The sequence below is a fragment of the Sagittula marina genome (assembly GCF_014196795.1).
Classification (GTDB): domain Bacteria; phylum Pseudomonadota; class Alphaproteobacteria; order Rhodobacterales; family Rhodobacteraceae; genus Sagittula; species Sagittula marina.
Genome location: NZ_JACIEJ010000006.1, coordinates 165,462 through 280,804, shown reverse-complemented (window position 1 = coordinate 280,804; position 115,343 = coordinate 165,462). Strand labels below are relative to the sequence as shown.

The 115,343-nt window shown below is 61.9% G+C and carries 100 protein-coding genes (2 of these 100 cut by a window edge); 52 read left to right on the top strand and 48 right to left on the bottom strand.

Translation table 11 applies throughout. The annotated features are described in order from the left end of the window. The 6 genes from GGQ68_RS13795 to infB form a co-directional block, all read left to right on the top strand. Window positions 1–1,794, top strand: partial view of a 4-alpha-glucanotransferase gene (locus GGQ68_RS13795; protein WP_183966940.1) — the 3' portion only. Its footprint begins 129 nt before the window's first position; the window shows 1,794 of its 1,923 coding nt (coding positions 130–1,923); its start codon lies off the left edge, out of view; its stop codon occupies window positions 1,792–1,794. 13 nt (window positions 1,795–1,807) lie between these two features. Further along, window positions 1,808–3,424 (top strand): alpha-D-glucose phosphate-specific phosphoglucomutase, encoded by a 1,617-nt coding sequence (locus GGQ68_RS13790; protein ID WP_183966938.1) that lies wholly within the window; start codon window positions 1,808–1,810, stop codon window positions 3,422–3,424. A 248-nt stretch (window positions 3,425–3,672) separates the two neighbouring features. Continuing rightward, window positions 3,673–4,239: a ribosome maturation factor RimP gene (rimP, locus tag GGQ68_RS13785; RefSeq protein ID WP_183966936.1), complete on the top strand. Its 567-nt coding sequence runs from the start codon at window positions 3,673–3,675 to the stop codon at window positions 4,237–4,239. 3 nt (window positions 4,240–4,242) lie between these two features. Continuing rightward, window positions 4,243–5,856, top strand: coding sequence for a transcription termination factor NusA (gene nusA / locus GGQ68_RS13780; protein ID WP_183966934.1), 1,614 nt, complete (start codon window positions 4,243–4,245; stop codon window positions 5,854–5,856). Between the two features lie 4 nt (window positions 5,857–5,860). Then, window positions 5,861–6,508 (top strand): RNA-binding protein, encoded by a 648-nt coding sequence (locus tag GGQ68_RS13775; protein WP_183966932.1) that lies wholly within the window; start codon window positions 5,861–5,863, stop codon window positions 6,506–6,508. A gap of 9 nt (window positions 6,509–6,517) precedes the next feature. Then, window positions 6,518–9,037 carry a translation initiation factor IF-2 gene (gene infB, locus GGQ68_RS13770; protein WP_183966930.1) on the top strand — a complete coding sequence of 840 codons (2,520 nt, stop codon included), beginning with the start codon at window positions 6,518–6,520 and terminating at the stop codon, window positions 9,035–9,037. A gap of 178 nt (window positions 9,038–9,215) precedes the next feature. On the opposite strand, the gene GGQ68_RS24590 is transcribed toward infB, so the two are convergent. The 4 genes from GGQ68_RS24590 to GGQ68_RS13755 all read right to left on the bottom strand — a co-directional run bounded on the left by GGQ68_RS24590 (window position 9,216) and on the right by GGQ68_RS13755 (window position 12,221). Then, window positions 9,216–9,344: a hypothetical protein gene (locus tag GGQ68_RS24590; protein ID WP_281374806.1), complete on the bottom strand. Its 129-nt coding sequence runs from the start codon at window positions 9,342–9,344 to the stop codon at window positions 9,216–9,218. A 184-nt stretch (window positions 9,345–9,528) separates the two neighbouring features. Further along, the gene (gene mutT / locus GGQ68_RS13765; protein ID WP_183966928.1) at window positions 9,529–9,927 is read right to left on the bottom strand and encodes an 8-oxo-dGTP diphosphatase MutT; all 399 of its coding nucleotides are present in this window, start codon (window positions 9,925–9,927) and stop codon (window positions 9,529–9,531) included. 123 nt (window positions 9,928–10,050) lie between these two features. Then, the gene (argJ, locus tag GGQ68_RS13760; protein ID WP_183966926.1) at window positions 10,051–11,265 is read right to left on the bottom strand and encodes a bifunctional glutamate N-acetyltransferase/amino-acid acetyltransferase ArgJ; all 1,215 of its coding nucleotides are present in this window, start codon (window positions 11,263–11,265) and stop codon (window positions 10,051–10,053) included. Window positions 11,266–11,267: 2 nt separating this feature from the next. Next, on the bottom strand, window positions 11,268–12,221 hold the full coding sequence (locus GGQ68_RS13755) for a peptidylprolyl isomerase (protein WP_183966924.1): 954 nt from the start codon (window positions 12,219–12,221) through the stop codon (window positions 11,268–11,270). A 169-nt stretch (window positions 12,222–12,390) separates the two neighbouring features. On the opposite strand from GGQ68_RS13755, the gene secA reads away from it, so the two are divergent. Continuing rightward, window positions 12,391–15,174, top strand: coding sequence for a preprotein translocase subunit SecA (secA, locus tag GGQ68_RS13750; protein ID WP_183966922.1), 2,784 nt, complete (start codon window positions 12,391–12,393; stop codon window positions 15,172–15,174). Window positions 15,175–15,591: 417 nt separating this feature from the next. Here secA and GGQ68_RS13745 read toward each other — a convergent pair whose 3' ends face one another. Continuing rightward, window positions 15,592–15,729, bottom strand: a complete 138-nt coding sequence (locus GGQ68_RS13745) for a hypothetical protein (protein ID WP_183966920.1) — start codon at window positions 15,727–15,729, stop codon at window positions 15,592–15,594. Between the two features lie 303 nt (window positions 15,730–16,032). Next, entirely contained in the window at window positions 16,033–17,457 is a 1,425-nt protein-coding gene (locus GGQ68_RS13740; protein WP_183966918.1) for an FAD-binding oxidoreductase, read from the bottom strand. Window positions 17,458–17,505: 48 nt separating this feature from the next. Here GGQ68_RS13740 and GGQ68_RS13735 point away from each other — a divergent pair, with 48 nt between their 5' ends. Then, the gene (locus tag GGQ68_RS13735) at window positions 17,506–18,429 is read left to right on the top strand and encodes a LysR family transcriptional regulator (RefSeq protein ID WP_183966916.1); all 924 of its coding nucleotides are present in this window, start codon (window positions 17,506–17,508) and stop codon (window positions 18,427–18,429) included. Between the two features lie 5 nt (window positions 18,430–18,434). Here the strand turns inward: GGQ68_RS13735 and allE are convergent, their stop codons facing one another. The 10 genes from allE to GGQ68_RS13685 form a co-directional block, all read right to left on the bottom strand. Continuing rightward, a complete protein-coding gene (gene allE / locus GGQ68_RS13730; RefSeq protein ID WP_183966914.1) occupies window positions 18,435–19,172 on the bottom strand; it encodes a (S)-ureidoglycine aminohydrolase in 738 nt (245 codons plus the stop codon). Further along, window positions 19,169–20,293, bottom strand: coding sequence for a M20 family metallopeptidase (locus GGQ68_RS13725; RefSeq protein WP_183966912.1), 1,125 nt, complete (start codon window positions 20,291–20,293; stop codon window positions 19,169–19,171). Before GGQ68_RS13725 ends, allE begins: the two co-directional genes overlap by 4 nt. A gap of 3 nt (window positions 20,294–20,296) precedes the next feature. Then, on the bottom strand, window positions 20,297–21,235 hold the full coding sequence (locus tag GGQ68_RS13720) for a polysaccharide deacetylase family protein (protein ID WP_183966910.1): 939 nt from the start codon (window positions 21,233–21,235) through the stop codon (window positions 20,297–20,299). Window positions 21,236–21,238: 3 nt separating this feature from the next. Further along, window positions 21,239–22,126, bottom strand: coding sequence for a polysaccharide deacetylase family protein (locus GGQ68_RS13715; protein ID WP_246429367.1), 888 nt, complete (start codon window positions 22,124–22,126; stop codon window positions 21,239–21,241). Beyond that, window positions 22,126–22,845 carry an aspartate/glutamate racemase family protein gene (locus tag GGQ68_RS13710; protein ID WP_183966906.1) on the bottom strand — a complete coding sequence of 240 codons (720 nt, stop codon included), beginning with the start codon at window positions 22,843–22,845 and terminating at the stop codon, window positions 22,126–22,128. Before GGQ68_RS13710 ends, GGQ68_RS13715 begins: the two co-directional genes overlap by 1 nt. A gap of 43 nt (window positions 22,846–22,888) precedes the next feature. After that, window positions 22,889–23,701 carry an ABC transporter permease gene (locus GGQ68_RS13705; protein ID WP_183966904.1) on the bottom strand — a complete coding sequence of 271 codons (813 nt, stop codon included), beginning with the start codon at window positions 23,699–23,701 and terminating at the stop codon, window positions 22,889–22,891. Continuing rightward, on the bottom strand, window positions 23,698–24,552 hold the full coding sequence (locus GGQ68_RS13700) for an ABC transporter permease (RefSeq protein ID WP_183966902.1): 855 nt from the start codon (window positions 24,550–24,552) through the stop codon (window positions 23,698–23,700). Before GGQ68_RS13700 ends, GGQ68_RS13705 begins: the two co-directional genes overlap by 4 nt. Beyond that, window positions 24,549–25,607, bottom strand: a complete 1,059-nt coding sequence (locus GGQ68_RS13695) for an ABC transporter ATP-binding protein (RefSeq protein WP_183966899.1) — start codon at window positions 25,605–25,607, stop codon at window positions 24,549–24,551. The genes GGQ68_RS13700 and GGQ68_RS13695 overlap by 4 nt, the downstream gene beginning before the upstream one ends. 3 nt (window positions 25,608–25,610) lie before the next feature. Then, window positions 25,611–26,642, bottom strand: coding sequence for an ABC transporter substrate-binding protein (locus tag GGQ68_RS13690; protein ID WP_183966897.1), 1,032 nt, complete (start codon window positions 26,640–26,642; stop codon window positions 25,611–25,613). A gap of 108 nt (window positions 26,643–26,750) precedes the next feature. Beyond that, window positions 26,751–28,397, bottom strand: coding sequence for a thiamine pyrophosphate-binding protein (locus GGQ68_RS13685; protein WP_183966895.1), 1,647 nt, complete (start codon window positions 28,395–28,397; stop codon window positions 26,751–26,753). A 417-nt stretch (window positions 28,398–28,814) separates the two neighbouring features. On the opposite strand from GGQ68_RS13685, the gene GGQ68_RS13680 reads away from it, so the two are divergent. Next, window positions 28,815–30,152, top strand: coding sequence for a methyl-accepting chemotaxis protein (locus GGQ68_RS13680; protein ID WP_183966893.1), 1,338 nt, complete (start codon window positions 28,815–28,817; stop codon window positions 30,150–30,152). Window positions 30,153–30,287: 135 nt separating this feature from the next. Here the strand turns inward: GGQ68_RS13680 and GGQ68_RS13675 are convergent, their stop codons facing one another. Next, window positions 30,288–30,425 (bottom strand): hypothetical protein, encoded by a 138-nt coding sequence (locus tag GGQ68_RS13675; RefSeq protein WP_183966891.1) that lies wholly within the window; start codon window positions 30,423–30,425, stop codon window positions 30,288–30,290. Window positions 30,426–31,648: 1,223 nt separating this feature from the next. Here GGQ68_RS13675 and GGQ68_RS13670 point away from each other — a divergent pair. The 7 genes from GGQ68_RS13670 to GGQ68_RS13640 all read left to right on the top strand — a co-directional run bounded on the left by GGQ68_RS13670 (window position 31,649) and on the right by GGQ68_RS13640 (window position 40,824). Continuing rightward, a complete protein-coding gene (locus GGQ68_RS13670; RefSeq protein ID WP_183966889.1) occupies window positions 31,649–33,130 on the top strand; it encodes a sugar ABC transporter ATP-binding protein in 1,482 nt (493 codons plus the stop codon). 72 nt (window positions 33,131–33,202) lie between these two features. Further along, on the top strand, window positions 33,203–34,228 hold the full coding sequence (locus GGQ68_RS13665; RefSeq protein WP_221235592.1) for an ABC transporter permease subunit: 1,026 nt from the start codon (window positions 33,203–33,205) through the stop codon (window positions 34,226–34,228). 107 nt (window positions 34,229–34,335) lie between these two features. Beyond that, window positions 34,336–35,334 (top strand): substrate-binding domain-containing protein, encoded by a 999-nt coding sequence (locus GGQ68_RS13660; RefSeq protein WP_183966887.1) that lies wholly within the window; start codon window positions 34,336–34,338, stop codon window positions 35,332–35,334. Window positions 35,335–35,451: 117 nt separating this feature from the next. Then, window positions 35,452–36,210: a GolD/DthD family dehydrogenase gene (locus GGQ68_RS13655; protein WP_183966885.1), complete on the top strand. Its 759-nt coding sequence runs from the start codon at window positions 35,452–35,454 to the stop codon at window positions 36,208–36,210. Then, window positions 36,207–37,991 carry a dihydroxyacetone kinase subunit DhaL gene (dhaL, locus tag GGQ68_RS13650; protein ID WP_221235591.1) on the top strand — a complete coding sequence of 595 codons (1,785 nt, stop codon included), beginning with the start codon at window positions 36,207–36,209 and terminating at the stop codon, window positions 37,989–37,991. Before GGQ68_RS13655 ends, dhaL (GGQ68_RS13650) begins: the two co-directional genes overlap by 4 nt. 122 nt (window positions 37,992–38,113) lie before the next feature. Next, entirely contained in the window at window positions 38,114–38,770 is a 657-nt protein-coding gene (gene dhaL, locus GGQ68_RS13645; RefSeq protein ID WP_183966883.1) for a dihydroxyacetone kinase subunit DhaL, read from the top strand. After that, window positions 38,770–40,824, top strand: coding sequence for a bifunctional sugar-binding transcriptional regulator/dihydroxyacetone kinase subunit DhaK (locus tag GGQ68_RS13640; protein WP_183966881.1), 2,055 nt, complete (start codon window positions 38,770–38,772; stop codon window positions 40,822–40,824). The genes dhaL (GGQ68_RS13645) and GGQ68_RS13640 overlap by 1 nt, the downstream gene beginning before the upstream one ends. A gap of 393 nt (window positions 40,825–41,217) precedes the next feature. Here the strand turns inward: GGQ68_RS13640 and GGQ68_RS13635 are convergent, their stop codons facing one another. Genes GGQ68_RS13635 through GGQ68_RS13625 form a run of 3 tightly spaced genes read right to left on the bottom strand, consistent with a single transcriptional unit; the run spans window position 41,218 to window position 43,331 of the window. After that, window positions 41,218–41,727 (bottom strand): Lrp/AsnC family transcriptional regulator, encoded by a 510-nt coding sequence (locus GGQ68_RS13635; protein WP_183966879.1) that lies wholly within the window; start codon window positions 41,725–41,727, stop codon window positions 41,218–41,220. Next, a complete protein-coding gene (locus GGQ68_RS13630) occupies window positions 41,724–42,584 on the bottom strand; it encodes a VOC family protein (protein ID WP_183966877.1) in 861 nt (286 codons plus the stop codon). Before GGQ68_RS13630 ends, GGQ68_RS13635 begins: the two co-directional genes overlap by 4 nt. A 36-nt stretch (window positions 42,585–42,620) precedes the next feature. Beyond that, on the bottom strand, window positions 42,621–43,331 hold the full coding sequence (locus tag GGQ68_RS13625; RefSeq protein WP_183966875.1) for an SDR family oxidoreductase: 711 nt from the start codon (window positions 43,329–43,331) through the stop codon (window positions 42,621–42,623). Between the two features lie 188 nt (window positions 43,332–43,519). Here GGQ68_RS13625 and GGQ68_RS13620 point away from each other — a divergent pair, with 188 nt between their 5' ends. The 10 genes from GGQ68_RS13620 (at window position 43,520) to GGQ68_RS13575 (ending at window position 57,278) form a co-directional block, all read left to right on the top strand. Further along, complete coding sequence (locus tag GGQ68_RS13620) at window positions 43,520–45,109, top strand: ABC transporter substrate-binding protein (RefSeq protein WP_183966873.1); 1,590 nt, start codon at window positions 43,520–43,522, stop codon at window positions 45,107–45,109. An 86-nt stretch (window positions 45,110–45,195) separates the two neighbouring features. Continuing rightward, on the top strand, window positions 45,196–46,185 hold the full coding sequence (locus GGQ68_RS13615) for an ABC transporter permease (protein ID WP_183966871.1): 990 nt from the start codon (window positions 45,196–45,198) through the stop codon (window positions 46,183–46,185). Beyond that, window positions 46,182–47,057 (top strand): ABC transporter permease, encoded by an 876-nt coding sequence (locus GGQ68_RS13610; RefSeq protein WP_183966869.1) that lies wholly within the window; start codon window positions 46,182–46,184, stop codon window positions 47,055–47,057. The genes GGQ68_RS13615 and GGQ68_RS13610 overlap by 4 nt, the downstream gene beginning before the upstream one ends. Continuing rightward, the gene (locus GGQ68_RS13605; protein WP_183966867.1) at window positions 47,054–48,700 is read left to right on the top strand and encodes an ABC transporter ATP-binding protein; all 1,647 of its coding nucleotides are present in this window, start codon (window positions 47,054–47,056) and stop codon (window positions 48,698–48,700) included. Before GGQ68_RS13610 ends, GGQ68_RS13605 begins: the two co-directional genes overlap by 4 nt. Window positions 48,701–48,709: 9 nt before the next feature. Further along, a complete protein-coding gene (locus GGQ68_RS13600) occupies window positions 48,710–50,347 on the top strand; it encodes an aminotransferase class V-fold PLP-dependent enzyme (RefSeq protein WP_183966866.1) in 1,638 nt (545 codons plus the stop codon). Then, on the top strand, window positions 50,344–51,645 hold the full coding sequence (locus GGQ68_RS13595) for an NAD(P)/FAD-dependent oxidoreductase (protein WP_183966864.1): 1,302 nt from the start codon (window positions 50,344–50,346) through the stop codon (window positions 51,643–51,645). The genes GGQ68_RS13600 and GGQ68_RS13595 overlap by 4 nt, the downstream gene beginning before the upstream one ends. Before the next feature lie 11 nt (window positions 51,646–51,656). Beyond that, on the top strand, window positions 51,657–52,166 hold the full coding sequence (locus GGQ68_RS13590) for an L-2-amino-thiazoline-4-carboxylic acid hydrolase (protein ID WP_221235590.1): 510 nt from the start codon (window positions 51,657–51,659) through the stop codon (window positions 52,164–52,166). A gap of 3 nt (window positions 52,167–52,169) precedes the next feature. Next, window positions 52,170–53,348: a M20 aminoacylase family protein gene (locus GGQ68_RS13585; RefSeq protein ID WP_183966862.1), complete on the top strand. Its 1,179-nt coding sequence runs from the start codon at window positions 52,170–52,172 to the stop codon at window positions 53,346–53,348. 679 nt (window positions 53,349–54,027) lie between these two features. After that, window positions 54,028–55,566, top strand: a complete 1,539-nt coding sequence (locus tag GGQ68_RS13580) for a BCCT family transporter (protein WP_183966861.1) — start codon at window positions 54,028–54,030, stop codon at window positions 55,564–55,566. 197 nt (window positions 55,567–55,763) lie between these two features. Then, window positions 55,764–57,278, top strand: a complete 1,515-nt coding sequence (locus tag GGQ68_RS13575; protein ID WP_183966858.1) for a YifB family Mg chelatase-like AAA ATPase — start codon at window positions 55,764–55,766, stop codon at window positions 57,276–57,278. Here the strand turns inward: GGQ68_RS13575 and GGQ68_RS13570 are convergent. From GGQ68_RS13570 to rsmI, 4 genes are all read right to left on the bottom strand, one after another. Further along, a complete protein-coding gene (locus GGQ68_RS13570) occupies window positions 57,248–58,144 on the bottom strand; it encodes an alpha/beta hydrolase (protein WP_183966856.1) in 897 nt (298 codons plus the stop codon). The genes GGQ68_RS13575 and GGQ68_RS13570 overlap by 31 nt on opposite strands. Continuing rightward, complete coding sequence (gshB, locus tag GGQ68_RS13565; protein WP_183966854.1) at window positions 58,141–59,076, bottom strand: glutathione synthase; 936 nt, start codon at window positions 59,074–59,076, stop codon at window positions 58,141–58,143. The genes GGQ68_RS13570 and gshB overlap by 4 nt, the downstream gene beginning before the upstream one ends. An 88-nt stretch (window positions 59,077–59,164) precedes the next feature. Next, window positions 59,165–59,605 (bottom strand): YraN family protein, encoded by a 441-nt coding sequence (locus tag GGQ68_RS13560; protein ID WP_183966852.1) that lies wholly within the window; start codon window positions 59,603–59,605, stop codon window positions 59,165–59,167. Between the two features lie 91 nt (window positions 59,606–59,696). Beyond that, window positions 59,697–60,593 (bottom strand): 16S rRNA (cytidine(1402)-2'-O)-methyltransferase, encoded by an 897-nt coding sequence (gene rsmI / locus GGQ68_RS13555; RefSeq protein WP_343055940.1) that lies wholly within the window; start codon window positions 60,591–60,593, stop codon window positions 59,697–59,699. 87 nt (window positions 60,594–60,680) lie between these two features. Between rsmI and GGQ68_RS13550 the strand changes: the two genes are divergently transcribed. The 3 genes from GGQ68_RS13550 to murJ all read left to right on the top strand — a co-directional run bounded on the left by GGQ68_RS13550 (window position 60,681) and on the right by murJ (window position 66,306). Beyond that, on the top strand, window positions 60,681–61,874 hold the full coding sequence (locus tag GGQ68_RS13550) for a penicillin-binding protein activator (RefSeq protein ID WP_183966848.1): 1,194 nt from the start codon (window positions 60,681–60,683) through the stop codon (window positions 61,872–61,874). After that, a complete protein-coding gene (locus GGQ68_RS13545) occupies window positions 61,834–64,641 on the top strand; it encodes a [protein-PII] uridylyltransferase (protein ID WP_425502979.1) in 2,808 nt (935 codons plus the stop codon). Before GGQ68_RS13550 ends, GGQ68_RS13545 begins: the two co-directional genes overlap by 41 nt. Before the next feature lie 111 nt (window positions 64,642–64,752). Further along, a complete protein-coding gene (gene murJ / locus GGQ68_RS13540; RefSeq protein ID WP_183966846.1) occupies window positions 64,753–66,306 on the top strand; it encodes a murein biosynthesis integral membrane protein MurJ in 1,554 nt (517 codons plus the stop codon). A gap of 235 nt (window positions 66,307–66,541) precedes the next feature. Here murJ and GGQ68_RS13535 read toward each other — a convergent pair whose 3' ends face one another. After that, entirely contained in the window at window positions 66,542–67,240 is a 699-nt protein-coding gene (locus tag GGQ68_RS13535) for a rhomboid family intramembrane serine protease (RefSeq protein WP_183966844.1), read from the bottom strand. A 78-nt stretch (window positions 67,241–67,318) separates the two neighbouring features. On the opposite strand from GGQ68_RS13535, the gene trpS reads away from it, so the two are divergent. Beyond that, on the top strand, window positions 67,319–68,347 hold the full coding sequence (trpS, locus tag GGQ68_RS13530) for a tryptophan--tRNA ligase (RefSeq protein WP_183966842.1): 1,029 nt from the start codon (window positions 67,319–67,321) through the stop codon (window positions 68,345–68,347). A 168-nt stretch (window positions 68,348–68,515) separates the two neighbouring features. On the opposite strand, the gene GGQ68_RS13525 is transcribed toward trpS, so the two are convergent. The 4 genes from GGQ68_RS13525 to ruvC all read right to left on the bottom strand — a co-directional run bounded on the left by GGQ68_RS13525 (window position 68,516) and on the right by ruvC (window position 71,488). Next, the gene (locus tag GGQ68_RS13525; protein WP_183967024.1) at window positions 68,516–69,148 is read right to left on the bottom strand and encodes a hypothetical protein; all 633 of its coding nucleotides are present in this window, start codon (window positions 69,146–69,148) and stop codon (window positions 68,516–68,518) included. Between the two features lie 88 nt (window positions 69,149–69,236). Continuing rightward, window positions 69,237–70,277, bottom strand: a complete 1,041-nt coding sequence (ruvB, locus tag GGQ68_RS13520) for a Holliday junction branch migration DNA helicase RuvB (protein ID WP_183966840.1) — start codon at window positions 70,275–70,277, stop codon at window positions 69,237–69,239. Between the two features lie 39 nt (window positions 70,278–70,316). Further along, window positions 70,317–71,000 (bottom strand): Holliday junction branch migration protein RuvA, encoded by a 684-nt coding sequence (gene ruvA, locus GGQ68_RS13515; RefSeq protein WP_183966838.1) that lies wholly within the window; start codon window positions 70,998–71,000, stop codon window positions 70,317–70,319. After that, window positions 70,997–71,488, bottom strand: a complete 492-nt coding sequence (ruvC, locus tag GGQ68_RS13510) for a crossover junction endodeoxyribonuclease RuvC (protein ID WP_183966836.1) — start codon at window positions 71,486–71,488, stop codon at window positions 70,997–70,999. Before ruvC ends, ruvA begins: the two co-directional genes overlap by 4 nt. A 321-nt stretch (window positions 71,489–71,809) precedes the next feature. Between ruvC and GGQ68_RS13505 the strand changes: the two genes are divergently transcribed. After that, complete coding sequence (locus GGQ68_RS13505; protein WP_183966834.1) at window positions 71,810–72,046, top strand: DUF1127 domain-containing protein; 237 nt, start codon at window positions 71,810–71,812, stop codon at window positions 72,044–72,046. Window positions 72,047–72,151: 105 nt separating this feature from the next. Here GGQ68_RS13505 and GGQ68_RS13500 read toward each other — a convergent pair whose 3' ends face one another. The 3 genes from GGQ68_RS13500 to GGQ68_RS13490 form a co-directional block, all read right to left on the bottom strand. Further along, complete coding sequence (locus tag GGQ68_RS13500) at window positions 72,152–72,505, bottom strand: hypothetical protein (protein WP_183966832.1); 354 nt, start codon at window positions 72,503–72,505, stop codon at window positions 72,152–72,154. A gap of 113 nt (window positions 72,506–72,618) precedes the next feature. Beyond that, window positions 72,619–73,485: a 50S ribosomal protein L11 methyltransferase gene (locus GGQ68_RS13495; RefSeq protein ID WP_183966830.1), complete on the bottom strand. Its 867-nt coding sequence runs from the start codon at window positions 73,483–73,485 to the stop codon at window positions 72,619–72,621. A gap of 66 nt (window positions 73,486–73,551) precedes the next feature. Further along, the gene (locus GGQ68_RS13490) at window positions 73,552–74,781 is read right to left on the bottom strand and encodes an MFS transporter (RefSeq protein ID WP_183966828.1); all 1,230 of its coding nucleotides are present in this window, start codon (window positions 74,779–74,781) and stop codon (window positions 73,552–73,554) included. A 184-nt stretch (window positions 74,782–74,965) separates the two neighbouring features. Here GGQ68_RS13490 and GGQ68_RS13485 point away from each other — a divergent pair, with 184 nt between their 5' ends. Continuing rightward, window positions 74,966–76,027 carry a YeeE/YedE family protein gene (locus GGQ68_RS13485; RefSeq protein ID WP_183966827.1) on the top strand — a complete coding sequence of 354 codons (1,062 nt, stop codon included), beginning with the start codon at window positions 74,966–74,968 and terminating at the stop codon, window positions 76,025–76,027. Between the two features lie 38 nt (window positions 76,028–76,065). Here the strand turns inward: GGQ68_RS13485 and GGQ68_RS13480 are convergent, their stop codons facing one another. The 3 genes from GGQ68_RS13480 to hemE form a co-directional block, all read right to left on the bottom strand. After that, window positions 76,066–76,827, bottom strand: coding sequence for an ABC transporter permease (locus GGQ68_RS13480; protein WP_183966826.1), 762 nt, complete (start codon window positions 76,825–76,827; stop codon window positions 76,066–76,068). Next, complete coding sequence (locus tag GGQ68_RS13475; RefSeq protein WP_183966825.1) at window positions 76,824–77,762, bottom strand: ABC transporter ATP-binding protein; 939 nt, start codon at window positions 77,760–77,762, stop codon at window positions 76,824–76,826. The genes GGQ68_RS13480 and GGQ68_RS13475 overlap by 4 nt, the downstream gene beginning before the upstream one ends. A 586-nt stretch (window positions 77,763–78,348) precedes the next feature. Next, window positions 78,349–79,374 (bottom strand): uroporphyrinogen decarboxylase, encoded by a 1,026-nt coding sequence (gene hemE / locus GGQ68_RS13470; protein ID WP_183966824.1) that lies wholly within the window; start codon window positions 79,372–79,374, stop codon window positions 78,349–78,351. Window positions 79,375–79,461: 87 nt separating this feature from the next. Between hemE and hemC the strand changes: the two genes are divergently transcribed. Further along, window positions 79,462–80,415: a hydroxymethylbilane synthase gene (gene hemC, locus GGQ68_RS13465; RefSeq protein WP_183966823.1), complete on the top strand. Its 954-nt coding sequence runs from the start codon at window positions 79,462–79,464 to the stop codon at window positions 80,413–80,415. 288 nt (window positions 80,416–80,703) lie between these two features. Here hemC and rpsU read toward each other — a convergent pair whose 3' ends face one another. Further along, window positions 80,704–80,910, bottom strand: a complete 207-nt coding sequence (gene rpsU / locus GGQ68_RS13460; protein ID WP_008207378.1) for a 30S ribosomal protein S21 — start codon at window positions 80,908–80,910, stop codon at window positions 80,704–80,706. Window positions 80,911–81,023: 113 nt separating this feature from the next. Between rpsU and GGQ68_RS13455 the strand changes: the two genes are divergently transcribed. Further along, window positions 81,024–81,707 carry a COQ9 family protein gene (locus tag GGQ68_RS13455; protein WP_183966822.1) on the top strand — a complete coding sequence of 228 codons (684 nt, stop codon included), beginning with the start codon at window positions 81,024–81,026 and terminating at the stop codon, window positions 81,705–81,707. A gap of 66 nt (window positions 81,708–81,773) precedes the next feature. Then, window positions 81,774–82,751 (top strand): NAD(P)H-quinone oxidoreductase, encoded by a 978-nt coding sequence (locus tag GGQ68_RS13450; RefSeq protein WP_183966814.1) that lies wholly within the window; start codon window positions 81,774–81,776, stop codon window positions 82,749–82,751. 51 nt (window positions 82,752–82,802) lie between these two features. On the opposite strand, the gene GGQ68_RS13445 is transcribed toward GGQ68_RS13450, so the two are convergent. Together GGQ68_RS13445 and GGQ68_RS13440 are read right to left on the bottom strand one after the other, a co-directional pair. Further along, entirely contained in the window at window positions 82,803–84,284 is a 1,482-nt protein-coding gene (locus tag GGQ68_RS13445; RefSeq protein ID WP_183966812.1) for a D-alanyl-D-alanine carboxypeptidase family protein, read from the bottom strand. Between the two features lie 315 nt (window positions 84,285–84,599). Beyond that, window positions 84,600–85,301, bottom strand: coding sequence for an HAD family hydrolase (locus GGQ68_RS13440; RefSeq protein WP_183966810.1), 702 nt, complete (start codon window positions 85,299–85,301; stop codon window positions 84,600–84,602). Window positions 85,302–85,391: 90 nt separating this feature from the next. Between GGQ68_RS13440 and clpS the strand changes: the two genes are divergently transcribed. From clpS to hemF, 4 genes are all read left to right on the top strand, one after another. Next, window positions 85,392–85,742, top strand: coding sequence for an ATP-dependent Clp protease adapter ClpS (gene clpS, locus GGQ68_RS13435; RefSeq protein ID WP_425502978.1), 351 nt, complete (start codon window positions 85,392–85,394; stop codon window positions 85,740–85,742). Between the two features lie 35 nt (window positions 85,743–85,777). After that, a complete protein-coding gene (locus GGQ68_RS13430; RefSeq protein WP_183966808.1) occupies window positions 85,778–86,761 on the top strand; it encodes a class I SAM-dependent methyltransferase in 984 nt (327 codons plus the stop codon). A 40-nt stretch (window positions 86,762–86,801) separates the two neighbouring features. After that, a complete protein-coding gene (locus GGQ68_RS13425) occupies window positions 86,802–87,602 on the top strand; it encodes an SDR family NAD(P)-dependent oxidoreductase (RefSeq protein ID WP_183966806.1) in 801 nt (266 codons plus the stop codon). Window positions 87,603–87,765: 163 nt separating this feature from the next. Next, entirely contained in the window at window positions 87,766–88,656 is an 891-nt protein-coding gene (gene hemF / locus GGQ68_RS13420; protein ID WP_183966804.1) for an oxygen-dependent coproporphyrinogen oxidase, read from the top strand. Window positions 88,657–88,671: 15 nt separating this feature from the next. Here hemF and GGQ68_RS13415 read toward each other — a convergent pair whose 3' ends face one another. Then, complete coding sequence (locus GGQ68_RS13415) at window positions 88,672–89,217, bottom strand: pseudouridine synthase (RefSeq protein ID WP_183966802.1); 546 nt, start codon at window positions 89,215–89,217, stop codon at window positions 88,672–88,674. Next, a complete protein-coding gene (locus GGQ68_RS13410) occupies window positions 89,217–89,666 on the bottom strand; it encodes a nucleoside deaminase (RefSeq protein WP_183966800.1) in 450 nt (149 codons plus the stop codon). The genes GGQ68_RS13415 and GGQ68_RS13410 overlap by 1 nt, the downstream gene beginning before the upstream one ends. Before the next feature lie 75 nt (window positions 89,667–89,741). Here GGQ68_RS13410 and GGQ68_RS13405 point away from each other — a divergent pair, with 75 nt between their 5' ends. From GGQ68_RS13405 to GGQ68_RS13375, 7 genes are all read left to right on the top strand, one after another. Beyond that, window positions 89,742–90,863, top strand: a complete 1,122-nt coding sequence (locus GGQ68_RS13405; RefSeq protein WP_183966798.1) for a pseudouridine synthase — start codon at window positions 89,742–89,744, stop codon at window positions 90,861–90,863. Window positions 90,864–90,967: 104 nt separating this feature from the next. Then, the gene (locus GGQ68_RS13400; RefSeq protein WP_183966796.1) at window positions 90,968–91,168 is read left to right on the top strand and encodes a hypothetical protein; all 201 of its coding nucleotides are present in this window, start codon (window positions 90,968–90,970) and stop codon (window positions 91,166–91,168) included. Between the two features lie 5 nt (window positions 91,169–91,173). Beyond that, the gene (locus tag GGQ68_RS13395) at window positions 91,174–92,019 is read left to right on the top strand and encodes a hypothetical protein (protein WP_183966794.1); all 846 of its coding nucleotides are present in this window, start codon (window positions 91,174–91,176) and stop codon (window positions 92,017–92,019) included. Window positions 92,020–92,253: 234 nt separating this feature from the next. Further along, window positions 92,254–93,156, top strand: coding sequence for a 5-bromo-4-chloroindolyl phosphate hydrolysis family protein (locus GGQ68_RS13390; protein ID WP_183966792.1), 903 nt, complete (start codon window positions 92,254–92,256; stop codon window positions 93,154–93,156). Between the two features lie 26 nt (window positions 93,157–93,182). After that, window positions 93,183–94,379: a toxic anion resistance protein gene (locus tag GGQ68_RS13385; RefSeq protein WP_183966791.1), complete on the top strand. Its 1,197-nt coding sequence runs from the start codon at window positions 93,183–93,185 to the stop codon at window positions 94,377–94,379. Between the two features lies 1 nt (window position 94,380). Then, entirely contained in the window at window positions 94,381–95,370 is a 990-nt protein-coding gene (locus tag GGQ68_RS13380) for a DUF2927 domain-containing protein (RefSeq protein ID WP_183966790.1), read from the top strand. A gap of 28 nt (window positions 95,371–95,398) precedes the next feature. Beyond that, window positions 95,399–96,514 (top strand): SPFH domain-containing protein, encoded by a 1,116-nt coding sequence (locus GGQ68_RS13375; RefSeq protein WP_183966788.1) that lies wholly within the window; start codon window positions 95,399–95,401, stop codon window positions 96,512–96,514. 57 nt (window positions 96,515–96,571) lie between these two features. Here the strand turns inward: GGQ68_RS13375 and GGQ68_RS13370 are convergent, their stop codons facing one another. Then, window positions 96,572–97,105, bottom strand: a complete 534-nt coding sequence (locus tag GGQ68_RS13370; protein WP_246429366.1) for a hypothetical protein — start codon at window positions 97,103–97,105, stop codon at window positions 96,572–96,574. 403 nt (window positions 97,106–97,508) lie between these two features. Here GGQ68_RS13370 and GGQ68_RS13365 point away from each other — a divergent pair, with 403 nt between their 5' ends. The 3 genes from GGQ68_RS13365 (at window position 97,509) to dtd (ending at window position 100,121) form a co-directional block, all read left to right on the top strand. Beyond that, window positions 97,509–98,642, top strand: coding sequence for a TFIIB-type zinc ribbon-containing protein (locus GGQ68_RS13365; RefSeq protein ID WP_183966784.1), 1,134 nt, complete (start codon window positions 97,509–97,511; stop codon window positions 98,640–98,642). Between the two features lie 139 nt (window positions 98,643–98,781). After that, window positions 98,782–99,681, top strand: coding sequence for a carbohydrate kinase family protein (locus GGQ68_RS13360; RefSeq protein WP_183966782.1), 900 nt, complete (start codon window positions 98,782–98,784; stop codon window positions 99,679–99,681). Then, window positions 99,678–100,121, top strand: coding sequence for a D-aminoacyl-tRNA deacylase (dtd, locus tag GGQ68_RS13355; RefSeq protein ID WP_183966780.1), 444 nt, complete (start codon window positions 99,678–99,680; stop codon window positions 100,119–100,121). Before GGQ68_RS13360 ends, dtd begins: the two co-directional genes overlap by 4 nt. 103 nt (window positions 100,122–100,224) lie before the next feature. On the opposite strand, the gene GGQ68_RS13350 is transcribed toward dtd, so the two are convergent. The 5 genes from GGQ68_RS13350 to GGQ68_RS13330 form a co-directional block, all read right to left on the bottom strand. Beyond that, a complete protein-coding gene (locus tag GGQ68_RS13350; RefSeq protein ID WP_183966778.1) occupies window positions 100,225–101,406 on the bottom strand; it encodes an HlyD family type I secretion periplasmic adaptor subunit in 1,182 nt (393 codons plus the stop codon). Then, window positions 101,406–103,565 (bottom strand): ATP-binding cassette domain-containing protein, encoded by a 2,160-nt coding sequence (locus GGQ68_RS13345; protein ID WP_183967020.1) that lies wholly within the window; start codon window positions 103,563–103,565, stop codon window positions 101,406–101,408. Before GGQ68_RS13345 ends, GGQ68_RS13350 begins: the two co-directional genes overlap by 1 nt. Window positions 103,566–103,579: 14 nt before the next feature. Then, complete coding sequence (locus GGQ68_RS13340; protein ID WP_246429365.1) at window positions 103,580–104,896, bottom strand: TolC family protein; 1,317 nt, start codon at window positions 104,894–104,896, stop codon at window positions 103,580–103,582. 81 nt (window positions 104,897–104,977) lie between these two features. Further along, window positions 104,978–110,233, bottom strand: a complete 5,256-nt coding sequence (locus tag GGQ68_RS13335; protein WP_183966762.1) for an Ig-like domain-containing protein — start codon at window positions 110,231–110,233, stop codon at window positions 104,978–104,980. Window positions 110,234–110,447: 214 nt separating this feature from the next. After that, complete coding sequence (locus GGQ68_RS13330) at window positions 110,448–111,149, bottom strand: GntR family transcriptional regulator (RefSeq protein ID WP_183967016.1); 702 nt, start codon at window positions 111,147–111,149, stop codon at window positions 110,448–110,450. 153 nt (window positions 111,150–111,302) lie between these two features. Between GGQ68_RS13330 and GGQ68_RS13325 the strand changes: the two genes are divergently transcribed. The 3 genes from GGQ68_RS13325 to GGQ68_RS13315 all read left to right on the top strand — a co-directional run bounded on the left by GGQ68_RS13325 (window position 111,303) and on the right by GGQ68_RS13315 (window position 114,284). Continuing rightward, window positions 111,303–112,196, top strand: a complete 894-nt coding sequence (locus tag GGQ68_RS13325) for an aldo/keto reductase (RefSeq protein WP_183966760.1) — start codon at window positions 111,303–111,305, stop codon at window positions 112,194–112,196. Window positions 112,197–112,205: 9 nt separating this feature from the next. After that, window positions 112,206–112,727 carry a flavin reductase family protein gene (locus GGQ68_RS13320; RefSeq protein ID WP_183966758.1) on the top strand — a complete coding sequence of 174 codons (522 nt, stop codon included), beginning with the start codon at window positions 112,206–112,208 and terminating at the stop codon, window positions 112,725–112,727. A gap of 213 nt (window positions 112,728–112,940) precedes the next feature. Then, the gene (locus GGQ68_RS13315) at window positions 112,941–114,284 is read left to right on the top strand and encodes a cytochrome-c peroxidase (RefSeq protein WP_183966756.1); all 1,344 of its coding nucleotides are present in this window, start codon (window positions 112,941–112,943) and stop codon (window positions 114,282–114,284) included. Window positions 114,285–114,298: 14 nt separating this feature from the next. On the opposite strand, the gene GGQ68_RS13310 is transcribed toward GGQ68_RS13315, so the two are convergent. Together GGQ68_RS13310 and GGQ68_RS13305 are read right to left on the bottom strand one after the other, a co-directional pair. Continuing rightward, entirely contained in the window at window positions 114,299–114,757 is a 459-nt protein-coding gene (locus GGQ68_RS13310) for an NUDIX hydrolase (protein WP_183966754.1), read from the bottom strand. Between the two features lie 508 nt (window positions 114,758–115,265). Further along, on the bottom strand, window positions 115,266–115,343 hold the 3' end of the coding sequence (locus GGQ68_RS13305) for an SNIPE associated domain-containing protein (protein WP_343055938.1). The gene runs 1,245 nt beyond the window's last position; the window shows 78 of its 1,323 coding nt (coding positions 1,246–1,323); its start codon lies off the right edge, out of view; it ends in the stop codon at window positions 115,266–115,268.

Sequence of the window (115,343 nt, the reverse complement as noted above, 5' to 3'; positions counted from 1 at the left end):
GCGGGGACCGAGCCGGAGGTCGCGGACGCGCTTGCCGCCTTCACCGCCGCGCAGGACGCCCGCCATTTGCCGCAAGAGACAGTGCTGGACGAGGGTACGCCCTGCACCCTGCACTGCCCCCAGTGCGAGTGGGTGCTGCTGGACGAGACCGACGCGGTGAAGGCCGAAGGCAGAGGCATCATCGCCCTGCCGCCGCTGCCCTTTGGCTACTACCACCTTGATGCGCGTGGCAGCGATTGGCGGGAGGAGGTCTTTGTCCTGTGTCGTCCGGCGCGCGGGGCCCCGCTGGTGTCCGAGTTGATCGGCGCGCCGCGTGGCTGGGGCGTGGTGGGTGCCCTGTATGGCCTGCGATCTGACGACAATGGCGGGGTGGGCAGCTTTGCCGATCTGGCGACGGCGGCGCAGCAGTTGGGTCAGGTCGGCGCGCAGTTTCTTGGGGTCAATCCGATCCATGCAATCGGCTGGACCGCCAGGCACATCACTTCCCCCTACTCGCCCACGCATCGCGGCTTTCTGAACATCGACCATATTGCCCTGCCCGGCATGGGGCCGACGCCAGAGGCCGAGCTGATCGACTACGATGCGTTCCGCAGTCGCCACAATGCCGCTTTGGAGGCGCGCTTTGCGCAGATGGAGGATGGCGCCCCGATCACTGGCACGCAGCATGGTTTGGAGGATTTCGCCACCTTCGAGGCGTTGTCCGAGCGCTACGGCGATGACAGCCGCACATGGCCCGCCGATCTGCGTCGACCGGGGGCCAAGGCGCGCGCTGCCGCAGGTCCGCGCGCCCGCTTTCACGCCTGGGCGCAAACCGAGGCGGAGCGGCAACTGGATCACGCAGCGCGCACCGCCCAGGAGACGATGGGCCTTGGGCTGTACCTCGATCTTGCTGTCGGGCCGCGTCCCGGCGGGGCGGAGCCCTGGATGAACCCCGATACCATTGCACGCGGCGTGTCCATCGGTGCGCCGCCGGACCACCTGAACCCGGAGGGGCAAAGCTGGAACCTGGCGGCCCACGCGCCAAGACAGCTTGCCGCCGCACGATACCGACCGTTGCGGCAGATGCTGTCCGACCTGATGCGCCGTGCCGGGCTGGTTCGGATCGACCATGCGCTTGGCCTGACGCGCAGCTTTTGGCAGCCCGAAGACGGCAGCCCCGGCGGATACATCACGCAGCCCTTCGAGAGTCTGCTGGCGGTCATCGCCATCGAGGCGCGTCGCGCACATTGCGTGGTGATCGGCGAGGATCTGGGACTGGTGCCGGACGGTTTCCGCGAGACGATGAACGCAGCCGGTCTGCTGTCCTACGCCGTCTGGCAATATGAGACCCACGAGGACGGCACTCTGTTGCCGCCAGAGGCGCTGCGCCCCTTTGCCCTGTCGTGCTTTGGCACCCATGACACCCCTTCGATTGCGGGGTTCTGGCACGGCACGGACATCGCATGGTGGCACGCCATGGGCTGGCAATCAGGCGAGGAGACCCGCCGCCGCCACGACCAGCGCGCCGATCAGCGCCACAGGCTGCGCGGACTGTGCGCCCTGCCGCCAGACGCGCGCCAGCCACAGATCACCGCCGCGATCCACAATCGCCTGATGCAGTCGCCATCATGCCTGACAGCGCTGCAACTGGACGATCTCTTTGGCCAGGTGGAGGCGCAGAACCTCCCCGGTACGATTGATGAACACCCGAACTGGCAGCGCCGCCTGCCCTGTTCCAGCGACGCACTGGCCACGGCGCCGGATCTGCGCGATACCTTGCCCGACAGCGCCCTGACGCATGGGCAAATTGATTAAAAGGACTGAATTTATGGATGTTGTGAGCAAACCGATCACGCCTTTCGACGGGCAGAAGCCCGGCACCTCCGGCCTGCGCAAGAAGACACGTGTGTTCATGGAGCCGGGCTATCTGGAGGCTTTTGTTCAGTCGACCTTTGACGCCATCGGCGGATGCGCGGGCAAGACTTTCGTGGTGGGGGGTGACGGGCGCTATTTCAACGCCGAGGCGATCCAGACCATCCTGCGGATGGCGGCCGCCAATGGCGCGGCGCGTTGCATCGTCGGCCAGAACGGACTGCTGTCCACACCTGCGGCGTCCAACCTGATCCGCAAGCGCGAGGCCAATGGCGGGCTGATCCTGTCGGCCAGCCACAATCCCGGCGGCATCGATGAGGATTTCGGCATCAAGTACAATATCGCCAACGGTGGCCCTGCCCCCGAAAGCGTGACGGCAAAGATCTTTGAGAACACCAAGGGGATCTCTGGCTACAAGACACTGGGGACGCCGGACATCGACCTGTCCGCCATCGGTGAAACAGAAGTGGGCACAATGACGGTCGAGGTTGTCGATCCTGTCACCGAATATGCCGCGCTCATGGAAGAGCTGTTCGATTTCGACGCGATCCGCGCCCTGCTGGCGGGTGGCTTCAGCGTCAAGTTCGACGCGATGCACGCCGTCACCGGCCCTTATGCCACCGCGATCCTTGAAGGGACGCTGGGCGCACCTGCGGGCACCGTGCTGAACGGCATTCCGCTGGTGGACTTTGGCAAGGGGCACCCGGATCCGAACCCGATCTGGGCGAAGCCGTTGGTGGATCTGGTCATGTCCGAAGACGGGCCGGACTTCGCCGCGGCCTCTGACGGCGATGGCGACCGCAACATGATCCTCGGCAAGGGCATTTACGTGACGCCCTCCGACAGTCTGGCGGTTTTGGCTGCCAACGCACATCTGGCCCCCGGCTATGCGCGCGGCCTGGCGGGTGTGGCGCGGTCCATGCCGACCTCGCGCGCGGCGGATCGCGTGGCCGAAAAGGCGGGGATCAACGCGTTTGAGACGCCCACCGGCTGGAAATTCTTTGGCAACCTGCTCGACGCGGGCAAGGCCACGCTGTGCGGGGAGGAAAGCGCCGGCACAGGGTCCGACCACGTGCGCGAGAAAGACGGGCTTTGGGCGGTGCTGCTCTGGCTGAACGTGCTGGCGTCGCGCAAGATGTCGGTGCAGGACGTTCTCATGGACCATTGGCGGACCTATGGCCGCGACTATTATTCGCGCCACGATTACGAGGCCGTGGACACAGCCGTGGCCGAGGCGATCATGGCCGACCTCCAGTCGCTGTCCACAGGCACCATGCCGGAGGGCATCGAAAAGATCGACAGCTTCTCCTACACCGATCCGGTGGATGGCTCCGTGTCTGAAAACCAGGGGATGCGCGTCTTTTTCGAGGGTGGCGCGCGCGCCGTGATGCGGCTGTCCGGAACCGGCACCGAGGGCGCGACGATCCGCCTGTATCTGGAACAATACACGCCCCCAGACGGCGACCTGACGATAGATACGCAAGAAGCGCTCGCCCCGCTGGTGGCCGCCATCGACAAGCTGACGGACCTCAAGACCCGCACGGGCCGCGATGCGCCTGACGTCATGACCTGACCGCCGGACACCCCGGGCGGCCCAGGGAGACAGCACCGTGTTTCCCTGGGCCGTGAAAGGGCGCTGTGACGCGCCGCTTGGCTGAGGGTCCGACTCGCGTTGGCGATTCCGCTTGCAAAATCTCCGACGCCCGCCTATATCGCCCTCAACAGCGAGGTGCTGAGGCCTGAAAGGTCGCAGCGCCCACCGAAAAGATGTGCGGGCCGCTGGCCCGCTTTTTTGTTTCTGCGCCCGAAAGGCAAGACTACATGACCGACCTGATCGCAAAAACCGGCATGGACAAGAAGATCGCCGAGATCATCGCGCCGGTGATTGAGGACATGGGATTCGAACTGGTCCGCATCCGTCTGCAGGGGGGCAACACACCCTTGTTGCAGATCATGGCGGAGCGTCCCGAAGGCGGGATCGAAGTGGACGAATGTGCCGAGATCTCGACCGCCGTGTCCGCCATTCTCGACGTCGAGGATCCGATCTCTGACCAATACACGCTTGAAGTGGGAAGCCCCGGTATCGACCGTCCGCTGACCCGTCTCAAGGATTTCGACACCTACGAAGGGTATGAAGCCAAGATCGAGACGCATGATCTGATCGACGGCCAGAAACGGTTTCGTGGTATTCTGGCCGGGGTCGAAGGCAGCGAGGTTCTGGTGAACGTCGATGCCGGCACCATCGGCCTGCAATTCGACTGGCTGGCCGATGCCAAGCTGGTTCTGACAGACGAGCTGATCAAAGAGATGCTCAAGGCGCGCAAGACCGCCGCAATTGACGAAACCAAGTACGACGACATCGAGGCCGAAGGGCCCGAGGAGGAGTAAGAGATGGCAATCACATCCGCCAACCAGCTGGAACTCCTGCAGACGGCCGAAGCCGTCGCGCGCGAGAAGATGATCGACCCGGGCCTTGTGGTCGAGGCGATGGAAGAATCGCTCGCCCGCGCGGCGAAGTCCCGCTACGGCGCGGAGATGGACATTCGCGTGGCCATCGACCGCAAGACCGGTCGTGCGACCTTTACCCGTGTCCGCACCGTGGTCGAGGAAGAAGAGCTTGAGAACTATCAGGCCGAGCTGACCGTCAAGCAGGCCAAGCAGTACATGGCCGACCCGCAGATCGGTGACACCTACGTCGAAGAAGTGCCGCCGGTGGAACTGGGCCGGATCGCGGCGCAGTCGGCCAAGCAGGTCATCCTGCAAAAGGTCCGCGAAGCCGAACGTGATCGCCAGTACGACGAATTCAAGGATCGCGCAGGCACGATCATCAACGGTCTGGTCAAGCGCGAGGAATACGGCAACGTCATCGTCGACGTGGGCCGTGGCGAAGGCATCCTGCGCCGCAACGAGAAGATCGGCCGCGAGGCGTATCGCCCCGGCGACCGCATCCGCTGCTACATCAAGGATGTGCGCCGCGAGACCCGTGGCCCGCAGATCTTCCTGTCGCGCACCGACCCGCAGTTCATGGCCGAGCTGTTCAAGATGGAAGTGCCGGAAATCTATGACGGCATCATCGAGATCAAGGCCGTGGCCCGTGACCCCGGTTCGCGCGCAAAGATCGGCGTGATCTCCTATGACAGCGGCATCGACCCCGTCGGCGCCTGCGTCGGTATGCGCGGCAGCCGCGTGCAGGCCGTGGTGAATGAGCTTCAGGGCGAAAAGATCGACATCATCCCGTGGAACGAGGACATGCCGACCTTCCTGGTGAACGCGTTGCAGCCCGCCGAAGTGTCGAAAGTCGTTCTGGACGAAGAGGCCGAGCGCATCGAAGTCGTGGTGCCCGATGAGCAGCTGTCGCTGGCCATTGGCCGTCGCGGTCAGAACGTGCGCCTGGCGTCGCAACTGACCGGTCTCGACATCGACATCATGACCGAGGAAGACGAATCGAAGCGCCGTCAGGCGGAATTCGAAGTGCGCACCAAGCTGTTCATGGACACGCTGGACCTCGACGAGTTCTTTGCTCAGCTTCTGGTGTCCGAAGGCTTTACCAACCTCGAAGAGGTGGCTTACGTCGAACAAGACGAGCTGCTGGTCATCGATGGCGTGGATTCCAGCACCGCCGAAGAATTGCAGACCCGCGCCCGCGAACACCTCGAAGCGCAGGCCCGTGCGGCCCTTGAACGCGCAACCGAGCTGGGCGCTGATGAAAGCCTGCTGAACTTCGAAGGGCTGACGCCGCAAATGTGCGTGGCCCTGGCCGAGGACAACGTAAAATCGCTCGAAGACTTCGCAACCTGCGCCGACTGGGAGCTGGCCGGCGGCTGGACCACGGTCAACGGCCAGCGCGTGAAGGACGACGGCCTGCTGGAACCCTACGGCATCGACCTCGAAGAAGCGCAGAACATGGTCATGACCGCCCGCGTTCTTCTGGGCTGGGTCGATCCCGATGACCTCGTGTCCGAGTCGGCAGAAGTCGAAGACGACGCGGTCGAGGCGGAGGAGTAAGCGATTGACCCGAGGGGGCAGCGAAAAACACAATGACGACGGGCCGGAACGGAAGTGCCTTGCCACAGGCGAAGTACAGCCGAAAAGCGGGCTGATCCGCTTCGTCGTCAGCCCTGACGCACGGGTCGTGCCCGATCTGGCTGGAAAACTGCCGGGAAGAGGTTTATATGTCTCTTCCGAACGGACTGCGCTGGACCTCGCGGCGAAAAAGAATCTTTTCGCCCGGGGTGCCAAACAGCCGGTTACGGTCCCGGAGGGGCTTACGGATCTTCTGGAACAGATGCTGGTGAAACGCGTGATCGATTTGATCTCGCTGGCACGCCGATCAGGGGATGCCATCGCCGGGTACGAAAAAGTGAAGGCGATGCTCCAGTCGGAGGAAGCCTCCGTGCTGATTCAGGCCGAAGACGGCTCGGGTCGGGGCAAAACGAAATTAAGCACGCCGTATGGCGGGCGATACATCGGCTGGCTGTCCGCAGATGAACTGGGGGCGGCCTTTGGTCGACAAACTGTGATACACGCCGCGCTTGGCTCTGGTGGACTCGTTCCGCGTATTGTAGAGGAAGCCATGCGCTTGAAGGGATTCCGGAGTCCATCGCAACCGGCGACGACATCGGGTGATCGCGGCGGCAAGTCCCGCCGGAAAGGATGAATACGTTTTATGAGCGATAACGACGGCAAGAAAACTCTGGGTGTGCGTGGTAGTGGTGGCGGCCGGTCAGGCAGCGTGAAGCAGAGCTTCTCCCATGGACGCACCAAGAATGTCGTGGTGGAAACCAAGCGCAAGCGCGTCGTGGTGCCGAAGCCCGGTGCCGCTGGCGCTGCGGGCGGCGGCAAGGGCGGTCCTGTGGGCGGCTCGGGTGGTAAACGCCCCGCCGGGATTTCCGACGCGGAGATGGAACGCCGCCTGAAGGCACTTCAGGCAGCACGGGCGCGCGAGGCCGATGAGACCGCCGCGCGCGAGGCAGAGGACAAGCGCCGCACTGAGGAGCGCGAACGTCTTCGGGCCGAGAAGGAACTGAAGGAACGCGAACAGCGCGAAGCCGAGGAAGCGCTCAAGCGCAAGGCCGAGGAAGAAGAGCGCAAGATCCGCGAAGCCAAGGAAGCCGAAGAGCAGAAGGCCAAGGCAGCTGCCGCAGCCGCCGCTCAACCGGCCCCCGAGGATGCAGCCCGCAAGGCACCGCGCGGACCTGACGCCAAGCCGGGCGCAACCGCGCCGCGTCGCGATGGTGACAAGGACGACCGCAGCCGTGGTCGTGGTGGCGCCAAGGACGGCGGACGCCGTGCCGGCAAACTGACGCTGAACCAGGCTCTGTCCGGTGGCGAAGGTGGTCGTCAGAAATCCATGGCCGCAATGAAGCGCAAGCAAGAGCGTGCGCGTCAGAAGGCGATGGGCGGTCAGCAGCAACGTGAAAAGGTCGTGCGCGACGTCAGACTGCCCGAGGCGATCACCGTCGCGGAGCTGGCAAACCGTATGGCAGAGCGCGTTGGCGATGTTGTGAAGTCTCTGATGAACAGTGGCATCATGGCGACCCAGAACCAGTCGATCGACGCAGATACTGCGGAACTGATCATCGAGGAATTCGGCCACAAGGTTGTCCGCGTCTCTGATGCCGACGTCGAAGACGTCATTCAGGCCATCGAAGACAAGGAAGAAGACCTGCAGCCCCGTCCCCCGGTCATCACGATCATGGGCCACGTTGACCACGGGAAGACATCGCTGCTTGACGCGATCCGCCAGACCAACGTGACCTCCGGTGAGGCGGGTGGCATCACCCAGCACATCGGCGCCTATCAGGTGACGACCAAGGACGGACAGGTTCTGTCCTTCCTCGACACGCCTGGCCACGCGGCCTTCACCTCCATGCGCTCGCGCGGGGCTCAGGTGACGGACATTGTTGTTCTCGTTGTTGCGGCAGATGACGCCGTGATGCCGCAGACCGTCGAGGCGATCAGCCACGCGAAAGCGGCCAACGTGCCGATGATCGTGGCGATCAACAAGATCGACAAACCGTCCGCGAACCCGACCAAGGTGCGCACGGATCTGCTCCAGCACGAAGTTGTGGTGGAAGCGATGTCTGGTGAAGTGCAGGACGTCGAAGTCTCGGCCCAGACGGGTCAGGGGCTTGACCAACTGCTCGAAGCTATCGCGCTTCAGGCAGAACTGCTGGAACTGAAAGCCAATCCGAACCGCCCCGCCGAAGGCGCGGTGATCGAGGCGCAGCTTGACGTGGGTCGCGGTCCCGTGGCCACCGTTCTTGTGCAACGCGGTACGCTGAAGCAAGGCGACATTTTTGTTGTGGGCGAGCAGTACGGTAAGGTCCGTGCGCTGATCAACGACCAGGGTGAGCGCGTGTCCGAAGCCGGACCTTCTGTTCCTGTCGAGGTTCTTGGCCTCAACGGCACGCCTGAAGCCGGCGACGTTCTGAACGTGACGTCGACAGATTCTCAGGCTCGTGAGATCGCAGAATATCGCGCTCACGCCGCCAAGGAAAAGCGCGCTGCAGCTGGTGCTGCGACGACGTTGGATCAGCTTCTCCAGAAGGCGAAGGAAGACGAAACTGTCTCCGAGCTGCCAATTCTGGTGAAGTCCGACGTGCAGGGCTCTGCCGAGGCGATCACGCAGGCGATGGAAAAGATCGGCAACGACGAGGTGCGCGTCCGCGTACTGCACTCGGGTGTTGGTGCCATCACGGAATCCGATGTCGGCCTGGCCGAAGCATCGGGCTGCCCGGTCATCGGCTTCAACGTCCGTGCCAACGCACCGGCGCGGAATGCCGCCAACCAGAAGGGCGTGGAGATCCGTTACTACTCGGTGATCTACGACCTCGTGGACGACGTGAAGAAGGCGGCCTCTGGCCTGCTGTCCAACGAAGTGCGCGAGAACTTCATCGGCTATGCCAACATCAAGGACGTCTTCAAGGTCTCCCACGTTGGTAAGGTTGCGGGCTGTCTCGTCACCGAGGGTGTCGCACGTCGATCCGCAGGCGTTCGCCTGCTCCGCGACAACGTCGTTATCCACGAGGGCACGCTGAAAACGCTCAAACGCTTCAAAGACGAAGTGGCTGAGGTTCAGTCCGGACAAGAATGCGGTATGGCGTTCGAGAACTATGAAGATGTGCGCGCTGGCGACGTCATCGAAATCTTCGAGCGTGAAGAGATCGTTCGTACGCTCGACTGATCGCGTATACATCTGAAAGAACAAAGGCCGCGCTTCCAGGAGCGCGGCCTTTTCCTTTGCCAGAGAACAACGTCCGGACACCGAAATCAAAAAAGGCCCCCGGGATATCGGAGGCCTTCGGATACATTGGTGATGGAGCGCCAGTCGGCGTCCAACTGCGTTCTAACGTCAGGGCGGTTCAGCCTGCGACGAGGCGTCCGGTGTAGGTGCTTTCACCAACGCGGACAGAAACACGGCCATCTGGAAGTGTCTTTTCCAGCAAGCCCTGAACAGACACATAGTTACCGATCGTGATGGTTTTCAGCATGTTTCTTCCTCCCAAACGTGCATTGCCTCTTCTTTGATAAAGCTAACGCAAGATTATTGCTACAGCCTTAAGTCACGAAAATTTCACGATTGATGCATCAATCATATGCAGAGACCCCAAAACGCGATGAAATTTTCAACAAACACGCCCTGTCGAGCGTTTTGTCTGTGAATTTGCAACGGCTTTACAGCCAGTCGCGGAGAATCGGTATCAGGGGGACGTCGGCTGGCGGCATGGGATAGTCCTTGAGCGCGTTTGCCCGGACCCATTTCAGCGCCTGACCTTCGCGCGATTGCGGCGTGCCCTTCCACTTTCGGCAGGCAAACAGCGGCATCAGCAGATGGAAGTCGTCATAGCTGTGCGACGCGAAGGTCAGTGGCGCAAGGCAGCTGTCCCATGTCTCGATGCCCAGCTCTTCTTCCAATTCGCGCACCAGCGCCGCCTCGGGGGTTTCGCCGGGCTCGACCTTGCCGCCCGGAAACTCCCACAGACCAGCCATGGACTTGCCGGCGGGACGTTGAGCCAAAAGGATCCGGCCATCGGGATCAATAAGCGCGACGGCGGATACGAGGATGATTTTCATGATACTGTCCTGTAGTGACAGGAGGACTGTGCTGTGCGCAGCGACGGGTGCTTTTCCCCGCCCCTCCCCCGGAGGTCATTGGGAAGCAAAGAAGCAGGGCGTGGCACCCTGCTTCACTGTTGCTTATGAACGGTAATCTGCGTTGATTGAGATATAGCCGTGGGTGAGGTCGCAGGTCCAGACGGTGGCCGCGCCGTGACCGAGGCCAATGTCGACGTCGATGCTGATTTCCGGCTGCTTCATGACGGCAGCGCCCTGTTCCTCTTGATAGTCGGGAGAGACCCAGCCCTTTTCCGCCACGAGGATGTTCCCGAACCGGATGGTGAGCGCATCGCGGTCTGCCTTGGCGCCGGATTTGCCCACAGCCATGACGATACGGCCCCAATTGGGGTCTTCGCCGGCAATTGCGGTTTTCACCAGCGGGGAGTTGGCGATGGACAAGGCGTGCGTGCGGGCATCTTCGTCAGTGGCGGCACCTGTGACATTCACAGTGACGAATTTGGTCGCGCCTTCGCCGTCCTTCACCACGAGGTGGGCAAGGTCGCGGAAAACGTCCTCCACCGCCGTGGCGAAGTCAGCATTGCCTTCGACAGACACGCCGGACGCGCCTGTGGCCGCCATCAGCAACGTGTCAGAGGTGGAGGTGTCGCTGTCCACGGTGATGTTGTTGAAGGTGCGCGCATTGGCGTTGGAGACGATCTCTTGCAAGGCGGCGCGACTGATTTTCGCGTCGGTAAAGACGTAGACCAACATGGTCGCCATATCCGGCGCAATCATGCCGGACCCTTTGGCCACGCCTGCGATCTTCACCGGCTTGCCGTCCACCATGATTTCGCGCGCGGCGCCCTTGGGGAAGGTGTCGGTGGTCATGATCGCCTTAGCCGAGGCTGCCAAGTCGTGGCGCGACAGGGCCGATACGGCCTCGTCCAGCTTTGCAATGATGCGGTCATGCGGCAGCGGCTGGCCGATCACGCCGGTGGAGGAGGTGAAGATGCGGGTCTCCGGCAGCTTGGTGGCCTCGGCCACAGCCTTGCAGATGGCGGCGACAGAACCGTCGCCCGCCTTCCCGGTGAAGGCATTGGAGTTGCCGGAATTCACAAGGAATGCAGCACCTTGATCGCTGTCAGTGCCCAGCTTGGCCTGACAGTCCAGAACCGGTGCGGAGCGCGTGGCGGAGCGGGTGAAGACCCCCGCCACGACGCTGCCCGGATCAAGAAGCGCGAGCATCACATCGTCGCGCCCTTTGTATTTTATCCCCGCGGCGACGGCGGCGAACCGCACGCCTTCGATGACGGGAAGCTCGGGAAAGGCCGCCGGGGCCAGCGGGGACACTGTCATTTTCAGTTCTCCAGAAGGTCGGTTTGCGACAGGATCGACGGATCGACCGAGATCTGCGGTGCGCGGCTGACATCGGTTTTGCGCATCAGGTCGTCGATGTGCTTTTCGACGGCTTCTTGCTGCACCTTCTGCACGATCTCCGCGCGCACGTCTTCGAGCGACGGTGCCGTGAGGGAGCGGGTGTCGTTCAGCTTGATCACATGCCAGCCGAATTGGGTCTCGATCGGTCCGGTCACGTCACCGGGGGCCATCGAGTCCACGGCCACCTGAAAGGGTTCGACCATCATGCCAGAGCTGAACCAGCCCAGCGAGCCACCGTTCGGGCCGGACGGGCCGGTGGATTTCTCACGCGCCACCTGCGCGAATTCCGCACCGCCCTTGACCTCTTCGAGAACCGCGAGGGCCTCTTCTTCGGACTCGAGCAAAATATGTGAGGCGTTGAATTCCTTGCCCTGCTCCACATCGACGTAATCGCGCTTGTAAATGTCCGTAATGCGGTCGTCATTGACCGCGCGATCTGCGACGGCTGTGATGGCAACGGCAGCCATCAGGGACCGGCTCTCGTTTTCCAGCGACAGTCGGACCAGCGGCGTTTCCTTTGCATCGCCGGACTGGGCCAGCACCTCTTGCTGGATCAGTTGCTCCAACAGGCTGTCCCACAGTTGTTCGTCAGGGATGGATTGATACTGCTGTGGCAGCGATGCCTTGGCCACGATCATGTGACCCACCGTGATCTGCGTGTCCCCCACTGTGCCAACCACCTGATCCAGCGCCTCTTTGCCAACGACGGGCGCGGTTTCCTGCGGGCTGGGAGCAGCCGCGGCTGTGCCGTGATCTTCGGTCATGGCGGAATCATCATCGCCACCGTGGCTTTCGGCCCAAGATGCAACAGGCATCGCCAGCATCGCTGCCAGAAGCGCGGCGCTCAGGCGCAGATCTCGTGTGGTTTTCGTCATACCGTCCTCCTCATCCGCAAGCCTATACCTGCGGGAACATTGACACTGTCCGGCCTGCCGCTTACATGCCGCAAGGGCCCTGCGTGGCCGGTCTCTTGGCCTGTGTATTGGCTCGGTGCGAGGCGGGCAAGCAGATGCCGCACACGAAACCGGGAACAGGTACTCAGGCATGTTGGGAAAATTCGCGCGTAAGGTCTTCGGCACTCCGAACGACCGCAAGATCAAAGCGACCCGCCCTTTGGTGGAGAAGATCAACGCGCTGGAGCCCGAGTTCGAGAAACTCGACGACGCCGGCCTGATCGCAAAGACCGCTGATTTCAAGGAACGTCTGGCTGGCGGCGAAAGCCTCGACAGCCTGCTGCCGGAAGCCTTCGCCAACTGCCGCGAAGCCGCCAAGCGCGCGCTGGGTTTGCGGGCCTTCGACGTGCAGCTGATGGGCGGGATTTTCCTGCACCAAGGCAGCATTGCGGAAATGAAGACCGGTGAAGGCAAGACGCTGATGTCGACCTTTGCCGCCTATCTGAACGCGCTGACCGGGCGCGGCGTGCACATCGTCACCGTGAACGACTACCTCGCCAAGCGGGACGCCGAATGGATGTCCAATGTTTACGGCGCACTGGGTCTGACCACCGGCGCGATCTACCCGCGCCAGCCCGAAGCCGAAAAGGCCGAGGCCTACGCCTGCGACATCACCTACGCGACCAACAACGAGTTGGGCTTTGACTACCTGCGCGACAATATGAAGTCCGAGATTTCGCAGCTGCATCAACGTGATCACTACTTTGCCATCGTGGACGAAGTGGACTCGATCCTGATTGACGAAGCCCGGACGCCGCTGATCATCTCCGGTCCGGCGGACGACCGCTCCGAGCTGTACCAATCGGTGGACAAGTTGATCCCCGAAATGAACGACGATCACTTCAGCGTCGACGAAAAGACGCGCAACGTGACCTTCACCGACGAAGGCAACGAATGGCTCGAAGAGAACCTTCAGGCGCGTGGCCTGCTGCCCGAGGGTCAGTCGCTGTACGATCCCGAAAGCACCACTGTCGTCCACCATGTGAACCAGGCGATCCGCGCCCATAAGCTGTTCCAGAAGGACAAGGATTACATCGTCCGCGATGGCGAGGTGATGCTGATCGACGAATTCACCGGCCGCATGATGGCCGGACGCCGCCTGTCCGACGGTCTGCATCAGGCGATCGAGGCCAAGGAAGCGGTGGAGATCAAGCCGGAGAACGTCACGCTGGCGTCGGTGACGTTCCAGAACTACTTCCGTCTGTACGAAAAGCTCGGCGGCATGACCGGCACGGCTGTCACAGAAGCCTCTGAGTTCATGGAGATTTACGGTCTTGGCGTGGTCGAAGTGCCGACCAACCGCCCTATCGCCCGTATTGATGACGATGATGCCGTCTATCGCACCGCGAAGGAAAAATACGACGCCATCGTCAAGAAAATCGGCGAGTCGCATGCCAAGGGCCAGCCCGTCCTCGTTGGCACCACCTCGATTGAGAAGTCCGAGATGCTCAGCCAGTTGCTGACGCAGGCGAACCTGCCGCACAACGTGCTGAACGCGCGCCAGCACGAACAAGAAGCGCAGATTGTCGCTGACGCCGGCAAACTGGGCGCAGTGACCATCGCGACCAACATGGCTGGCCGCGGCACGGACATCAAACTGGGCGGCAACGTCGACTTCAAGGTGATGGAGGCCATCGCCGCCGACCCCGACGGCGATCCCGAAGCGATCCGCGCCCGCATCGAAGAGGCGCACACCGCCGACGAGCAGGCGGTCAAGGACGCGGGTGGCCTGTACGTGCTCGCGACCGAACGTCACGAATCGCGCCGGATCGACAACCAGCTGCGCGGCCGTTCCGGTCGTCAGGGCGACCCAGGGCGCTCGTCGTTCTTCCTGTCCCTCGAAGACGACCTGATGCGGATCTTCGGATCTGACCGGCTCGACAAGGTGCTGTCTTCGCTGGGCATGAAAGAAGGCGAAGCGATCGTGCACCCTTGGGTGAACAAATCGCTGGAGCGCGCGCAGGCCAAGGTTGAAGGCCGCAACTTCGACATCCGCAAGCAGCTGCTGAAGTTCGACGATGTAATGAACGACCAGCGCAAGGTGATCTTTGCCCAGCGTCGCGAGATCATGGAAAGCAAGGACATCTCGGAGATCACGACCGAGATGCGCGAAGAAGTCATCGACGAGCTGGTGGACATCTACTGCCCGCCCCGCAGCTATGCCGACCAGTGGAACCTGCAAGGTCTTTACGCCGCCTGCATCGAGAAGCTGGGCATTGACGCGCCTGTCATGACCTGGGGGGACGAAGACGGCGTCGATCAGGACGAGGTGAAACTGCGTCTGGAAACCCTCACGGCAAAGGTCATGGCCGAGAAGGAAGCCGCCTTTGGGGCCGACACAATGCGCTCCATCGAAAAGCAGTTCTTGCTTCAGACCATCGACAAGAAATGGCGCGAACACCTGCTGACTTTGGAGCATCTGCGTTCGGTTGTGGGCTTCCGCAGCTATGCGCAGCGCGACCCGCTGAACGAATACAAGAACGAAGCGTTCCAGCTGTTTGAGAACCTGCTCGATGGTTTGCGCGAGGACGTGACCCAACAGTTGGCTCAGGTCCGGCCAATGACCGAAGAAGAGCGTCAGAAGATGATGTCCGAACTGCGCGCCCAGCAGGAAGCGATGCAACGCGCCGCTGCGGCCGCGCAACAACCGCAAGCAGCCGCGGATGCCCAGGGCGCTCCTGCATCGTCAGAGCCTGCCGGTCTTTCAGCCCAACCTGCTGCGGGCGTGGCACAAGCCACCGGTTCTGCTCCCGACGGCGCCGCGCCCGACTTCGACGAGACGGATCCCACCACGTGGGGCTCCCCTGGCCGCAACGATCCCTGCCCATGCGGCTCCGGTGACAAGTTCAAACACTGTCATGGACGCATCACCTGAAGTGAGACTTGAACAAGACGGTCGAGTTTGTCCCAAACCGAGGCAAGTTTGTCCCGAGGTCTGTATATAGGGGGTGCCGCAAGGCGCCCCCTACTGCATTTAGCACCCAGTGTTTAGGGAAATTGATTTCACTTCCAAGCCACTTCTGACCACCTGCGCTGGCAGTCATCCAGCCCACGGCTCCGCCTGAGAGGCGCCATGGCTCTGCTGGGCGGCACGGTTGAGGTGACGTTTGGCTCGACCTCGACTGCACTCCCAGTGTCGTTCCGCTGATCTGCTGCATGTACGGGATCGACCGGCTTCAAAAAAGGCTTTGCCATTCACACATCGCCGAACGATCCATCTCGTTCCTCAAATCATCGCTTGTCGCCGCAAACATATGAGGGAGAGCATTCGGCACAGGTTTGGCTATCCCCCTCACGTGTCAGTCACCCATTCCATTCGCCACAGAACGCAACAACCGGTGGTCACTGCCGTCGCAATGTCCGAGACGTCGATCAGCGCGGCAATTGTGGTCCGGTTCGCCCCCAGGACGGCCTTCAGAAAAGCAGTCATCTGAAGCGGACATGTCCAATGGAACTTACGACGAGTCGGAAACGAGGTCCTGCTGCGTCGCTGCGCCTTCGCGATTTCATCATGGTTGCGGAGACCCCTGAGAACACTGGCGGGGCTGCCCAATTCGTTGGCTCAGGCATCGTCTAAGCGGTCGTCCATTTTGCGTAGAAAGCAATAAAAACCATAGGCCGATCAAGCCTTCCACATTTCGTTGCCGCGTTCGCTATCAGTCCTTTGGTTGGCGCAGCACGTCACCGGTGTCGCTACGCCACCCAAGAACCTGCGCCAGAGCATATATGGCCGTCAGATGTCCTCTGGCATGAAAAGCGCGGAGGGGTTGAGGATGCCGAGCGGATCCATTTGAGCCTTCAGTCCGCGCATGAGGGCAAGCTCCTCCGGCGAACGACAATGCCCCAACCACCGCGATTTGATGCGGCCGACCCCATGCTCGGCCGTGACGGCCCCCTGCCACTCCCGCAGCAAGCCATAGATTGCGGCCTCAACCTGATCTTCTGCTGCGGAACTGCCGTTGTGCGCCACGAGCAGATGGACGTTGCCGTCCCCGACGTGGCCGACCTTCAACACGCCGAGCGCGTCGGGAAGAGTGGCAAGAACCGCATCAGCGGCATCGCAAAAGGCGCCCAGGTCCGAGGGTGACACACCTATGTCAAAATTGACGTGATGCCCGAAGTCGTCGTCGACCTCTCCAACCGCTTCGCGCACAGACCAAAGCGCCTGCATCTCGGCCAGAGATTTGGCCAGAACACCGTCTTCGACGAGGCCCTGCTCGAATAGCTCGGCGAAGAACATCTCTAGCTCTTCGTTGGTTTCCGCCGCTTCGGCTTCGACCTCGATCAGCAGATAGAAACCGTGCCGCCCCGCAATGGGCGCGGTCGCGAGAGAGGTCTCGTGGCAGACGAAATCCCAGTAGTCCGGCCACATGCCTTCGAAAGCCCTGATCCGCGTACCGAACCGCTGGCGTGCCGCGGCGAGGCACGCCAATGCGGCGGCGTGGTTTGGCAGCGCGAAGAGCGCCAGGGCGCTTTGTGGAACGTGGCGGCGCAGTTGCAGCACCGCCTTGGTGACCACGCCGAGGGTGCCCTCGGAGCCGATGAAGAGCTGTTTAAGGTCGAAACCGGAGTTGTCCTTGACCGTTTTTCCCAGCCGGGACACCACGGAGCCATCTGCCAGAACCGCCTCGAGCCCCAGCACGTTGGCCCGCGTCATGCCGTGTTGCAAGACACGGATGCCGCCCGCGTTGGTGGCAATGGTGCCGCCGATGGTTGCCGAGCCGCGCGCCCCGATGTCCACCGGGTAGTCGAGACCTGCGGCGCGGGCAGCGTCCTGCACCGCTTCGAGCGGCGTGCCCGCCAAGGCGGTAAGGGTCATGGCCTCCCTGTCGATCTCGACAACGCCTGACATCCGTTCCGTCGACAAGACGACCGCGCCTTGCGGACTGCACGCGCCCCCCGAAAGCCCGGTGCGCCCGCCCTGGGGCACGACACCGATACGGTACTGGCTGCAGATCGCGAGCGCGCGCGACACGTCTTCGGTGCTGGCCGGACGCAGCACGGCGACGGGTCTGTCGCCCAAGAGGCCGGACTGATCCGAGGCATAGCGGTCACAGTCGCCGTGGTCCCTCAACAGGCCTTTTGGGCCAAGGGCTTCTGCCAGCGCATTCACCGCGTCTGCCTGCGCAATGTCCTGTTGAATGACTGTTGTGTCCATCTATGATGCGCCCCTTGAAGTTACGTTGTTCGACCGCGAGAGATCCCGATGTCCCCCCACAGCAAGATTCTCGGGCGCCTGCCCGGGTTGCGGCATTTTATCGAAGTTGCCCAGCTTGGCTCCTTCCGGGCGGCGGCGGACAAGCTTCATGTCGCCCCCTCGGCGGTCAGCAAGCAGATCAAGAACCTCGAGTTCGCGCTTGATGTGGAGCTGTTTCGGCGCGACCGTGGCCGCGGGGGACTTGAGCTGACCGAGGCGGGCGAGATCCTTGTGCGGCGCTGTGCGTCGGTGGTCAACGAACTGACCATCGCGCAGGACGAAATCCATCAGTTGCAGGGTCTTCAGCGCGGGCATCTTCGGCTTGGCGTCAACGAGGTACTCGCCTCGGACCTGCTGCCCGGCATCCTGCGTGACATGAGCTACAACCATCCGGGACTGCAGTTCACCATTGTGGTCGAGAATAGCCGTGAAATCTTTACCCGGATGCAGGACGGGGACATCGACATCGCGCTTGGCTACAACTTTCCGCCGTCGCCGGAGATCGAGACGTTGGCCACCCTGAAGCGGCGCACCTATGTCGTCACCGCGTTGGATCATCCGATGGCACGGCTGCGCAGCGTCAGACTGAAAGACATCGAGGGCGAGAAGATGATCTTTCCCGACCACTCGATCCCGATCCGGCATCTGCTTGAAGATGCCTTTACGCAAAGCAACGTCACCGTTCGCGAGGTCTTGAACACCAACAGTTTCACGCTTCTGCGGCAGATGGTTGAAAGCGGCATGGGCATCGGGATCGTCGTCGGTCGCTTTTTGCAGATCCGCCGCGAGAAGATCGCATTCATCGAGCTGCAAGACCTGCCCTTCGACAGCCCGCCAGCGGCCTGCTGCCGCTTGGCGGGGCGCACGCCGACCGCATCCTCGGTGGCGTTCGCGGCAGCCATCAAGACGATCTTCGCGAATTATGGCGGATAGATCGCTCATCGTTGTGCCAGCGGCGACCTGTTGTAGTTCTTGTAAATGAGGTAGCGCGACGGGGTGCGGCCCAAGGCCCCGAACCATTGCGGCACATGCGGTCCCATCCAGATGGCGTCGCCTGCGCCCACCGGATACCATTCGTTATCCAGCCGGTAGACGCCACCGCCGTCGAGCATCAGCAAACCATGTTCCATGAAGTGAGTCTCGACGTAGGCGAGAGAGGCGCCGGGGTGAAAGTTCATGATGTTGAACTCGCCATCGAACCCCGCGTCGGTCGGCAACATTTTCTGCACCATCAGCCAGTCGTCGCCGCGCAGGGGGGTGCCGTCGATTTCGGACACCGACCCAAAGATCGGCTCAGGCAGTTCGCCGCGCGGGAGGAAGCGCCACTCGAACAGAACGAAACGCGTGGCGGCAGGGGCGGTCAGCTTGGCCGTGTCATCGGGCGGCAGCAAGGCATAACCTTCGGCCTCCAGCGTCTGCCCGGTGGAGGCGCTGACGCGACCTTCCAGAACGAAGATGAAGCGGGCAACGCCCTCTGCGGCGGGCGCGATCCCTGACAGACCATCCGACGTGCGCACCAGCGCCATGGCGAATTTGGCGCCCATGTCGGGGCTGATCAGGAATGCCAGCTCCGCACCGGGCCAGTCGGGCTGGGTGATCCACTCATGGCTTTCCGGGGTCAGCAGCGCGTGGTTGCGTCGAATGTCGGAGCGGGTTTGTCCGAAACTTGGTTTCATGAGTTGTCTCCGGTTGGGCGCGTGCCCGCGTAGGTCAGAATGAGGTCACGCAGCAGCGCCATGCGGCGCGCCAGCGGCTCCACGAGGATGTGCTCCTGTGGCGAATGCCAGTTGTTGCCAATCGCGCCGAGCCCGTCGAGCGTCGGCACCCCAGCGGCACAGGTGAAGTTGCCGTCACTGCCACCGCCGGAGCGGGTCTCGATCATCGGCGCGCCGAGGCCCGCGTTGATCTCCCCTGCCCTAGCCAGCATGGCGAGGGTTTCGGGGGTGCGAGCAAGGCTGGGTTTCTCGATTTCGCCAGACAGGGTGATCTGCACCTCAGGGTCGTCCGATTTCAGAACCTTCAGCGCCTCCTCGACGGCGAAGCCAAGCGCATCATCGGCAAAGCGCACGTCAATGTCGCAGGCGGCGTGACCAGCGACCACATTTGGCTCGGTGCCACCGCGAACCCGGCCCACATTGACGGTGGTTTCGGTTTGCAGATCGGTCATGCCCTCAAGCACGCCAATGGTGCGCGCCATCTGCAGGATCGCCGAGCGCCCGTCGGCAAAGGCCGAGCCAGCGTGGCTTTCGCGACCGTGGAATTCCAACGTGTACTTCGCGCGGCCTTTGCGGAAGGTGATCGCCTCGTCACCGCGCGCGGGCTCGGGGATGAGCGCTGCGCCCATCTTGCACGCCTCGGCCTGGATCAATTCGTGCGAGGTGGGTGAACCGATTTCCTCGTCGGAGTTGTAGATCAGCGTCACCGGACCGGGCAGCGCGGTGCCCGAGGCGACGATGTCGCGCATGGCACAAAGCGCAAGGTAGCCGCCGCCCTTCATGTCGGCGATGCCTGGCCCGTACTGGCGGTCGCCGTCGCGTCGGATGTCGACGCTGCCGGGGGCGCAGACCGTGTCGATATGGCTTGTCACCAGCACGCCCGGGCCATCGCCCCCGGCAAAGCGCGCGACGAGGTGGTCGCCCATACCGTCACGGCCAAGAACGCGCTCGATGGTGCAGCCCAACGGTTCCAGTTGCGACTGGATGAGGTCGATCTGCCTACCGATGCCTGCGACGTCGCCGGTGGGGGTGTCAATCTCGACCCAGGCCATGAGGCCCTTGAGGATGTCTTCGCTGTTCATGGCTCAGCTCAGGCTGTCGGCATAGTCTTGCCAGATGCTCGGGGCGAGCTTCAGGCTGCTCTCGGCGGGCTGCACGGTTTGCCAATGCGCGGCGATCTCGGCGCCGGTGGCGGCCCAGACGCCGGGATGTGCCATCGCCTCGCGCAGCACTGTGGCGAGATTGTCGAAGCGATGCCCCCAGCCTGACCGCGCCGGAGAAACGCACAGGTTGAAGTAACGGCCGCGACGATATTGCGCCCGGAACTCCGCCCGCCAGTTGTTCAGCAGCGCTTGCGGGCGCTCCAGGCCGGTGCCTTCGCGCGGGAACATCAGGAAGAACGTGTCGTCGAAATGGTAGTAGTAGGGCAGCGCCAGCAGCGCCTCTTGCTTTGCGGGGTCCGAGACCCAGTAATAGGGCGCATCATCCGCGAGCCCGTTGCCGATATAGGCGTAGCCGCGCGCCTTCAGCAGGCCGACGGTATCATCCGTGGCGCAGCCGGTCGCCGCGCGATCGTCGGGACGCGAGAGCGCGAACCAGCCCTTGGGCGCGCTGCCGGTGGCGCGGGTCAGCACCTCGGTCGCGCGGTCCATATGCCCGGCCTCGACGCCCGCATCCAGCAGCGCGGGATCCTCACCGTAAAGGCCTTGTGCGGCGATCTCGTGTCCTGCGCCCAAGATACGCTCGATCACGTCCGGGTAGGCCTCTGCCACGACGGCGGGGGTGGCAAAGGTGGCGCGGATGTTCAGCTCGGCAAAGAGTGCCAGGAAGCGGTCCAGCCCTTCGTTCAGCCCGTAATGCCATGTCGGGTAGGCGAGGTCCTTGGCGGTGATGCCCTTGCCCGCGCTGGCGGGGTTGAGGTTCACCGTCAGGCCAAGGGCCATCTGCTGCCCCTCGGGCCAGCGAATGGCGCTGTCGCGGATGCCGATCTCGTCGGAGGTGGTATAGTGATCTTTCCAAGGCATGGCTTACTTCGCCTCCGGCATCGGGTGGTTTGTCAGGATATGCTGGGCCAGCGCGTCGCAGGTCGGGAACCAGACGCCCGGCAGGGTCTTCATGCGCTGGATCAGCCGCTGGATCATGTCGACCCGCATGGCGTGGCCCGACACGAAAGGGTGCAGCAGGAAGTTGACGTAACCGCCTTGCTTGTACTGCTGGAGGAAGGCGGCCCACCAGATCTCGAACACTTCGTCCACATCCATCACGCGCTGCGCATCGTTCGGCGTGTCGAGCCAGCCGAAGCTGAAATACATCGCGTCGTCGAGCGCGTAGTGGAAGGGCAGTTGCAGGATCGGGTTCGCGCCGTCCTTGTCCAGCTCGTAGAACGGCATGTCATGCGCGGAGGTGAAGGAGTTGTAGACCACGCCCTTCGACTTCAGCAGCCCCGGCGTGTGGCTCGACCGTGTGCCGGTGATCGGTGCGCCTTGCACGGCACTCAGCGCGGCGAGGGTACGGGTCAGGTGGGCGTCCTCGATCTGCGGGTCGGGATACACCTCGTGTTCCCACATGTGATCGGCCAGCTCGTGGCCGTTCTTCACCACCTCCTTCAGCACCTCCGGGTACAGTTCGCAGATGCGGCCGGGGGTGAAGAGCGTGACCTTCACGTCCTCTTCGTCGAACATCTCCATGATGCGCCAGACACCGGTGCGGCCGCCGAATTCGCCCTTGGCTTTCTGCCCCCAGGGCTCGTTCAGGAGGCGGCGCAGCAGCATGGCGTCGAAATCGAGGGTGAAGTTCACCGCGATCTTCACGCCGTCGGGATAGGCGAAATCGGGGATCGGAATGCGGCGGCTGCGTTGGAAGCGGGCCGTGTCGACCAGCGACTGGAAGGCTTCGGGAGAGTGCTGCAAGGACATCATGCGCTCCGTAGGTTCGGGCGCGGCAGGCCCGCGCGGTAAAGTACGGCCGCCTCGGCGGCTTTGAGCCCGGCGATCACCGGGTTGACGACCGGCACACCGACCGCCTCGGCCAGCCGCTCTGGCAGGCCCGGGATGAAGGACAGCGCGAAGCAGCCCAGCACAAGCACGTCGGCGCCCTGCGCCACGCAGGAACGGGCGCGCTCGACGATGGCGGGCAGGTGGGTGTCGGGATCGCGGTTGAGATCGGCGACAGAGCCGCCCACCGTGACCTCACCGACGAAGTTGCCCTCGATGCCGATGCCCCGGATGCGGCGTCGCAGGCCCTTGGGTGTCGGATCCGACGACAGCACCGCGAAGCGCTCGCCCAGTTGTACGGCGGCCAGCATGCCGGCCTCCCCCGGGCCGATAACGGGCAGGCCCGACACTTCGGTCAGGGCGTCCACGGCAGGATCGCTGAAGCAGCCGATGATGACCGCGTCATGCTTGTCCGCCCAATCCCCCGCCGCAGAGAACAGCGCCGGAAACACCATCGCCGCGTCTGCCGTGCTTTCGATGGCGCTCGGGCCGATTTCGGGGGAGTTGATCGACACCTCTGCCGAGGGCGCCCAAGCGCGAAGCATCTCCAGCCGACGGGACACCACCGCGTCGCCGGCGGTGCGGTGCAGCGGACTGGCGAGTTGATAGAGAAGACGGGGGCGTGCCGACGGATATGGCATGGGGGTTTTCTTTCGTGACAGGGAGGCTCCTGACCCCGAGGGATCAGAACGCGCGTTGCAAGCCGACGAGTTTCTGCACAAGGGCCACGCCAAGGATCGACAGCAGGATCGACAGGGTCGCGGCGGCTGCAGCGGTGGGCTTGAACTCGTAGGTGAGGAAGTCGAACAGCGCGAGCGGCAGGGTGTTGCCCCCGAGCGGCTTGAGCAACAGCGAGATGGTGTAGAGATCAAAGCTGTTGATGAAGGCGAAGATCCCTCCCATCGCCAGACCCGGCATCACCAGCGGCAGGATCACCAGCCGGAAGGTTTGCCAGCCCGTTGCGCCAAGGCTTTGCGAGGCTTCCTCCAGCGCGTCCGGCACCTGCCGCATCGCCGCGGCGATCGACACGTAGGCATAGGGAAAGGACATCAGGATGTGCCCCATCTGCAGACCCATAACGGTCTTTGCCATCTGGATCTTGTAGAGGAAGAACAGCAGCCCGACGGCGGTCAGCAGCTCGGGCACCAGCAGCGGCAGGGTCATGCCAAGCTGGTACCAGCCCGACAGGCGGCCGCTGATGACCTGGCCCGCCATGGCCGCCATCATCGCGACGGTCATGGTCACCACAGCCGTCACCGCACCGATGCGCAGAGACATCAGCAGCCCGTCCACCAGGTCCTGACGGTCAAAGAACTCGAAATACCAGCGCAGAGAGATGCCCTGCGGCGGAAACTCGATCATCAGCCCGTTGGTGAAAGACGCACCGATGATCATCACCAGCGGTGCCATCAGGAAAACATAGAGCAGCACGATCAGGATGCCGAAGCCGATGTTCACCGGCTTCTGGTGGGGGAAGGTGTTGGACATTTCGCTCATGCCTTGGACCTTTCCATGAGACGTGACGTGAGCGCGGTAAACAGCACCACGACAAGGATGCTCGAGAGCGACAGCACGATGGCCAGCGCGGAGCCGAAGGGCCATTGGAAGGTGCCGGTGAGTTCACCGATGATGAGCGTCGGCATGTAGCTGACCATCTGTCCGCCCAGCAGCGCGGGGGTCACGTAGGCCGCCACGGCAAGCACGTAGACAAGGATCATGCCGGGATAGATGCCGGGGAAGCTCAGCGGCAGTATGATGTCACGGAACACCTCTCGGCGGCTGGCGCCCATAGAGGAGGACGCCTCGACCAGCGTCGGAGAAATGTTGCGAAGTGCATTGTTGATCGGCAGAACCATGAAGGGCACGAAGACGTGCACCAAGGCCAAAATCACCAACCCTTGGGTGAACAACAGCCGCAGCGGCCTCTCGATGATCCCCAAACCGAGCAACACCTCGTTCAGCGGGCCGTTCAGCGCGGCGGCGATCATCCAGCCGAAGTTGCGCACCAGCACCCCGGTCATGAGCGGGGACGCGATGCAGGCATAGAGGAAGACCGCCTTCATGCCCGTGGCCTTCGACATGTGCCACGCGATGGGATAGCTGACCATCAGACACAGCACCGCCACCACGCCAGCGGTCAGCAGCGACCGCCCGAGCACGGCCCAGTAGTAGCCGTCGCTCAGGATGCGGTCGTAATGCATCATGGTGAAATCGTCGCCGAAGGGCGCCGATTCACCGGGGGTGCGAAAGCTCATCTCAACCATGTTCGTGATCGGCAGGATCATGAAGACGAAGATCAGCGCGATGGCCGGGATGGCCAGCAGAAGTTTCGGATTGCGCAGGGTCATGGCGTGACCTCTGGCATCAACCAGGCGTGGGTGTGGTCGATAGCAATGCCCACCTCTTTGCCGGCCACCACATGGTGGTTCGGCTCGGCGGCCAGCTTCAGCACCGATCCATCGTTAAGCGTGATCTCGCAATGCAGCGCCGCACCGAGGAAGGCTGATTTCGTGACCGTTCCGCGGAAGGTGCCCGCCTCGGGCGTGGTCAACGAAAGTGCCTCGGGACGCAGCAGCAACTCGGCGGGGCCGGTGATGCCCGGGACACCCGCCAATTCCAGCGTGACCCCTGCGGCGGAGATGGTATAGCGGCCCTCTCCATGCGGTGTCACCGACTGGCATGGGATGAAGTTTGCCTCGCCGGTGAAGTCGGCGACGTAGCGTTCCACCGGCTTCTGGTAGATTTCGCGCGGGGTCGCGAATTGCGCCACACGCCCCGCCTTCATCACGGCCACCATGTCCGACATGGCCATCGCCTCGGACTGGTCGTGGGTCACGTAGAACGCGGTGATGCCGGACTGCTGCTGCAAGTCGCGGATCAGCCAGCGCACCTCGTCACGCAGGCGCGCATCCAGGTTGGCCAGCGGCTCGTCGAGCAGGAGCAGCTTGGGTTTCAAAACCAGGGCACGCGCCAGCGCCACCCGCTGCTGCTGACCACCCGAGATGGCGCGCGGCAACCGATCCCCGAGACCGTCGAGGCGCACCAGCTTCATCGCGTCGTGCACCCGTGTGGTGATCTCCGGTTTGGGCAGCTTCTGGATTTTCAAACCGTAGCCGATGTTCTCGGCTACGGTCATGTGCGGGAAGAGAGCATAGTTCTGAAAGACCACGCCGAAACCGCGACGGTTGGCCGGGGTCCCGAGGATGGACTCCCCGTCTACCGTGATTTCCCCACCATTCGCCTCGAGAAAGCCTGCAAGGCACCGCAAGGTGGTGCTCTTGCCGCAACCTGACGGCCCCAGGAGGGTCACCAGCTGGCCACTCTCGGCCTTCAGAGACACCCCGTCGAGTGCGAGGAAATCCTGATACCGCTTGCGCAGATCCCTGACTTCAACCGTCGCCATAACTCAGATCGTCCGTTCCCAGAGGTCGTTCAAGCCCGGCATGATGGCGAGCGTCTCGTCCCAGTCAAACCGGATGGCCTGGCTGACCACTTCGGGCTGGAGGGGCCACTTCTGAAGTTCCTCGGGCAGCTCCACGGTCTTGTTGACCGGCGCGATGAGCCAGTTTTCAGCCATCCAGAGCTGGATTTCCGGCGACAAGACGAAGTTGATGTAGTCGAAGCCAAGCTGCTTGTCGGGGCTGTTCTTGAACACAGAGAAGGAGTGGTCGAACACCAGCATGCCCTCTTCCGGCACAACGTAGTCGAGTGGGATGCCGGCCTCTTGCATCGCCTTGACCTCGCCAAGGTCGATCGGTGCCACGGCCACCTGGCCCTGCGACAGCAGCGGGGTGAGCTGTGCGGAATAGCCGATCTGCGGAAACGGACCCAGCTCCTTGAATTTCGCCACGGCCGTTTCGATGTCGTCGCGGCCCGAGCCGAAGTGCTCACCGGCCCACATCGCCATCATGGTCGCGGCGGAGTTGGTGATCTTGTAGAGGCCCAGCTGCCCCTTGAAACGCTCGTCCCAGAGGTCGGCCCAGCCTTTGGGCGGCTCGGACACGAGGTCGGTGCGGTAGGCAATGACCAGCGGCGCCAGCATACCGGTGACGGCGGTGTTGCCTTTCAGGATCGCGGGCTCGATCACGTCGGCCATGTTCGGCACATTTTCGGGCGTAAGCTCCGCGAAATAGCCCTCGTTGCGGATCATCGCGGTGTATTTTTCGTTCAGCATGACCGCCGGGAACGGGGGGTTGTCCGGACCGGCTGCGCGGAAGTTGGAGATCCAGGCCATCCCAAGCCCGATGTCGAGATCGAAGTCCTTGCCGATCTGCTCGGCGAACTTCGGCATCACGTGCTGGCGCCAGTCGTTTTCCCAGCGGCCGCCGAACATATTCACAATAAACGTGTCGGACTGGGCGAAGGCCGGGGCACCGATCGCGCCGAGAGCCGCGGCCCCGACCGAGGTCTTTAGGAAGTTGCGTCTTGTGAAGGCCATGAAAGTAACTCCTGTTGGTTTTTTTATAGCATGGGCGGTTGCGTACCCGGGGAAGGAAGGCCGCAACCGCCCGAGAACCCCACTGCGCAGCGGGATTTCGGGGCCGCCCTACATTTCGATCATCGTGGGGTCGAGACGCAGGTCGATCAAGACGGGGCCATCGCGTTCGGCGATGGCAGTGCAGGCCGTATCAAGGGTGGCGTCATCGGTGACGCGCACCGTCGCGAAGCCCAGCGTTGCACAGGTCGTGGCAAAATCGATCCGGGCAATCATCGACAGCTCCGGGTCCATCTTGCGGTTGGTGAACTGCACATGCTCGGCACCGTAGCTGCCATCGTTGCACAGGATCACGATCAGGTCGGCCTTTTCCCGGACAGCCGTTACAAGTTCGCTCAGACCCGACAGGGTGAAGCCACCATCGCCAGCCACCAGCACGGTCGGGCGATCATCAATCGAGGTCGCTGCTCCGATCGCTTCACCCAGCCCGCAGCCGATGGCACCGAAATGTGACGTGTAGACAAGGTCCTGCGGCCGGGTGACCGGAAGATTGCGCCATGCGCTTGTGACGAACCGTCCGAGGTCGGCGACAAGCACCCGGTCCTCGGGCAGGGCCTGATGCAAACGGCGCAGTGCAGGCGCCATGTCTACCGTACCCGGCGCGGTCTTGGCCGCCGTCGGCACCCTGGCAAAATCTGTGGCTTCGGTGCGCAGGCGTTCGGCAAGGTCCGGGTCGGTGACCCCCGACCCGGGAATTTCGGCCATGTCCAGAAGCTCTGTGAGCGCGGTCGCGGTGCCGGCGAGATCACCGATCAGGCGCAGGGTCGCTGTATCAAGTCGGGGCGTCTCCTGCACATCCGGGAGGATCTGAACCACGCGCTTTCCCTTGGTATAGGCGCGCTCTTCGGTGGTGTGCTTGCTCAGGCTCGCGCCAAAGGCGAGGATGCAGTCCGATTGCATGATGACGTCAACGGCCGTCGGATGACTGAGCCCGCCGCAGATGCCGATGTTGAAGGGCTCGCCGTGGAACAAGCCTTGTGCCTTCAGCGTGGTAGCCAGTGGGGCTTCGATCCGTGCCGCCAGTGCGATCAGCGCCGCGCGGGCCTGTGGGGTAGCGGCCCCACGGCCCGCAAGGATCAGGGGGCGACGGGCCGAAGCCAGCATCCCGGCTGCGTCTTCCAGCGGCTCGCCCGAGGCAGGTGCCATTGCGCAGTCAGGCACCGCAACGGTCGTTCCGGTCGCGGCAATGTCATTCCACATCAAATCGACCCGCATGTTGTAGACAACGGGGCACCGGCGGTGCGCCGCGATGCGAAACGCGCGATCCAGATCCTCGATTGCGGTGGCCGGGCTGCGCATCTCGATAAAGACAGCGCCGGTGCTTGCCACGACCTCACGCTGGTCGATCTTCTGCAAGTGCTGAAGGTCACCGGGGGCCGTGTCACCGCAGAGCACGACAAGAGGGATGCCGCCTCGCGCCGCCTCGGCCAAGGCCGTGATCACATTTGTCAGCGCCGGTCCGTGCGTGATCGTTGCCACGCCGGTGCGCCCCGTCGCTTGCGCAAAGCCAATGGCCGCCAGAACGGCGTTGGCCTCGTGCGTGCAGGCGACATAGCGGCCAAGCTCTGCATCAACGTAGGCGTCCACCATGAACAGGTTGGCATCTCCGACGAGGCCGTAGAGGTGGGTCGTCCCGTGGGAAGCCAAAGCTCGGGCCAACCCTTGGTGCAACTTCAACGTGTCCGCCGTATCTTTCATGTCGTGCCGTATGCCTCATCCGTTTCTGAAGATCACCTTAGGCCCCCCCGATGCGTGACAAAAGTTCATTTTACGAACTTGAAAAGTTCCACGATGGAACCTTAATTTCGGCAAGACATTCGGGGTACAATCAGGCTTTCGCTGGCACTCTTCGATCAAATTGCGCGCGTCCCAAGAACGTCGCCGGGCGCCTTTCCGAAGAACGCGGGAGATCTTGAACGCTTGAGAAGACCCTTTCAACGACGTGACTGCCAATTGTGGGTGCGTTTCCGTGCCCAGTTACCGGGACCGATCGGCGAAACTGATGCCACTGCGCTGCACAGCGCCAAGGTTCTGTCCCACAACAAGGCCATCGGACATTAAAGGTTTGTACGCTTTTTGCCCCTATTACCGACTGCGATTAGGCAGGAGAACAGCATGTGGTTTCGACATCAGACGGCTTCCCAGGGTGATCAAACCATAGGGGCCCAGGAAGCTATCTTCCAAATTGTAGAGCGCACACAAGCCGTTATTCACTTCTCGCCAGACGGCATCGTCCTTGCAGCGAATAATCTTTTTGTTGATGCACTCGGCTACACCACCGAAGAGGTCGTCGGCCTGCACCACAGCGTTTTCGTGCAGAGGAAATTCAGAGAAACTCAAGCCTACCAAGACTTCTGGCAAAAACTTCGAGACGGCGAATTCTTCACAGATGAATTTCCAAGAGTGACAAAAGATGACAAGGTCATCTGGCTTTCGGCAACTTACGCTCCGGTCTTCGACAAAGCGGGCAAAGTCGTGCAAGTTACTAAAATTGCTACCGAAATTACCAAGCAACGGGAAGCAATCCATGCGATTTCCAAGGGACTCGAAGCCCTGAGCAACGGGAATTTGAGACATCGCATCAACCTGCCGTCACAAGATCGTATGAGAGAGGTGGCTGACAGCTTCAACTCCGCGGTCGAAAGCGTTTCGACCTTGATCGTACGGGTTCAAAATGTCGCCAGTTTGATTGATGCGATGTCACAGCAAATAACATCAAATACTTCAGATCTGTCACGGCGCACAGAAACTCAGGCAGCCACCTTGGAACAAACGGCAGCTGCTGTGGAAGAGTTGAGCAACCATTCGAGGTCCGCGTCGAATTATGCGCAGGAAGTCGGAAAAGAGGCGCAGACGACCAGAGTGGCGGCGGAAGATAGCAGCAAAGTCGTAAACGACGTTACTGATGCCATGACCAGGATTGAGAACTCTTCCGAATCCATATCCGAAATCATCTCGGTGATTGATGATATTGCATTCCAAACCAACCTATTGGCATTGAATGCCGGCGTTGAAGCCGCACGCGCAGGAGAGGCAGGCCGAGGCTTCGCCGTCGTTGCTTCCGAGGTGCGACAGCTGGCCCAAAGGTCAGCCGCCTCTGCCCAGGAAATCAAATCTCTTATAGGTCAAAGCACTGAGCACGTTCAGGAAGGAGCCGATCTGGTCAAAAAGGCTCGCAGCGATTTGGAAGCGATTTTCCGCGGTGTTGAGCTGATAAGCGAACGGATCGGAACTGTGGTAACCGGCCTCCAAGAGCAAACCTCTACATTGACGGAAATTAATACTGCGGTTTCGCAACTCGACAGAGTGACGCAACAAAACGCCGCGATGGTAGGCGAGACAGCAAGCGTCACAACTGAGTTGTCTAAGAACAGCGTATCACTGTCTGACGCAATTTCGATTTTCGACATTGATGTGGTCGAGACAGAATACAAAATTGCAGCAAACGAATAAACTGGAATTCAGATAACGCGCGATTTGACACATTTGGTTACCCTCGGTCCGGTGCGGGTCGGCATCAACAGGTATAACCTTGGCACTGACCTTCTTCTTCCGCCTGAGGAACAGGGAAGCGTATCTCCTTCGGTTTCAGGCCATCCCGAAAAACTTGGCCTTCACCAAGGCCATGAGGTCGACCTTCAGTGCACCGCGAAGCACCATTTCGGCAGCTTCGTGATCTAGATCTCCTGCGGCGATGCGCTCGTCAACAGCCTTGAGGCTGTGCATCCAATCGTCCACGTTAAATCGCACGGCATAGTCAAGTGGGCGTCGCCGAAATACACTTCGTCGGGCGTAATATTTGGCACCGCGCGTCCAGAGTTTCCGTACAAAATAGTAGATAGCACGCAAGCGCTCATCTCGCATGACTTTGGGCGGGCAATCTTATCTCCCGCAGCGTCCGTCCTGCTGCCAAATATGGTAGAAAGAGCCGATGCTTGCCGTGTTGCGAAGGCGCGCTTCATATACGCGACAGAGGATCACGGCTCCGGAAACACCGGTGTAGATCTGTTCGGGCAACTTTGGCAGAACGAAACGAAATCGCCATCTCTTTGCGCAAATTTCACAATCTGGAAGTGCGAAATGGCGGCGTCGCTAGCGAGGTGGCTATGCCGCTCAGAACGGCGCGCCCCGTATGTCGATCGACAGGCCTTAATTATATCAGTAAAGATTGGAAATCCGCCCGGCATTGTGTTCACTATGTGGTTGGGACATGCTGCCAAGCCGTAAAAAAGCGGGTTGGTTTTTCTGTTTCTACACACGGCATATAGATGGCCCAACCGAAAAGGGCAACAGACCGGCCTCCGTATCGAAAAGCCCCCTCTGAGCCAGCGAGCATCATTTGGACAAGATTTGGTGTAAATCCGGCTCCTCATTGCGCCTGCTGATCGGGTTGGGTTTTGTCAACTCTCAACCGTAGACCACTACTGGCAGCCTGCCGCCAAAACCTGAGTGCAAGCGATGGCCGTCGAAATGGGGCATTCTTGTCCTGATGCCTGCCATCGGCTTTGATTCGGTCTCCAAAGCTCGCAGGTAGTTGCGCTGATATATCAAAGGTCGCCAGAGCCGCTTTGCCTTGCAGAACTGCTTGATTGAAGGCTCGTCTCGGACAGGCGCCCGCCGAAGCCCGGCCAAGTGCGCCCCGACGCGTTCGTCGACATCCTCAAAATTGGCGACCCCTCCAGCACACCCAAAAGCTGATCGCCGCACCAGGGAATCAAAATTGAACACCTCTCAAGCCTGATTTGACCAGCAAGGCCCTGCCTCACTCAATGTCGAGACGTCTTGGCATTGGCCGCAACCTGCGTCACGGCACCACGGAAACCCGGAACTTGAACTTTGTAAAAAACTTTTTGACAAATGTCAGAACTTAGGTAGCTTACCTAATGGAAGGAGCGGCCTGACAAAAGTCAGACGCTCGCCGGGCACAGACAGCAGACAGGGAGTACAAGATGCAACAACCACTGCTCGTGGCCGATGGCTTCAAGAAAGCCTTCAATGGCGTACCAGCCCTCAAGGACGGCCGCTTTCGACTGGAGCCGGGCTCCGTACACGCGCTGTGCGGCGGTAATGGCGCAGGCAAATCGACTTTTCTGAAGATTCTCATGGGCATCCACCAGCGCGATGGCGGGATGCTTTTGCGCAACGGGTCCGAAGTGATGTTCAACGATCCATCGGAAGCACTGACCAATGGCATTTCCATCATTGAGCAAGAGCTAAGCCCCGTTCCGGCCATGACCGTGGCCGAGAACATCTATCTCGGACGCGAGCCTGTCGGTTTCCTCGGGCGCGTCGACTTCCGCAAGATGAATGCCGATGCGCAGGCGCTGCTCGATGGCTTCCATTTCGGGATCCGCGCCGACACCATGATGATGGACCTCACCGTAGCGCAGACCCAGCTGGTCGAGATCGCCAAGGCCCTGAGCTATGACGCCGAAGTCATCATCATGGACGAACCCACATCGGCCCTGGGCGAAGCAGAAGCCGACCAGCTGTTCGAGGCGGTGCGCACCCTCAAGGCCCGTGGCAAGGGCGTGATCTACGTCAGCCACCGCCTGTCCGAGATCTTTACCATCTGTGACAGCTACACGGTGTTCCGCGACGGCGCCTATGTCGAGGATGGCAATCTGAGCGATATCGACAAGGACCGGCTGATCAACCTGATCGTCGGCCGCCCCCTCGCCGAAGAATTTATCAAGGAAAACACCCCGGAAACCGAAGTCGCGCTGAGCGTGCGCAACCTGTCCGCAGCGCATGGCGTGGCCGAGGTGGATTTTTCGGTAAAACGCGGTGAGATCCTGGCGCTTTACGGTCTGCTCGGTTCAGGGCGGTCCGAAATATTCGACCGTCTCTTTGGTCTGTCGTCGGAAACGACGGGGGAGATCCTGATCGACGGTAAGCCGGTGAACATTACGACCCCCCGGCAGGCGATCGACGCAGGCCTGGCCTACGTCACGGAGGACCGCAAGGGGTCTGGGCTGGTGCTGTCAGGGGACGTCCGCGACAACCTCTGCCTTGCGACGCTTGACGCCATGTCGCCGCGCTTCGTGATGAACGGCCGCGCCGAGGCAGAGGCAGCCGAGCAGATGATCGACACTTTGAACATCAAGACGGCGACGGACCGGCTCGGCGTGTCGAACCTGTCCGGCGGCAACCAGCAAAAGGTCGTTCTGGGCAAGTGGTTCCTGACCGAGCCAGACATTCTGCTGCTGGACGAACCCACTCGCGGCGTCGACGTCGGGGCCAAGCGCGAAATCTACCGGGTCATGTCCGACTTCGCCCGCAACGGCGGCACCATCATCATGGTGTCCTCCGAAACGGACGAGGTGCTGGGCATGGCTGACCGAGCCGTTGTCATGCGCGACGGGCGCGTGGCCGGTGAACTGAACCGGGCCGAGATGTCGGCCGAAGGATTGCTGCACCTCGCCGTCTGACGCGCTGAGCCGGGGACGCTTTGAGCCCCCGCGCAGGACAGGCGACGTGCAAACCCCACAGGGAGAATTGACGTGGAACAGCAGATGAAGGCCGAAGCCCCCGCCGGGGCCGGCACCGAGCAAAAGCCGACGATGACGGACCGGATTGGCCCAATTGCGCAGCGATACGGCATTCTGATCGCGCTGCTGGTGCTTTGCGTGGCGCTGGCAATCGTCAGCGAGAACTTCCTGAGCTCGCGCAACATCATCAACGTGCTGAGGCAGACCTCGATCAACGGGATCCTTGCCATCGGCATGACCTTCGTGATCCTGACCCGCGGCATCGACCTGTCCGTGGGGTCGGTCGTGGCGCTGTCCGGCGTGGTCGCCGCCAGCTTTGCCACCACGTCCTCCTCGGCCTTCATTCCCGGCACTCCCTACATGGCCGCCATCCCGCTGATCATCGGCGTGGTCACGGGCATGGCAGTCGGTGCAATTTCGGGCCTTGCGGTGGCGCGCTACGCGGTGCCCGCGTTTGTCGCGACGCTCGGGATGCTGTCGGCTGCGCGTGGATTGACGTTGATCTATTCCGACGGGCGCCCGATCCCGGCGCTGACAGACGGCTTCCGCTGGATCGGAACGGGCGACATCGCGGGCATTCCCCTGCCGATTATCCTGTTCGCGCTGGTCTTTGCCGTCTCGCATTTCGTGCTGACACGGACACGGTTTGGCCGCCATGTCTACGCGGCGGGCGGCAATCCGCACGCCACCAAGGTCTCCGGCATCTCGGTCAACCGCATCCGGTTTTCAGTCTACGTCATCTCGGGTGCCTTGGCTGGCATCGCGGGCATGGTTCTTGCGGCACGCACCGGGTCGGCACTGCCGCAGGCTGGCGTCGCCTACGAGCTTGACGCCATCGCGGCGGTCGTCATCGGCGGCACCAGCCTGGCGGGCGGAATTGGCCGGGTCAGCGGCACCGTGATTGGTGCCCTGCTGATCGGCGTCATGAACAACGGGCTCGATCTGCTGGGCGTGGAATCCTACTACCAACAGGTCATCAAAGGCGCGCTGATCGTCGCGGCGGTCATGCTCGACCGCTCCCGCAAGACAGAAGACTGACAACCCTGACCCTTCAAGAATTACCCCGGACGCGAGGGTGGCGCAGCCACCCGACCGGAGGAGCATGTCCGGGGCGGCTCCAAGATCGTCACCAAGGAGGAAACCACATGACGTTCAAGACTTTCACAACCACCGCAAGTGCCATGGCGCTGACCCTGTCGTTGGCCACCGGCGCAAGCGCGCAGGACGACAAGGTCAAGATCGGCGCGACCGTTTACGGGCTCAACGCCGAGTTCATGCAGCTGTGGGCCAACGCCGCCCAGCAACACCCTGCAGTGACCTCTGGCCTCGTCGACCTGACCGTCTTCGACGGCCGCTATGACGCGTTGGTCCAGCAGGACCAGTTCGAAACCATGATCACCCAAGGCTTTGACGCCATCGTCTTTGTCCCGATGGACATCGAAGCGGGCGCCACCGCAGTCGAGCTCGCCCACGAGGAAGGCATTCCTGTCGTCGGCTCCAACGCGCGGGTGAACAGCGATCTGCTGACCTCCTACGTCGGCTCGAACGACGTGAAGGCCGGCTACATGGAAGCCAAGGCCGTTCTCGACAAGATGAACTGCGAAGGCGACGTTGTCATCATCGAAGGCCCGATCGGCCAGTCCGGTGAGATCCAGCGTGGCGAGGGCAACGAACAGGCGCTGGCCGAATGCCCGGACGTCAAGATCCTCGAACGTCAGACCGGCAACTGGTCCCGCGCCGAAGCGCAGAGCCTGATGGAAAACTGGCTGACCTCGCATGGGTCCGACATCAAGGGCGTGATCGCACAGAACGACGAGATGGCGCTTGGCGCGATCGAGGCGATCAAGGCTGCTGGCATGGACCTGTCCGAGTTCTCCATTGCCGGCGTGGACGGTGTGACCGACGCGCTCAACGCAGTGAAACGCGGCGAGATGGACTCGATCCTGCAGGATGCGACCGGTCAGGCGCAAGGCGCCATCGACGTGGCAATCAAGGCAGTGATGCCCGATTACGAGCCGCAATCCTCGCTCTGGGCTGATTACCCCGAGCTGGACTGGGCTGACGGTGCCGAAAGCCTCTACCAGGTTCCGTGGACCCCGGTGACTGGCGAGAACGTCGACAAGCTGCTGGCCGAGCGCCAGTAAGCCAGACCCAAGACGGCCCCGGCGTGATGCTCCCCACGCCGGGGCGACCTCCCGCAGCCCGACGTTCAGGGCGCGTGGCTGCGGACGCACCTCCCCCCCCTCCTGAAAGGACATGACATGTCTGGACCCATCGATTTCTCACTTGCGGGCAAGACCGCCATCGTGACGGGCGCCGCCTCGGGCATCGGGGCCGCCATTGCCGAGGCGTTTGCCGCCTGCGGCGCGCGTGTGGCGTTGCTGGACATGAACCTCGACGCGGCGCAGTCCAAGGCGGACACGCTGGACGGTGAGGCGCGGGCCTTTGCCTGCAACGTGACCGACGCCGACAGCATTGCGACGGCCGTTTCGGATGTGAAAACCGCGTTCGGCGGTATCGACATTCTGGTGAACTCTGCCGGGATCGTGGACCTTGCCCCCGCCGAAGACCTGTCCGGCTCCGCATGGTCGCGCACCATCGACGTGAACCTGACCGGCAGCTTCCTGATGGCCCAGGCCGTGGGCCGCGTGATGATCGCCGCCGGCAACGGCGGGCGCATCATCAACCTCGCCAGCCAGGCCGGCTCCGTCGCCATCGACGGGCACGTCGCCTATTGCGCCTCCAAATTCGGCATCATTGGCGTGACAAAGACGCTCGCGCTGGAATGGGGCGGACATGGGATCACAGTCAATTCGATTTCCCCCACGGTCGTTCTGACCGAACTGGGCAAGAAAGCCTGGGATGGCCCCAAGGGCGACGCCATGAAGGCGCAGATCCCGGTGGGCCGCTTTGCCGAGCCGGAGGAAATCGCGGCATCAGCAGTCTTTCTCGCCTCCGGTGCGGCGGCGATGATCAACGGAGCCGACCTTTTGGTCGACGGCGGATATACGGTGAAATGATGACGGATCAGACAGGCACGCCCGGCACTGGCAAGGAAATGCAGCGCTTCATCAACGATCCGGATGATCTGGTGGATGAAACCGTTGCAGGCTTTGTGAAGGCGCATCGCGACCTCGTGCAGAAAGACCCGATGAATGCCCGCGTGGTGACCTCGCGCTTTGCCCCCCAGGAGGGCAAGGTCGGCATCGTCACCGGCGGTGGCTCCGGGCATGAACCGGCCTTCATCGGCTACACCGGGCGCAACATGGTGGACGCCGTCGCAGTCGGGGAGCTGTTTTCCTCTCCCACGGCAAAGAGCTTTGCCGATGCGATCCGCGCAGCAGATGGTGGCGCAGGTGTTGCGGTGCTTTACGGGAACTACGCCGGCGACAACATGAATGTCCGCATGGCCAAAGAGATGGTCACCCCCGAAGGCATCGAGGTGTCGACCGTCGTGGCGAATGACGACGTGTGCTCGGCTCCCCTGACCGACCGCGAAAAGCGGCGCGGCGTGGCGGGCGAAATCTTCATGTGGAAGATCGGCGGCGCAAAGGCGGCGCTTGGCGGGTCGCTGGACGAGGTGATCGCCGTTTCGCAACGGGCGGTGGATGCAACCCGCTCCGTGGGCGTTGGCCTTGGCCCCTGCACCCTGCCCGCCGTCGGGCATCCGAATTTCCAGATCGCACCGGGCACCATGGAGGTCGGCATCGGCCACCACGGAGAACCCGGCACCCGGGTCGAGCCATTGAAAGCCGCAGATGACGTGGCCGACGACATGCTCAAGATCGTGCTGGACGATCACGACCTGCCCGAGGGCACCGAAGTGGTCGTATTGGTGTCCGGGCTTGGCGCGACGCCGATCAATGAGCTCTATGTGCTCTATGACCGCCTCGAAACCGGGCTGGAGGCGGCCGGCCTTCGCGTGCACCGCGCTTTTGTCGGCAATTACTTCACCTCTCTGGAAATGATCGGCGCGACCTTGTCGGTGATGGCACTTGACGATGAGCTGAAGACATTGATCGACGTCGAATGCGCCTCGCCCGGTATGGTGGTGACTGGCGCACCGACGGCCCCTGTGGGCCAGGTCACACGCCGCACGCGCACGGCCACCGCCGGCGCGGCATCGGCCAAGGTGCCCCGCGCCCCCGAACCGACCACAACGCCGATCTTGCCGCTGGCGGAGGCCTCCGGCATCGTCGAGGACATGGCCGCGGTTATCGTCGCCAACAAGGCGCATCTGTCAGAGATCGACGGGCTGATCGGAGACGGCGATCACGGCATCAACATGGCCAAGGGCTTTGGCCGTGCCGCCGAACGCATCGCCGGACAGGTCATGCCACTGGACAAGGCGCTGGAACAGCTCTCCGACGTGTTGATGTCGGAAATCGGCGGTTCCATGGGGCCACTCTACGGCTTCATGTTCCAGAACATGGCGCTGTCCATCGCTGGGCGCGATGCCATCGACGCCGAGGGTTTTGCCGCCATGATGCAGGCAGGGCTGGACGGGGTGCGTACCACAGGATCGGCACAGGTCGGGGACAAGACCCTCATCGACTGCTTCGTGCCTGCGGTCGACGCGTTCGACGCCACAAAGGCCAATGGCTTCTCCGAAGCGCTGACGGCAATGAGCAAGGCTGCCGAAACGGGCCGGGACAGCACCGTGGATATGATGGCAAAGCTCGGCCGGGCTGCACGTCTGGGTGAACGGTCGCGCGGCGTGCCGGACGCCGGGGCCACGTCCTGCTGCCTGATCCTGAACGAGCTGGCCGACGCCGTTGCGCGCCGCCTGATCTCGGCCTGACCCTTGTGCTGCGGCCCCGATCCCGACGGGGCCGTATTGCGCGCCGGGCCGCTGGACGGTATGCAGCAGAACGCCGCGCTGCCGAAACTGCCAGCGGCAGCCTTCGATCCGGAACCAGCGCCATGTCCAGCTTTACCCGATCCGACCTGACCGACCTGTTTCGGGCCTTTGCCCAGCGCATGGCCGCTGAACGGACCCTTCTGGGCGAACTCGACGGTGAGATCGGGGATGCGGACCATGGTGTCGCCATGGCCGACGGGTTCGAGGCCGCCGCCCGCGCGCTCGCCAATGTAGAAGACGAAAACCAGACGCTGGGGGACGGGTTCACACTGGCGGGGCAGGTCTTGCTGAATGCTGTTGGGGCAACGACGGGGCCGCTATATGCCAGCGCTCTGACCCGTGCCGCCACGACCTTTGGTCCCGTGCAGGAGGTTCCATTCGATCATTTGCCTGCGCTGATCCCTGCTATATTCGAAGGCGTCGAAAGACGTGGCCACGGAAAGCCCGGCGACAAGACCATGCTGGATGCGTGGTGGCCTGCCGCTCATGTGGTGACGCATGAATCCGATTCGTCAAGCGGCACCGTCGAATGTCTCCGCGCCGCCGCACAGGCCGCCGCCAAAGGCGCAGAAGACACCCGCGCCATGATGGCGTCGCGCGGGCGCGCGGCCCGTCTGGGGCCACGCAGCATCGGGCACCTCGATCCCGGTGCGGTCTCTGCCGCTGCCTTGCTGGACGTGTTGGCCAGCTGGGCCGCCGACCATGAGCGGCTGACCTGATGCCTGCGAGAGGAACCCCGCGCAGCGCAGCGCCCACTGGGGACAAGCGTGCCCCGACCCGGTTTGGCGAAGACATGTTGCTGTGGGCGGCCTGGCTCTACTATGAAGAGGGCCTGACGCAGGCGGAGATCGCCACGCGGATCGGCGTCTCCCGTCCATCGGTCAACGCTTACCTTGCCGACGCCCGCACGCGCGGCATCGTCTCCATCGAAATCGACCCTGACCGGTTCCGCGCGCTGACTTTGTCGCAGGCCATGCAAACCCATTTCGGACTGAACGACTGCATGGTCATCCCTTCGGAAGGCAACGACAATCCATTGACGGATCGGCTTGGCGCCGCTGCCGCCCAGGTTCTCAGACATCTGACAAAGTCGGGCGAGACCGTCGCTGTCACCTGGGGTCGGACGATGTTGGCCATGGCCAGCCACATGTCGCATGGCGCGCTACGCGATGTCCGCATTGTGCAGGCCACGGGCAGCACCACGGCCAAGATCCCCTGGACTCCCGAAGCCTGCGCCACCCGCCTTGCAGAGAACCTCGGCGCGCGGTGCATCCCCCTGTCCGCCCCGGCCATTGTATCGACCGCCGAAGTTCGGGACATGCTGTTGCACGAACCCGTCCTTGCCGAGCAAATGGAGGTTCTGGCGCAAGCCGATCGTATCGTTCTCGGGATTTCCTCGCTCCGGCCCGAAAGCACGATCCACACCAGCGGCCTTTTCGACGAGGTTTCGATCCGCGACCATTACCATGCCGCGGTGGGCAGCATCGCAGGCCGCATGATTTCGGCCAACGGCGCACGGGTGGATGGTCCGCTCGAAGGGCGCACCATAGGCATGGATCTGGACATGATCCGCAAGGTGCCGGAGCGCATGGCCGTCGCCGGCGGCATGGACAAGGTGCAGGCCATTCTGGCCGCCCTGCGCGGCGGCTATGTCTCGACGCTCGTCACCGATGCCGATACGGCCCGGGCGATCCTGACCTCCGAAGGCTACGAAGACCGCCCGCCCCGCAGGCCCGACGCCCCTTCTGAGGCCCTGCCAGAGCGCACACGGGTCAAGAAATTCCTCAACCGCCCACGCGATGCCGTGGACGAGGCCATCGCAGGCGCGCTTTTGGCGCATGAAAGCATCCTCGCCCCGGTGGATGGCGCCCCGCGTGCGATCCGCGCCCGGCACGGGCCACGCTCCGGCAAGGTCGGGCTGGTGATCGGCGGCGGCTCCGGCCATGAACCGGGCTTTCTGGGCTACGTCGGCCAAGGCATGGCGGATGCAGTCGCGGTGGGCAATATCTTCGCTTCGCCGCCGCCGGACCCGATCCTTGCCGCCACGAAAGCGGCGGATGGCGGCACAGGGGTGCTGCACATCTTCGGCAACTTCTCTGGCGACCTGATGAACTTCGAGATGGCCGCCGAAATGGCCGAAGCGCAGGGCATTGCCGTTCGCACCGTGGTGACCACGGATGACATTGCCTCGGCCCCTCTGGACACGCGCAGCGCCCGACGCGGGGTGGCTGGCAATGTCTTTGTCTTCAAGGTGGCGGGCGCGGCGTGCAACAGGATGCTGCCGCTGGACAAATGCGCCGCCATTGCCGCGCGCGCAGCGGACCGCTGCCTGACCATGGGTGTCGCGCTGGAGCCCGGCGCCTCTCTCGACACAGGCCGCCCGAGCTTTCGGCTTGGCCCGGACGACATGGAAATCGGCGTCGGCGTACATGGCGAACCGGGGGTCGCCCGAACGCAGGTGAAATCTGCCGATGAAACCGCTGACCTGATCGTTGACCGCATATTGGACGAGATCAATCCCGCCAACGGCACCGAGGTCGCCCTGCTCGTCAACTCCTTGGGCAGCACCCCTCAGATGGAGCTCTATATCCTGAACAGGCGGCTGCGCCGGCGACTAGAGGCGCATGGGATCACCGTTCATCTCACGCTGCTGGGCCATTACTATACCTCGCTTGACATGGCCGGCGTCTCGATCACGGTGATGCAGCTCGATCTGGAGCTGAAGGAGCTGTTGAATGACCCATGCGACAGCCCAGCCTGGAGCCGCGCCTGACACGGCAGAGCACACGCTTCAGACCGATTTGGGTGTCCCGTCGATCATCTCTTGGCCTCCTCGCTTTGGCTTGCGAGCCTTCTGCCACAATCAAAGCCATTGAGGCTTTACGTCATCCGCAGTTTTGTCGCCGCAAAGGTCCGGTCTCATATGGAGGGTCGAAAAGAAGCGCGGGGCCAAGCCGACACCAGTGCGCACGCCATGACATTCAAGGCTTAAAATGTCGTCCGCCTGCGGCTGCACAATGGCGCAATCCGCCTCCTGGATCTCCACCGAGGGCAGCATCAAGAATGACCCCGTCCGATCACCGCGACACATGACGGTGCCGCACCGGGGTGCCCGACCTCACGGCGTTGGTCGCGGGCCTGCTAAAGTCGCCCGAGAGACCGTTGCTCAAAGGTATTTTGTCGGAATCGAAGTGGTAAACTTCAGTTCTTCCATCGAGATCATCGAATTGACCTGACTGAACTCCAGCCGTTCAATCATCTTTTTATAGACAAGATCATAGGCGCTCATATCTGGGACAACGACCTTCAAGATATAGTCGATCGTGCCTGTCATCCGATAGGCTTCGACAACTTCGGGAATTTCGTCGATCAGATCGCAAAACCGCTGCAACCACCCGATTTCATGACGCGGCGTGGTGACCCCGATGAAAATCGTCATGGGGACATTGGCCCGCACCTGATCAACCAGCGCCACGCGCTTTTTGATCAACCCGGCTTCCTCCATCCGTTTGATCCGTCGCCAGCAAGGTGTGGGCGACAGACCAACCGCGTCCGAGATGGCACTGATCACCGTGTCACTGTCACGCTGCAGGATATCGAGAATCTTCTGATCAATGTCATCAAAGGTGATCGTGTCGGCCGACTTCGTCCCGGTTTTGCGCTGTTTTTCTGTCATGCTGGCACAAATTCGACAATGACGCCCGACGCGTGTTCGGGCGCAACCGCCAGTCCCGTCTGCGTGACAATCGGGGCGAGACCGGAATCGTCCAGACATTGGCGCACAGCATTCATGTCGGTCACCTTGACCCGCAAGGACGTAAAGGCCCCCTTGGCGGTCAAAGACAGATCGACACCGGGGTAAAGCGCCTGCATCGCATCTTGTGACATCAGGACAAGCGGCGCAGAATTGGCACCGGTATTGACCGTCACGCGACCGTTGGTCTCGCTGGTCGACCCGTCAGCCCACAGCCGCGCGAAGCGTTTTCCATCCTCTTGCGGGTCTTCGGACAAGGCAAGGATCGCATCGAGGCCACAAGCCGTGTTGGCGTGGGTCAGCAGCTCGGGCAGCCAAACGGTTTCAGGCGTTTTGTGCTGGCACATGAAGACGGATCCAAAGGGCAGTTCCGCATCGTCAAAGACCACCGTCGAAAAGGCCGCCATCGCCGACCCGCCGTCGGGCAGCGGCACCGGGCGCTCGAAACTGCCAAGGCCGTGCGTCCCGATGCCAAGCTCCGCAAGCTGAGTTGCCGCAGCTTCGGCGGTACCGATCCGGCAGGCGATCGCGTGCAGCCCCTGCCCCTGATCTGTCAGCGCCTTGCCGCGCGCCGCATTCAGCGGCGTTGCGCGCAGCAGGCCCAACAATTCGAAATAGTCGTCAGGAAACATGATGGTGTAGTTGGCAGACCCCTTTGCCTCGGAATGAAGGCCGCGCGGCGAGAGGGTGAACCCTAGCGCCGCGTATTGCGCGGCGGCCTTGTCCAGATCCTGAACCAGAGCAAAACAGTGATCTATACCTTTGACAGGATGAGACATTTCATTTTCCTTTCAAATGTTAATCTGGGGCAGAACTCACTTGCGCACCGGAGCCAGTAGAATCTCGTGCACTGCAACGACCGGGTTCATATGCGCCACGTAAAGTGCGGTTTGCGCCATGTCCTCGGGCTGAATCATATGGTCCAGCGTGGAAACATCGAAACCGGGTCGTTTCGCCAGCAGCGGGGTTGCGACCTCTGCCGGGCAGAGCGCGGTCGAGCGGATGCCGTTTACGCCCTCTTCGGCGTTCAGACTGGCGGAAATATCGGACAGCGCGTGCTTGGATGCGCCATACGGGACGCCACCGTTCGGCGAATGGAACCGGCCCGCCCAACTTGAGGTGTGGATCATGATTCCGTCTTGCTGGCCGCGCATGATCGGCAGACAAGCGGCAATCACATTCAGCGCCCCGGTTATGTTTATTTTCAGCAGGTTGTCCCAACTTTCCCAATCCAGATCGGCCCAACGACGTTGCGGAATGTTCAGTCCGGCGTTATTGCAAAGGATGTGCAGACCATCGCCCCTTTTGGCAATCTTTTGTGCGGCCTCAAGCATGCCTTGCCGGTCGGTTACATCGCCCGGGACCACCAGAACCCTTTCGCTGTCGGGACATCTGGCGGCGACCTCTTCCAGCGCCTGCACGCCGCGCCCCGTCAAGGCAACACGATAGCCCGCCTTGGCAAAACCCAGAGCAACCGCAGATCCTATGCCCGATCCTGCACCAGTGACCCAAACCGTTTTCAGCATTATGGCCTCTTAAAATGACTTCATGCTGAATATTTATCCTAGTTAAGTTCTCAAACATAGTATTTTTTTCTATTTTATATTCACGAGTTAGATTTTCATTGACTACCCCTGCGTCATGCGCAGTGTTGAAGCAGAGCGAAAGCAAAATCGCGATTCCAGCAAGGAGTCCGACAGAAAGGGAGCTTTACATGAAGAAACAACTGATCGGCCTTGGCGTCGCATGCTTGACCGCAAGCACCGCACTGACGCCCGGCATGGCTTCGGCGCAGGAGGTCAAGAAGGGTGGCACAGCCATCATTCACATGATTTCCGAACAGCGGACCCTGAACCCCGCGCTGCGCGCATCGACAGGCGTCTACAACATCAGCGGCAAAATCGTCGAACCGCTGATCGACAGAAGCTACGACGGCTACGAGCCCGTACTCGCAACCGACTGGTCCGGTTCGGACGACGGCCTGACCATCACGGTCAAGCTGCGTGAAAACGTTCGCTGGCACGACGGGGAGGATTTCACCTGTGATGACGTGTCCTTTACCGCCATGGAGATGTGGAAAGAGCTGCTGAACTATTCGTCGGCTCTGCAAGCCAACCTGGAATCGGTCGATTGCCCCGACCCGCACACGGCCGTGTTCAACTATTCCAAGCCGATGCCGCTTGATCTGTTCGTGGCCGCCATGCCCGACCTTGGCCACCCGATGCCCAAGCACCTGTACGAGGGCACCGACATTCTGAACAACCCGTACAACACGGCGCCTGTCGGCACCGGGCCGTTCAAATTCGTCGAATACGAACGCGGTCAATATGTGATGGCTGAAAAGAACGACGATTACTGGCGCGAAGGCTTCCCTTACCTCGACCGCATCGTCTGGCGGTTCATAAAGGATAAATCGGCAGCTGCGGCCGCACTGGAAGCGGGCGAAGTCCACGAGTCCGGCTTTATCGGTGTGTCGATGGCGGATGTGGTCCGCCTGTCAGAGGACGACCGTTTTGACGTCGGCACCGAAGGCTACGAAAACAACGTCGCCCACTCGACCGTCGAGTTCAACCACCGCAACCCGATCCTTGCCGATCTGAAGGTGCGGCAGGCCATCTATCACGGTCTGGACATCGATTATGCCATCGACACGATCATGCGCGGCTTTGCGGCCCCCGGTCGCGGGCCTGTTCCGAAAGCCGGCGGTGACAACTACACCGACGACGTGAAAACCTATGACTATGATGTCGAGCTGGCAAAAAAGATGCTGGATGAGGCCGGTTACCCTGTCAAAGACGACGGCTTCCGCTTCAAGCTGCGTCACCGCCCTGCCCCGTGGGGGGAATACACCCAACTCTGGGGTGAGTACTTTGCGCAAGCCATGCGAGAGATCAACATCGACGTTGAGATCCTGACCAACGACGCGCCCGGTTTCCTGAACGGCGTCTACCGCGATCATGATTTCGACACAGCGAACGGCTGGCACCAGTTCCGGTCCGACCCTGCGGTGTCCACGACTGTCTGGCTGCGCTCGGGCCAGCCCGAAGGGACGCCGTGGTCCAATCAGTTTGGCTGGAAAAGCGAAGAGATGGATCAGATGATCGACGACGCAGCCTCCGAGCTTGACCCGGAAGCGCGCGCCGAGATGTATCACGAGATCCAGCGCAAAGAGATGGAAGAAATCCCCGTGATCTTTGCCATCGAGCATCCCTTCATCTCGGTCACGTCGAAGAAGCTGAAGAACCACCACAACACGCCGCGCTGGAACTCTTCCAGCTGGTACGATCTGTGGCTCGACGAATAATCCGACCTTCGGGCAGGCCGCTGTCGGCCTGCCCGCTCCCAAGACCGCAAGCCCCTTTGCCTGCGCGCATCTGAAAGAATTTCGCGATGAAACCGACCATCCCCCCGCTGCTGATCTATGCCCTGAGGCGCCTTCTACAGGCCATTCCGGTCATTATCCTGATTATGATGGGCACTTTCCTGCTGCTCAAAATGGCCCCCGGCGACACGGTTGACGCGCTGGTCGGCGACATGGGGGGGGCCGACGCTGCCTTTATCGCTCGGCTGCGGGCGGAATACGGATTGGACCAGCCGATCTGGGTGCAGCTTTGGCGGTACATGGTCAAGCTGGCGACATTCGATCTGGGGCGGTCGTTTGTGTATGAACAACCGGTGGCAACCGTTCTGATGGATCGCCTTGGCACCACCTTGCTGCTGATGGCGACATCGCTCAGCCTGGCCTTTTCGATTGGTATCACGCTGGGGGCGTTTGCAGCACGGCGCGCCTATTCGCTGGCCGACAACCTGATTTCCACATTGGGGCTGATTTTCTACGCAACACCCAGCTTTTTCCTGTCGCTGATGATGATGTTGCTGTTCTCGGTCAAGCTGGGCTGGCTGCCTGTGGGCGGGATCAAGACCATTGCAGGGTTTTACACCGGCTGGGATCACGTCGTGGACGTGGCACGCCACCTGGTCATGCCTACGGCGGCGCTGTCGCTGATCTATCTGTCGTTCTACCTGCGCCTGATGCGGTCGTCGGTGATGCAGGTCGCAGATCAGGATTTCGTGCGCACGGCCCGAGCCAAGGGCGCCGGCGAGACACGGCTGATGGTGCATCACATCATGCGCAACGCCCTGTTGCCTGCGGTCACCCTGTTCGGTCTGCAATTTTCCACCCTGCTGGGGGGATCGGTGGTGGTTGAAACCATCTTTACGCTGCCGGGACTGGGGCAACTGGCCTACCAGTCGGTGATCCAGCGCGACATGAACACCCTGATGGGCATCATCTTTTTGTGCTCGATCATCGTGATCCTCGTCAATTTTCTAACCGACTTGCTTTACGCACGTCTCGACAGCCGGATTGAACTCTCATGACTGTGCTTGATACCGATCTGCGACCGGCAGAACCGCCCCGCTATGTTGTCTTCTGGCGGCGCTACCGACGCAACCGCGCAGCCCTTCTGGGACTGTTCCTGTTCGCCATCGTCGTACTGATGGCGCTGACCGCAGGCCTGGTCGATCCGGGCGATCCGCTGCGCCGCGCCGGTCAACCACTGGTGCCCCCCTTCGTGGATGCCTCCACTCCGCTGGGAACCGACCAGTTGGGCCGCAGCATCCTGTCGCAACTGTTCTACGGCGCCCGAATTTCGCTGCTGGTCGGCGTTCTCGCCACGCTGGTGTCGATCATCATCGGCATCGTGATCGGCGCGCTCGCGGGCTACTTTGGTGGTTGGGTGGACGACCTGCTGATGCGGGTGACCGAAGCGTTTCAGACCATCCCGAACTTTGTGCTGTTGCTGACTCTCGTGGCCATTCTCGGCTCCAAGATCGAGTGGATCACGGTTGCTATCGGCGTCGTCAGCTGGACGGCCCCCGCCCGCATGGTGCGCGCCGAATTCATGTCCCTGCGCAACCGCGAATTCGTCGATGCTGCACGCAATCTGGGGGTGTCGAATACATCATTGATCTTCCGTGAGATCCTGCCCAACGCCCTGCCGCCGATCATCGTCTACGCCTCGGTCATCATGGCGTTGTCGATCCTGCTGGAAAGCGCCCTGGCCTTCCTGGGGCTGGGCGATCCGAACTACGCAAGTTGGGGCAACATGATTGGCCAGGGCCGCGCCGTGCTGCGCACCGCCTGGTACTGTTCGGCCATTCCGGGCATCGCCATCGTGCTGACAGTCCTGTCCTTCTCACTTCTGGGCGAAGGCCTGAACGACGCAATGAACCCGAGGCAGAAACAATGACCGTCGAAGCAAAGCCCATTCTAGAGGTTCGCGATCTGCGCATCGCCCTGCCAAAAGGCTCTGACCGTCCGTTCGCGCTGCAGGGGCTGAACCTGAATGTCCACGCTGGCGAAATCGTCTGCATGGTGGGCGAGTCCGGCTCGGGCAAATCCTTGTCGGCGGGCGCCATCATGCGCTTGTTGCCGGAACCGCATGTCACGGTGGCAGGGGGTGAGATCACCTTTGAGGGCGAAGACCTGCTGGCCAAGTCGGAAGCAGAGATGCGCAAGCTGCGCGGCAACCGCATTTCGATGATTTTTCAGGAACCGATGACCGCGCTGAACCCGCAAAAAACCGTCGGCTGGCAGATTGACGAGGTTCTGAAGCTGCACATGGGCGCCAAGCGCAAGGAGCGTCAGGCCCACGCGATTGAAATGCTCAAACGTGTGCATATCCCGGACCCTGAATCCGCATACAACGCCTACCCTCACCAGATTTCCGGCGGCCAACGCCAGCGCGTGATGATCGCGATGGCATTGGCTTTGTCACCCAAACTGGTGATTGCAGACGAGCCGACAACAGCGTTGGATGTGACGACGCAGCTGCAGATCCTCAAGCTGATCCGCGACCTGCAAAAAGAAGAGGGCGCAGGCGTCTTGTTCATCACCCATGACTTTGGCGTCGTGGCTGAAATCGCCGATCATGTGATCGTGCTCCGCCAGGGCGAGGTGGTCGAACAAGGTCCCGCGGGGCAGGTGCTCAACGATCCGCAACACCCCTACACCCAGGCGCTGATTGCATCGGTCCCCGATCTGTTGCCGCCCCCGCACAAACCCGTCACCACCCGACCGACTGTGCTGAAGGGCACAGGCCTGCGCAAAACCTTTGCTGCGCGCGGCGGGCTGCTGACTGGCAAGCGCAAGGCCGTGGTCGCGGTCAAGGATCTCAGCTTTGAGCTGCATCAGGGCGAAACACTGGGTGTCGTGGGCGAATCCGGCTCCGGCAAGACCACGGTGTCGCGTCTGGTCACCCGCCTGCTGGACGCCGATGCCGGCGCGGTCGAAGTAGATGGCACCGACCTGCTGGCCTGCAGCCCCGCCGAGCTGCGCGGTATGCGCAAGCATATCCAGATGGTGTTTCAGGACCCTATGGCATCGCTCAACCCGCGCAAGCGGGTGGTTGATATAATCGCCCAAGGACCGATCGTGCATGGTGAAGACCCGGAAAAGGCTCGCGCCCGCGCCCGTGAGCTGCTGGAACTGGTCGAACTGTCACCCGCCGCCGCCAACCGCTTTCCGCACGAGTTTTCTGGCGGCCAGCGACAACGCATCGGCATCGCCCGCGCGCTTGCAATGGAACCCAAGGTCATCGTCGCGGACGAGCCTGTCTCGGCGCTGGATGTCAGCGTCCAGGCGCAAGTGTTGAAACTGCTGGCCGAACTGCGCCACCGGATGAACCTGTCGCTGCTGTTCGTCACCCATGACCTGCGCGTCGCGGCGCAACTCTGCGACCGCATTATCGTGATGCAAAAGGGCGAAGTGGTCGAGGCGGGCTTTACCGCCGAGGTCTTTGCCGACCCGCAGCACCCCTACACCCGCAACCTGCTTGCATCGATACCGGGGCGCACCTGGACGCCCCCCTATCGCAAGACAGACGCCGCCTAAGGACCACCGATGACCATTCAGTTCGACACCATCCGTACGGCCATTATTGGTGAGGGCACGGCAATCCCCGGGCCATTCGGGCCACGCGCATTGATCTATGCTGATTATGTCGCCTCGGGGCGGTCCATCAGCTTTATCGAGGACGCAATCCGCAAGCATGTGCTGCCGTTCTACGGCAACACGCATACCGAAACATCGTTTACCGGTCGACGGTCCACGCAACTGCGCGAGCTGGCGCGGGACACTGTGCGCAAGGCTGTCGGCGCGGACGCAAACCACGCCGTGATCTTTACAGGCTCTGGCGCCACCGGTGCGGCAGACAAGCTTGTCCGGGCGTTGTCCATGCAGGGGCTGGACGCCACCTCGGTCGTGTTTGTCGGCCCTTACGAACACCACTCGAACGATCTGATCTGGCGTGAAAGCGGGGCGCAGATCGTGCGCATTCCGCTCAACGACCAGGGCGGCGTTTGCCTGACGACATTGGAAAGCGCCCTGAAACAGCACGCGGATGCGCCAGTGAAAATCGCGGCTTTTTCGGCGGCCTCCAACGTCACAGGGGTGCGCACCGACCTGCGCGCCATTGCCCGGCTTGTACATGCAGAGGGCGGCTGGTGCGTGGCGGATTTCGCGGCGGCCGCCCCCTATATCCCGGTGCGTTTGAGTGCATCGAGCGACGGCGCGAACGACCGTATTGATGCGGCGTTTCTGTCACCGCACAAATTCCCCGGCGGCCCCGGGGCGTCGGGCCTGCTGATCGCCGACCGCCGTATGCTGGACAGTCTGCGCCCCACCATCAGCGGCGGCGGCACCGTGTCTTATGTGACAGCGCTGCGCCACAACTACGTCTCTGACCCCGAACGCCGCGAGGAAGCCGGGACCCCGTCGATCGTCGAAAACATACGCGCCGGCATGGTTTTGCAACTCAAGGCGGACATGGACGAGGATGAGGTCGAACGCCGCGAGCAGGCCATGACCAACCGATTGGAAGCCGCCCTGCGCGCCATACCGGGGGTTGAGATCCTCGGGCCTCAGAATGTGCCGCGCATCGGCGTGTTTTCATTCAACATCCGGGTTGCGGGCAAGCTGCTGCACCACAACTATGTGGTCGCGCTGCTGAACGATCTGTTTGGTATTCAGGCGCGCGGGGGCTGTTCTTGCGCCGGTCCCTACGGCCATGCGTTGCTGGGCATTGATGAGGAGATGTCCGAATGTCACGAACGCGCCGTCGAACAGGGGCACTCTGCCTTTCGTCCGGGCTGGGCGCGCCTGGGGGTGAACTGGTTCTTTGACGACAGCGATACAGACCGGATCTCGGCGGCACTGGCGCTGATCGCTGAACGCGGTCTCGATTTGCTGGCGTACTACCGTCTGGATCTGACCGCCGGTGTCTGGCGCGCCCAACGCACCGTCGAGGACAAAGCGGCGGCTTCGCTGTCGGACCTGTGGACATTGCAGGAAAGCGCACAGGACACCCCGCCAACTTTCGAGGCGTGCCTGACCTATGCCCGCGATCTGGCAGATGCGGCAGCCGACCTGCCCCCCGCGCCGATCACGGACCTTTTGCCCGAAGAAGAAGCCCTGCGCTGGTTCTGGATGCCCCACGACATGGTCCCGCCCGCGCAACCCGACCTGGAGCCAGTCCATTGACAGACGTCGCTTTTCCACCTTCGCTGTGGGCTGCCACAGCCCCACACCGCCCCCCCGCGCCACCGCTGGGCGGCACGGCTGAAACCGATGTGGCCGTGATCGGCGGCGGCTTTACAGGTCTTTCGGCCGCTATCGAAGTGGCCCGTAACGGCGGATCGGTCGCTGTCCTGGAAGGCAAGGCCGTGGGCTGGGGCGCGTCGGGGCGCAACAACGGGCAGGTCATTCCAATCCTCACCGCCGCAGAGCCCGCGGCCTGGATCAAACGCTACGGTGCTGCTGGCGAACGCATGGTCCAGCTGATCGGCAATTCGGCAAACATACTGTTCGACTTGGTCCGTGAATTCGACATGGAGGCCGAAGCGGAACAAGCTGGCTGGTTCCAGCCCGCCCACAGTCCGGGGCGTGTGAAGCTGTGTCAGTCACGGGTCGATACATGGCAACGCCACGGCTTTCCCGCCGAATTCAAAACTGCCGAAGAAACCCGCGACATTCTGGGCAGCGATTTCTGGTATGGCGGCATGTTCAACCCGACGGGCGGCCATATCAACCCGCTGGCGCTGGCGCGCGCGATGGCCAAAACGGCAGAAGATCTGGGCGCAACGATCCACGAAAACTCACCTGTCATCCGATACGAGCGGGTTGGCGCACAGTGGGTGATCCAAACGGCCACCGGCACACTGAAGGCGCGCGCCCTGATCCTGGCCACCAATGCCTATACAGGCGAACTGGTGCCCTCATTGGCGCCGCGACTGGCGAAATCCATCATTCCGGTGTTGAGCTGGCAAATGGCGACGCAGCCCATTGGCGACAACTTGCGCCGCAGCCTGTTGCCGGGCCGGCAAGCGGTGTCTGACACCCGCGGCGACCTGCGCTTTTTCCGCTATGATGCGCGCAACCGCCTGATCACGGGGGGCGCGGTCATAGGCGCCTATGACGTAGAAAACCGCGTCCGGGCCAAGGCCGCCCGCAGTCTGGGCGAGGCATTCCCCGAACTGGGCACGCCCGAGATGACCCACGTCTGGTCCGGCTACATCGGCATGAACTGGGACCGTTTCCCACGCATTCACCGGCTTGGCACCGACGGCTGGGCATGGATCGGCTGCAATGGGCGCGGTGTGGCCTTTGGCACGGCATTGGGCCGCGAGCTCGCCCGGGCGGCCACCGGAACGGACGAAAACGAGCTGGCCTTGCCCGTCACCGAACCGCGCCCCTTCCCCGTTCACAGCATCGCCCGTCGTGTTGCACCAACCTACCTCGCCTGGTTGAAACGCAAAGACCTGAGCGAACCCAAACTATAAGGACTTGCCTCATGACAACTGACACAAACACCTCTGACGGACTGGACGTGAACAGCGTGCCGATCCTGATGCGCCGCAAAATCGAGGCGATGATCCTGAAGCACGTTCTGGACGTCATAACCGACCGGACCGACCGCGCCGAGGCAGAAGCCGTTATTGGCGAAACATGCTCCCGGTCGGCGATCGAACAGGGCAAACAGCTTGCCGAGGCTTTGGGCCACACGCCGGACCTGACGGATTTTGCAGCAATCCAGCCGAACTGGACGCGTGAGGACGCGTTGCGGATCGAAACACTGGAAGCCTCCGAAGAAGCCCTGGATTTCAACGTCACCCGCTGCCGCTATTCCGAGATGTACAAGGACATGGGGCTGGGCGACATCGGCCACCTGTTGTCGTGCAACCGCGATGGTGATTTCTGCATCGGCTATAACCCCGACATGGAGATGACGCGCACTCAGACCATCATGAAGGGCGCAAGCTACTGTGATTTCCGCTACCGCATGAAGAACAAGGACGCCTGAGCCATGGCCGTTGAAAACTGGGTCGCCAAACAAGTTGAATCGTTGACCGCCTTCCGCCGCGATCTGCACCAGAACCCCGAATTGCTGTATGATGTGACCCGCACTGCGGCCACCGTCGCCGAAGCATTGCGCGCCGCAGGTGTGGACGAAGTGGTCGAAGGCATCGGGCGCACCGGTGTCGTGGGTGTTATTCGCGGACAGACCAACACATCAGGCCGAACGATCGGCCTGCGGGCGGACATGGACGCCCTGCCGATCGTCGAAGCCACGGGCAAGCCCTGGGCGTCGCAGGTCGATGGCATGATGCACGCCTGCGGCCACGATGGTCACACCACCATGCTGCTGGGGGCTGCGCGCCAGCTGGTCGAAAGCCGCGCGTTTGATGGCACCGTGATCGTCATCTTCCAACCCGCCGAAGAAGGCGGTGCAGGCGCCAAAGCCATGATCGACGACGGCTTGTTCACCCGCTGGCCCTGCGATGAGGTCTACGGCATGCACAATCGCCCCAACCTCCCTGTTGGAGAGTTCACCATAGCGTCAGGCCCGATCATGGGGTCGGTCGACGAGGTGCGCATCACCATCGAAGGTCGCGGCGGCCACGCCGCCCGCCCGGACAGCACCATCGACACGTTCCCGATTGCGGCGGCGTTGATTCAGGCGATCCAGACCATCACATCGCGCACCATTGATCCGATGGACAACGCTGTGGTGTCGCTCTGCACGATCCACGCAGGCAATGCGTTTAACGTGATCCCGCAAAAGATCGAGATCACGGGCACTGTGCGCACCCTGCGCGAAGAGGTTCGCACCCATATCGAAGCACAACTGGCCGCGCTGGTGCCCCAGATTGCGGCGGGCTTTGGTGCAACTGGAACGCTCGAGTATATCCGGATGTATCCGGTCACCGTGAACCACGAACGTGAAACCGAACTGGCCGCCAAAGCCGCGCAAGAGGTGGCAGGCATGTCGAACGTCTCGCTCGATATGCCACCGGTTCTGGGCGGCGAGGATTTCTCGTTCATGTTGAACGAAGTGCCGGGAGCGATGATCAATGTTGGCAATGGTCCATCTGCGGGGCTGCACCATCCTGAATATGACTTCAACGACGATGTCATTGCCTGGGGCTGCTCTTACTGGACGACGCTCGTACGCCAACGGCTGCCGATCAGCTCTGAAACATAACGATAACGACCTGCCCAACAGGCAAAGGCGCATGACCACGCGCCCGCGCCGGTTGGGCATTTTCTTGCCTTGCCACAACACCCAGGGGACCCGGCACCGAAATCAGAGGCATTTGGTCCCAAGCTTTAAGTGTGCGCTTCATTCTAAAAGTTGAGCCGCCAAAACCGCCCGCGCATGGATCTGCGTGGGCGGCAAACGGCTTGCAACGCACCTCTGCAATATTGGAACATCCGCTCCTGCGACAGTTGCACCGCCAGGTTCTCCCCCGCCATGCAAATTGCGGCGCATTCGGCTGCCAAAGAATCGACGAAGGCCGGCGGATCGGGCTTCGCCACATAGCCTGAGGCCCGGATCATGATTGACAGATCGCGACACTACGCCATGTCAGGCCAGACAACGCTCTGATGTGTAGCCTCCACCAAAGGAACAAAAGCACCGCGCCGTAGACGAGAAGCCGACCACCCACTGGCATTGGAACTGGAACAATGCCGTGGAGTCAGGACAGTCATGCATTGACAACCAACAGGCGCTTTCGTTACGCGGCAGCCTCGACTCGAGCCCTCCAGCTCACCGCCGGGCGCTTGCCGCCTCCCCTTCGGGTGCCATGTCGCCCATAGAACCTGCGTCCACGGCAAGAATGCTGGACGAGCGCCTGCACGACCTCCCCCGAAAGGACGATATGCCTGACAGACAAAGTCCCTCCCTCCGGGAGCGGAGCCTCGACGTGCCACTGGTCTTACTGACCGGCGGTTTCATTGTAGCATTCTGCACCTTCGCGCTTTTCGATATCGAGCAGCTTTCCATCTGGATCGACGCAGCGTTCGCTTTTTCGGCCCGCTGGTTCGGGCTTTACTGGCAGGTGCTGCTACTGGCGACGTTCCTCATTGGCATCGGCCTGTGTCTCATGCCTGGGGCGCGCCATAAGATGGGGGACCTCGAAGCGCCTGAGTTTTCGACCTTCCAGTGGGGGGCGATGATCATGTGCACGCTGCTCGGCGGCGGCGGCGTCTTCTGGGCGGCCGGCGAACCCATCGCGCATTATCTCTCGACCCCGCCGCTTTTCGGCGACCTCTCCGGTGATCCGGATGCGCGGGCTCATGCCGCGTTGGCACAGGCGTTTTTGCATTGGGGTTTCCCCGGCTGGGCCATCCTAGGTGCCTTGGCGACGATACTGCTGTCGCATTACCACCATGACCGCGGACTGCCCCTTGCGCCGCGCACGCTGCTTTATCCCGTCTTTGGCGACCGGGTGATCCACGGCCCGCTGGGCACCCTCGTCGATGCATTCAGCATTATTTCCGTGGTTGCCGGAACCGTTGGGCCGATTGGCTTTCTCGGGCTGCAGGTCAGTTACGGACTGGACGCGCTGTTTGGGATTCCGGACACCTTTACCACGCAGGCCGTCGTGGTGCTGGGGCTCGTTTCGATCTACTCCATCTCGGCCGTCACCGGGCTGTCAAAAGGCATACGGATCCTGTCGCAGTTCAACATAGGGCTGGTTTTCGTGCTGCTGGTCTTCATGCTGGTGGTGGGCCCCACGTCGGCGATCTTCGCCAACTTCGCGGGCGGCTTCACGACGTATATCGAAAACTTCTTTGCCATGTCGCTCTTTCGTGGCGAGGCCGGTGCCTTCGGCGACAGTGCCTGGCTTGGCTGGTGGACAATCTTCTTCTGGGGCTGGTTTATCGGGTATGGCCCGTTGATGGCGATCTTCATCGCGCGGATCAGCCGGGGCCGGTCAATCCGGTCCATGATCCTGATGCTCTCCATCGTGGCACCTGTGGTCACCAATTTCTGGTTCTCCATTATCGGCGGCTCTGGCATCATTTTCGAGCAGATGGATCCCGGCGTCATCTCCGCGCCCTTCGAAGGGCTGAACCTGCCGGCTGGCCTGCTGGCGACCACTCAGGCTTTCCCCTTTGGAACAGCACTGTCGATTGCGTTCCTTGTGTTGACGGTGGCCTTCGTTGCGACCACGGGTGACTCCATGAGTTACGTCGTCGCGCAAACCATGTCTCAAGGGGAGCCACGTGTCTGGCTACGCGCGTTCTGGGGGATCGCCATGGGCATCATGGCGGTGATTCTTGTCTCCATCGGCTCCGGCGGGGTCAGCAAGCTACAGAGCTTCATCGTGGTCACGGCAGTGCCGGTCTCTCTGACAATGCTGCCAACGCTCTGGGACGCACCGCGCATCGTTTGGCGACTGAGGCGGCGCTGAAGATTTTGGCGCCACACCATATCCGCTTTAGACGCCTCTCGGCCAGTGTCACGGGGCGACGGTTCACGACTCCACCGTCGGAAACTCAGTTGCCACTCAGGGGGCGGAGCTTCTGCGCATCGGCACGGCTGAATATGAGTTAATCTAAAAGTAACCATGCATACCCACAGTCTGCGGAACATACATCCGGGACACTCATGGTTGCCACTGCACACACAGTTGCGTTTGAAGGCGTCGAAGCCAGACCGGTCGAGGTCCAATGCGCCGTGACCCCTGGGGTTCCGGCGTTTTCCATCGTCGGCCTGCCCAACAAAGCCGTATCGGAGGCGCGCGACCGTGTGCGCACCGCACTTACCTCGCTGTCCATCGCTTTGCCCTCCAAACGGATCACAATTAACCTATCACCGGCCGATTTGCCAAAAGAGGGGTCGCACTTTGACCTTCCCATCGCATTGGGCCTGCTTGCAGCGCTGGACATCATCCCGCCTGATGCAGTCTCTCGCACCTTGGCCTTGGGAGAGCTGTCGCTTGACGGGACCCTCGTGCCTGTCCTTGGCGCGCTGCCCGCCGCGATGACCGCCGCGGCGGAAGATCGTGCCCTGATTTGCCCTCAGGCCTCTGGCCGAGAAGCCGCTTGGGTGGGGGCCTGCAACGTGCTCGGCGCCTCAAGCCTGCTTGATATCATTAAGCATTTCACAGGTCAGTGCATCCTCGAACCTGCCCAGCCCGGCGAAATCACACAAGGTACAACCCACCGCGATCTGCGCGATGTAAAGGGTCAGGAGCGTGCCAAACGCGCCATGGAAATCGCCGCCGCTGGCCGCCATCACCTTATGATGGTTGGCCCGCCTGGCGCAGGAAAGTCCATGCTTTCCGGACGCATGCCGGGGCTGCTGCCCCCGCTAACCCCGGCGGAGGCTTTGGAGACATCAATCATCCATTCCATAGCCGGTTTATTAACAGATGGAGGCATCTCCCGGACCCGTCCGTTTCGTGAACCGCATCACACCGCGTCCATGGCCGCGTTGATCGGGGGCGGACGTGGCGCCAAGCCGGGCGAGATCAGTCTGGCCCACAACGGCGTGTTGTTCATGGACGAGCTTCCCGAGTTCCCGCGGCCTGTTCTGGAAACGTTGCGGCAACCTGTTGAGACTGGTGAAGTCATGGTCGCCCGCGCGAATGCGCACATCCGTTACCCTTGCCGGTTTCTCATGATGGCTGCCGCAAATCCGTGCCGCTGCGGGCACTTGGCCGATGCCAACCGCGCTTGCTCCAAAGCGCCCCTGTGTGGCGAAGACTACTTGGCCCGCATCTCCGGGCCGCTGATGGATCGCTTTGATTTGCGTATTGAAGTTCCCGCCGTCGGCTACAGCGACCTCAATTTACCCGCATCCGGCGACACATCCGCCGAAATTGCCCAGCGCGTCGCCCGCGCACGGGCGGTTCAAGATGCACGTTTCGCCACATCGCCGCACATGCGCACCAACGCCGACGCAGAAGGCAGTGTCCTTGAACAGATTGCCGCGCTGGACAGCGAAACACGCGATCTTATGATCCGGGCCGCAGACAGATTTTGCCTATCCGCACGCGGCTATCACCGGATCCTTCGTGTCGCGCGAACCATCGCTGATCTTGCCGGATCGGAAAACGTCGAAAGGCCACATGTCGGGGAGGCTCTGAGCTACCGGCTGTTGTCCGCAAAGGACTCCTGAACAAACTGCGCCGCGTGTTTCAACGTCTCAGTCCCTTCTGGCACCCAACCCTGGAAAAGAGGCCAGACGTGGGGTGCACTGGAATGCACCTCCGTTTGCACATCGGCCCCTTCATCCCGCAAACGAGCGGCCATGCGTGCCCCGTCGTCCCGCAAAATTTCAGTTTCAGACCATGCAATCCAGACCGGCGGACAATCCGGAAACGCAGCATAGAGCGCCGAGGCGCGCGGATCACACGGGTCGGCGCCGTCCAAGACAATCTCTGCCAATTCGTGAATGCGCTCCGGTGGCAGGATCGGGTCCTGTTGAGCATTTTCCGTCAAGGATTCACCGGTCAACGCCAGATCGGTCCAGGGAGAAAACGTAAATACACCCGAGGGGGCCTCTCCGCGCTGGCAAAGCTGCGACAGAAGACAAAGTGCCAAACCACCGCCCGCAGAGTCTCCGCCCAGCACGATGTCTTTGGGTTTGTATCCCAGATGCCTCAAGCGCTCCCAGGCGGACATCGCCGCCTCAATTTGGGCCGGAAACGGCGCTTCTTGCGTGAGTGGGTAACGCAGCGCACAGACCTCGACGCCCGTGTCACAGGACAGGGCGCCAAGCATCGCGCTGTGCGTCAAAGGGCTGCCTGAAATGAAGCCGCCGCCGTGAAAATAAAGCACAACACGGTCTGGGCGGCAACTGCCGCAGCAAATCCAGTATAATCCTCCGGCCCGTTCCAGAATGCGCAGATACGGAGGCGCGATCGCCAGCTTCGACGAAAGCTCGACCGACTTTTGCGCTTCCTCAGGTGTTCGCGTTCGGCCAATGCGCGGCCGCGTGAACAGCCGCAACTGCGCGTTCAGCAGTTGCAGCTGCCAGCTCATGAGACTTTGGCCTCGATCGCTTGCCAGATCATCTCGGCGACGTTGATGCCGTCAAAACGTTCAAGCTCCTGAATCCCGGTAGGCGACGTAACGTTGATCTCTGTCAGCCAGTCGCCAATGACGTCGATACCGACAAAAATCTGCCCGTTGTCGCGCAACGTGGGGCCGATTGCGGCGCAGATTTCCAGATCTCGCTCCGTGAGCTCAACCTTCTCGGGGCGACCGCCCACATGCATGTTGGACCGCACTTCGCCCTCTGCTGGCACGCGATTGATCGCACCAACGGGCTTGCCATCAACGAGGATCACCCGTTTGTCGCCTTTGGTCACGTCGGGCAAATATTTCTGCACAATCAAAGGCTCACGAGAAAACCCCGTGAACAATTCATGCAAGGAGCTCAGATTGCGGTCGTCTTGCGTAAGACGGAAGACACCTGCGCCGCCGTTGCCATAGAGAGGTTTTAGAATGATATCCCCATGTTTGACCCGGAAGCGTTTAATGGCCTCCAGATCTCGCGCGATCATGGTCGGCGGCGTGAAGCCCTCAAAGCCGAGAACCAGCAGCTTTTCGGGGAAATTGCGGACCCAGAAGGGGTCGTTTACCACCAGCGCCTTGCCCTTCAAACGTTCTAGTAAATGAGTTGTGGTTATGTAGTGCATGTCGAATGGCGGATCTTGCCGCAGCCAGATCACGTCCATGTCCGCAAGGTCTAGAGTCACGCGCTCCCCGAGAATCGCCGGTGCCTCAGCCACGCGCTGAACCGTCATCCAGTGCCCCGTGGCGGTGATCCGCCCTTCGTCAAAGGCCAATTGGTCTGGCCCATAGTAAAACAACTCATGCCCGCGTGCCTGCGCCTCCTCGGCGAGGCGGAACGTGCTATCTGCATTGATGTTGACCCCGTTGATCGAGTCCATCTGAAAAGCAATCTTCATGCGCATCCCCTGAAGAAATCCGGTACGATTTCGTCACATAGATGGCGCATCATGGCGGCAGAGGCAATGCAGCCCCCCTGTGCGAAGCTTAGCAATCGACGAAGGCATTTTCGATTATGCGCAACTCGCCGTAGCTGTTGACCAATGCCACATCAAAGCGGACGTCGGTAAGCGCGCCCCTTGGCTGCGTTCCGATGTATTCTTCGGCGGCCGTCTGCAATCGACCAATCTGCTTTTTCGAGAGCCGATCCAGCGCCTGGTCGAACGAACGGCTTTTCTTGACTTCAACGAAGACCAGTCCTTCACCGTCACGGGCGATCAGGTCGATTTCCCCGCCTTGGCCGCGCCAGCGATGACGTGCAATCGGAAACCCACGTCGTTCATAATCTTGCGCGACACAAAGCTCAGCCGCTGCGCCTGCCGCATGGCCGATCAATCCCTTTGATTGCCGCTGTGTCAGGGGTTTGGTGCGCGGTCTTTCCAAAATGTCAGGCGATGGGGCCGAACTGTGGCGTGCGGGCTCCGCCAATGGCGACGTCCATTCAAAGAGAGACAGCTGTCTGGAGTCCACCTTTGTCCCTGTTCTACGCACTGCAACCCCCTCCGTTGGCCCTTGTATGTCATTCGCCCTCGCGGCTTTCGGACAGCCGCATTGCCATTTGGTATACTGGCCTGCGCTTGAAACCGTAGCGCGCCGCCACGTAATCCGCAGCGTCGCGCACAGACATCGTCTGAAGCGCAAGGTTCACGACTTGTTCTAAGTCAATTTCCTTACCAGAGTCTGAATCCCCCTTGCCCACGACCACGACGATCTCGCCTTTCGGCGGGTTTTGCGTATAGTACTCTGCCAATTCCGCCAGGCTTCCGCGCCGCACCTCTTCGAACTTCTTGGTTAACTCCCGACATACGGCCGCCGGACGGTCCCCCAAACGGGATGCGGCCTCGGTCAGCATCGCCCCCAGTCGCTTTGGCGACTCGTAGAACACCAAGGTTGCAGGCACCGCCACCAGTTCATCCAAGACCTTGCGTCGCGAACCGCCCGCATTGGGAAGAAAACCCGCAAACAAGAACCGGTCCGTCGGAAGGCCCGCCAAGGTCAGCGCCATGATCGCGGCAGATGCCCCCGGCGCGCTGGTGACTGCGCCCCCCTCTTCGACAACGGCGCGGCCCAGATCGAAACCGGGGTCCGACACCATGGGCGTGCCTGCTTCGGACGCGTAAGCCACAGACTTGCCAGCAGCGATGTCCGCCAGCAGACGTGGTCTCATCCGGTCGCCGTTGTGGTCGTGATAGGCGACCAGCGGCCGATCACCTAGCGTCACCCCATGCAATTCCATCAGGCGGCGCAGCGACCGGGTATCCTCTGCCGCCAAAACATCCGCGTCGCGCAGAATATCCAATGCCCGCAAAGTGATATCCCGCGCATTCCCGATCGGAACTGCCACAAGGTACAGCCCTGCGGACAGCGTGTTCGTCGCGCCGCCCCCGCCAAAATCCGCCTTATCAGGATTCGTCACTGGTCCCGCCATTCTGTCCGCCCTATGATTGCACGAAACCCTTGCGGGCCATTCACCCCGCAAGACACAATTGACGAGGGAGTCCCCATGTTCACCGTTTTGCCCCGCCTTCGCAAGGCGATGCGACCGCTTGCCGCTCTGACAGCCGCCGGCATTCTTGCCGCCTGTGATCCCATCACCACTGCAGGCTTGGGTGGCGCGTCTTCCAATGCAGGCGGTGCGGCGATCCAGGTCGGCGCGCCCGTTCCTGTGGCTTTGCTGGTGCCGAAGTCCGACAGCGGCGCCGCGCCGGTCGCCAATTCGCTCGAAAACGCCGCCCGCTTGGCGATGGCAGAGCTGGACGGGGTCGAAATCGACCTGCGCGTCTATGACACCTCCGGACAGGCGGCGCAGGCCGCGTCCGTGGCACAACAAGCCGTTGATGACGGCGCCAAGATCATTCTCGGCCCGCTCTTCTCCGAGGCGGCCAACGCTGCCGGGGCCGCCGTGGCCGATGAAAATGTGAACGTGTTGAGCTTTTCCAACACCACGGCGATTGCGGGTGGAAACGTATTCATCCTCGGCCCGACCTTTGCGAACACCGCAGATCGACTGATGGCGCATGCCCGCAAGCAAGGCAAAAAGCGCATTGTTGTGGTCTATTCCGACGATGTACCCGGCCAGTTTGGCAAGCTCGCCATTGAGCAGGCCGCCACGGTGAACGGCATTCAGGTCGTCTCCTCTGAGGGTTACCAGCTCTCCGTGCCCGGTGTATCTGCCGTGGCGCAAAAGGCGGCCGCCGCTGTCAGCTCCGGTCAGGCGGATTCGATTTTCATCACCACGGACGCCACCAACGCGGCGATGCCGATGCTGCTGAACCAACTGCCCGAGAACGGCGTGACGTCCGGCCAGGTGCAGTACGTCGGACTGACCCGTTGGGATGTGCGTCCCGATCTGTTTACCCTGCCCGGTGCCGAGGGCGCATGGTTTGCGATCCCCGACGTGCAGCGTCAGGAAGCGTTCAACCAGCGTTACACCTCCACCTACGGGACTGCGCCGCACCCGCTCGCGGGGCTTGCCTATGACGGGATTTCCGCCATCGGTCTGCTGGCAAAGCGCGGGAAGTCCGACGCATTGACAGGAAAAAGCCTCACCTCTGCTGGATTTACTGGGACCGGCGGTGTATTCCGCCTGTTGAACAATGGCGTCAACCAGCGCGCGCTGGCGGTGGCCTCGATCCAGAACAACCAGATGGTGATCCTTGACCCTGCCCCCAGCAGCCTATCCGGAACCGGTTTCTGAGCCAGACTCAAACGTCCTGCCGGCGGATTTGATTGCGCCGGCAGCCGATATATTTGACGTGCCGGCAATACGGGCCGACCTGTTTTCCGCCCTGAAGCCCGGCGCGTCAGAATCCGAGGTGCGAAAGGCCACCGTGGCGCACCTTTCCAGCGCGGCTGAACGCGGCCGCAAGGTCATTCAGGCCGCCTTCGAGCAGGAGCCCTTTGGCTCGCGTCGCACCACCCGCTCGTACACCTGGCTGACCGATGGGATTGTCACCCTCGCGTTCGAAGTCGCCACACAGGTTATACACCCCAAATACAACCCGACCGAAGGCGAGCGGCTGTCCGTCGTGGCCGTCGGCGGATATGGCCGGGGTGAAATGGCGCCGTTTTCCGACGTCGATCTGCTTTTTCTGACCCCCTACAAGATCACCGCCTGGGCCGAGAGCGTCATTGAATCGATGCTCTACATCATGTGGGACTTGAAACTGAAAGTGGGCCACGCCTCCCGCACCGTGCGCGATTGCGTGCGCTTGGGCGGAGAAGACTACACGATCCGCACCGCCATGCTCGAAGCCCGTCACCTGACCGGCAACATCGACCTGTACGAAGAACTGGAAGAGACGCTCTGGACACAGCTCTTCGAAGGCACGGCGCGGGATTTCGTCGCCGCCAAGCTCGAAGAGCGGGATTTGCGTCATGACAAGCAAGGCCAGCGCTACATGGTCGAACCCAACGTCAAGGAGGGCAAGGGCGGGCTGCGCGATCTGCAGTCGCTGTTCTGGATCATCAAATACGTGCACCACACCGAAGATGTGGGACAACTGGTCGGCAAGGGTGTGTTTCTGCCCGAAGAATACGAGACCTTTGTGCAGGCCGAGCGTTTTTTATGGGCCGTCCGCATTCACCTGCACATGATCTCGAAACGCGCAGTGGAGCAGCTGTCCTTTGACACGCAGCCCGACATCGCGGCGCGCATGGGCTACAATGATCGCAGTGGCCGCCGCGCCGTCGAATGGTTCATGCAGGACTACTTCCGTCACGCGACGGCAGTAGGAGACCTCACCCGGATCCTGCTGACCTCACTGGAGGCCGACCACACCAAAGGTCCGCCCCTGCTCAAACGGATCTTTTCGCGCACGCCGGACACCGCCAGCGGCTACACCGTCACCCATGGACGTCTGGCCATTCAGGACGACGAGCGTTTTCTGAACCAAAAACTGAACCTTCTGCGCATCTTTGAAGAAGCATTGCGCACGGAGCTTCTGATCCATCCCGATGCCATGCGTCTGGTGAAGGCAAATCTGCACCTGATCGACAAAGACATGCGCCAAGATCCCGCCGCGCAGGAGCTGTTCCTCGACCTGCTGCTGAACCACGGCAACCCGGAACGCGCCTTGCGCCGGATGAGTGAACTGGGCGTCCTTGCAGCATTCCTGCCGGAGTTCGCCCCCATCGTGGCGATGATGCAGTTCAACATGTACCATCATTACACGGTGGATGAACACACCATCCAGTGCATCTGGCACCTGTCCGAGATTGAGAACAATCAACTCGAAGAAGATCTGCCCGTCGCGTCGACCATTATGGCCGAAGGGGTCAACCGGCGTATTCTGTATATCGCGCTCCTGCTGCACGACATTGGCAAGGGGCGCGACGAAGACCATGCCATCCTGGGCGCTCGCATCGCCCGCACCGTCTGCCCGCGCCTTGGCCTGACCAAGGAGGAATCCGAGACCGTGGAATGGCTGGTGCGCTATCATTTGCTGATGTCGGACATGGCGCAGAAACGCGACATCGCCGACCCACGCACCGTGCGCGACTTTGCCAAGGCGGTAAAGACCCGCGAACGGCTCGATCTGCTGGCCGTGCTAACCGTTTGCGATATTCGCGGCGTGGGCCCCGGCGTCTGGAACAACTGGAAAGCCGCGCTGCTGCGGGGGCTCTACCGGCAAACACGCCGCGCGCTCGAAGGCGGGATGGAAGACCTCAACCGCGAAAACCGTGGTGCCGAGGCAAAGAAAGCGCTGCGCGACGCGCTGTCCGAATGGTCCGCAGCCGAAGTGGCCCGCGAAACCACACGCCATTACGAACCCTATTGGCAGGGACTGCATGTCACGGGCCACGTGATCATTGCCAAGCTCCTGCGCGAGCTGAGCAACGACGAGATCGGCATGGACATCCATCTGGACGAGGACCGCGATGCGACGCGCGTGGCCTTTGCCCTTCAGGACCATCCCGGCATCTTCTCGCGGCTGACCGGCGCGCTGGCGCTGGTCGGTGCGAATGTCGTGGATGCGCGCACCTTCACCACACGCGATGGCTATGCGGTGGCCATGTTCTGGATTCAGGACGGCGAAGGCACCCCTTACGACAACACGCGCATTCCGCGTCTGCGTCAGATGATCCTCAAGACGCTCAAGGGCGAAATCGTCGCCCGCGAAGCCATCAAACCGAAGGACAAGCTGAAAAAGCGCGAGAAGGCGTTCAAGGTACCGACGCATATCACCTTCGACAACGATGGCTCCGAGATCTTCACGATCATCGAAGTCGACACCCGCGACCGGGCAGGGTTGCTCTATGATGTGACCCGGACGCTGGCGCATCAGAACATCTACATCGCCTCTGCCGTCATCGCGACCTACGGCGAGCAGGTGGTCGATACCTTCTATGTGAAAGACATGTTCGGATTGAAACTTCACAGTCAGGCCAAGCGTGACCTGATCGAGAAGAAGCTGCGACTGGCCCTGGCCGCGGGGTCGCAGCGCGCCTACGAAACCGGCTGACGCCTGCGCGGATTCTGCACCATGTCTCTGCCACCTCTGCACAGCACTGGGGTGGCAGAGACCTTTTCTATCGGCTAAGCCGCAGTGCAGACCTCGGAGCGCGTTACGCCCATGAAACCCATACGTTTAATCACCGGCATCCTCACCGTTGGCTTCTGGACCCTCGCCAGCCGTTTTCTGGGGCTGGCGCGCGACATCCTCATCGCCACGATGATCGGCCCCGGCCCGCTGATGGACGCCTTTGTCGCGGCCTTCCGCCTGCCGAACATGTTTCGCCGCTTCTTTGCCGAAGGCGCTTTCAACGCCGCTTTCGTGCCAATGTACTCCAAAAAGGTCGAAGCCGAAGAAGACCCCCAAAAGTTCGCGCGCGATGCGTTCAACGGACTGGCCCTGGTGTTGCTGATGCTCACGGGCCTTGCACTTGTGTTCATGCCAGTCCTTGTCTGGGCCACGGCAGGCGGGTTTGCAGGCGATGAGAGGTTCGATCTGACGATTGCTTTTGGGCGTGTGACCTTTCCCTACATCCTGTTGATTTCTTTGGCGGCGCTGTTTTCCGGCGCGCTGAACGCCATGGGCCGGTTTGCCGCCGCCGCCGCCGCGCCGGTGCTGCTGAACATCTTCATCGTGACGGCTTTGGTCCTTGGCCCACGCTATCTGGGGGGCGACGCGATCTGGTGGCTGATCTGGTGCATCCCTCTTGGGGGTGTGGCGCAACTGGTTCTGGTCTGGATCGCGGCAGAGCGCGCGGGGTTGAAGATCCGACCGGGCCGTCCTCGTCTGACCTCGGACATCAAGCGCCTCACCCGCATTGCCATTCCCGCTGCCTTGGCAGGTGGTGTGATGCAGGTAAACCTTCTGGTGGGACAGCAGGTGGCCTCTCATTTCGACAAGGCCGTGAGCTGGCTGTTCAACGCTGACCGTCTGTACCAGCTGCCGCTGGGCGTGGTGGGCATCGCCATCGGCATCGTGCTGCTGCCCGACCTCTCGCGCCGTCTGAAAGCCGAGGATCACGCAGGCGGGCGTATGGCATTTTCCCGCGCGGGAGAGCTGAGCCTCGCCTTGACCGTGCCCTGCGCCGTGGCGTTGGTGGTCATCCCTTACCCGCTGGTATCTGTTTTGTTTGAACATGGTCGCACCGGGCCGGAGGACGCCCGCGCCATGTCGCTCGCCGTGGCGATATACGGCTTGGGCCTGCCTGCCTTTGTGCTGCAAAAGGTGTTGCAACCGCTGTACTTCGCGCGCGAAGACACGCGCTCGCCCTTCCGCTACGCGGTTTGGTCCATGGCGGTGAACGCTGTGGCGGCCATCGGTCTCGCCCCGGTGATTGGTTGGATTGCCCCGGCCATTGCCACGACGCTGGCGGGGTGGACCATGGTCCTGCAACTGGCATTCGGGGCGCGGCGCATGGGCGACGTGGCGCGATTTGACGCCCGTTTTTATAGCCGCCTGATGCGCATCCTCGCCGCCTGTGCCGTGATGGGCGCGGCGCTCTACGGCGGGCAAGTCGCGATGCAACCCTGGCTCGCGCAGCCTGTGGCCCGCGTTCCGGCATTGCTCGCGCTGATCGCGCTAGGAAGCGTGGTCTACGGTCTGGCGGGCCAATTGCTTGGCGCCTTCAGCCTGTCCGAGATCAAGAGCATCGTTCGCCGGCGCAGCGCTTCATGACCAAGGCGCTGCCAACCGGGGCGGCGGCGGGTACAGCGCTGGGAGACAGCGCCCGGCACAAGACGATTTTTCGCTTTCCACAACTCTGATCCCGCGGCGCGGGTATGGTGCCTCGCAGCAGGCAGGCGGGCAAAGGTCGCACGCGCGCCGCGGATCATCGCCACGATGCCCGCTTGCGAGCCACCAAGAGCGGCGCGTGCATATCATCGCGTCCGCCCGATACGCTGAACAGATGTTACCGCCGCAGTCGGTCCCGCAAACGCGTCAGCCCACCGGGCACCAGCACCACCGCCAACCCAAATCCGGCAACAAAGCCTGCCAGATCCGCGATCCACGTGTCATCACCGCCGAACAAAAAGCCGAACACCAACCGGATCCCCATCAGCATTCCGATCAACGCAAATGCGCGGATCTGGGGCGCGCCGCTCTGCCCCAGCTTAAGCCAGAGCAGGTAGGAAAACCCTCCGATGAGACCAAAGGCCGACGGATAGGCCCCCACCAGCCAGGGATCGTTGCTCAACAGGCCAAAGGCCAGGGCGCCGAAAATCGCGCTCACCACGTAGATCGTCACAAAAACGAACGGCCCCATGGCCTCCGCCACGACCTTTCCCATGGCCAGAACGAACACCATGGCAAATACGCCGTTGTAGAACGACCCGCTGAGAAAGGCGTAAGACACAAAACGGATCAGATGCTCCGGCGGCCATGTTCCATTGTCGACCATCCAATCGAATAGCCGCCCCGAAAAACCGAAGCGTTCGATATATTCCAAACGCAGTCCGACGGCATCCCGGCCGCCGATCAGCCCCATCTCGGACAGGGAAAACACCGCTTCGATGCCCAACAGCACCAGAAACAAGGCCACCACGACGGGGGGCACGGGATTTACGGGCGCCTCGTTGATCGGGCGGAATGGGTCGTTAGGGTCGCTCATGGGGGCCTCTTCCTTGACGGTCCTCTGCGCCCTCGGTAAGCCACCTGCGTTGACAATGCCACCACGGAGACACCCGATATGACCGAAGGTCAGACCAATGCCGCCTTCACCCCGCGCGTGTTCTCGGGCATCCAGCCTTCGGGCGGGCTGACCTTGGGCAATTACCTTGGCGCGCTGAAGCGTTTCGCCGACAGCCAGGACAGCGGCGTGCAGTCCGTGTTTTGCATGGTCGACATGCATGCGATCACCGTCTGGCAAGATCCGGCCAAGCTGCGCAACGCCACGCGTGAGCTCTGCGCGGGCTTTATCGCCTCCGGTGTCGATCCGGAAAAATCGATCCTGTTCAACCAAAGCGCCGTGTCCGGCCACGCCGAATTGGCATGGGTGTTCAACTGCGTCGCCCGCATGGGTTGGATGCAGCGCATGACCCAGTGGAAGGACAAGGCGGGCAAGAACCAGCAGAACGCCTCGCTGGGTCTGTTTGCCTATCCGGCGCTTATGGCGGCCGACATTCTGTTGTATCAGGCCACGCATGTGCCCGTGGGCGAGGATCAGAAGCAACACGTCGAACTGACCCGCGACATCGCGATCAAGTTCAACCACGACTACGGCGTCGACTTCTTTCCGGTCCCGGAACCCGTTATTGAAGGCACGGCGACGCGGGTCATGTCCCTGCGCGACGGGTCAAAGAAGATGTCGAAATCCGACCCGTCGGATATGTCGCGCATCAACCTGACCGATGACGCCGACACCATCGCTGGCAAAATCCGCAAGGCACGGACCGATCCCGACGCCCTGCCGTCCGAGCCAGAGGGGCTCGAAGGCCGCGCCGAGGCGCGCAACCTCGTGAACATCTACGCCGCCCTGAATGGTCAGACGCAGGCGGAGGTGTTGGCAGACGTGGGTGGCAAGCAGTTCTCCGAGTTCAAGCCGATGCTGGCCGATCTGGCCGTAACCAAACTGTCCCCGATCTCAGGAGAGATGGCACGCCTTACGGAAACACCGGACGAGATCGACGCAATCCTGCGCCGCGGCGCCGACCGCGCCCGCGAGATCGCCGACCCGGTCATAGCCAAGACACTCGAAATCGTTGGCATGGTTCGTTGAACCGAGCATGGGGCGCGCCGCAAAGGTTGCGCCCCTTTTACCTCCGGGCTGGCCATGCCGCTAAAGGCTCCAAACCACGCAGATGACCGCCTGGAAAGGCAACTGGCAAGTGCCGGTGAACCTGTCGCGTGAGGTCTTAACAAACACTCGCGTCGCGCACGGTCTGCCTCACGAGCGTGGGGCCTCCGCGTTAGCACGAGCAAAAACCCGCAGCGCGTGACTGTTATCCTGCGCCACCGGGGGCAAGATCGGATCATACGCTGCCTGCAGGACCGACGCGATTTCTGACCGCAGCACGATTGTCTCGCCAACACGTGCAAGCGGTGAGCGCTCTGCAAAAGCCGTATCAGACCAGACCAACATGCTCTGCACTGCCTGACCAAGGGCAAGCGCCTCTGCCGACATCTCGGCCAGCTCATCGTCTATGCGCAAGAAGACAAAACACGCCTTCACCGACCCATTGGTGTCGAACCGGAACGAGCGGTGCTGATGCGCACGCGCCTCCTCCAGACGGTCCACCAGGGCGGGCAACCCATCGACCAAACGGTCAAGATCCGGCACATCGCGCAACTCCGCCCAATCGCGGACGAAAAACATCATCAGATTGGTGCCAAGTTCAGGGTCGTGCTCGGTCATCTTGTGGCCCGTCAGGGCGCAGATGGCCTCGAACGCACCTTTGACCACGGAGAGTGTCTCATCCGCCACGCCGAACACGATCGGTGCCAAGGGTCGCCCCCAACGCGCACAGAAATACTGGCCGTCAGAGCGGGTGAACAAGGCTGTGATGTCCTCAGGCGTCAAAGCTGCGGTGTCTTCGTTCAAAATCTCGCCCTCGTCGATGCTGTGGGTCGGCTTGGTACACCGCGTGGCTGCGGCGCTCAACCCGGCTTCAGCCGTCAAACAGTGTGCCCTGCCCCGGCTCCTGCGTGCGTGGCGGGTTCAGACCCAGATGCTGCCACGCCGATTGCGTCAACATCCGGCCACGCGGCGTCCGCTGGATCAGGCCCTGTTGCAGCAGGTAAGGCTCCACCACCTCCTCCAGCGCATCACGGCTTTCGGACAGTGCCGCCGACAGCGTTTCAATGCCCACAGGCCCGCCAAGGTAACTCTCCGCGATCAGCGTCAGATAGCGCCTGTCCGCACCGTCCAGGCCCTTGGCGTCCACACCCAAGCGGGTCAAAGACGAATCCGCCAGCGCACGGCTGACCACACCGCCGCCCTCGACCACCGCAAAGTCGACGACCCGCCGCAGCAAACGCCCGGCGATCCGGGGCGTGCCACGGGCGCGCCGCGCGATTTCCAACGCGCCATCGCCCTCGATCTTGACGCCCAGCTTGCGCGCATTTCCGGCAACGATGGTCTCAAGCTCTTGGATCGTATAGAAATTCAACCGCGTCGGGATGCCAAAGCGGTCCCGCAAAGGCGTTGTCAGCAACCCCAGTCGCGTCGTCGCGCCCACCAACGTAAAAGGCTGCAATTCGATCCGCACAGTGCGCGCAGCGGGCCCTTCACCGATCACAAGGTCCAGCTCGAAATCCTCCATCGCGGGATACAGCACCTCCTCGACAGCGGCATTCATGCGGTGAATTTCGTCGATGAAGAGCACGTCGTTGCGTTCGAGGTTGGTCAGGATCGCGGCCAGATCACCGGCCTTGGCCAATACCGGGCCGGAGGTCATGCGAAAGCCGACCCCCAGTTCCCGCGCCATGATCTGCGCCAGCGTGGTCTTCCCCAAACCAGGCGGGCCATGGAACAGCGTGTGGTCCATCGCCTCGGCCCTTTGGCGCGCGGACGCGATAAAAACCCGCAGGTTTGACCGTGCCTCTGCCTGACCGATGAAGTCGTCCAGCATCTGAGGCCGCAGCGCACGGTCCAGCCCGCCTTGTTCGTCGTCCATCGGCTCGGGCCGCAAAGTTGGATCAGGCTCCATGAGCTTCCCTTGTCCGTCGGGTGAGTGTCACGCCCACCTCTATCCCTTTGGGGCCAGCAGCTTCAACGCCGCGCGGATCAAACCGGCAGTATCGGCCTCCGGCGCCTCACCCGCAGCCTGAGCCACCGCCCCTGCCGCTTCGCCCGGTGCATAGCCAAGGTTGCCCAGGGCGGACAGCGCCTCAGCCTGAGCAGAGGCCGACATCTGCACGGCTGTTGCTGCGGGGGATGGCACGGGATCGATCACATGATCCGCATCGGAGGCATCGACCTTGGCAGCACTGGCAGCGCCTGCCTCAATCCCCGCGCCCATGGCCATGACGGCCGGGGCCTTGTCCCTGAGTTCATTGACCACCCGTTGCGCGGTCTTGGGGCCTATGCCCTTGGCCGCCTTGATCGTATTCCAGTCACCCAGGGCAATGGCGCGCGACACCCCGTCCGCCCCCACTGCCGACAGAATCGCCAGCGATGCTTTCGCCCCGACGCCTTGCACGGACAGCAGCAGCCGGAACCATTCCTTTTCCACCAGCGAGGGGAAGCCAAAAAGCTGCAACAAATCTTCGCGCACCAACATGTCGGTGAACAGCGCTGCCGCCTCTCCTGCGCGGCCCAAGGAGGCCAGCACACGGTCGGTGCAATAGACGACATAGCCCACGCCGCGCACATCGATCAGCACATGATCGTCTCCCTTGTAGACGATCACTCCGGCAATCCGTCCAATCATGATGCTTTCACTTTCATTCGTTGAGTGCCCGACTGATGCGCGTGGCAAATGGCGATGGCCAGCGCATCCGCCGCATCCGGCCCCGCCAGCTTACACCCCGGAAGCTGCATCATGACCATATGCTGCACCTGCTTTTTGTCCGCATGGCCCACTCCGACCACAGTCTTTTTCACTTGGTTCGGGGCGTATTCCCCGACGGACAGGCCAAACTGAGCCGGCACCAACAGCGCGACGCCGCGAGCCTGCCCCAGTTTCAGCGTGCCAACCGCATCCTTGTTCACGAAAGTCTTTTCGATGGCCGCTTCTTCCGGTGCGTATTTCTGGAAAACCCGCGTCAACTGGCCGTGCAGCGACAGCAGCCGCAGCGCCAGATCGGTGCCTTCCGAATCGCAAACCCCGTTCGCCACATGCCGCAAGCGGCTGCCATCCACGTCAATCACGCCCCATCCGAGGTGTCGCAACCCCGGATCAATGCCCAAAACCCGCATACCTGCCCACTCTTGTTGTTTTGCGGTCACGGGTAGCACGAAACGCGAACAAACACCAAGGTTAATACAAGAGGGGCGAAAAGCGACACCCTACCGACTGCACGCGACACCTGGCCGGAACTGAGGTTTGAAATCGCCCATCGGCGGCTTGTAAACGACACCTCATCAAGCGGAATTTATCTAAACTTTACAGACAATTGATGCATTTTTAAGCTATGCAAAAAACGCATTCGTAATATGCAGAAATGGCGGCTTGCTCGAATGCCATGCACAAATTACGTGCGGTTTGTAAACATGCATCCCTCTTTTGAAAGCACGACAATGGCAACCTTCAACACCAACACTCCGTCCCACGCAGATTACCGCATCGGCACGTTCTTCAACTCCGCACTTGGCCTGTATGGCACGCTGAACGAAACCCGTGTTGCGCGCAAAGGCATGTTCGCACGCTGGAAAGATGCCCGCGCCACACGCAAGATCCTGTCCGCCCTGTCTGACCGCGAACTTGAAGACATCGGCCTGATGCGCAGTGATATCGATTCCGTCTCGCGTCGGTAATTCGATGTTCAATTCCACTGGCAAAAGGCCGCGCCTCGGATCAGAGACGCGGCCTTTTTTCATGTAAGCTCACCTTGGCGCGGCCCCGCAGACCAGCCCCAAATATCAGTGTCGGGAAACACCAAGAGAAATAAGGCTGGAAAGCTGCGCGGTGATTGGATCAATCTGCATGAACCACGCGCCTGCACGCTCATACGCGGTGCCCTGCGACAAGCTCGCAACATGGCCGTTGTACGCTTCCGCGCCCAGACCGGTCAGCAAAAGCACCTTGAACCCGACAAACAGAACCGCAGTCCAGAGGATGATTTTCAGCGAGACCCTGGAGGTCTTCTTGTCAGGCACCTGAACGAAGTTCCCGGTGCGTTTGTCCAACTTTGTGACATAGCCATGCGCCATCCGCGCATGATTGCGACGAACGGACTCTAGGCGACGGTGGTAACTGCTGAGAGCATCTTGCATGGCAGCCTCGTTAAAAAAACCGGCCCCCACCGATGAACACATTTCTACCCAAAGATTGCGGCGGAATTGCGGCATCTGCCCCTGATTTTACGCAAATTAGCCGTTAACCAGTCTTATTTACGCAGCAGCAGTGTCACCCAATCGCCGATCACACCGCGCCGGACTTCAGAAATGCCCTGCTCCGCATAGGCCGCGACCACGTCGTCTGCCTGACGAGTCAGGATGCCGGAGAGAATCATATAGCCGCCGTCGCTCACATGCGCCTTCATCGAGGGCGCCAGATCAATCAGCGGCTGCTTCAGGATATTGGCAAAGACCAGATCATACGGCGCGCGCGCATGCAGGGCGTCGTTTTCAAAACCAGCGGCTTCGACGCAGATCACCTTGTCGGTCAGGTTGTTGGCACGAACGTTGGCCTCGGCCACCTCGACGGCCACCTCGTCAATGTCTGATACAATCACCGGGTTCGGCCAGATGCGCGCAGCCCCCATGCCCAGAACTGCGGTGCCGCACCCGATATCCGCCACATTTTGACCGACGAACCCCTCGTTCGCCAGCGAATCCAATGCCTCAAGGCACCCCTGCGTGGTGCCGTGGTGTCCGGTACCAAAGGCCATGGCGGCCTCGATCAGCAGCGGTTCCGACCCTTCGGGGATCTTGTCTTCGTCATGGCTGCCATAAACAAAGAAGCGGCCCGCCACGACCGGCGTCAGCTCACGGCGCACTTTGTCCACCCAATCCGTGTCAGGCACCTCGGAGACGACGAAAGGCTTTGCGCCAAATGCAGCCGCCAGCAGCGCCAGCTCGACCTCGTTCGGGGTCTCGATAAAGTAGCCGCCCACTTCCCATGTGCCGGAATCATCCTCGATCTCGAAGACGCCAACCCCTGTGGGTTCCGGCTCCAGCTCTTCCATGGCCTCGCCCAGCGCCTCGGCGCGGTCTTTGTCGTTAAGCGTGGTAAAGGCGGTCCAAGTGGGCATCGGGGTCTCTCCGTAAGGCGTTGCGACGCGCATACACCAGCTTGGCGGCACACGCCAGAAGGCGCGTTACTCCGCAGGCGTCGGCAGCAGGGCCGAAAACCGCGTCTCGTTGCCGGGCTCCGGGTGGCGCGGGATCATCAGCGCCAACACCAGTGAGATCAGCGCAAACCCGGTCGCCATGCCAAAAACCGCTCCGGGCGACACAAGCCACAGATATCCTAGGCCCGCAGGCAGGAACACAGCCGCGATGTGGTTGATGGTAAAGGCAACCGCGGCGGTGGGGGCGATGTCACCGGGGTCAGCGATCTTCTGGAAATAGGTTTTCAGCGCCAAGGCCATGGCAAAGAACAGATGATCCACCACATATAGCGTCGCCGCCAGAGCCACCCCCCAGCCGAACCAGTAGATCCCGCCATACAGCGCGAACACCACGGCCAGGCCGACATATTCGAACACGAGCGTGTTACGCTCCCCGAATTTGAACACGGCCCGGCCAAAAACCGGTGCGATCACGATATTCGCCACGAGGTTTACCAGGTACAGCGCCGTGACTTCATGCACGTCAAAGCCGAAGCGTTCGACCATCATGAACCCGGCAAAGACAACAAAGATCTGCCGCCGCGCGCCCGCCATGAATTGCAGCGCATAATAGAGCCAGTACCGGCGGCGCAGGAGAAACTTTTTCACCTGCGGGTTGGGGCTTTCAAACTGCGGAAAAACGGCTGCGCAGTAACCCACGATGATCAGGGTCAGCCCGCCGGACGCCATGAACACCGTGTCATAGCTCAGGTCCAGCGTCTCCCACGTCAGAACGATCACCCCGTAGGACAGCAACGTCGCGGCAGAGCCCGCAGCGATCAGCCAGCCCAGCATCTGCGGCGCGCGGTCCTTGGTCAGCCATTGCAGCTGCAGGGACTGGTTCACCGTTTCGTAGTAGTGAAACCCGATCGACGACAAAAGCGTCACCATCAGCAGCCCGCCCATGGTGGGAAACCATGCGGTTACCGCTGTCGCCACGCCCAAAAGCGCCAGCGACACCAACGCCAGAACCTGCTCTCGCATCACCATGATGACCAGGATCACACCAATGGCGAGGAAGCCCGGGATCTCGCGCACCGTATGCAACCAGCCGATGTCGGACCCATCGAACTGCGCCACCTCGATGACAAAGTTGTTCAGCAGAGCCGACCACGTGGCAAAGCTCAGCGGCATGGCAATCGCCATGAGAAACAGCAGCGTGATCGGACGCCGCCAGATCGGCAGCGTATGGGCTTCGGCAATGGAGATCGGTTTCATGCCTATGCCCTTAGCGGCGCAAACGCGACTTGGCGAGAAAATTTACATGCGCGAGGCATCAAAGTTGTTGTCGATTCAGGAAAGGTCATAGATATGCACACATTCGCATCTGACTGATCTGAGTCAAATCACATCGCCACAACTTCTGGCACAAGCGCGCATACATCGCTTGAAAGGCCCAGCCATGGACATCGTACCCCTGCTTGATCGGATCGGAGAAAGCCCGACAGCCGCGCTTTTCGGCCTGATCACCGGGGTGATATTTGGTATCGCGGCACAGCGCTCGCGGTTTTGTCTGCGCGCCGCAACAGTGGAATTCGCGCGGGGCCACATGCAGGACAAGGTCGCGGTCTGGCTGCTGACCTTTTCGACCGCTGTGGTCTGGGTGCAAGGCGCACAGCTTTCGGGGATTCTCGACACGCGCGACGCCCGCATGATGGCTGTGCCGGGATCGTGGTCCGGCGCGGTGATCGGCGGTCTCCTTTTCGGCGCAGGCATGGTGCTGGCACGCGGCTGCTCCGGACGGCTCCTGGTGCTGGCGGCGACAGGCAACCTGAGGTCGCTGGTGTCCGGCCTGATTTTTGCAGTGACGGCTCAGATGGCGATGACCGGCTGGCTGGCCCCCTTGCGGGATCGGCTGGCCGCGCTCTGGATCACCTCGGGCGGGCGCAATATGGACCTGCTTTCAGCGCTGCATCTGCCGCGCGAGGCTGGCCTGGTCATCGGTCTGGTCATTGCCCTGATCGCTTTGGAACTGTCCCGTCGCAGTTACATTGGCGCGTCACGGCTGATCTTTGCGTCTGGCGTCGGGTTTGCCGCTGCCGTGGGCTACGCGCTGACCTATACGCTGGCGCAAAGCGCCTTTGACCCGGTGCAGATCGAAAGCCTGACCTTCACCGGTCCATCGGCCAACACATTGATGTTCGTTATTGATCGCAGCAGAAACCTGGACTTCGACATTGGGCTTGTGCCGGGCGTGGTCCTTGGCGCGTTCCTCTCGGCCTTCTGGGCCAAAGAACTGTCCGTGCAGGGGTTCGAAGGCCCCACCCCCATGCGCAACGCCATGATCGGGGCGGTATTGATGGGCTTCGGCGGAATGCTGGCGGGGGGCTGTGCCATCGGCGCGGGTGTCTCCGGCGGATCGATCTTCGCCGGAACCGCGTGGCTCGCCCTGCTCTGCATGTGGATTGGGGGGATGACCACCGACCGTTTGCTCGGCGGTCAAGGAACCCCGGCGCACATCTGACCCCTGCGCCGGGCCTGTGTTTCTCCCTGCGCCCCGAATTAGCTGCGGATGCGCCAACCGGTTCTGAAGATCCACCAGATGATACCAAGGCACAGGCAAAAGAACCCTGCAATCGCCAGCAGCGACACGCCCACCGGCACATCAGCCATACCAAAGAACGCCCAGCGGAACCCGGAGATCAGGTAAAGCACCGGGTTGAACATGGTGATCGTCTGCCAGACCGGCGGCAGCATGGAGACAGAGTAAAAAGAGCCCCCAAGAAACACCAACGGCGTCACCACCAGCAGCGGCACCAGCTGCAACTGCTCAAAGTTCTTTGCCCAGATCCCGATGATGAACCCGAAGAGCGCAAAACTGAGACAGGTCAGCACCAAAAACAGCAGCATCGCCAGCGGATGCTGGATCGTCAGGTCCACGAACAACGACGCGGTCCCAAGGATCACAACCCCGATGAACAAGGCCTTGGTCGCCGCCGCGCCAACGTAGCCCATGACGATTTCCAAAAAGTTCACCGGCGCGGACAGGAGTTCGTAAATAGTGCCGACGAATTTCGGAAAATAGATCCCGAAGGCCCCGTTCGACAGCGATTGCGTCATGACCGACAGCATGATCAGCCCCGGCACGATGAAGGCGCCGTAGTCCACACCCTCCACCGTGTCGATGCGTGACCCGATCGCCGCGCCAAACACCACGAAATACAGGGAGGTGGAGATCACCGGAGAGATGAAGCTCTGAAAAAGGGTGCGAAAGAACCTTGTCATTTCAAAGCGATAAATCGCTGCAACTGCGCGCCAGTTCATGCCGCGTCCTCCTCTTCCTGCTCGGCCACAAGACCGACAAAGATATCTTCGAGCGAGTTCTGCGCCGTAGATACATCGCGCACCTTCAGCCCGGCGCTGGCAACCGCGGCCATCAGTCGGCCAATGCCCGTGCGTTCCGCCCCGCTGTGATACGTGTAGACCAGCCGCTGCCGATCTTCGGTCAGTGTCAGATCAAATTCCTCCAAGCTGGGCGGCACGGCATCCAACGGATCGGACAGGTCGATGCGCAGCTCTTTCTGGCCAAGACGCGCCATCAGCGCATCCTTTTCTTCCACCAGCAAAATCTGGCCACGGTTGATGACGCCAACGCGGTCGGCGATGGCCTCGGCTTCCTCGATGTAGTGTGTGGTCAGGATGATGGTGACACCCTGGCGCTTCAGCTCGGCCACCACCTCCCACATGTCGCGGCGCAGCTCCACATCGACACCGGCGGTCGGCTCGTCGAGGAACAGCACACGCGGCTCATGCGCCAGCGCCTTGGCGATCAGCACCCGGCGTTTCATGCCGCCGGACAGCTCCTTGACCGCTGAATCGCGTTTGTCCCACAGCGACAGCTTGCGCAGCACGTCCTCGATCAGAGCGTCATTGCGCGCCTTGCCAAACAAACCGCGGGTAAAGCGCACCGTGTTGATGACTTTCTCAAATGGTTCGAGGTTGATTTCCTGTGGCACCAGTCCAATCAGATCGCGCGCCGCACGGTAGTCGGTCACCACATCATGCCCGCCGACACGAATTGTGCCCTCGGTGGGCAGGGTGATTCCGCAAACGGCCGAAATCAGCGTCGTCTTCCCCGCTCCGTTCGGGCCAAGAAGCGCGAGAATCTCGCCTTCCTTGATCATCAGATCCACGCCGCGAAGCGCCTCGAACCCGCCCTCGTAGCGTTTTTTCACGCCTGAAATCTCGACCATCGTCATGCAAAATGCCTTTCGTTTGCGCAAACGGAACCTAGACTGACAGGGTCAGAATGCAATTGTGCAATAACGCATAGGCCATCTTCATGACGCTTTCAGATGCGTTCAGCACGCGCGGATCATGCATTGGCCAAGGCCTGACTTACAGACTGCCTCCCCTGCCCTTGGCATCTGTTTGGGGGTGGCTGCGATCACGGTCAACGACATGCCAAGCAAATGACTGTCCGCGGGTGACGGACGCTTTGGCGACGGGCCCGAAAATCAAAGCCTCGGCTTCCCGCTGCGCGCGTAGCCACTGGCCCAGGGACGCCGATTGGCCAATCTTCATCTCTTTGGGTATCATCACTGGGCTGAATGGCGAAGGCCTGAGCGCCGCCTACCGCCGTGCCGACGCCGCAATCACAACTGCGCCCTTCGGAAACATCGGATTGCCGCTGGCTGACCTTTGGCGAATGGCCCGGCCTCACGACGTGGCGCGGCTGCCCGTTGATATCGCCTCTGGCCTGTTCGTGCATCTACGAGAACACCGCCGGGACGCCGCAGTCGAGGGGAGCGCAGATGACCAACCGGCATCTGCGCCCCACTGATCTTATCCGCGCACTGCGTCGATCATGATCTGCACGTTTTCCGGATCAGCGTCCGGTGTGATTCCGTGACCAAGGTTGAATATGTGAGGCCCCTTGGACAGCGCCTCGACCACGTGCTTGGTCTCGTCGATCAATGCCTGGCCGCCGGTCACCAGATGCGTGTTCTTCAGGTTGCCCTGCACGCATCCGCCCGGCTGCACGTTCTCGGCAATCCACTCAGGCGAGACCGAATCGTCCACTGCCACACAGTCAACACCCGTCGCCTTGTGGAACCCGATGTATTTGTCGCCCGCCTGACGCGGAAAGCCGATGACCGGCAGGTCCGGGAAACGTGACTTCAGCTCTGACGTGATCAACCGCGCCGGTTCCAGCGCGTATTTGTCGAAATCTTCGCCTTTGAGCGACCCAGCCCAGCTGTCGAAGATCTTCACCACTTCAGCGCCGGCCTCGACCTGTTTGGTCAGGTAGTCGATGGTACCTTCGGTCAGCCGGTCAATCAGCGCCTCGAACAAGGGACGGTTTTCGGCCTTCAGCGCGTGCGCCGGGCCTTGGTCCTTGGTGCCCTGCCCCGCGATCATGTAAGTCGCCACGGTCCAGGGCGCACCGGCAAAGCCGATCAGCGTCACATCCTCGGGCAATTCACGGCGCAGGATTTTCACCGTCTCGTAGATCGGGTTGAGCGTGTCGTGGATCATCTCCCCACGGCCCAGCTTGTCGAAATCCGCCTGCGTCGTGACTGTGGACAGGCGCGGCCCCTCACCGGTGACGAACCACAAATCCGCGCCCAGCGCCTGCGGCAGCAGCAGGATGTCAGCAAACAGGATTGCCGCGTCAAACCCATAGCGGCGCAGCGGCTGCAGCGTCACCTCGGCGGCCAGTTCAGGATTGTAGCACAGCGACAGGAAATCCCCGGCCTCGGCGCGCGTGGCCTTGTACTCCGGCAGGTAACGACCCGCTTGGCGCATCATCCAGATCGGTGGCGTTTCAAGCGTTTCGCCCGCAAGTGCGCGCAGAATGGTCTTTGTCATCGGGGCCTCCCTCAAGTCTCTGCTTCGCACTTAGGGCAATACTGTCATGGTTGCCAGCCGACAGTCTGCCGAATAAAGCTTTCACCCATGACACAGATGCCATCTCCCTCCGCTCCACTGAAAATCGGCACCCGTGGGTCGCCGTTGGCCCTCGCGCAAGCTCATGAAACGCGCGAGCGTCTGATGACAGCTTTCGATCTGCCTCAGGAGGCGTTCGAGATCGTGATCATAAAGACGACCGGGGACGACCGCTCGATGATTGCCAATGACATTCCGCTGAAGGAAATCGGCAACAAGGGTCTGTTCACCAAGGAGATCGAAGAAGCGCTTCTGGCTGGCGGCATCGACATCGCGGTGCATTCCATGAAGGACATGCCGACCGTGCAGCCCGAGGGCCTGATGCTCGACTGTTACCTGCCACGCGAGGACACCCGCGACGCGTTTATCTGCTCCCATGCGGACACCATCCACGATCTGCCCCAAAGCGCGGTCGTCGGCACCTCCTCGCTGCGCCGTCGCGCGCAACTGCTGAACCGCCGTCCCGATCTTGAGGTCGTGGAATTTCGCGGCAACCTGCAAACCCGGCTGAAAAAGCTTGAGGACGGCGTGGCCTTTGCCACATTTCTCGCCTGCGCGGGCTTGAAACGGATGAAGATCCCCGGCGTGCCCATGACCCCAATCGACACCGACGACATGCTGCCGGCACTGGCGCAGGGTGCCATCGGTATCGAACGCCGCGTCGGAGACGCGCTGACCGAGCGCCTGTTGGCGCCGCTGCATCACCACGACACCGGCCTGCGGCTGGCGGCGGAGCGGTCCTTTCTGAAAACGCTGGATGGCTCTTGCGAGACGCCCATCGCCGGGCTTGCGGAACTGGACGGCGACCAACTGCGCCTGCGGGGCGAGATACTGAAAACCGACGGCTCCCTGTCCTACGCGGGCGAAATCAGCGGCTCTATCAAGGACGGCGCTGCGCTGGGGGAGAGCCTGGCAAAGGAGCTGCTCGCCAAGGCCGGGCCGGATTTCTTCGACCACCTCTGAGCCAGCCCATGTTCTTTTCCAGCCGAGGCGTCGTTTCCTCTCGGTAGGAATCGCAAGCGTGTCCACGGATAGAAATGTGGCGTGGTGCGGATGCGAACTGCACGTCGAACGCGCCGCGCCCGACCGACGTGCACACGCAGCGGACACCGGACGCTATCAACCATTCGGGCAAGCGCGACCCTTACCGCTGCCGACCAGACGCGCGGGCCTCCCCTTAAAACACGACAAACCCCCGAAGACGGCTGTCCCGGGGGTCGTCAACTCTTGTAGGTTCGGAAGCTACAGCTCTCAGAGCATACCTTCGCGCTGGGCCTTCTTACGCGCCAGCTTGCGGGCACGACGAATCGCTTCGGCCTTTTCACGGGCTTTCTTCTCGGACGGCTTCTCGAAATGTTGCTTGAGCTTCATTTCGCGGAACACGCCTTCGCGCTGCAGCTTTTTCTTCAGAGCGCGGAGCGCCTGATCGACATTGTTGTCACGAACACTGACCTGCATGTGGTTTTCACCACCTTTCTAGGTTTGAGTTTCAGTTAGTGCAGGAGGTGGCCCTATAGCAAGCACCGCACTATTTGTCTACCCTGTGGTCAACGCCAAGGAAGGAACACCTGATGCCCGATACCGCAGACCGCCTGCTGGACGCCGCCATGATGCACGTCGCCTTTGACGGGTGGTCAGAAACCACCTTTCGCGCCGCCGTCAAGGATGCAGACGTCAACATGACCGTGGCGCGTGCGCTGTTTCCCCGTGGTGCCGTGGACCTCGCCGTCGCCTATCACAGACGCGGCGATGCCGAGATGCTGAAACGCCTGGAGGCGGCGGATTTGTCGGAAATGCGCTTCCGCGACAAGGTTATCTTTGCCGTCCGCACCCGGATCGAAGCGGCAGAGGACCGCGAGGCCGTGCGTCGCGGCACCACGCTGTTTTCGCTTCCCGTCTACGCAGCTGACGGGGCCAAGCTAATCTGGGGCACGGCGGATGCGATCTGGACCGCGCTGGGCGACACCTCGGAGGATTTCAACTGGTACACAAAGCGCGCAACCCTCTCCGCTGTGTACTCGTCTACGGTGCTGTACTGGCTGGGCGATGATTCGCTGGAAAATGAAGCAACCTGGGCCTTTCTCGATCGCCGCATCGAGGACGTGATGCGCATTGAAAAGGCAAAGGCGGGCGTTCGTGACAACAAGCTGCTGAGCGCCCTGTTCGCCGGGCCGTCACGCATTCTGGGCCGGGTAAGGCCACCGGCCTCTGCGCGTCGCGACGACCTGCCGGGCGGCTGGACGCCCGGTGCCTGATCTGGCGGGGCTTTCCCTTCGGGCCTGCGCGCCCTAGCTTTCTCCCGAAATGACAGGGAGGCAGCGATGACTGACATGCGCGCAATCGAAATCACCGAGGCTGGCGGGCCAGAGGTTCTCAAACTCTGCACCCGGCCGGTGCCTGAACCCCAGGCCGGGCAGGTGATCCTCAAGGTCGCCTACGCCGGGGTCAATCGCCCCGACGCCCTGCAACGGGCCGGCAGCTACGCGCCGCCAAAGGGCGCGTCTGATCTGCCGGGGCTGGAGGCCTCTGGCGAGGTCACGGCGGTGGGGGCTGGCGTCGACTGGCCAAAGGTCGGTGACATGGTCTGCGCCCTTCTGCCCGGCGGCGGCTATGCAGAGTACGTGGCCACGCCGGCCGCGCATTGTCTGCCAATCCCGGAAGGCATGGGCCTGAAGGAGGCCGCGTGCCTGCCCGAAACCTTCTACACCGTCTGGTCGAACGTCTTCATGCGTGGCGGCTTGCAAGCGGGCGAACGGTTTCTCGTGCACGGCGGCTCCTCCGGCATCGGCACCACGGCCATCCAGCTGGCGACGCATTTCGGCGCGCGGGTCTTTGCCACGGCGGGATCGGCGGACAAATGCAAGGCCTGCACCGACCTGGGCGCCGAGCGCGCGATCAATTACCGCGAGGAAGATTTTGGTGAGGTGCTGAATGCCGAGGGCGGTGCCGATCTGATCCTCGACATGGTGGGCGGCGACTACATCCCCCGCAACGTCAAATGCATGGCGACCGACGGGCGCATGGTGCACATCGCCTTTCTGCAAGGGCCCAAGGCGGAGCTGAACTTTGCACTGGTCATGGCCAAACGGCTGACGATCACCGGCTCCACGCTGCGCCCGCAAAGCGACGCCGCAAAGGCAGAGATCGCCGCGCAGCTCCGCGATAAGGTCTGGCCGCTGCTCGACGCAGGCAAGGTCGCCCCCGTGATGGATTCGGAATTTCCGCTTGAGGAGGCCGCGGCGGCCCATGCCCGGATGGAAGGCTCCACCCACATTGGCAAGATCGTCCTGAAGGTCTGAGCTTCTGTGACGTATTGGCAGGTCGGGCGCGTCCCGACCTGCCTGAAGGTTTTAGCTTGGGCCGACCATAAAGCAGTTGATCTGGCGTGCTTGCAGGCGCTTGCAGGCCAGTTCCGCACTGTCGCGTGTCAGCCCCATGAAGTTCGCGTCGAACCCACGGTTGCCCTGCACCACCTTGCGCAGCGATCCATCCAATGTGGCGGTTTCGGCCAAAGCGGTCTTCAAAAGCACCTTTTCGGCGGCGAAACGGCTGGGATAACGGCCAATGTTGATGCCCCAATGACGGCTGTCATTGGTGGACAGGCGCGTGACCACTTCGGCTTCGCGCCCCTGGGTCGGCTTATCCAAGGTCACGACGCGGGCGGGAATCACCCCCGCCGGGCGGGCCGCTGGCTTTGCAGAAGCTTTCGGTGCCACGACAGCCGTGGCAAGCGACGCAGTCTGAACCGGCGCTGCGGGGGGCGCGCTGGCAACAGGGACGGTAGACGCCGCTGCGGTTTCCTGCACATCGCGCAACACGTTTTCGATCTCGTTTTCCAGTTCGGCCACCAGCGGCGCGACTTCACCCACCGGAACACCCGGTACGGCGACAGCGCGGCGGGCGGCGGGGCGCAGGCTGCGATTGACGGCGGCACTCGCCACGCGGATCGATTTGGCCCCGGTGCCCGGCACTGCCGCGGCCGTGTTCGCCACAACGATCCCCGACGGCCCTGCCCCTTTGCCCAGATAGGGCGGCTTCGTCGGACGATGCAGCGCCACGCGGCTTGGCGATTGCTGGAACCCGAGGTCCAGCAGTTCCGCGACCTTTGCATTGCGCGACGCCGTGGAGCGCCCGCCAAATACCGTGGCGATGATACGCTCGCCGCCGCGCTCCGCCGACGCCACCAGGTTGAACCCGGCCGCATTGGTGTAACCGGTCTTGATACCGTCGGCACCTTTGTAGCTTTGCAGCAGGCGACGGTTGGTGTGCGACACTTTGCGGACGCCCGCATCCGCGGTCACGCGGCTGAACAGGTTATAATATTGGGGGTAGTCATAGATCATGTGCCGCCCCAGCTCCGACATGTCGCGCGCCGTGGACAGATGCCCCTCTTCGGTCAAGCCGTGCGCATTCCGGAACGTTGTGCGGGACATGCCCATCGCTTTTGCGGTGCGGGTCATACGGCGGGCAAAGGCGGCCTCGGACCCTTCGATCGCTTCGCCGATGGCCGTCGCTGCATCATTGGCCGACTTCACGGCGGCGGCCCGCACCAGATAGCGCAGCGCGATGGTCTGACCGGACCGCAAACCCAACTTCGACGGCGGCTCTGCCGCGGCGTTGCGCGAAATGGTCACCAGGGTATCCATCGACAACTCGCCGTTCTGCACCGCCTCGAAGGCGATATAGAGTGTCATCATCTTGGTAAGGGATGCCGGATGGAGCCGTGTATCGGCGTTGCGCGCGTGCAGCACCTTGCCGGTGCGCGCATCCATCACCAATGCCGCATAAGGTGCGGCGGTTGCCTGAAGTGGCAGGAGAAGAACCAGCCACATGAACGTAAATATCCAGAGACCATACTGGCCCCACTGCCTGCGACGTGCCGTCACGAGTCCCGCCTTTCTGCCTCTTACCCCCGATATTTCGGTGGGTGATCTTCTTGCCCAACACCATTCTGCGAGTGCCGTGGTTAAAATAGACTTAACACGATAAGTGATTCCCGGAAAGACCGTAGGCTGTTGATTTCCATGGTGTTTTGCAGTCACGTCACGTCCACATCTAGGGCAAAGGGCGTTCCCACCCCCTACCAGTGGGATTGTGTTTCAATTGTGGCGAATTGTGGCGACTTTATGGCGGCCCGATCAGCCGCGTCACCCGATCTCCGCAACCAAGCCCGACAGCTCTGACAGGTCGCTGATCTCACGGAACCGTGATGACCCCTCGGACACGTCCGCATGCTCCAAGGCCCAGGCAAGATCATGCGGCACATGCACGCCCCAGCTGCCCGCCTCCAGCGCCGGCACAACATCGGATTTCATCGAATTGCCGACCATCATCGCGCCGTCCACACCGCCGGGCCGCCCTCCAAAAATCCGTTGGTACACCTCTGGCTGCTTGTCGGACACAATTTCGATGCCGTTGAACAGCTCCCCCAGCCCGGATTGCGCCAGCTTGCGCTCCTGGTGCAGCAAATCCCCCTTGGTGATAAGAACGATGTGATGCGTTTCAGCCACAGCCTCCACGGCGGCGCGGGCGTGCGGCAGCAGTTCCAGCGGGTGATGTAACATCTCCCGCCCGGCCTCCATCAGCTCACCGATCACGGCACCCGGGACGCGATTGTCCGTCACCTCCAGCGCGGTTTCGATCATCGACAGCACGAACCCCTTCACGCCAAAGCCATAGTGGCCGATGTTGCGCCGCTCCGCCGCCACCAGACGCTCCGAAAGATGGTCACGATCGGCATGATCCTTCAGCAGGTCCGCGAATCTGTCCTGCGTCAGCTTGAAGAAACGCTCGTTGTGCCACAGCGTATCGTCCGCATCGAAACCAATTGTTAAGAGATTCTGCGCCATTTACACCTCATACTCCGTGAACCCCTTTTCGCCACGGCTCGTCCCGCTATATAATGAGGCCTATTCCGGAAACGCAAAGCAAGACCGCTCATGATGCAATCCACCTTGACTTGGACAATGGCAGGAAACGCGCCCGACGATGGCGAAGGCGACGCAGGTGTCGTCGTCGACACCAAGCCGCGGACCAAAAAACCGCCGCTGTATAAGGTGCTCCTGCTCAATGATGATTACACGCCGATGGAATTCGTCGTTCACGTGCTGGAACGGTTTTTTGGCATGACGCACGCACAAGCGTTCGAAATCATGCTGACCGTACACAAAAAGGGCGTCGCAGTTGTGGGCGTTTTCAGCCACGAAATCGCGGAAACCAAGGTCGGACAGGTGATGGACTTCGCCCGCAGGCACCAGCACCCCTTGCAGTGCACCATGGAAAAGGAATAGGGCCGGGGTTTTCATAACCACTGGGGCCTAACGCCATGAGTTCCGAACGCATCCTTCATGCCATCGAACAGGGTGGCCTTGTCCTTCCAGACGGTCCTGTTGCGCTGTTCGGCGCCCCCGCGGATGCGCCGCTGGACGGACTGGACCCGACGCAGATCACCGTGATCCAACCCGATGCGGTCGCGTTTGAAGCCTGGAAGAACCGCGGCATTGCGGTTCAGACCGCGCCGGACGGCGACTATGCCGCCGCCATCGTCACCCTGCCCCGCGCCCGCGATCTGGCAGAGGCACGCATCGCACAGGCCGCCGCCCATGCTCCGCTGCTGGTGATCGACGGCGCCAAGACCGACGGCATCGAATCCATTATGAAAGCCGTGAAACAGCGCGCCTCCCTGGATGGGCAGGTGTCGAAGGCGCATGGCAAATGCCTCTGGCTGAAACCAGGCGACGCGCTGTCCGACTGGGCCCGCCCGGCCATGACACAAAACGCCCATGGCGATTGGGTTGCGCCCGGCGTGTTCTCCGCCGATGCGCCGGACCCGGCCTCCGTCGCACTGGCCGCCGCACTGCCCGAAACGTTCAAAGGCAACATGGCGGATCTCGGCGCGGGCTGGGGCTGGCTGTCGCGCGAGGTGCTGCGCCACGAAGGTGTCAAATCCCTGCATCTGGTGGAAGCGGATCACGCCGCGCTCGACTGCGCCCGTAAGAATGTCACCGATCCCCGTGCCGCATTCCATTGGGCCGATGCCACCAGCTGGACGCCTCCGGCAAAGCTGGATGTGGTGGTGATGAACCCTCCGTTCCATGTGGGCCGCAAGGCAGACCCCGCGTTGGGGCGTGCCTTTATCGCCTCCGCCGCCGGAATGCTGGCCCCGCACGGCCACCTCTGGATGGTGGCCAACCGGCACCTTCCTTACGAAAACGCGCTTGGCGAGAACTTCAAGGAAGTTTCCGAAGTCGGCGGCGACAATCGTTTCAAACTGCTGCATGCCTCGCGGCCGTCTCGCCCTCGTCGGTGAGCCGCGCTAGGGTGCCCCTTAAACCATCAGGGAATCGTTCATGAGCTTCTCTATCGAAGGCAAGACCGCCATCGTCACAGGTGCCGCAACCGGGGTGGGTCTCGCCATCGCGCGGCACTTCGCTGAAAAAGGTGCGAATGTCATGCTCGCCGACATGGACGAGGAAAAGCTCTGCAAAGAGTGTGACAAGGTCGATGAAGACGGCAACATCAAGTACTTCGCGGGCGACCTGCGCGAACGGCTGACCATGGCCAACCTGCTTTCGGCAACGCTGGATTCCTATGACCGGGTCGACATTCTGATCAACGGGTCGCGGCAGGTGTTGCCGTCCGATCCGCTGGATCCGGAAGATGACACTCTGGACACAATGCTCAGTCAGAACCTGTCGAACGCCTACAGGCTATCTCAGATGGTCGCCAAACGTATGATCAAACAAGCCGAAGGGCAGACCGAAGGGCAGGTCGGAGCCATCGTCAACCTGTCTTCCATCGCCGCCCGCCGCACGCACCCGAATTTGCTGGCCTACTCGGTAAGCTGTGCGGCCATGGATCAGATGACGCGCTCCTTTGCGGTGGCCTTGGCGCCGGAACGCATTCGCGTGAATGCGGTGGCATTTGGATCGGTGATGTCCACCAGCCTGAAGCAAGTCCTGAAGGAAAACAAAGAGCTGCGTTCGCTGATCGAGGCACACACGCCGCTGGGCCGCATTGCCGCAGCGAAGGAGCTGGCGGAAACCGTACAGTTCCTGGCCTCCGACGGCTCTGGCTTCATGACCGGACAGGTGATGACCGTCGACGGGGGCCGCTCGCTCCTGGATCCGGTGGCCGCTCCTATTCATTGACGTCGCCTCGCGGCGACGAGGCAACCCGATGTGGGCTTTGCCTCGAAACCCGCAGAGTCTTTTTCAAACCAATGAAGACAGCCGCGCAGCATCGACGACACATTGCCCCTGTCCGGTGACGCCACTAGGCTGCGCGCCGAAACGGGACGGAGGAGCCTCAGCCATGAGCGACATGATGGACACCGAAAAGCAACGCGCCAGCGATTGGTTCCGCGCGCTGCGTGATCAGATCGTCGAGGCCTTCGAGGCGTTGGAAGACAGCCACGACACAGGCCCGTTTTCCGAAGATGCACCCGGTCGGTTCGAGGTCACGCAGACAAAGCGTCATGCAGACGATGGGTCCGACGCCGGCGGCGGCTTGATGAGCGTGATGCGCGGCGGGCGCGTGTTCGAGAAGGTTGGCGTCAACGTGTCCACCGTCTACGGCACGCTTGGAACGCCTGCGCAGAAGGCAATGGCCGCGCGGGGGGTGCCGGGGATCGAAGCGGACCCACGGTTCTGGGCCTCGGGCATTTCTCTCGTGGCGCATATGCAGAACCCGCAATGTCCGGCGGTGCACATGAACACGCGCATGTTCTGGACGCCCGGCGCATGGTGGTTTGGCGGCGGTTCCGACCTGAACCCTTGCATTGAGTACGACGACGACACTGCGCATTTCCATGCCACGCAGAAGACCCACCTCGATCCGCATGGCGAGGACCTTTATCCGGAATTGAAGGCATGGGCGGACGAATACTTCTACATCCCCCATCGCAAGCGCGCGCGTGGCGTCGGCGGCATCTTCATGGACGACCGCAATACGGGCGACTGGGAGGCGGATTTCGCCCTGACACAGGACATTGGCCGCGCTTTCCTGCCCGCCTACCTGCCATTGGTGGAAAAGCGCCGTGTGCAGCCCTGTGACGACGCCGACAAGGATGTGCAGCTGATCCACCGCGGGCTTTATGCCGAGTACAATCTTGTCTACGACCGAGGCACGAAATTCGGCCTCGCCACAGGGCATGACGCAAATGCGGTTCTCATGAGCCTGCCGCCCCTGGCGAAATGGGTCTGAGCCGGGGTATGACCTTCAGCCCTCGCGCCACGCGCCGGGGGCCAGTCCTTCAACCGCCCAATCCCCCACAGACCAGCGCACCAACCGCAGGCAAGGCAGGCCCACATGGGCCGTCATGCGCCGCACCTGGCGGTTCTTGCCCTCGCGGATCGTCAGGGAGATCCACGAATCGGCCACAGTCTTGCGGTATCGCACCGGCGGATCACGCTCCCATAGGTCGGGCTGGTCGATCTGCTCGCAGGTGGCGGGCAGCGTTTTGCCATCCTTGAGTGTCACGCCGTCGCGCAACGCCTGCAACTGCGCGGCATCTGGCGTGCCTTCGACCTGCACAAGATAGGTCTTAGGCTGTTTGAACTTGGGCGAGGCGATGCGCGCCTGAAGCCTGCCGTCATCTGTCAGCACCAAAAGCCCTTCTGAATCGCGGTCCAATCGGCCAGCGGGGTAGACGCCGGGCACCTTGACCACGTCGCTCAAGGTCGGGCGCGCAGATCCTTCGGTGCTCTTGTCGGTAAATTGCGACAACATCCCGAAAGGTTTGTTCAGCAAAATCACACGCGCCATCACCGTCGCTCCTTGAAAAAATCACGCAACAGCGCGGCTGCGGGCTCCGCCGATATGCCGTCATAAACCTCGGGCACATGATGGCACTGCGGCTGGGAAAACACCCGCGCGCCGCGTTCGACGCCCCCCGATTTCGGGTCCGACGCGCCATAATACACCCGCCCGATCCGCGCAAAGGAGATCGCCGCCGCGCACATGGGGCACGGCTCCAGCGTGACATACAGATCATGCCCGGGCAGGCGATCCGACCCGAGGGCGGCACAAGCCGCGCGCAGGACCAGCACCTCCGCATGTGCGGTGGGGTCGCACAGCTCCCGCGTGCGGTTGCCATCGCGCGCCACGACGTCCCCTGATGGCGACACAACCACCGCACCCACCGGCACTTCGCCACGTGCACCGGCCTCGCGCGCCATGCTCAGCGCCTCATCCATATAAGACCGAAAGCTCATTGCGCCTTGTACCTTGCGCGTCGCAGGTGGGAAAGCCGCTTCCCCCCGCCCCCCTTCGCGCGCTATGGGATCAAAATGGATAACAAGACCCCTCCCGGAGACCGAATCGCTAAGGTCATCGCCCGCGCCGGCCGCGCCAGCCGCCGCGAAGCCGAACGCATGATCGAAGAAGGCCGCGTCACCGTGAACGGTGAAACCGTGACTTCGCCCGCGTTGAATGTCACCGACACCGACCGGATCACAGTGGATGACACCCCACTGGAAGCCGCCGACGAGGCGCGCCTGTGGATGTATCACAAGCCCACCGGCCTCGTGACGACCACCAAGGACGAGCAGGGCCGCAGGACGATCTTTGACGATCTGCCGGAGGATCTGCCGCGCGTCATGTCCGTGGGTCGGCTTGACCTGAATTCCGAAGGGTTGCTTTTGCTGACCAATGACGGCGGGGTGAAGCGCAAGCTGGAACTGCCGTCGACCGGCTGGCTGCGGCGCTATCGCGTGCGCGTCAATGGGCGCCCGACCGATGCGGATCTGCAGCCACTGCGCGAGGGGATCACCGTGGATGGGCAGTCTTTTCAGCCGATGATCGTGTCTCTCGACCGCCAGCAAGGTGCCAACGCTTGGCTCACCGTCGGCCTGCGCGAGGGCAAGAACCGCGAGATTCGCCGCGCCATGCTGGACATTGGCCTGAACGTGAACCGCCTGATCCGTGTCTCCTATGGACCATTCCAGTTGGGCCAGCTGAAGGAAGGCGAAGTTCAGGAAATCCGCCGCAAGATCCTGCGCGATCAGCTCGGCATGCCCGACACGCCGGAACCCGAGGCGCCAAGCAAACCTCGTGTGACGCGCAATCGCAAGCCACGTCCGGACGCCCCCGTCGCACAAGAGGCCCGCAGCACCAAGCCTGCCGGTCGCCGTGGTCCGCCGGTGCGCCGTGGCGTAGTGCGCGACGACAGCCTCCCGGAAAACGCGCGCGGCGCGTCCGGCAAACCTTATGGCAAAGGCGCAGGCAAGCCCGGCGATCGTCCGACGGGGGCAGGCAAGAGCTTTGGCAAACCCGGTGATCGACCTGCCGGCGCCGGCAAGTCGTTCGGAAAACCCAACAAGCCGGGCGGAAAGCCTTTCAACAAGGGGCCAAAACCCGGTGGCAAGGGGCCCTCTCGCGGGGCGGGCAAAGGGCGCTCATCGGGTAACTGATATTCATAAATTTTTTGTGGAGCGTTAACCCTCCATTTACGAATTCAAGGTTTTTCCCGCTGACCGCCGCGTTTTCGCCCGGTTTGGTCCGCAGGTTAAGCCTCATGATGACCACGACACTCGCCCTTCTTATCCTTTTCGGATCCGCACTGATGGTGCTGGCAAATCTCCGTTCTGTTGTTCAGGACACCTACGAGATGCTGCGAGTCAGCACGAAGCGCTTCCTCGACAAGGGAGAGCTGACACGACGCACGGCCTTCGCCTTGCTGTGGCTTTTGATCTTTACGCTGAGCTTCTGGGGGTGACTGTCATGCCACGCGCACTGCTGCACAACCGAAACATGGAAACGCCCCCATCCGAGGCGGAAATCGACTCCGGCCTGAACATCCTGCTCATCGCCGCCCTTCCATTGATAGCTTGGTTCTTCGAGGGAACATTTTCCGATGTGGCGACGGCCTTTATGCAACTGTGGCTGCTGTGCGTTGCCATTCGCCTGATCGCCACAGGCCAACGCCGACATTATGCCTACACCAACACCCCCGGCGCGCGCGCGCCGCGCATTCCGCGCAAAATCCTTGGCGAAGTGCTCCTGGGCCTGCTGGTCACGCTTCTGGCAGGGCACCACTTTGACAGCATTCTTGTGCCGTTGATAATCGGCGGGATGGCCGTCGGCCTCGGCAATGCCGCCTTCGGAACCGACCCGCTCCGCGACAAGGTTCCCCTCGCAACCGCCTCCCCTGACACGGGCCTGCAAGCGCAGATCGCAACGGAGCGCACGGAACACGCGCTGACGCAGATCGCTGACCGCATTGCCATGCTCGAAGACGCGGAACTGACCCGCCGGACAGAGGCCGCGCGCCACCTGGTCATGCGCCTGTTGCGCAGCTTCACCCGTGACCCGGAATCTGTGCTGAGGCTGCAGCGCCCGATGGATAAATTCATCAGCCTGTTGGACGCGGAATCGAACCGGCTGTGCATGGGAAATGCGCGGGAAAGCTCGGCTTTTGCCCGCCGTCGCTACATTGCAAAACTTGAGGTCATGACTGAGAGTTTTGAAACCAGCGCCCGCAAGATCCGCGTGCGCGGCGACAAGGACGCCTTCGAGGTTGAGGCTGACATCCTCCTTAACCGGATGCCCAGCAACACCGCCGCGTGATCGCACAGGACACCCCTGCCCCGACACGCGGCAATGAATCCAGAATTCGTGCGAGCGACGCAGTCCTCAAACGGTTGCCCCTAGCAAGTGCAGCATTTAGCCCCTAAGTTTCACGCATAGAGTGAAACGCCAAGGGGCACGCATGTCCGGAAAAGCCTTGCAGAAAATCAGCTTCGTGCTGCTGCTTATGCTCCTGTTTGGAGTAACCACCGGCTGGCTCGGGGGGCTGTAAGCATGGCCAGACGGTTCGGCGGCAAATACAGCCCTGACGGCGGCTCGCAATCTGCGGTGGATCAAGACGATCGCCCCGCGTATAAAGGCGCCAGGGTCGCGCCCGCGGGTGCCCGGTCGAACGTCATGTTCATCCCCGGTCTGATCCTGGCGTTTACCTCGATCAACGAAGCGCCAGTGGATATGGCCATGGGTTTGCTCGGGGCGGGATCGCTGGTGCTCGGTGCATGGCTGTTGCGCGACGGCATGAATGCCGAGGCAGCCTACAACGACCGCAAGATCGCCCGCCGCCCCGCCATCCCGCGCAAACTGTTTGCCGCTGCGCTGTGTGGCGTCGGGGCAGCCTTGGCCGCGTGGACATCTTCCGTTGGGCTCGTGGTTCCGGCGATTTACGGTGTCGTCGCAACGGCGCTGCACATCGGCGCGTTCGGCATCGACCCGATGACCAACAAGGGCATGGAAGGCATCGACACGTTCCAACAGGACCGCGTGGCCCGCGTTATCGATGAGGCCGAAAGGCACCTCGCCGACATGATCGACGCCGTCAAACGCGCGGACGACCGCACTGTCGAGGCCCGCGTGGACCGCTTCGCCCTGAAGGTGCGCGAGATGATCCGCACCGTCGAAGAAGATCCCCGCGACCTGACCGCTGCGCGCAGATATCTGGGCGTCTACCTGATGGGGGCCAAGGATGCGGCGATCAAATTCGCTGATATCTACGCCCGAAGTCAGGATCGCCAAGCAAAGAGCGACTTCATGATGCTGCTGACCGATCTCGAAGACAGCTTTGATCAGAAACATCGCAAGCTGCTGTTGGAAGACAACACCGATCTGACGATTGAAATTGACGTGCTGCGGGATCGTTTGCAGCGCGAGGGCGTTCATCTTGATCGCGAGATGCGTTGATTTTTACGAAATGAGGAATTTTCCCAATGTCCGAGAACGTGCGCCAAGGCGCTGAACAGACGCTCCAGATGGTTGACGAAGTGAACGCCACAGTTCTGCCGGAGCCGAAGGAGGCCAATGCCATCGTTCCCATGAAAGACGCGACCTCGGAAACCTCCGAAGAAATCCGCGCGCGCATGGATGAAATCGACATGCACGATACGCAGTCCATCGTCTCCTTTGGCTCTGCAGCACAGGCGGAGCTGCAGACCATCTCGCAGGCGATGCTGACGGATGTGCGCAACAAGGACGTGGGCCCCGCAGGAGACAGTCTGCGCGGTATCGTCACCACGATCCGGGGCTTTTCTGTCTCGGAGCTGGACGTGCGCCGTGATCGCTCGTGGTGGGAAAAACTGATCGGCCGCGCCGCCCCCTTCGCGAAATTCACCGCGCGCTACGAAGAGGTGCAAGGCCAGATCGACCGGGTGACCGAGGATCTTCTGAAGCACGAGCACGCGCTGCTCAAGGACATCAAGTCGCTCGATCTGCTGTATGAAAAGACCCTGCAATTCTATGACGAACTGGCGCTGTACATCGCGGCGGGTGAGGAAAAGCTGCAGGAACTGGACAGCATCGCCATCCCTGCCAAGGACAACGAAGTCCAGAACGCCCCCGAAGGCGAGCAGGTCATGAAGGCCCAGGAACTCCGCGACCTGCGCGGTGCCCGCGATGATCTGGAACGCCGCGTGCACGACCTGAAGCTGACCCGTCAGGTCACGATGCAGTCGTTGCCGTCGATCCGACTGGTGCAGGAAAACGACAAGTCACTGGTGACAAAGATCAATTCAACACTCGTGAACACCGTGCCGCTGTGGGAAACACAATTGGCGCAGGCCGTCACCCTCCAACGGTCCAAACAGGCTGCTGCCGCCGTGCGCGATGCCAACGACCTGACCAACGAGCTGCTGACCTCCAACGCCTCCAACCTGCGCGACAGCAACGCCATGATCCGCGAAGAGATGGAGCGCGGCGTCTTCGATATCGAAGCGGTCAAGCAGGCGAACGCGGACCTTATCGGCACGATTGAGGATTCCATGCGCATCGCAGACGAGGGCAAGGCCCGCCGCGCCAAGGCAGAGGAAGAGCTGATCAAGATGGAACAAGATCTGCGCGACACCCTTGCCTCCGCGAAGGCCGCAAAAACCGGCACAGGCGACATGGCCGCGACCTCGGTGCCGTCCTGACATGACGACGCCCCATCTGCTCCGCGCGCTGGCCCTGACCAGCCTCGCGGCGCTCGCCGCCTGCGAGACCTCGACGCTTGCTCCTCGTGAGACAGCCGTCAGCCCACAGACGCGTCCGGCGACGGTGGCCACGCCACCGCCAGCCGCGACGCCCGACCTGACGATTCAGGAGACAGCAGCCAGCCGCCCGATGGCCGCCTATTACCGGCGCGTTCAGGCAGATCTGTTGGCCCAGGGCCTGCTGCGCACCGACGGCGGCGGTCCGGATTCGCCCTTCACCGACACGATGCTGGTCCGGCACTTCATGGCCATCGCGCTGGAAGAGGAATACGTGCGCGGTCAGGGGCTGCGTCCCTCCGGCGCGAATGCCACCTCTGCGGTGAAAAAATGGACCCAGCCGGTGCGGATGACCACCGAATTCACGCCCAACGTGCCAAGCGATCAGCGCGCATGGGACGAGGCTCAGGTCAGCCAATACGCCAAGCGTCTGGGCGGCATCACGGGCCATCCGATCATGGTCTCGGATCAGAACCCGAACTTTCACGTTATTTTCACCGCGCAGGACGATCACGCGCTGGTCGCGGATCGCATCCGCGAAATCGTTCCCGGCGTGAACCCCACGGCCCTGAACCTGTTCCGCAACCTCCCTCGCGGCATTCATTGTCTGGTGGTTGCCTTTGCCACGGAAAACGGCGGCTACGACTACGGCAACGCCATCGCCGTGATCCGGTCCGAACACCCCGAACTGATGCGGCGCTCCTGTGTGCACGAGGAAATCGCCCAGGGCTTGGGACTGACCAACGACAGCCCCCAGGCACGTCCGACGATCTTTAACGACGACGACGAATTTGCGCTGCTCACCCGCCACGACGAGCTTTTGCTACAGATCCTTTACGATCCGGCACTGACACCGGGCATGTCCGCCGAGGACGCGCTGCCCATCGTCCGTCGCAAAGCCGCCGCGCTCACGGGCAACGACACGCCAAGTTAAGCAAAGATTTCAGGGAAGGAGATTTTTCATGCCGATCTGGGATTTTCTCAAAGGTCAGTTTATCGACGTCATCCATTGGACGGACGACACACGTGACACGCTCGTCTGGCGCTTTGAACGCGAAGGCCACGAGATCAAATACGGCGCCAAGCTGACCGTCCGCGAGGGCCAGGCCGCCGTGTTCGTGCACGAAGGGCAGATGGCCGATGTCTTCACCCCCGGCCTGTACATGTTGGAAACCAACAACATGCCGATCATGACGTCGCTGCAACACTGGGACCACGGCTTTCAAAGTCCGTTCAAGTCCGAGATCTACTTCGTCAACACCAACCGCTTCACCAACCTGAAGTGGGGGACCAAGAACCCGATCATGCTGCGCGACCCGGAATTTGGTCCGACGCGCATCCGGGCCTTTGGCACCTACGCGATCAAGGTCGCGGACCCGGCGCTGTTCATGACCGAGATCGTCGGCACCGACGGCGAATTCACCACGGACGAAGTCACCTTTCAGATCCGCAATATCATCGTGCAGGCGTTCTCCAAGGCGATCGCGCAAAGCGGCATTCCCGTGCTCGACATGGCCGCCAATGTGAGCGAGGTCAGTGACTTGATTGCCAAGGCCATCGACCCCACCATCGCCGCCTACGGCCTGTCGCTGCCCGAACTTTACATCGAGAACATCTCTCTCCCGCCGGCAGTGGAAAAGGCGCTGGATGCCCGGACCTCGCGCGGTCTGGCGGGCAATCTCGACGATCACATGAAGTGGAAAGCCGCCGAGGCCATGGGCCAGGGTGGTGCGATGGATCAATCGATGGGCATGGGCTTTGGGGCTGGCATGGGCATGAATATGGCACAGCAAATGGCGCAACCCGGCCCGTGGGGCCAGCGCCCGCAACAGCCCGCGGCCAGTGCGCCGCCTCCGCCTCCCCCGCCGCCGGTGGAACATGTCTGGCACCTTGCCAAGGCCGGTCAGACCACCGGACCGTTTTCCAAGGCGGATCTCGGCAAGATGGTCACGAGTGGCGACTTCGACCGTGACACCAACGTCTGGACACCGGGTCAGGACGGCTGGAAGAAGGCCGGCGAGGTCACGGAACTGGCGCAGCTTTTCACCGTGATGCCGCCGCCCCCACCGCCGATGTGATCCGCCGCCAGTTCACCAGCAAGACATAAGGCCGGGGGCGCATCGCCCTCTCAGCCGCTAGTCCAGTTCCAAACGGCTCAGCAGCGACGGACCTTCACAGGCGTAGCTCGGGAACGCGAGGGCATCATCACGCACCGCCGACAGTGGCGTGTAGGGGTCCACCTGGCTTTCAACGATCAGCTGCTCGTCAATGCAGATGTCCTGCGCCGCAGAGCCGATGTTAAAGCCGAAACCGCCCGCGCCACAGCTTGTTCCGAAGCCGTCCATGTTCCACGCCTGCGGCATGTCCACGCCCATGCCTTCGACAAGGAACGCCTCGGCAACCGGATCGAAATAAAGTCTCCACCAGGTCTCTTCATTCAGCAGAGCAAGGCCCCACTGACCAATGGTCTCGCCGTTCCGGGTGCCCTCGATGAAAAAACATGACACATCGGACCCGGTGACCAATGGCCCGTTGATTGCGGTTGTTTCATAGGACATTCCGCCACGTACCGCGTAGCCACCGTTGCCGTTCCAGGCAAAATGCCAGGACACTTCGTCGGCCTGCGCCATCATCGGCGCAACCACCATTGCCAAGCAGATCAGTCTCATTCCCATGCCCCCCGTCGATACGCACACAACCTACGCGCCCAGACACCGACCACAAGCCGGCAAGGCGCCTCTACGCGGGTTTGCGCCATGCCAATAGTTCAAAGGTTAAGACGAATTGACGTTAGGTCATGCAAGATCACGTCTGCAAGGTTAACATCCGACCGGATTTCAGGCCCAAACCGGTCGGTTCACACCTTCCAAACAGATAACATCTGTTACCAAATTCTTCCGCTGTTGGGGTTTCGTCCTTCACCCCCAACAACATCTGCCACCGCACGCCGCGTTCATCTCAGCGGACGCAGCCTTAACAAAAGCCGATCCTGAACGCCGGTTTACCTCTTTCGCTCCGCGCCTCACCGCTTAGGATGCCGGAAACCTGACAGCGCACCGGAGCACGCCTTTCATGACCGACACGCCGCCGCCCGCGCCCACGACGGCACATCCCACTGCGACCGAAGAACACCGCTTCCCTTGTGACCAGTGTGGTGCCGACTACCGCTTTGATCCTGAAAGAAATATGCTGATCTGCGACTTCTGTGGATCGACACGGGACGTGGTTGAGCAAACCGGCCCGTGGGAAGGCGGCATCAAAGAGCTCGACTTCGACGCGGCCCTGAAGAACCTCCTCCCCTTGCAGGAGATGGAAGAGATCCGCGTCACCACCTGTCCCAACTGTGCCGCGCAGGTCGAATTTGACCCGGATGTACACGCCACGGAATGTCCCTTCTGCGCCACGCCCGTTGTCACCGACACCGGAATGCACAGGCACATCAAGCCACGGGGATTGCTGCCTTTTTCTCTGGACGAAAGCGCGGGCCGCGCCGCGATGAACGACTGGCTCGGTCGCCTCTGGTTTGCACCTAACGGCCTTCAGGAATACGCCCGCAAAGGCCGCAAGATGCAGGGCATTTACGTCCCGTACTGGACCTTCGATGCCAAAACGCGCTCCGCCTACACAGGCGCGCGCGGCACGGTTTACTATGAATCAAGGACCGTGATGCGCGACGGGAAACCACAAACCGTGCAGGTGCAAAAGGTCCGCTGGAGATCCGCATCAGGCCGGGTCTCGCGCTTCTTCGACGACGTGCTGGTTCTGGCCTCCAAGGCTCTGCCGAAGAAATTCACGGATGCGCTGGAGCCTTGGGACCTCTCCGCGATGGAGCCCTATCGCCCTGAATTTCTTGCGGGTTTTCGGGCCGAAGGCTATCAGGTCGACCTTGACGAAGGCTTTGTCGAAGCGCGTCAAAAAATGGACCGCCAGATCGAACGTGACGTGAAATTTGACATCGGCGGCGATCGCCAGAGGATCAACCGCATCGACACCGATGTGTCCGACATCACTTTCAAGCATGTCCTGCTGCCGGTCTGGCTGGCCGCTTACAAGTACCAGGGCAAAAGCTATCGTTTTGTAGTTAACGGGCGGACTGGCCGGGTGCAGGGCGAACGCCCTTGGTCCGCGTGGAAAATCGCGTTTGCCGTGATCCTCGGCTTGCTCGTGGCCGGCGTCATTGGATATTTCTATGCGAAGGGCGGCTGAGTAACCGAATTTCAACCTGTGTCGCCCAGGCTATGGTCGCGCGACACATTGCAAAAGTTAACGCGCGCAATATTCCCTTTCTACACAGGGACAATTTCTGATAGATAGCGCAAACATTCTCATTCAAGGACGGTTTGCGATGATCCTCTGTTGTGGCGAAGCTCTGATCGATATGCTCCCGCGCACCACTGCTGCGGGAGAAGTGGCCTTTGCTCCCTACGCAGGCGGCGCGGTGATGAACACCGCCATTGCACTCGGTCGGCTTGGCGCCTCATCGGGCTATTTCGGCGGCATCTCGAATGATCTTTTCGGTCAGATCCTTGCCGAAACGCTCACCGCCTCGAAGGTCGACCACAGCCTCTGCCCCCGATCCGACAAGCCCACGACACTGGCATTCGTTACGCTGGTGGACGGTCACGCCAAATACGCGTTCTACGACGAAAACACCGCTGGGCGACTGCTCGCACCGGGAGATCTCCCGAATCTCACCGATACGATCAAGGCTTTGTTTTTTGGCGGTATTTCCCTCGTCGGTGAGCCCGCCGCCGATACCTACGCCGCCCTGTGCGCTCAGGCCGACGACCGCGTGATCATGATTGATCCGAACATCCGCCCCGGCTTCATCACCGACGAAGCCCGCTACCGCACGCGCCTCGATAAGATGCTGAACCGCGCCGACATCGTAAAAATCTCGGACGAGGACATGGACTGGCTCGGCACCACGCCCGAAGCCCTGCTCAAGAACGGCTGCGCGCTGGTGCTCGTGACCCGCGGGGCCGATGGCGTGGATATGGTGTCACGCGAAGGCACACAACGCGTTGCCGCCCATAAGGTCACGGTCGTCGACACCGTTGGCGCTGGCGACACCTTTAACGCGGGCTTCCTTGCCGGTCTCGATCGCGCAGGGCTGCTCAGCCGCGAAAAACTCGCCGCCGCTTGGCTCGCAGATCTCACAGACGCCGCAGAACTCGGCGTTCAGGCGGCCGCGATCACAGTCAGCCGCGCAGGCGCCAACCCACCGTGGAGCACCGAGCTGTGAGAGCCCTTGTCCAGCGTGTTACAGAAGCCCGTGTCGATATAGACGGCACGGCCGTCGGCCAGATCGGCCCGGGCGTTCTGATCCTGATCTGCGCCATGCAGGGCGACACAGAGGCACAGGCCGACAAACTGGCTGCCAAGATTGCCAAACTTCGCATTTTCAAAGACGACGAGGGACGCATGAACCGCTCCCTGCTGGACACGGGCGGCGGCGCCCTTATCGTCAGCCAATTCACGTTGGCAGCCGATACTTCACGCGGCAACCGCCCCGGCTTCTCTGCGGCGGCCCCGCCAGCAGAAGGCGAAGCGCTTTATACCTACTTTACCCAAAAGGTCGCGGCGCAGGGCATTCAGACGGCCAATGGCCGCTTTGGCGCGGACATGCAGGTCAGCCTGACCAACGATGGCCCCGTGACAATCTGGATGGATACTGACGCCTGATCGCCGCAGGTCTGCACCGCGAGATATTTGCGCGCCGCAGACCCGAGGAGACCGCCAAAGGCGGGCGAACGAGAAACGAAGCGCGCGCCAGCGCTCATTCGGATCACGGTTCGCGGAAGGCCTCCCGCGATTTGTACAGCGGTTTCAAGAGGTACTGCAGCACCGTCTTCTCTCCCGTGTGCAACTCTGCCTGCGCCTGCATCCCCGGTCGGATCGCCATGCTCACCTGACGATCGGTCAGCGACGTCAGATCCACCCGCACCGTCACCTTGTAGTGCGGCGGCATTTCCGGGCGCTGTTCGTCCTTGAACGTATCGGCAGAGATCACATCCACCCGCCCTTTCAGCGTTCCGTAGATCGTGTAGTCGTAGGCTGACAGCTTGATCGTCGCTTCCTGGCCGGGGCGAATGTTGGCGATATCCTCGGGACGCACTTTCGCTTCGACGAACAGCTCCTCATCCACAGGGATGATCTGCATGATCTCTTCACCCGGGCGCACCACGCCGCCGATGGTGGTGACCGACAACTTGTTCACCACGCCATGCATGGGGGAGGTCAGCACCGTGCGGTTCAGCTGATCGACTGAGCTCTTGAGGTTCTGCTTCAGCGTCGCAAGCTCCTTGAGCGTCTCGGAATATTCCTCGGCCCGGCCCAGTTCGGTCTGCGTCACGATCTCATCGTATTTTTTCCGCGCATCCGCATCGGCCTTGCGGGCGCGGGTTACCTCGATCAGCGCCACGACCTTCTTGTCGAGGAGGTTCTCCAGCAGAGAAAGCTCTTCCGCCGCCTGGTCCAGCACCTTCTGCGCACCAGCACGGCGCGAGTAATAGTCTGACTGCCGTGCCGCCAGCAGAGATTGCTCCGACGCGACCATATTTGGCAGACGCTCCCGCAAGGCCTCTGGCACATCGACAACCGAGGCCCCCGCCAGTTCGGCCTCAAGCCGCAAACGCCGGATTTCAAGCGCGGTGATCTGGTCGTTCAGGTCGTCCACCGACGACTGAAACTGGATCCCCTGCAGACGCGCCAGTGTATCGCCACGCAGCACCTCGTCGCCTTCCTTGACCATCAGTTCCGACAGGATTCCGCCTTCGAGGTTCTGAATGATCTGCGGACGAGAGGAGGAGATGATTTCGCCATCGCCCCGCACGATCTCATCCAGCCAGGCCATGGATGCCCAGATGATGAAGCACCAGACCGTAATCGCGCACAGCCAGATGGTCATCGACGGCCCGCGCATCCGTCCTGACAACTGCCGTTGCAGGTTGGTCGACGATATTGCCATCACGCGGCTCCCTTGCGCAGATGCGCCAGAACCTGATCGCGCGGCCCGTCCACGGCCATGCGCCCGTGGGCGAGGATCATTGTCCGCGTCGCCAGTTGCAGGATCGGGACCCGGTGCGTTGCAATGACCGCAGTGCGCCCGGCCAGCCATGTTTCCAACCGCGTGATAAGCGCCTTTTCCAGCGTCTGATCCAGCGCGGCGGTTGGTTCGTCCAGCAAGCAGATCTGAGGATCCTGCAACCAAAGCCTTGCCCAGCCGATGGATTGACGCTGCCCGACAGACAGCCCTTCCCCCCCATCGTGAATGTCGAGGTCCAGGCCCTTGGGATGTGCCCGCACATATGGCCCGAGGCCTGCGAAATCGAGCGCCTCCATCAATCGGTCGTCATCGCGCTCCAGCAAGGACAGGTTCATGTTGTCGCGCAGCGTGCCGTGAAACAGACGCACGTCCTGGCCAAGATAGCCGATACCGCGTCGCAGATCCTTTGGCTCGATCTGCGTCATCTCGGTGCCGTCAATCAGCATCTTGCCGGAGGCAGGGGCATACAGCCCGGTCAGCATTTTCAGCAACGTCGATTTCCCGGACCCATTCGCGCCGAGCACGGCCAGCACCTGCCCCGGCAGGATCTGCAGCCCCTTGAGATCCAGCACCGCAGCGCCTTCGGGATCATAACGGTAGGTCACGGCGTCCAGCTCGAACTTGCCCTCGAACCGTTCCCGCCGCAGATACGTCCGCGCCGCGGAACGATCCTGCGGCACATGCGCGATCTTGTCCAACCCATCGAGCGCGGACTTCACGTTGCCCCAGCGCGCCATGATACCCGACAGCTGCGTCAGCGGGGCCAGTGTCCGCGAACACAGGATACCCACGGCGATGATGCTGCCGACGGTGAAGTCACCGGCAAACACAAGGTATGTGCCGGTGATGACTGCCGCCACATACGTCGCCTGCTGCATCCCTTGGGACCAGAAGCCCAGGCTCGCTGCCAGCTTGCGCTGGTCCGACGATTTGAGCGCCTGAACGGCTGTCAGCTCTTCCCACAAACGAACAAAACGATCCTCGGCGCGCTGCGTTTTGATCGTGTCCAGTTCGACCACGGCCTCTTGCAGCAGACGCGACATCTTGGTTGAGGCGCCCTGCATTTCCTGTGTCAGGCGGATCATCTTGCGCTGCATCAACAGGCCCGGCACGACCATAAGGACACCGCCGATGATCAGCACCCAGACGACAGACCCGGCAATGGACCAGACCAGCAGCAAGAAGACGAAGATAAAAGGTATATCCGCCAGCGCCCCGGCCGTGGAGGCGGTAAAGAACTCCCTGACCGACCCGAACTCCCGCATGGAGCTGAACAATTGCGCGGGCGACCGGCCCGGCAGATCAGACCGCATGCCCAGAAGCCGCTTCATCAGCAGGTTCTGCACGCCAAGTTCAATCTGGCGCCCTGCCCCATCCAGCAATTGCGAGCGCGCAACTTTCAAGAACGCCTCCAGCAGCAGCGCCAAACCGGCGCCTGCGGCCAACACCCAAAGCGTTGCCTCGGACTGGTGCGGGATCACCCGGTCATAGACCTGCAAGGAAAACAGCGCCACGGACACGGCCAACAGGTTTGCCACGAAAGAGCCGAGGGCGACTTCGCCGAACTGCTTGGAAAATCTGCCGAACTGCCCCCAGAACCAGTGCTTTTCACGATCAACCTGCGCATGGGTTTCCGCCAGGAGTGACACCGGCGCCTCGGCCCGGATCAACTGCCCGCTGAAGTAACGCCCAAACTCAGCCACGCTCACTTCGGACTGACGTGACACCGTGGTGGTGTCATAGATCATCAGCTCGCCTGCGTCCTGGCTCAACACCAGAACCGCCTGGCCATTGGACATGACCGCGATGGCGGGCCACAGGTCGGGAACCAACTTGTCCGGCTCGTCTTCCAAGGCCAGCAGACCAGCGGCCTCGGCGCCCATGCGCAAGGCAAACGCGTCGTAACTGTCATCGCAGCCGGCGTTTTGCGACAGCGCTTCAAGGATGTCTGTCGCCTTGGCCTCGACCCCCATCCGCCCCGCCAGCACGCGGATCAGGTCCGCGCGCGACGTCGCTTTCTGTGAAAACTTGGAGGTCTTCGTGCTGGACTTCGGAACCGCCTTGCGGACCGCAGCAGCCATCTGCAGGACTTGGCTCAAATCGAAGCTCCCTCCGCCAACGCGCCCCGCAGGCGTGACAGTTCAAGCTCCGCACGGGCGGCTTTGTACTTCAGCTGGATCTCGGTTTCGAGCGCCCGGGCAAAGGTCTCGTAGGTGCCGACCACATCCATCACCTGACGCTGGCCGCCTTCAAATTGGCGCTGGAACAGCTCAAGGTTTTGTTTCGCCGCTTGCCGCAGGCCAATCGCCTCTTCGGCCTGGCGGCGGTAAGCTGTCAGCTTCGATTGCTGACTGGCGATGTGACGCGCGGCGATTTCACGGGACTCGGCGACTCTGCGATCGGCGGTTTCCTTGGTGGCCTCGATCGCCTTGAACTCGGCCATTGTGCCCAAGCCGAACAGCGTGTCGGTGGTCACTTCAAGACCACCCCCCATCGTACCATCACGATCAATCGACCCATTGGCGGCGAGGCCCGGCAAATGGCTGGCGCGGGCGATGCGTGCCTCTGCCATGGCCTGCTCCCGCTCTGCCCGCGCGCGCAGCACGCCGAGCGGCTCACCCGCTTCGGCATCGCGCACCTGGCCAAGACCACGCAAGTCGGACAGGGGCCGTGCGGACATGGCGTTCAGCTCCGCCAAGGCGGTAGACGCGGCCTCCTGGGCCTCCCCGGATCGCGCACGGATCGACGCCAGTTTTTGTTGCACAACATTGAGGTTGGACATGTCCGACACGCCGCCCTGCACCCTCTGTTGCATCACCCACTCAAATCGCGCCATGTCGTCGTAGGCGCGGTTCAAATGTGTCGCCAGATCACGGTTTTCCTCAGCCGTCACATACAGCGACAGCGCATCATAAACGCGGCTGTTGCCGTCCTCGACCAGCTGAACGGCCGCCCGTTCCACGTTGGCCTTGGCCAGATCGCGTTCCGCCACTTTGCGCCCGTTGTCAAAAAGCACTTGGTTGATGACCAGTTGCGCCACCACATCGCCAAGCGATGTCAGCGAGATGTTCGGCCCGATGCGCGGCATCCAGTTCTTTTGCGCGGCCTCGGCCCGCAACTGCGCCACACGCAACTCCGCAGCCGCCACACGGGTGTCGGATGCGATCACCGCGTCGGCAACCTGTGCATAGGGCGTGCCTGAAATGATCACCGTTGGCCGCGTCTGCAGCGCATGGATCAGTTCCGACGCGTCCGATGGTTTCACAACGGCTTTTTGCACCGGCCCGGTGCCGGTCGGCGCCGTGGCCTCCGATCCGCGAAACCGCGAGACCGTCTCTCCCAAATCGCTCATACAGCCCGGCAGAAGCGCCAGAATAGCGATCATGCCCAAGCTTTGCCTGCTCTTGCTCATAGTCATATCCCCGTTATGGCGCGAAAATGTATTGCCGCGGGATCCGGGGCCCGGTTGATCCGGGCCTCCGGAAAATAATCGTTAAACGACCGTAGTGATGTTGGTAATATCGTCTTCAATCAGCACCGTCGTATCACCAAGGGTGAAGACGTTGTAATTCACACCACCTTCGGAATGGGTGCCTCCGGCCACGGCACCGTCAATCGTGATGCTGTCGTCGGCCCCGCCCCGGATCGCCACAGTGTCAGAGGTCGCGGACAGTTCCGCGATCTGCGACTCGGTGAGGGTCAGGTTGGAATCTTCGGCAAAGTGCAGATCGATGGTGTCGACGTTGTAGACCCGCAGCGCACTGGCGATATCGTCAGACATCTGTACCTGGTTCGTGGAGGGATCGTCCGTCACGAGGTAGGCCCCGGAGGTGTTGCCCGCCGCATCGGTCGACGCCAGCACAAGGTGCGTGCCATCGGCCACCGGCGCATCAAGGAACAGGTAAGCATCGTTCCCGGACTCGACGGTGTTCGCGATATTCACCTCGGACACGCTTGCCGAACCAGACGGATTGTCCACCTGGCCAAGGAACATCGCGTCATCCGTCGCCTCGGTCCAGACCTGCGCCACACCGCCGCCAGAGCGTCCGTAGCCGGTCCAGCTCAGCGTCTCGGAGGCCTCGGTGTCGATGCTCAGCGTCTGGCTGATGCTGTCGGTGTTGCCCGCCGCATCGGTCGCCGCAATGGTCACCGGTGTGTCCAGCGTGCCCGTCGGGATGGAGGAGGACGGGATGTCCACGCTCCACGCGCCGGACGCTGCGACCACGGCCGTATGCACCACACCACCCAGCGTGACCGACACTGTGGAACCCGGCTCCACATCGCCGGTCAGGGTGATCCCCGCCTGTGCCTCTGCTGCGTTCACCACGCCATCACCCGTGGCGTTGCTGTCCATGGACAGCGCATTCACATAGGTGTCGATGGCAAAGTTCACCGTGGTCGTCGCGGTGTTGCCCGCGATGTCGGTGGTGTCCACGGTCGCCGACGTGTTCATCTCACCCGACGGGATATCCGACGCTGCAAAGTTGACCGTCCAGCTGCCATTCGCGGCCACCGTGGCCGTCTGGGTCACGCCTTCGAAGGTCACGGTCACCGTGGCCCCCGCTTCGGTCGTGCCGCTCAGGCTGAACCCATCAGAGGCCTCGTCAGCGTTGATGACATTGTCCGTCTCCACCGGATCACCGGATGCGGCGAAGTTCAGAACTTCGGTGTCCACATGCACGCTGTCTGTCCGGGTCAGCGTGTTGCCAGCGCTGTCGGTGATGGTCGCCGTGATGGCGGCATCATAGGTGCCTGGTGCGATCTCGGACCCCGAGAACGGCGCGACCCAGGTGCCGGTGGCATCGGTCAGAACAGTGTGGCTGACACCGTTCATGGTCACGTCGACCCATTGCCCCGGATCGGACGTGCCGGTCAGCACCACACCGTCAGAGGCTTCGACCATGTTGACGACATCATCGCCCTCAACCGGATCGGGGGATATGGTCAATCTGCCCGCATCCGTGTCGATCACGACGTTTTGGGTCAGGGTGTCGGTGTTGCCTGCCAGATCAGTGGTGACCGCCGTCAGAGTGGTGGTCACTTCGCCGGAGGGCAGTTGGCTGGCACTGAAACGCGCCGTCCACGACCCGTCCGCCGCCACCGAAGCTGTGACCGTGTGGCCGTTCAGCGTCAGCTGAACCGCACCGCCGGGTTCCGTGGTGCCGGTCAGCTCCAGACCGGAGCTTGCCTCGGCCGCGTTGACGACACCATCCGCGCCGCCGGGCGTGGATGTGATGCCGAAGTTGCGCACCAGCGTGTCAACGTCGATCGTGCTGGAGGCCGTTTCAGCGTTGCCCGCCGGGTCGATGGCGTTGGCTGTCACTGTCACGGTCTGCTCGCCGGTCGGGATTTCCGATGCGGCGAACTTCACGGTCCAGCTGCCATTTGCCATGACGGTGGCGTCATGGGTGACACCCGCCATGGTGACGGTCACGCTTGCGCCCGGCTCTGCCGTGCCATTCAGCACAACCCCGTCAGAGCGTTCGGCCGCGTTGACCACCCCTTCACCCTCGACCGTATCGGTCGGGACAGTGACAAAGGTCGTCGTGTCGATGTCGACCGCATAGACGTTGCTGTCGGTGTTGCCTGCTTTATCCGTGGCCGTGACGCCGACGCTCAGGCTGGTCTCTCCCTGCGGCACGTTGGCTGCGGGGATTGTGATCGACCACGTCTGTCCGGTGACGACCGCGTTGTATTCCGCGCCGCCGACCGCAACCACCACAGAGGCGCCCGCCTCGGTCGTGCCGGTCAGTTGCAGACCATCCGCGCGTTCCGCCGCGTTCACGGTGCCATCGCCTTCGACAGTGGACGGGTCCATGCCGACGTTGGTGATCGTGTCGATCGCGATGCTGATGTTTGCCGCGCTGGTGTTGCCTGCCGGATCGGTGGCGCTCACAGCGGCGGTCATGGTGGTTTCGCCCGTCGGCACAATCGCCGCCGGCACATCAACAGACCAAGAGCCATCGGCCAGTGCCGTGGTGCTCATGCTGACGCCCGCGACCACGACAGAAATCGCCGCGCCCGCCTCGGAGGTGCCGCTCAGGGTCACCCCGTCGGCACGCTCGGCCGCGTTGATGATCTGATCGCTGTCCTCGAAGAAGCCCAAGACGGTGGTGTTGGTGTCCACCGCGACCGTCCCGGACGAAGACGAGGTATTGCCGGCAAGGTCTGTGGCCGTCGCGGTGATGGTGCCGGAATAGCCCAATTCAGAGTGACCCGGCCCGCCGTCGATCAGCGAGGGGCTGAAGGCGATGGACCAGGTGCCGTTTGCGGCCACAGTGGTCGTGCCCAGCGTGTTGAAGCCCGAGGTAACGACGATGGTCGAGCCTGCTTCACCCGCGCCGGTCAGCGTTACGCTGCTGGCATATTCTGCAGCGTTGACAGTGCCATCCCCGGCGACGATGCCCGTGTTGAGCGAAACCGCCGTCGTGGTGTCGATGTCGACAGCGTAGGATTCCGTCGCGGTGTTGCCAGCGACATCCGTCGCCGCAACGCCCACGGTCATGCTGGTTTCGCCCTGCGGTACTGCGTTTGCAGGAACGGTCACCGACCATGTGCCATCGGTGACGGTGGCCTCATAGGCAGTGCCACCGACCGTGACGACAACCGAAGCGCCCGCCTCGGTGGTGCCGCTCAACTGCACGCCATCGGCCCGCTCGGAGGCGTTGACCGTGCCGTCGCCTTCGACCGCCGAGGCATCCATATCGACAAAGACAGTCGTGTCCACGGCGACGTTGATGCTGGCAGAGGCGCTGTTGCCCGCCAGATCCGTTGCCGTGACCTCTGCGGTCAGGGTTGTCTCGCCGGTGGGAATCAGAGCGGCGGCGATATTCACCGACCATGTGCCATCGGCCAGTGCCGTGGTGGTCAGGGTTTCCCCCGCCACGACCACCGAGATGGCCGCGCCCGGCTCTGCTGCCCCGCTCAGGCTTACACCATCCGCACGCTCGGCCGCGTTGATGATCTGGTCGCCGTCGTCAAACATCCCGATAACGGAGGTATTGGTGTCCACAGTGACCTGGCCAGAGGTCGTCGTGACGTTGCTCGCCGCGTCAGTTGCCGTCGCGGTGATCGTCCCGGTGTACCCCAGATCCGCATCGCCCGGACCACCGTCCAGCAATGTCGGGTCAAAAACGATGGACCAGGTGCCATCCGCCGCCACGGTGGCGGTGCCCAGCGCGTTTGCACCAGAGGCAACGACCACGGTCGCGCCCGCTTCACCCGTGCCGGTCAGGGTCACGTCAGAGGCAAATTCCGCTGCATTCACCACGCCGTCACCCGCAAAGGTGTCGGTGTCGATGGTCAGGCCCAGGTCCGTATCGACAGAGAAGCCATGCGTGATGGTGGTGACGTTGCCCGCATCATCGGTGGAGGTGATTTCCGCCGTGGTGTCATAGGTCCCGTCCGCCAGATCGGTGGAAGAGAATGTCACGCTCCACGCACCATCAGTGCCCGCAACCAAGCTTTGGGACACACCCTCAATGGTCACGACGACTTCGGCGCCGGATTGCGTTGTGCCGGTCAAGGTCACGCCCGCGTCCAGTTCCTCGGCCGAAATCAGGTTGTCCCCGGTCAGCGGCGCGTTGTCCAGCGACACGGTATTGACGGTGTCGACGCGCACGGCATCGGTGACGACGGTGGTGTTGCCCATCGCATCGGTCGCTGTCAGCGTAATGTCGGTGGTATATTCACCCTCGGCAAAGACCGTTTCGTCAAAGGTAAAGGACCATGTCCCGTCTTCGGCGATGGTCTGCGTCTCGGTGTAGTCGCCGACGGTGATGGTCAGCTCTGCGCCCGCTTCGCCAGTGCCGCCAACGGTCACACCGTCCTGAAATTCCGCGGCATTCTCGACATCGCCCAAGGAAACCGTGCCCTCGGCAATCTCGATGGCCGGAGGCGTGGTATCGATATTGTACGACGGGCCGTCCAGATCCGTCACAGTGCCGTTCGGGTCGGTCACGGTCACGGGCACATCGTCGTACGTACCATCACCAGGGAAGCTGCCCTCTTCGAAGACCACTTCCCATGTGCCGTCGTCCCCGGACGTCCCGACAGCCGTGCTGTCACCGATCACGATCTCTACGGTCGAGCCCGGCTCTGCCGTGCCGGTGATGACCAGGACAGCGTCGTCATTGCCGCTGACGCCGTGGGTGGCGTCCGCATTGTCTACGGTCGGAGCGGTCCAATCGCCTCCACCAGAGCCGCCGCCGTCGCCTTTACCGCCGACCAACAGTGGCAGCCCCAGCAGCGCACCAGCGCCGCTGGCCATCGCACCGCCACCAAGACCCAAGAGAGGCAGCGCTGCGGCCATGCCCACTTCTTCTTCTTCGTACTCGCCTGCAACCTGCGGCATGACCTCAGGATCGTTGATGAAGATAAGCTCGTCCGAGGGGCTCCACTTACCCCACGTCTCCGTCGGGCCGTATTGCGCGAACAATGCGCCGCCTTCGGCCTCAACAAAGCTGACCTCGTTCAACTCGCCATTGGCGCTGAGAAACAACCGGCTGTTCGCCGCGCCCAGCGCACCCTCGCTGAAATAATTCTCCAGCACGATCACCCGGCCATCGGCCAGAGTGATCAACAGGTCATTGTCTGCGCGGTCATAGCCGCTCAGGTCCATCTGGCTCAAATTCAGGGAAATATCGTTTCCGTATCCGGCATCCAGCAGAAATTCCTGCCCTTCACCGCCCACAGAACCACGCTCCACCGTACCCGCACCGGTACGGATCACGAAATCAATCGCGTTCATGAATACACCACTCTAACCTCTGTGCCCGCCTTGTTTTTTATGCGGCAGGCTTTTTGCTCTGACTTTTTGTTACCGTAACTTCGCCACATTCGCCAGATTCAAAGTGTCGTGGCGCCCAAATGACGGGGGTCTGTGGCACGTAAGCCCTAAAACCCTTTTAGCCTGTGTTGAAAATGTGGCACACACCCTAGCGTGTAAAGCGTACCGTCGCGCCTTATGTCAAACGCGCGACATAGGTGGCGACGCTTGTGTCGATCCAACCGCGCGAGACTTCGGCACGGCGTCCCTCCTGATCGAAACTGATCCGCGTCGCGCACAGCGTCAATCCACCCGGCGCCACCCCATAGGCAAGCGGCGCCCAAGCGGGCACCTCTGCGACGCTCATGCGATCCTCGACCCGACGCACAGTCAACCCCAGCTTGTCGCGGTAATACAGGTAAAGCGACTCGGACAGGTCAGCCCGCGTGACCCGGGGCGCGTACTCCGCATCAAGCCAGATCTCCTCAAGGATCGCTGGCACCTTGTTGAGGAAGCGCAAGCGACGAATGCGATGTGCCTCAGGGCCTCGACCAAAGGCAGGGAAATCATCCGGCTTGCGCATCCGCGTGACGTCCAGAACCTGCGCTGTGGGCAGGCCGCCGCCTTCCAACAGCTCCACCCGAAAGAAGGCATAGACCGCCTGCACATCAACCTTGGCCCGAATATAGTTGCCGGAGCCCTGAACACGCTCCAAAAGCCCCTTTTGCACCAGCACTTCCAACGCTTTGCGCAGGGTGCCGACGGAAATGCCCAACTCCTGCGCAAAGGCGCGCTCCGGCGGCAGGCGCACCCCATCCGCCAGCCGTCCGGCGTTGATGTCGCGGATCAGCATCTCGGAAATCTGAAGGTACAGCGGCAAGGCGTGGCGGTCAGGCATCTCTGGCATGAGGAGGGTCATACCCAATGAGCTACCGCATTCCCGGATCTGTGCAATGTGAAATTCTTGGCGGCCATGCGGGCCTTTCGGCATCTACCGGCGCGGGACGTGCTGTGGCAGTGTGCCGGACAGCCACGTTTCGGAGCGCCCCCAATGACACTCAACCGCGTACAATTGACCGACGAGGTCTCCCTCTCCCGCCTTGTATACGGCATGTGGCGGCTGGGCGATGACCGCGACACCTCGCCGGAGCATGTGCGCGCCAAGATCGACGCATGTCTCGATCAGGGCATCACCACCATGGATCAGGCCGACATCTACGGCGGCTACATGGCCGAGCACATCCTGGGACAGGCGCTGACCCCTGAGCTGCGCAGGAAGGTGGAAATCGTCACGAAATGTGACATCGTCGCGCCCGTGGGCCGTCACGCCAGCGCCCGCGTCAAACATTATGACACCACCCGTCGCCATATTCGTCAGTCCGTCGACACCTCACTCAAACTGATGAAGACCGATTACATCGACCTGTTGCTGATCCACCGCCCCGACCCGCTGATGGATCACCTGGAAACAGGCGCCGCGCTGGATGAAATGGTCAATGCGGGCAAAGTTCGCGCGGTCGGCGTCTCGAACTTTCGCCCCTGGGACTGGGAGCTGCTGCAATCGGGGATGGAGACACAGCTCACCACCAATCAGATTGAGGTCTCACTGCTGCATCATGCCCCGCTGACCAATGGCGACCTCGCCTTTCATCAACGTCAGGCGCATCCGGTGATGGCGTGGTCCCCGCTGGGCGGTGGCACGCTGTTTGCGGAATCCTCCGCAGCGCTGCGCGCCCGGCTGGACCAAATCGCCCGAGAGACGAATACCGATGCGGCCGCCGTCGCCGTGGCGTGGCTGCTGCGCCACCCCGCGTGCATCCTGCCAGTTCTGGGCACAAACACGCTGAGCCGCATTGCCCGGATTGGCGACGCGCTGGAGGTTAATCTTGATCGACAGACGTGGTTCGAACTTTATACCCTCGCCCTCGGGCATGAGGTGCCCTAAGTCTGCAGCATGACAGACCACACGCCACATATATTCAACCCCGCCGATGCCGACCCCCGCGCGTTTCGCGATGCGCTTGGGCGGTTTGCCACCGGCGTTTGTGTTGTCACCTGCGCGACGCCGGACGGCCCGTTGGGAATCACGGCGAACAGTTTCGCCTCCGTGTCGCTCGACCCGCCGCTGGTGCTGTGGTCACCGGCAAAGCAGTCTTTCCGGCACCCGATGTTTGTGCAGGCCAAGCGGTTCGCCATCCACGTCATGGGCATGGACCAGGAGGCGATTTGCAACGGCTTCACCAAGTCGGGAGACGCCTTTGACCACTGCGATCTGACCTACGACGCGCATGGCACGCCGCTGATCGAAAACTGCCTGTCGCGCTTCGAATGCACGCAGGAAGCCGCGCATGACGCAGGCGACCACACTATTATCGTAGGCCATGTAACACGGGTCGGCATCCGTCCGGCAGGACAGCCAAGCGCCCCGCTTCTGTTCCATGCCGGGTTCTACGGACGGCTTGCCGAAGCAGATTGATTCTCTGCCGGAACGCGACATGCGATCCCTTGACCAGGCGGATTAGAAGCGCACCGGACCGAAAGCGGAAACAATTCCCGCAAACAGGTTAGATTTCGCGTATTTCTGTGGGTAAGTCTGGCGACACAGCCGGTAATCAAAGACTTGCCTTCAGATCACATCCAGATCACATTTTAGTCAGTAGTTCTTTCATAACTTAGTCAAAGGTCTGCCATGCCTGCGATCCACATTATTTCGACCGCCCTGGGGCGACTTGTCCGTTTTGCCTGCCTGTTTGCCGGGGTATCCGCCACTGCCGCGCAGGCCGACACCATGGGGCCGGATGATTTCACCCGGTTTGATCCTGCGCAGGCGCGCCTTGGACAGCTTTTGTTTTACGATAAGATCCTGTCCGGGAACATGAACATCAGTTGCGCAACCTGTCACCATCACAGCCTGAACGGCACCGATGGTCTGAGCCTGGGGATTGGCGAAGGCGGGTTTGGCCTCGGGACCGCCCGGCGCTCCGCCTCCATCGGCTCGACCCGGATTCACGAGCGCATTCCCCGCAACGCCCCTGCCCTGTGGAATGTTGGCCATAAAGACCGCCACACGTTGTTTCACGACGGCCGCCTTCAGGCCGACCCCGACCAGCCGTCCGGCTTCAGGACACCCGCCAAGGATCAGACCCCGCTCGGCCTGAACTCCATCGCTGCGGCGCAGGCGTTGTTTCCCATGACCTCCGCGGCAGAGATGAAAGGACACGCCGAGGACAACGAGGTCGCCGCAGCGTTTGACGTCAGCTTCACCGAAGGCTGGCAGGTCATCACGCAGCGTGTCCGCGACAAACCGGGCTACGAGGCCGCCTTTCGCATCGCCTATCCCGATGTGAACAGCGCCGAGGACATCTCGATCACCCATATCGTCAACGCCATCGCAGCCTTTGAAGGCAGGGAATGGCAGAGTTTCGACAGCCCGTATGACGCCTACGTCCGCGACGGCACACCATTGGAGCCGCTCGCCGAACGTGGGCGCGCGCTGTTCTTTGGCGATGCCGGCTGTTCAGGGTGTCACGCCGGGCCGCTGTTCACCGATCAGAACTTCTACGCTGCGGGGGTGCCGCAGTTCGGGCCGGGCCGTAAATTCGACGGCAACGATCTCCCGCGCGACATGGGACGGATGGAAACCACCCGCGACCCCGCCGACGCCTACAAATTCCGCACGCCCAGCCTGCGCAACGTGGCGCTCTCGGGACCGTGGGGCCACAACGGCGCATATGACAGCCTGCGCGAGATGATTCGCCATATGTGCGATCCTGTCACCACCCGCGCCAAGTGGTCCCCGGGCATGGCCCGCCTGCCCGACGTGCCGTGGCTGGCCAAAGACGATTTCACGATTGTCGCACACGGCGAGGAACAGCAGCGCCAGATCTCCACGCTCGACATCACACCGGTCAAGATGATCGACGCCGACATTGATGCGCTGGAGGCTTTCCTGCACGCACTGACCGGAGAAACCGCCCTGCAACGCCCGATGGGCCGCCCTGACACGGTGCCGTCAGGCTTGCCAGTCGACTGATCGAAGCGGGCGCCTCAGGGCGCCTTCTTCATGAGGTCGCGCACACCAGCCTGCATCGAGTCACGGTGCAATGACATCAGGATCTCGGCCAGCTCGTCCTCGACCACCCTTTTCGCTGCGGCTTTCGGCGTGAACCAACGCCGGTCGCGCTGTTTACGCTCTTTCCAATCCGGTTTGAGCTTCTGGACGATCATTGGGTAGACACGCACCGTACAGGGCACGATGCGCCCGTCCTTCATGATCTTGGGATAGCGATAGGTGCCCAAAGCCTCCGAGGCGATGTAGCCGACGGCCCCTGCCTCTTCGAGCGCTTCGATCTCTGCCGCGCGCCACGGCTTCTTGCCGTCCATTTCCCAGCCCTTGGGCATGACCCAACGGCCGGTGTCACGAGAGGTCACCATCAAAACCCGCACCCGTCCGTCATCGACCCAGCGCAGGGGCAATGCGGCAATCTGCTCTCCGATCTCAGGCATGCGCCCCTCCCGAAGCCGCAGTTTGGCAAACGCAGCGCGTGCGTCTCAGGAACTATATATGCGACAAATGAAAAGACCGTGTCAGCGAACTGACACGGTCTTTTGATGTCGAATGTCTTGCTAAAGCGACTCTCGGCGCCGGGGATCGCCTTAAAATCTTGGTCGCCCACTCATACTCTGCCAAGCAATCCCGACCCAAACGCCAAGCATTTCTGACCCAGGTACAGGCCGTCATCTATCGTGGCGTCTTGGTAACGTGACACCTGTCCGCAGGCAGCCCTAAGCGGGCACTAGAGGCAGGCGCTGCTTGGCGGCAGGAGCCGGGACGAAGGGGCGGAACTTGGGCACTCTCCGCCTTTGGCACTTGAGATACTCCGTGTGCGAAATCAGGCATTCGAAGGTGTAAATTTTCCGAGTTTACGTACATGTAGATGATCGGAAAGGGCGCGAGCGGCCAGAAGATTTGACTGCGGGCCGACGATGACCGTCGGCCCGGAGGAGCCATGCCCTAGTTTAGTTCCGCCGGTCGGTCCGGCCAGTATTTTCTAGACTGATGGTACTCAAGAGATTCACCTACCTCCGAGAA

Bases quoted from the DNA above. Each gene is read 5' to 3' on its own strand.
- GGQ68_RS13405 (WP_183966798.1), top strand. From the start codon at position 89,742: ATGGATAACAAGACCCCTCCCGGAGACCGAATCGCTAAGGTCATCGCC.
- GGQ68_RS13380 (WP_183966790.1), top strand. From the start codon at position 94,381: ATGACGACGCCCCATCTGCTCCGCGCGCTGGCCCTGACCAGCCTCGCG.
- hemF (WP_183966804.1), top strand. From the start codon at position 87,766: ATGAGCGACATGATGGACACCGAAAAGCAACGCGCCAGCGATTGGTTC.
- hemC (WP_183966823.1), top strand. From the start codon at position 79,462: ATGACACAGATGCCATCTCCCTCCGCTCCACTGAAAATCGGCACCCGT.
- GGQ68_RS13395 (WP_183966794.1), top strand. From the start codon at position 91,174: ATGCCACGCGCACTGCTGCACAACCGAAACATGGAAACGCCCCCATCC.
- GGQ68_RS13375 (WP_183966788.1), top strand. From the start codon at position 95,399: ATGCCGATCTGGGATTTTCTCAAAGGTCAGTTTATCGACGTCATCCAT.
- GGQ68_RS13640 (WP_183966881.1), top strand. From the start codon at position 38,770: ATGCCTGCGAGAGGAACCCCGCGCAGCGCAGCGCCCACTGGGGACAAG.
- GGQ68_RS13790 (WP_183966938.1), top strand. From the start codon at position 1,808: ATGGATGTTGTGAGCAAACCGATCACGCCTTTCGACGGGCAGAAGCCC.
- GGQ68_RS13745 (WP_183966920.1), bottom strand. From the start codon at position 15,729: ATGACTGCTTTTCTGAAGGCCGTCCTGGGGGCGAACCGGACCACAATT.
- GGQ68_RS13615 (WP_183966871.1), top strand. From the start codon at position 45,196: ATGAAACCGACCATCCCCCCGCTGCTGATCTATGCCCTGAGGCGCCTT.
- GGQ68_RS13670 (WP_183966889.1), top strand. From the start codon at position 31,649: ATGCAACAACCACTGCTCGTGGCCGATGGCTTCAAGAAAGCCTTCAAT.
- GGQ68_RS13710 (WP_183966906.1), bottom strand. From the start codon at position 22,845: ATGCCATATCCGTCGGCACGCCCCCGTCTTCTCTATCAACTCGCCAGT.
- GGQ68_RS13740 (WP_183966918.1), bottom strand. From the start codon at position 17,457: ATGGACACAACAGTCATTCAACAGGACATTGCGCAGGCAGACGCGGTG.
- GGQ68_RS13310 (WP_183966754.1), bottom strand. From the start codon at position 114,757: ATGCCTGAGATCGGAGAGCAGATTGCCGCATTGCCCCTGCGCTGGGTC.
- GGQ68_RS13330 (WP_183967016.1), bottom strand. From the start codon at position 111,149: ATGCCTGACCGCCACGCCTTGCCGCTGTACCTTCAGATTTCCGAGATG.
- GGQ68_RS13610 (WP_183966869.1), top strand. From the start codon at position 46,182: ATGACTGTGCTTGATACCGATCTGCGACCGGCAGAACCGCCCCGCTAT.
- GGQ68_RS13490 (WP_183966828.1), bottom strand. From the start codon at position 74,781: ATGAAACCGATCTCCATTGCCGAAGCCCATACGCTGCCGATCTGGCGG.
- GGQ68_RS13495 (WP_183966830.1), bottom strand. From the start codon at position 73,485: ATGCCCACTTGGACCGCCTTTACCACGCTTAACGACAAAGACCGCGCC.
- GGQ68_RS13585 (WP_183966862.1), top strand. From the start codon at position 52,170: ATGGCCGTTGAAAACTGGGTCGCCAAACAAGTTGAATCGTTGACCGCC.
- rimP (WP_183966936.1), top strand. From the start codon at position 3,673: ATGACCGACCTGATCGCAAAAACCGGCATGGACAAGAAGATCGCCGAG.
- hemE (WP_183966824.1), bottom strand. From the start codon at position 79,374: ATGACAAAGACCATTCTGCGCGCACTTGCGGGCGAAACGCTTGAAACG.
- GGQ68_RS13505 (WP_183966834.1), top strand. From the start codon at position 71,810: ATGGCAACCTTCAACACCAACACTCCGTCCCACGCAGATTACCGCATC.
- ruvC (WP_183966836.1), bottom strand. From the start codon at position 71,488: ATGCGGGTTTTGGGCATTGATCCGGGGTTGCGACACCTCGGATGGGGC.
- GGQ68_RS13445 (WP_183966812.1), bottom strand. From the start codon at position 84,284: ATGTGGCTGGTTCTTCTCCTGCCACTTCAGGCAACCGCCGCACCTTAT.
- GGQ68_RS13475 (WP_183966825.1), bottom strand. From the start codon at position 77,762: ATGACGATGGTCGAGATTTCAGGCGTGAAAAAACGCTACGAGGGCGGG.
- secA (WP_183966922.1), top strand. From the start codon at position 12,391: ATGTTGGGAAAATTCGCGCGTAAGGTCTTCGGCACTCCGAACGACCGC.
- dhaL (WP_221235591.1), top strand. From the start codon at position 36,207: ATGATGACGGATCAGACAGGCACGCCCGGCACTGGCAAGGAAATGCAG.
- gshB (WP_183966854.1), bottom strand. From the start codon at position 59,076: ATGAAGATTGCTTTTCAGATGGACTCGATCAACGGGGTCAACATCAAT.
- GGQ68_RS13385 (WP_183966791.1), top strand. From the start codon at position 93,183: ATGTCCGAGAACGTGCGCCAAGGCGCTGAACAGACGCTCCAGATGGTT.
- GGQ68_RS13735 (WP_183966916.1), top strand. From the start codon at position 17,506: ATGTCCCCCCACAGCAAGATTCTCGGGCGCCTGCCCGGGTTGCGGCAT.
- GGQ68_RS13485 (WP_183966827.1), top strand. From the start codon at position 74,966: ATGGACATCGTACCCCTGCTTGATCGGATCGGAGAAAGCCCGACAGCC.
- GGQ68_RS13725 (WP_183966912.1), bottom strand. From the start codon at position 20,293: ATGAACAGCGAAGACATCCTCAAGGGCCTCATGGCCTGGGTCGAGATT.
- GGQ68_RS13390 (WP_183966792.1), top strand. From the start codon at position 92,254: ATGGCCAGACGGTTCGGCGGCAAATACAGCCCTGACGGCGGCTCGCAA.
- GGQ68_RS13635 (WP_183966879.1), bottom strand. From the start codon at position 41,727: ATGACAGAAAAACAGCGCAAAACCGGGACGAAGTCGGCCGACACGATC.
- GGQ68_RS13340 (WP_246429365.1), bottom strand. From the start codon at position 104,896: ATGAGCAAGAGCAGGCAAAGCTTGGGCATGATCGCTATTCTGGCGCTT.
- GGQ68_RS13620 (WP_183966873.1), top strand. From the start codon at position 43,520: ATGAAGAAACAACTGATCGGCCTTGGCGTCGCATGCTTGACCGCAAGC.
- trpS (WP_183966842.1), top strand. From the start codon at position 67,319: ATGACCGAAGGTCAGACCAATGCCGCCTTCACCCCGCGCGTGTTCTCG.
- argJ (WP_183966926.1), bottom strand. From the start codon at position 11,265: ATGACAGTGTCCCCGCTGGCCCCGGCGGCCTTTCCCGAGCTTCCCGTC.
- GGQ68_RS13325 (WP_183966760.1), top strand. From the start codon at position 111,303: ATGACACTCAACCGCGTACAATTGACCGACGAGGTCTCCCTCTCCCGC.
- GGQ68_RS13350 (WP_183966778.1), bottom strand. From the start codon at position 101,406: ATGGCAATATCGTCGACCAACCTGCAACGGCAGTTGTCAGGACGGATG.
- murJ (WP_183966846.1), top strand. From the start codon at position 64,753: ATGAAACCCATACGTTTAATCACCGGCATCCTCACCGTTGGCTTCTGG.
- GGQ68_RS13315 (WP_183966756.1), top strand. From the start codon at position 112,941: ATGCCTGCGATCCACATTATTTCGACCGCCCTGGGGCGACTTGTCCGT.
- GGQ68_RS13365 (WP_183966784.1), top strand. From the start codon at position 97,509: ATGACCGACACGCCGCCGCCCGCGCCCACGACGGCACATCCCACTGCG.
- GGQ68_RS13535 (WP_183966844.1), bottom strand. From the start codon at position 67,240: ATGAGCGACCCTAACGACCCATTCCGCCCGATCAACGAGGCGCCCGTA.
- GGQ68_RS13425 (WP_183966806.1), top strand. From the start codon at position 86,802: ATGAGCTTCTCTATCGAAGGCAAGACCGCCATCGTCACAGGTGCCGCA.
- infB (WP_183966930.1), top strand. From the start codon at position 6,518: ATGAGCGATAACGACGGCAAGAAAACTCTGGGTGTGCGTGGTAGTGGT.
- GGQ68_RS13705 (WP_183966904.1), bottom strand. From the start codon at position 23,701: ATGAGCGAAATGTCCAACACCTTCCCCCACCAGAAGCCGGTGAACATC.
- GGQ68_RS13400 (WP_183966796.1), top strand. From the start codon at position 90,968: ATGATGACCACGACACTCGCCCTTCTTATCCTTTTCGGATCCGCACTG.
- rpsU (WP_008207378.1), bottom strand. From the start codon at position 80,910: ATGCAGGTCAGTGTTCGTGACAACAATGTCGATCAGGCGCTCCGCGCT.
- GGQ68_RS13370 (WP_246429366.1), bottom strand. From the start codon at position 97,105: ATGAGACTGATCTGCTTGGCAATGGTGGTTGCGCCGATGATGGCGCAG.
- GGQ68_RS13580 (WP_183966861.1), top strand. From the start codon at position 54,028: ATGCCTGACAGACAAAGTCCCTCCCTCCGGGAGCGGAGCCTCGACGTG.
- ruvB (WP_183966840.1), bottom strand. From the start codon at position 70,277: ATGGAGCCTGATCCAACTTTGCGGCCCGAGCCGATGGACGACGAACAA.
- GGQ68_RS13720 (WP_183966910.1), bottom strand. From the start codon at position 21,235: ATGCCTTGGAAAGATCACTATACCACCTCCGACGAGATCGGCATCCGC.
- GGQ68_RS13335 (WP_183966762.1), bottom strand. From the start codon at position 110,233: ATGAACGCGATTGATTTCGTGATCCGTACCGGTGCGGGTACGGTGGAG.
- GGQ68_RS13550 (WP_183966848.1), top strand. From the start codon at position 60,681: ATGTTCACCGTTTTGCCCCGCCTTCGCAAGGCGATGCGACCGCTTGCC.
- GGQ68_RS13630 (WP_183966877.1), bottom strand. From the start codon at position 42,584: ATGTCTCATCCTGTCAAAGGTATAGATCACTGTTTTGCTCTGGTTCAG.
- GGQ68_RS13440 (WP_183966810.1), bottom strand. From the start codon at position 85,301: ATGGCGCAGAATCTCTTAACAATTGGTTTCGATGCGGACGATACGCTG.
- GGQ68_RS13605 (WP_183966867.1), top strand. From the start codon at position 47,054: ATGACCGTCGAAGCAAAGCCCATTCTAGAGGTTCGCGATCTGCGCATC.
- GGQ68_RS24590 (WP_281374806.1), bottom strand. From the start codon at position 9,344: ATGCTGAAAACCATCACGATCGGTAACTATGTGTCTGTTCAGGGCTTG.
- GGQ68_RS13410 (WP_183966800.1), bottom strand. From the start codon at position 89,666: ATGAGCTTTCGGTCTTATATGGATGAGGCGCTGAGCATGGCGCGCGAG.
- GGQ68_RS13695 (WP_183966899.1), bottom strand. From the start codon at position 25,607: ATGGCGACGGTTGAAGTCAGGGATCTGCGCAAGCGGTATCAGGATTTC.
- GGQ68_RS13715 (WP_246429367.1), bottom strand. From the start codon at position 22,126: ATGTCCTTGCAGCACTCTCCCGAAGCCTTCCAGTCGCTGGTCGACACG.
- GGQ68_RS13590 (WP_221235590.1), top strand. From the start codon at position 51,657: ATGACAACTGACACAAACACCTCTGACGGACTGGACGTGAACAGCGTG.
- GGQ68_RS13320 (WP_183966758.1), top strand. From the start codon at position 112,206: ATGACAGACCACACGCCACATATATTCAACCCCGCCGATGCCGACCCC.
- GGQ68_RS13755 (WP_183966924.1), bottom strand. From the start codon at position 12,221: ATGACGAAAACCACACGAGATCTGCGCCTGAGCGCCGCGCTTCTGGCA.
- GGQ68_RS13625 (WP_183966875.1), bottom strand. From the start codon at position 43,331: ATGCTGAAAACGGTTTGGGTCACTGGTGCAGGATCGGGCATAGGATCT.
- GGQ68_RS13675 (WP_183966891.1), bottom strand. From the start codon at position 30,425: ATGCACAGCCTCAAGGCTGTTGACGAGCGCATCGCCGCAGGAGATCTA.
- nusA (WP_183966934.1), top strand. From the start codon at position 4,243: ATGGCAATCACATCCGCCAACCAGCTGGAACTCCTGCAGACGGCCGAA.
- GGQ68_RS13700 (WP_183966902.1), bottom strand. From the start codon at position 24,552: ATGACCCTGCGCAATCCGAAACTTCTGCTGGCCATCCCGGCCATCGCG.
- GGQ68_RS13685 (WP_183966895.1), bottom strand. From the start codon at position 28,397: ATGAAAGATACGGCGGACACGTTGAAGTTGCACCAAGGGTTGGCCCGA.
- GGQ68_RS13430 (WP_183966808.1), top strand. From the start codon at position 85,778: ATGAGTTCCGAACGCATCCTTCATGCCATCGAACAGGGTGGCCTTGTC.
- clpS (WP_425502978.1), top strand. From the start codon at position 85,392: ATGATGCAATCCACCTTGACTTGGACAATGGCAGGAAACGCGCCCGAC.
- allE (WP_183966914.1), bottom strand. From the start codon at position 19,172: ATGAAACCAAGTTTCGGACAAACCCGCTCCGACATTCGACGCAACCAC.
- mutT (WP_183966928.1), bottom strand. From the start codon at position 9,927: ATGAAAATCATCCTCGTATCCGCCGTCGCGCTTATTGATCCCGATGGC.
- GGQ68_RS13480 (WP_183966826.1), bottom strand. From the start codon at position 76,827: ATGAACTGGCGCGCAGTTGCAGCGATTTATCGCTTTGAAATGACAAGG.
- GGQ68_RS13660 (WP_183966887.1), top strand. From the start codon at position 34,336: ATGACGTTCAAGACTTTCACAACCACCGCAAGTGCCATGGCGCTGACC.
- dhaL (WP_183966883.1), top strand. From the start codon at position 38,114: ATGTCCAGCTTTACCCGATCCGACCTGACCGACCTGTTTCGGGCCTTT.
- GGQ68_RS13455 (WP_183966822.1), top strand. From the start codon at position 81,024: ATGCCCGATACCGCAGACCGCCTGCTGGACGCCGCCATGATGCACGTC.
- GGQ68_RS13345 (WP_183967020.1), bottom strand. From the start codon at position 103,565: ATGGCTGCTGCGGTCCGCAAGGCGGTTCCGAAGTCCAGCACGAAGACC.
- GGQ68_RS13600 (WP_183966866.1), top strand. From the start codon at position 48,710: ATGACCATTCAGTTCGACACCATCCGTACGGCCATTATTGGTGAGGGC.
- GGQ68_RS13690 (WP_183966897.1), bottom strand. From the start codon at position 26,642: ATGGCCTTCACAAGACGCAACTTCCTAAAGACCTCGGTCGGGGCCGCG.
- GGQ68_RS13655 (WP_183966885.1), top strand. From the start codon at position 35,452: ATGTCTGGACCCATCGATTTCTCACTTGCGGGCAAGACCGCCATCGTG.
- GGQ68_RS13575 (WP_183966858.1), top strand. From the start codon at position 55,764: ATGGTTGCCACTGCACACACAGTTGCGTTTGAAGGCGTCGAAGCCAGA.
- GGQ68_RS13500 (WP_183966832.1), bottom strand. From the start codon at position 72,505: ATGCAAGATGCTCTCAGCAGTTACCACCGTCGCCTAGAGTCCGTTCGT.
- GGQ68_RS13415 (WP_183966802.1), bottom strand. From the start codon at position 89,217: ATGGCGCGTGTGATTTTGCTGAACAAACCTTTCGGGATGTTGTCGCAA.
- GGQ68_RS13680 (WP_183966893.1), top strand. From the start codon at position 28,815: ATGTGGTTTCGACATCAGACGGCTTCCCAGGGTGATCAAACCATAGGG.
- GGQ68_RS13450 (WP_183966814.1), top strand. From the start codon at position 81,774: ATGACTGACATGCGCGCAATCGAAATCACCGAGGCTGGCGGGCCAGAG.
- ruvA (WP_183966838.1), bottom strand. From the start codon at position 71,000: ATGATTGGACGGATTGCCGGAGTGATCGTCTACAAGGGAGACGATCAT.
- GGQ68_RS13570 (WP_183966856.1), bottom strand. From the start codon at position 58,144: ATGAGCTGGCAGCTGCAACTGCTGAACGCGCAGTTGCGGCTGTTCACG.
- GGQ68_RS13360 (WP_183966782.1), top strand. From the start codon at position 98,782: ATGATCCTCTGTTGTGGCGAAGCTCTGATCGATATGCTCCCGCGCACC.